General features: G+C 73.1%; 100 protein-coding genes, 1 tRNA gene and 2 pseudogenes (1 of these 103 cut by a window edge). 52 read left to right on the top strand and 51 right to left on the bottom strand.

Features of this window, described 5'->3' with window-relative positions; genetic code table 11:
* Positions 1-134 precede the first annotated feature (134 nt).
* Entirely contained in the window at positions 135-923 is a 789-nt protein-coding gene (locus IO39_RS46490) for an HAD-IIA family hydrolase (protein WP_211267412.1), read from the bottom strand.
* Between the two features lie 53 nt (positions 924-976).
* On the opposite strand from IO39_RS46490, the gene IO39_RS46485 reads away from it, so the two are divergent.
* From IO39_RS46485 to IO39_RS46450, 8 genes are all read left to right on the top strand, one after another.
* The gene (locus IO39_RS46485; RefSeq protein ID WP_043639886.1) at positions 977-2,164 is read left to right on the top strand and encodes a M20 metallopeptidase family protein; all 1,188 of its coding nucleotides are present in this window, start codon (positions 977-979) and stop codon (positions 2,162-2,164) included.
* 5 nt (positions 2,165-2,169) lie between these two features.
* Positions 2,170-3,156, top strand: a complete 987-nt coding sequence (locus tag IO39_RS46480) for a zinc-binding alcohol dehydrogenase family protein (RefSeq protein ID WP_043639195.1) — start codon at positions 2,170-2,172, stop codon at positions 3,154-3,156.
* Positions 3,157-3,301: 145 nt separating this feature from the next.
* Positions 3,302-5,134 carry an ABC transporter substrate-binding protein gene (locus IO39_RS46475; protein ID WP_043639192.1) on the top strand — a complete coding sequence of 611 codons (1,833 nt, stop codon included), beginning with the start codon at positions 3,302-3,304 and terminating at the stop codon, positions 5,132-5,134.
* 3 nt (positions 5,135-5,137) lie between these two features.
* Positions 5,138-6,145 carry an ABC transporter permease gene (locus IO39_RS46470; protein WP_043639189.1) on the top strand — a complete coding sequence of 336 codons (1,008 nt, stop codon included), beginning with the start codon at positions 5,138-5,140 and terminating at the stop codon, positions 6,143-6,145.
* Entirely contained in the window at positions 6,142-7,053 is a 912-nt protein-coding gene (locus IO39_RS46465) for an ABC transporter permease (RefSeq protein WP_043639186.1), read from the top strand. Before IO39_RS46470 ends, IO39_RS46465 begins: the two co-directional genes overlap by 4 nt.
* Positions 7,054-7,056: 3 nt before the next feature.
* A complete protein-coding gene (locus IO39_RS46460; protein WP_043639183.1) occupies positions 7,057-8,043 on the top strand; it encodes an ABC transporter ATP-binding protein in 987 nt (328 codons plus the stop codon).
* Positions 8,040-9,050 carry an ABC transporter ATP-binding protein gene (locus IO39_RS46455; protein ID WP_043639180.1) on the top strand — a complete coding sequence of 337 codons (1,011 nt, stop codon included), beginning with the start codon at positions 8,040-8,042 and terminating at the stop codon, positions 9,048-9,050. Before IO39_RS46460 ends, IO39_RS46455 begins: the two co-directional genes overlap by 4 nt.
* Positions 9,050-9,898: a GNAT family N-acetyltransferase gene (locus tag IO39_RS46450; protein WP_052424236.1), complete on the top strand. Its 849-nt coding sequence runs from the start codon at positions 9,050-9,052 to the stop codon at positions 9,896-9,898. The genes IO39_RS46455 and IO39_RS46450 overlap by 1 nt, the downstream gene beginning before the upstream one ends.
* Positions 9,899-9,900: 2 nt before the next feature.
* On the opposite strand, the gene IO39_RS46445 is transcribed toward IO39_RS46450, so the two are convergent.
* A complete protein-coding gene (locus IO39_RS46445) occupies positions 9,901-11,013 on the bottom strand; it encodes an exo-beta-N-acetylmuramidase NamZ family protein (RefSeq protein WP_043639175.1) in 1,113 nt (370 codons plus the stop codon).
* Between the two features lie 57 nt (positions 11,014-11,070).
* On the opposite strand from IO39_RS46445, the gene murQ reads away from it, so the two are divergent.
* The 3 genes from murQ to IO39_RS46430 all read left to right on the top strand — a co-directional run bounded on the left by murQ (position 11,071) and on the right by IO39_RS46430 (position 13,765).
* The gene (gene murQ, locus IO39_RS46440) at positions 11,071-11,970 is read left to right on the top strand and encodes an N-acetylmuramic acid 6-phosphate etherase (RefSeq protein WP_043639172.1); all 900 of its coding nucleotides are present in this window, start codon (positions 11,071-11,073) and stop codon (positions 11,968-11,970) included.
* A 116-nt stretch (positions 11,971-12,086) separates the two neighbouring features.
* On the top strand, positions 12,087-13,370 hold the full coding sequence (locus tag IO39_RS46435; RefSeq protein ID WP_043639170.1) for a serine hydrolase domain-containing protein: 1,284 nt from the start codon (positions 12,087-12,089) through the stop codon (positions 13,368-13,370).
* A 14-nt stretch (positions 13,371-13,384) separates the two neighbouring features.
* The gene (locus IO39_RS46430; RefSeq protein WP_043639166.1) at positions 13,385-13,765 is read left to right on the top strand and encodes a VOC family protein; all 381 of its coding nucleotides are present in this window, start codon (positions 13,385-13,387) and stop codon (positions 13,763-13,765) included.
* On the opposite strand, the gene IO39_RS46425 is transcribed toward IO39_RS46430, so the two are convergent.
* From IO39_RS46425 to IO39_RS57270, 3 genes are all read right to left on the bottom strand, one after another.
* Positions 13,762-14,655, bottom strand: coding sequence for a TIGR03619 family F420-dependent LLM class oxidoreductase (locus tag IO39_RS46425; protein WP_043639163.1), 894 nt, complete (start codon positions 14,653-14,655; stop codon positions 13,762-13,764). The genes IO39_RS46430 and IO39_RS46425 overlap by 4 nt on opposite strands.
* 111 nt (positions 14,656-14,766) lie before the next feature.
* Positions 14,767-15,231: a hypothetical protein gene (locus IO39_RS46420; protein WP_157549885.1), complete on the bottom strand. Its 465-nt coding sequence runs from the start codon at positions 15,229-15,231 to the stop codon at positions 14,767-14,769.
* Between the two features lie 283 nt (positions 15,232-15,514).
* Complete coding sequence (locus tag IO39_RS57270; protein ID WP_211267411.1) at positions 15,515-15,931, bottom strand: hypothetical protein; 417 nt, start codon at positions 15,929-15,931, stop codon at positions 15,515-15,517.
* 211 nt (positions 15,932-16,142) lie between these two features.
* Between IO39_RS57270 and IO39_RS46410 the strand changes: the two genes are divergently transcribed.
* Positions 16,143-16,997, top strand: a complete 855-nt coding sequence (locus IO39_RS46410) for a phosphotransferase (RefSeq protein WP_043639154.1) — start codon at positions 16,143-16,145, stop codon at positions 16,995-16,997.
* A 58-nt stretch (positions 16,998-17,055) separates the two neighbouring features.
* Positions 17,056-17,319 carry a TFIIB-type zinc ribbon-containing protein gene (locus tag IO39_RS46405; RefSeq protein ID WP_084774651.1) on the top strand — a complete coding sequence of 88 codons (264 nt, stop codon included), beginning with the start codon at positions 17,056-17,058 and terminating at the stop codon, positions 17,317-17,319.
* A gap of 77 nt (positions 17,320-17,396) precedes the next feature.
* Here IO39_RS46405 and IO39_RS51700 read toward each other — a convergent pair whose 3' ends face one another.
* Both IO39_RS51700 and IO39_RS46395 read right to left on the bottom strand, forming a co-directional pair.
* The gene (locus IO39_RS51700; protein ID WP_157549883.1) at positions 17,397-18,383 is read right to left on the bottom strand and encodes a hypothetical protein; all 987 of its coding nucleotides are present in this window, start codon (positions 18,381-18,383) and stop codon (positions 17,397-17,399) included.
* The gene (locus IO39_RS46395; RefSeq protein ID WP_052424234.1) at positions 18,376-20,097 is read right to left on the bottom strand and encodes an ABC-F family ATP-binding cassette domain-containing protein; all 1,722 of its coding nucleotides are present in this window, start codon (positions 20,095-20,097) and stop codon (positions 18,376-18,378) included. Before IO39_RS46395 ends, IO39_RS51700 begins: the two co-directional genes overlap by 8 nt.
* 347 nt (positions 20,098-20,444) lie before the next feature.
* Between IO39_RS46395 and IO39_RS46390 the strand changes: the two genes are divergently transcribed.
* Positions 20,445-22,229: an AMP-dependent synthetase/ligase gene (locus IO39_RS46390; protein WP_043639150.1), complete on the top strand. Its 1,785-nt coding sequence runs from the start codon at positions 20,445-20,447 to the stop codon at positions 22,227-22,229.
* Between the two features lie 187 nt (positions 22,230-22,416).
* Here the strand turns inward: IO39_RS46390 and IO39_RS46385 are convergent, their stop codons facing one another.
* Complete coding sequence (locus tag IO39_RS46385; protein ID WP_043639148.1) at positions 22,417-24,615, bottom strand: CehA/McbA family metallohydrolase; 2,199 nt, start codon at positions 24,613-24,615, stop codon at positions 22,417-22,419.
* Positions 24,616-24,771: 156 nt separating this feature from the next.
* A complete protein-coding gene (meaB, locus tag IO39_RS46380; RefSeq protein WP_043639145.1) occupies positions 24,772-25,755 on the bottom strand; it encodes a methylmalonyl Co-A mutase-associated GTPase MeaB in 984 nt (327 codons plus the stop codon).
* A 111-nt stretch (positions 25,756-25,866) separates the two neighbouring features.
* Here meaB and IO39_RS57265 point away from each other — a divergent pair, with 111 nt between their 5' ends.
* Positions 25,867-27,882 (top strand): serine/threonine-protein kinase, encoded by a 2,016-nt coding sequence (locus IO39_RS57265; RefSeq protein WP_052424233.1) that lies wholly within the window; start codon positions 25,867-25,869, stop codon positions 27,880-27,882.
* On the opposite strand, the gene scpA is transcribed toward IO39_RS57265, so the two are convergent.
* The 5 genes from scpA to IO39_RS46350 all read right to left on the bottom strand — a co-directional run bounded on the left by scpA (position 27,876) and on the right by IO39_RS46350 (position 36,697).
* A complete protein-coding gene (gene scpA, locus IO39_RS46370; protein ID WP_043639142.1) occupies positions 27,876-30,023 on the bottom strand; it encodes a methylmalonyl-CoA mutase in 2,148 nt (715 codons plus the stop codon). The two genes, IO39_RS57265 and scpA, sit on opposite strands and share 7 nt — an antisense overlap.
* Positions 30,020-31,990 (bottom strand): methylmalonyl-CoA mutase subunit beta, encoded by a 1,971-nt coding sequence (locus IO39_RS46365; protein WP_043639138.1) that lies wholly within the window; start codon positions 31,988-31,990, stop codon positions 30,020-30,022. Before IO39_RS46365 ends, scpA begins: the two co-directional genes overlap by 4 nt.
* A 117-nt stretch (positions 31,991-32,107) precedes the next feature.
* Positions 32,108-33,700, bottom strand: coding sequence for a peptidoglycan-binding protein (locus tag IO39_RS51690; RefSeq protein WP_245642644.1), 1,593 nt, complete (start codon positions 33,698-33,700; stop codon positions 32,108-32,110).
* Between the two features lie 81 nt (positions 33,701-33,781).
* The gene (gene mtnA / locus IO39_RS46355; RefSeq protein ID WP_043639135.1) at positions 33,782-34,720 is read right to left on the bottom strand and encodes an S-methyl-5-thioribose-1-phosphate isomerase; all 939 of its coding nucleotides are present in this window, start codon (positions 34,718-34,720) and stop codon (positions 33,782-33,784) included.
* A gap of 111 nt (positions 34,721-34,831) precedes the next feature.
* Complete coding sequence (locus IO39_RS46350; RefSeq protein ID WP_043639131.1) at positions 34,832-36,697, bottom strand: CASTOR/POLLUX-related putative ion channel; 1,866 nt, start codon at positions 36,695-36,697, stop codon at positions 34,832-34,834.
* Positions 36,698-36,793: 96 nt separating this feature from the next.
* Here IO39_RS46350 and IO39_RS51685 point away from each other — a divergent pair, with 96 nt between their 5' ends.
* Positions 36,794-38,329: a serine/threonine-protein kinase gene (locus IO39_RS51685; protein WP_052424232.1), complete on the top strand. Its 1,536-nt coding sequence runs from the start codon at positions 36,794-36,796 to the stop codon at positions 38,327-38,329.
* Between the two features lie 58 nt (positions 38,330-38,387).
* A complete protein-coding gene (locus IO39_RS46340; protein WP_052424231.1) occupies positions 38,388-39,497 on the top strand; it encodes a DUF5925 domain-containing protein in 1,110 nt (369 codons plus the stop codon).
* Positions 39,498-39,625: 128 nt separating this feature from the next.
* On the opposite strand, the gene IO39_RS57260 is transcribed toward IO39_RS46340, so the two are convergent.
* Both IO39_RS57260 and IO39_RS46330 read right to left on the bottom strand, forming a co-directional pair.
* Positions 39,626-42,646: a DUF7824 domain-containing protein gene (locus IO39_RS57260; RefSeq protein ID WP_043639126.1), complete on the bottom strand. Its 3,021-nt coding sequence runs from the start codon at positions 42,644-42,646 to the stop codon at positions 39,626-39,628.
* Positions 42,643-43,974 carry an SWIM zinc finger family protein gene (locus IO39_RS46330; protein WP_043639123.1) on the bottom strand — a complete coding sequence of 444 codons (1,332 nt, stop codon included), beginning with the start codon at positions 43,972-43,974 and terminating at the stop codon, positions 42,643-42,645. Before IO39_RS46330 ends, IO39_RS57260 begins: the two co-directional genes overlap by 4 nt.
* An 89-nt stretch (positions 43,975-44,063) precedes the next feature.
* Here IO39_RS46330 and IO39_RS46325 point away from each other — a divergent pair, with 89 nt between their 5' ends.
* From IO39_RS46325 to IO39_RS46315, 3 genes are read left to right on the top strand one after another with little or no spacing between them, the layout of a single operon-like run.
* Positions 44,064-45,116: a C39 family peptidase gene (locus tag IO39_RS46325; RefSeq protein ID WP_043639120.1), complete on the top strand. Its 1,053-nt coding sequence runs from the start codon at positions 44,064-44,066 to the stop codon at positions 45,114-45,116.
* Between the two features lie 9 nt (positions 45,117-45,125).
* A complete protein-coding gene (locus IO39_RS46320; protein WP_043639118.1) occupies positions 45,126-46,982 on the top strand; it encodes a S9 family peptidase in 1,857 nt (618 codons plus the stop codon).
* Positions 46,979-48,241 (top strand): M20/M25/M40 family metallo-hydrolase, encoded by a 1,263-nt coding sequence (locus IO39_RS46315; protein WP_043639115.1) that lies wholly within the window; start codon positions 46,979-46,981, stop codon positions 48,239-48,241. The genes IO39_RS46320 and IO39_RS46315 overlap by 4 nt, the downstream gene beginning before the upstream one ends.
* Before the next feature lie 48 nt (positions 48,242-48,289).
* On the opposite strand, the gene IO39_RS46310 is transcribed toward IO39_RS46315, so the two are convergent.
* From IO39_RS46310 to IO39_RS46285, 6 genes are all read right to left on the bottom strand, one after another.
* Entirely contained in the window at positions 48,290-49,252 is a 963-nt protein-coding gene (locus IO39_RS46310; RefSeq protein ID WP_043639112.1) for an ABC transporter permease, read from the bottom strand.
* Positions 49,249-50,196: an ABC transporter ATP-binding protein gene (locus tag IO39_RS46305; RefSeq protein ID WP_043639108.1), complete on the bottom strand. Its 948-nt coding sequence runs from the start codon at positions 50,194-50,196 to the stop codon at positions 49,249-49,251. Before IO39_RS46305 ends, IO39_RS46310 begins: the two co-directional genes overlap by 4 nt.
* On the bottom strand, positions 50,193-50,741 hold the full coding sequence (locus IO39_RS46300) for a GntR family transcriptional regulator (RefSeq protein ID WP_084774709.1): 549 nt from the start codon (positions 50,739-50,741) through the stop codon (positions 50,193-50,195). Before IO39_RS46300 ends, IO39_RS46305 begins: the two co-directional genes overlap by 4 nt.
* A 63-nt stretch (positions 50,742-50,804) precedes the next feature.
* On the bottom strand, positions 50,805-51,548 hold the full coding sequence (locus IO39_RS46295) for a DUF427 domain-containing protein (RefSeq protein WP_043639105.1): 744 nt from the start codon (positions 51,546-51,548) through the stop codon (positions 50,805-50,807).
* 133 nt (positions 51,549-51,681) lie between these two features.
* Entirely contained in the window at positions 51,682-52,269 is a 588-nt protein-coding gene (locus tag IO39_RS46290; RefSeq protein ID WP_043639102.1) for a hypothetical protein, read from the bottom strand.
* Positions 52,270-52,370: 101 nt separating this feature from the next.
* Positions 52,371-52,838 (bottom strand): adenylyltransferase/cytidyltransferase family protein, encoded by a 468-nt coding sequence (locus IO39_RS46285; RefSeq protein WP_043639099.1) that lies wholly within the window; start codon positions 52,836-52,838, stop codon positions 52,371-52,373.
* Between the two features lie 195 nt (positions 52,839-53,033).
* Between IO39_RS46285 and IO39_RS46280 the strand changes: the two genes are divergently transcribed.
* Both IO39_RS46280 and IO39_RS46275 read left to right on the top strand, forming a co-directional pair.
* Positions 53,034-53,462, top strand: a complete 429-nt coding sequence (locus tag IO39_RS46280) for an ATP-binding protein (RefSeq protein WP_052424230.1) — start codon at positions 53,034-53,036, stop codon at positions 53,460-53,462.
* Between the two features lie 7 nt (positions 53,463-53,469).
* Positions 53,470-54,756: a cytochrome P450 gene (locus IO39_RS46275; RefSeq protein ID WP_084774646.1), complete on the top strand. Its 1,287-nt coding sequence runs from the start codon at positions 53,470-53,472 to the stop codon at positions 54,754-54,756.
* A 44-nt stretch (positions 54,757-54,800) separates the two neighbouring features.
* On the opposite strand, the gene IO39_RS46270 is transcribed toward IO39_RS46275, so the two are convergent.
* Both IO39_RS46270 and IO39_RS46265 read right to left on the bottom strand, forming a co-directional pair.
* On the bottom strand, positions 54,801-56,114 hold the full coding sequence (locus IO39_RS46270) for an RNA polymerase sigma factor (RefSeq protein WP_245642643.1): 1,314 nt from the start codon (positions 56,112-56,114) through the stop codon (positions 54,801-54,803).
* A 29-nt stretch (positions 56,115-56,143) separates the two neighbouring features.
* Positions 56,144-56,494 carry a YciI family protein gene (locus IO39_RS46265; RefSeq protein WP_043639096.1) on the bottom strand — a complete coding sequence of 117 codons (351 nt, stop codon included), beginning with the start codon at positions 56,492-56,494 and terminating at the stop codon, positions 56,144-56,146.
* A gap of 153 nt (positions 56,495-56,647) precedes the next feature.
* Here IO39_RS46265 and IO39_RS46260 point away from each other — a divergent pair, with 153 nt between their 5' ends.
* Positions 56,648-57,175, top strand: coding sequence for a DinB family protein (locus tag IO39_RS46260; RefSeq protein WP_043639093.1), 528 nt, complete (start codon positions 56,648-56,650; stop codon positions 57,173-57,175).
* A gap of 7 nt (positions 57,176-57,182) precedes the next feature.
* Here the strand turns inward: IO39_RS46260 and IO39_RS46255 are convergent, their stop codons facing one another.
* On the bottom strand, positions 57,183-58,154 hold the full coding sequence (locus IO39_RS46255) for a helix-turn-helix transcriptional regulator (protein WP_043639090.1): 972 nt from the start codon (positions 58,152-58,154) through the stop codon (positions 57,183-57,185).
* A gap of 129 nt (positions 58,155-58,283) precedes the next feature.
* On the opposite strand from IO39_RS46255, the gene thrS reads away from it, so the two are divergent.
* The 4 genes from thrS to IO39_RS46235 all read left to right on the top strand — a co-directional run bounded on the left by thrS (position 58,284) and on the right by IO39_RS46235 (position 63,043).
* On the top strand, positions 58,284-59,525 hold the full coding sequence (gene thrS / locus IO39_RS46250) for a threonine--tRNA ligase (protein WP_281200385.1): 1,242 nt from the start codon (positions 58,284-58,286) through the stop codon (positions 59,523-59,525).
* Positions 59,526-59,613: 88 nt separating this feature from the next.
* A complete protein-coding gene (locus IO39_RS46245) occupies positions 59,614-61,593 on the top strand; it encodes a TRAP transporter permease (protein WP_043639087.1) in 1,980 nt (659 codons plus the stop codon).
* On the top strand, positions 61,590-62,540 hold the full coding sequence (locus IO39_RS46240; RefSeq protein ID WP_043639084.1) for a TAXI family TRAP transporter solute-binding subunit: 951 nt from the start codon (positions 61,590-61,592) through the stop codon (positions 62,538-62,540). The genes IO39_RS46245 and IO39_RS46240 overlap by 4 nt, the downstream gene beginning before the upstream one ends.
* A gap of 26 nt (positions 62,541-62,566) precedes the next feature.
* Positions 62,567-63,043, top strand: a complete 477-nt coding sequence (locus IO39_RS46235; protein WP_043639081.1) for a DUF1850 domain-containing protein — start codon at positions 62,567-62,569, stop codon at positions 63,041-63,043.
* Here IO39_RS46235 and IO39_RS46230 read toward each other — a convergent pair.
* The gene (locus IO39_RS46230; RefSeq protein ID WP_043639079.1) at positions 63,040-63,750 is read right to left on the bottom strand and encodes a DUF72 domain-containing protein; all 711 of its coding nucleotides are present in this window, start codon (positions 63,748-63,750) and stop codon (positions 63,040-63,042) included. The genes IO39_RS46235 and IO39_RS46230 overlap by 4 nt on opposite strands.
* 76 nt (positions 63,751-63,826) lie before the next feature.
* On the opposite strand from IO39_RS46230, the gene IO39_RS46225 reads away from it, so the two are divergent.
* On the top strand, positions 63,827-65,296 hold the full coding sequence (locus tag IO39_RS46225; protein ID WP_084774641.1) for a YibE/F family protein: 1,470 nt from the start codon (positions 63,827-63,829) through the stop codon (positions 65,294-65,296).
* A gap of 46 nt (positions 65,297-65,342) precedes the next feature.
* Here the strand turns inward: IO39_RS46225 and IO39_RS46220 are convergent, their stop codons facing one another.
* On the bottom strand, positions 65,343-66,200 hold the full coding sequence (locus tag IO39_RS46220; protein ID WP_043639077.1) for an NAD(+)/NADH kinase: 858 nt from the start codon (positions 66,198-66,200) through the stop codon (positions 65,343-65,345).
* 91 nt (positions 66,201-66,291) lie between these two features.
* Between IO39_RS46220 and IO39_RS46215 the strand changes: the two genes are divergently transcribed.
* Complete coding sequence (locus tag IO39_RS46215) at positions 66,292-67,143, top strand: DUF72 domain-containing protein (protein WP_043639852.1); 852 nt, start codon at positions 66,292-66,294, stop codon at positions 67,141-67,143.
* Between the two features lie 10 nt (positions 67,144-67,153).
* Here the strand turns inward: IO39_RS46215 and IO39_RS46210 are convergent, their stop codons facing one another.
* The 3 genes from IO39_RS46210 to IO39_RS46200 form a co-directional block, all read right to left on the bottom strand.
* Entirely contained in the window at positions 67,154-68,455 is a 1,302-nt protein-coding gene (locus IO39_RS46210; protein WP_245642642.1) for an enolase C-terminal domain-like protein, read from the bottom strand.
* Positions 68,456-68,488: 33 nt separating this feature from the next.
* Positions 68,489-69,403 carry a 5-dehydro-4-deoxyglucarate dehydratase gene (gene kdgD, locus IO39_RS46205; protein WP_043639072.1) on the bottom strand — a complete coding sequence of 305 codons (915 nt, stop codon included), beginning with the start codon at positions 69,401-69,403 and terminating at the stop codon, positions 68,489-68,491.
* A gap of 133 nt (positions 69,404-69,536) precedes the next feature.
* Complete coding sequence (locus IO39_RS46200; RefSeq protein ID WP_043639850.1) at positions 69,537-70,460, bottom strand: LysR substrate-binding domain-containing protein; 924 nt, start codon at positions 70,458-70,460, stop codon at positions 69,537-69,539.
* Positions 70,461-70,630: 170 nt separating this feature from the next.
* Between IO39_RS46200 and IO39_RS46195 the strand changes: the two genes are divergently transcribed.
* The 6 genes from IO39_RS46195 to IO39_RS46170 all read left to right on the top strand — a co-directional run bounded on the left by IO39_RS46195 (position 70,631) and on the right by IO39_RS46170 (position 77,474).
* The gene (locus tag IO39_RS46195) at positions 70,631-71,638 is read left to right on the top strand and encodes a tripartite tricarboxylate transporter substrate binding protein (protein ID WP_052424227.1); all 1,008 of its coding nucleotides are present in this window, start codon (positions 70,631-70,633) and stop codon (positions 71,636-71,638) included.
* Positions 71,639-71,705: 67 nt separating this feature from the next.
* Positions 71,706-72,284 carry a tripartite tricarboxylate transporter TctB family protein gene (locus IO39_RS46190; RefSeq protein WP_211267410.1) on the top strand — a complete coding sequence of 193 codons (579 nt, stop codon included), beginning with the start codon at positions 71,706-71,708 and terminating at the stop codon, positions 72,282-72,284.
* 9 nt (positions 72,285-72,293) lie between these two features.
* The gene (locus tag IO39_RS46185; protein ID WP_043639070.1) at positions 72,294-73,805 is read left to right on the top strand and encodes a tripartite tricarboxylate transporter permease; all 1,512 of its coding nucleotides are present in this window, start codon (positions 72,294-72,296) and stop codon (positions 73,803-73,805) included.
* Complete coding sequence (locus IO39_RS46180; RefSeq protein ID WP_043639068.1) at positions 73,802-74,197, top strand: universal stress protein; 396 nt, start codon at positions 73,802-73,804, stop codon at positions 74,195-74,197. The genes IO39_RS46185 and IO39_RS46180 overlap by 4 nt, the downstream gene beginning before the upstream one ends.
* Positions 74,194-75,462: a glucarate dehydratase family protein gene (locus IO39_RS46175; protein ID WP_043639066.1), complete on the top strand. Its 1,269-nt coding sequence runs from the start codon at positions 74,194-74,196 to the stop codon at positions 75,460-75,462. The genes IO39_RS46180 and IO39_RS46175 overlap by 4 nt, the downstream gene beginning before the upstream one ends.
* Before the next feature lie 167 nt (positions 75,463-75,629).
* Positions 75,630-77,474: a serine hydrolase domain-containing protein gene (locus tag IO39_RS46170; protein ID WP_043639064.1), complete on the top strand. Its 1,845-nt coding sequence runs from the start codon at positions 75,630-75,632 to the stop codon at positions 77,472-77,474.
* A gap of 11 nt (positions 77,475-77,485) precedes the next feature.
* On the opposite strand, the gene IO39_RS46165 is transcribed toward IO39_RS46170, so the two are convergent.
* The 6 genes from IO39_RS46165 to IO39_RS46140 all read right to left on the bottom strand — a co-directional run bounded on the left by IO39_RS46165 (position 77,486) and on the right by IO39_RS46140 (position 84,627).
* A complete protein-coding gene (locus IO39_RS46165) occupies positions 77,486-78,202 on the bottom strand; it encodes a FadR/GntR family transcriptional regulator (RefSeq protein WP_043639843.1) in 717 nt (238 codons plus the stop codon).
* 10 nt (positions 78,203-78,212) lie between these two features.
* Positions 78,213-79,343 (bottom strand): L-talarate/galactarate dehydratase, encoded by a 1,131-nt coding sequence (locus tag IO39_RS46160; RefSeq protein ID WP_052424226.1) that lies wholly within the window; start codon positions 79,341-79,343, stop codon positions 78,213-78,215.
* Between the two features lie 4 nt (positions 79,344-79,347).
* Entirely contained in the window at positions 79,348-80,475 is a 1,128-nt protein-coding gene (locus tag IO39_RS46155) for an L-talarate/galactarate dehydratase (protein ID WP_043639061.1), read from the bottom strand.
* An 89-nt stretch (positions 80,476-80,564) separates the two neighbouring features.
* On the bottom strand, positions 80,565-81,761 hold the full coding sequence (locus IO39_RS46150; protein WP_043639059.1) for a cytochrome P450: 1,197 nt from the start codon (positions 81,759-81,761) through the stop codon (positions 80,565-80,567).
* A gap of 9 nt (positions 81,762-81,770) precedes the next feature.
* Positions 81,771-83,552: an FAD-dependent oxidoreductase gene (locus IO39_RS46145; RefSeq protein ID WP_043639056.1), complete on the bottom strand. Its 1,782-nt coding sequence runs from the start codon at positions 83,550-83,552 to the stop codon at positions 81,771-81,773.
* Positions 83,553-83,712: 160 nt separating this feature from the next.
* On the bottom strand, positions 83,713-84,627 hold the full coding sequence (locus tag IO39_RS46140) for a TIGR03620 family F420-dependent LLM class oxidoreductase (RefSeq protein ID WP_043639053.1): 915 nt from the start codon (positions 84,625-84,627) through the stop codon (positions 83,713-83,715).
* A 388-nt stretch (positions 84,628-85,015) separates the two neighbouring features.
* Here IO39_RS46140 and IO39_RS55685 point away from each other — a divergent pair, with 388 nt between their 5' ends.
* The 3 genes and pseudogenes from IO39_RS55685 (at position 85,016) to IO39_RS46130 (ending at position 88,268) form a co-directional block, all read left to right on the top strand.
* The gene (locus tag IO39_RS55685; RefSeq protein WP_157549879.1) at positions 85,016-85,156 is read left to right on the top strand and encodes a hypothetical protein; all 141 of its coding nucleotides are present in this window, start codon (positions 85,016-85,018) and stop codon (positions 85,154-85,156) included.
* A gap of 71 nt (positions 85,157-85,227) precedes the next feature.
* Positions 85,228-86,694, top strand: coding sequence for a hypothetical protein (locus tag IO39_RS46135; protein WP_043639050.1), 1,467 nt, complete (start codon positions 85,228-85,230; stop codon positions 86,692-86,694).
* A 151-nt stretch (positions 86,695-86,845) separates the two neighbouring features.
* Positions 86,846-88,268 (top strand): annotated as a pseudogene (locus IO39_RS46130) (FAD-dependent monooxygenase).
* A gap of 155 nt (positions 88,269-88,423) precedes the next feature.
* Here the strand turns inward: IO39_RS46130 and IO39_RS46125 are convergent.
* The gene (locus tag IO39_RS46125) at positions 88,424-89,230 is read right to left on the bottom strand and encodes a serine/threonine-protein kinase (RefSeq protein ID WP_084774639.1); all 807 of its coding nucleotides are present in this window, start codon (positions 89,228-89,230) and stop codon (positions 88,424-88,426) included.
* A 56-nt stretch (positions 89,231-89,286) separates the two neighbouring features.
* Positions 89,287-90,534: an MFS transporter gene (locus IO39_RS46120; protein WP_043639045.1), complete on the bottom strand. Its 1,248-nt coding sequence runs from the start codon at positions 90,532-90,534 to the stop codon at positions 89,287-89,289.
* 58 nt (positions 90,535-90,592) lie between these two features.
* On the opposite strand from IO39_RS46120, the gene IO39_RS46115 reads away from it, so the two are divergent.
* A complete protein-coding gene (locus IO39_RS46115) occupies positions 90,593-91,198 on the top strand; it encodes an ArsR/SmtB family transcription factor (protein ID WP_052424224.1) in 606 nt (201 codons plus the stop codon).
* 441 nt (positions 91,199-91,639) lie between these two features.
* On the opposite strand, the gene IO39_RS46110 is transcribed toward IO39_RS46115, so the two are convergent.
* The 5 genes from IO39_RS46110 to IO39_RS46090 all read right to left on the bottom strand — a co-directional run bounded on the left by IO39_RS46110 (position 91,640) and on the right by IO39_RS46090 (position 96,514).
* Positions 91,640-92,263, bottom strand: a complete 624-nt coding sequence (locus IO39_RS46110) for a DJ-1/PfpI family protein (RefSeq protein ID WP_043639042.1) — start codon at positions 92,261-92,263, stop codon at positions 91,640-91,642.
* Positions 92,264-92,267: 4 nt separating this feature from the next.
* A complete protein-coding gene (locus IO39_RS46105) occupies positions 92,268-93,233 on the bottom strand; it encodes a GlxA family transcriptional regulator (protein WP_043639039.1) in 966 nt (321 codons plus the stop codon).
* 54 nt (positions 93,234-93,287) lie between these two features.
* Entirely contained in the window at positions 93,288-93,896 is a 609-nt protein-coding gene (locus IO39_RS46100; RefSeq protein WP_043639035.1) for a hypothetical protein, read from the bottom strand.
* Positions 93,897-93,970: 74 nt separating this feature from the next.
* Entirely contained in the window at positions 93,971-95,596 is a 1,626-nt protein-coding gene (pruA, locus tag IO39_RS46095) for an L-glutamate gamma-semialdehyde dehydrogenase (protein WP_043639032.1), read from the bottom strand.
* Positions 95,597-96,514 (bottom strand): proline dehydrogenase family protein, encoded by a 918-nt coding sequence (locus tag IO39_RS46090; RefSeq protein WP_043639029.1) that lies wholly within the window; start codon positions 96,512-96,514, stop codon positions 95,597-95,599. It lies immediately after the preceding gene.
* Positions 96,515-96,590: 76 nt separating this feature from the next.
* On the opposite strand from IO39_RS46090, the gene IO39_RS46085 reads away from it, so the two are divergent.
* Positions 96,591-97,661: a PucR family transcriptional regulator gene (locus IO39_RS46085; RefSeq protein ID WP_043639026.1), complete on the top strand. Its 1,071-nt coding sequence runs from the start codon at positions 96,591-96,593 to the stop codon at positions 97,659-97,661.
* 111 nt (positions 97,662-97,772) lie between these two features.
* On the opposite strand, the gene IO39_RS46080 is transcribed toward IO39_RS46085, so the two are convergent.
* Together IO39_RS46080 and IO39_RS55680 are read right to left on the bottom strand one after the other, a co-directional pair.
* Positions 97,773-98,642, bottom strand: a complete 870-nt coding sequence (locus IO39_RS46080) for an alpha/beta fold hydrolase (RefSeq protein WP_043639023.1) — start codon at positions 98,640-98,642, stop codon at positions 97,773-97,775.
* A 207-nt stretch (positions 98,643-98,849) separates the two neighbouring features.
* Entirely contained in the window at positions 98,850-98,993 is a 144-nt protein-coding gene (locus tag IO39_RS55680; protein WP_157549877.1) for a hypothetical protein, read from the bottom strand.
* Positions 98,994-99,175: 182 nt separating this feature from the next.
* Between IO39_RS55680 and IO39_RS46075 the strand changes: the two genes are divergently transcribed.
* From IO39_RS46075 to IO39_RS58565, 6 genes and pseudogenes are all read left to right on the top strand, one after another.
* A complete protein-coding gene (locus tag IO39_RS46075) occupies positions 99,176-99,553 on the top strand; it encodes a YbaB/EbfC family nucleoid-associated protein (RefSeq protein ID WP_043639020.1) in 378 nt (125 codons plus the stop codon).
* 28 nt (positions 99,554-99,581) lie between these two features.
* Positions 99,582-99,929, top strand: coding sequence for a hypothetical protein (locus IO39_RS46070; protein WP_157549875.1), 348 nt, complete (start codon positions 99,582-99,584; stop codon positions 99,927-99,929).
* Complete coding sequence (locus tag IO39_RS46065) at positions 99,926-101,008, top strand: hypothetical protein (protein ID WP_043639013.1); 1,083 nt, start codon at positions 99,926-99,928, stop codon at positions 101,006-101,008. The genes IO39_RS46070 and IO39_RS46065 overlap by 4 nt, the downstream gene beginning before the upstream one ends.
* 404 nt (positions 101,009-101,412) lie before the next feature.
* Positions 101,413-101,757, top strand: a complete 345-nt coding sequence (locus tag IO39_RS46060) for a winged helix-turn-helix transcriptional regulator (RefSeq protein ID WP_043639010.1) — start codon at positions 101,413-101,415, stop codon at positions 101,755-101,757.
* Between the two features lie 48 nt (positions 101,758-101,805).
* Positions 101,806-102,462 carry an NADPH-dependent F420 reductase gene (locus IO39_RS46055; RefSeq protein WP_084774701.1) on the top strand — a complete coding sequence of 219 codons (657 nt, stop codon included), beginning with the start codon at positions 101,806-101,808 and terminating at the stop codon, positions 102,460-102,462.
* A 341-nt stretch (positions 102,463-102,803) separates the two neighbouring features.
* A pseudogene (locus IO39_RS58565) lies at positions 102,804-102,962 on the top strand (TetR/AcrR family transcriptional regulator); the annotation flags it as partial.
* A 301-nt stretch (positions 102,963-103,263) separates the two neighbouring features.
* On the opposite strand, the gene IO39_RS53885 reads toward IO39_RS58565, so the two are convergent.
* From IO39_RS53885 to IO39_RS46040, 3 genes are all read right to left on the bottom strand, one after another.
* Positions 103,264-104,319: an alpha/beta hydrolase gene (locus IO39_RS53885; protein WP_084774637.1), complete on the bottom strand. Its 1,056-nt coding sequence runs from the start codon at positions 104,317-104,319 to the stop codon at positions 103,264-103,266.
* A gap of 83 nt (positions 104,320-104,402) precedes the next feature.
* Positions 104,403-105,632, bottom strand: a complete 1,230-nt coding sequence (locus tag IO39_RS46045) for an MFS transporter (RefSeq protein ID WP_043639007.1) — start codon at positions 105,630-105,632, stop codon at positions 104,403-104,405.
* A gap of 564 nt (positions 105,633-106,196) precedes the next feature.
* A tRNA-Pro gene (locus tag IO39_RS46040) sits at positions 106,197-106,270 on the bottom strand.
* Positions 106,271-106,369: 99 nt separating this feature from the next.
* Here IO39_RS46040 and IO39_RS46035 point away from each other — a divergent pair.
* From IO39_RS46035 to IO39_RS51680, 3 genes are all read left to right on the top strand, one after another.
* On the top strand, positions 106,370-106,795 hold the full coding sequence (locus IO39_RS46035; RefSeq protein ID WP_043639004.1) for a hypothetical protein: 426 nt from the start codon (positions 106,370-106,372) through the stop codon (positions 106,793-106,795).
* Positions 106,796-106,863: 68 nt separating this feature from the next.
* Positions 106,864-107,412: a hypothetical protein gene (locus tag IO39_RS46030; RefSeq protein WP_043639002.1), complete on the top strand. Its 549-nt coding sequence runs from the start codon at positions 106,864-106,866 to the stop codon at positions 107,410-107,412.
* A gap of 6 nt (positions 107,413-107,418) precedes the next feature.
* Positions 107,419-108,426: a hypothetical protein gene (locus tag IO39_RS51680; protein ID WP_052424222.1), complete on the top strand. Its 1,008-nt coding sequence runs from the start codon at positions 107,419-107,421 to the stop codon at positions 108,424-108,426.
* Between the two features lie 321 nt (positions 108,427-108,747).
* Here IO39_RS51680 and IO39_RS46020 read toward each other — a convergent pair whose 3' ends face one another.
* Positions 108,748-109,104, bottom strand: a complete 357-nt coding sequence (locus IO39_RS46020) for an ATP-binding protein (protein WP_245642641.1) — start codon at positions 109,102-109,104, stop codon at positions 108,748-108,750.
* Positions 109,105-109,177: 73 nt separating this feature from the next.
* Positions 109,178-109,948 carry a SigB/SigF/SigG family RNA polymerase sigma factor gene (locus IO39_RS46015; RefSeq protein ID WP_043638998.1) on the bottom strand — a complete coding sequence of 257 codons (771 nt, stop codon included), beginning with the start codon at positions 109,946-109,948 and terminating at the stop codon, positions 109,178-109,180.
* Positions 109,949-110,124: 176 nt separating this feature from the next.
* Here IO39_RS46015 and IO39_RS46010 point away from each other — a divergent pair, with 176 nt between their 5' ends.
* Positions 110,125-110,481 carry an STAS domain-containing protein gene (locus IO39_RS46010; protein ID WP_052424221.1) on the top strand — a complete coding sequence of 119 codons (357 nt, stop codon included), beginning with the start codon at positions 110,125-110,127 and terminating at the stop codon, positions 110,479-110,481.
* An 86-nt stretch (positions 110,482-110,567) separates the two neighbouring features.
* Here IO39_RS46010 and IO39_RS46005 read toward each other — a convergent pair whose 3' ends face one another.
* Positions 110,568-111,290 (bottom strand): GAF and ANTAR domain-containing protein, encoded by a 723-nt coding sequence (locus IO39_RS46005; RefSeq protein WP_043638993.1) that lies wholly within the window; start codon positions 111,288-111,290, stop codon positions 110,568-110,570.
* A 58-nt stretch (positions 111,291-111,348) separates the two neighbouring features.
* Here IO39_RS46005 and IO39_RS46000 point away from each other — a divergent pair, with 58 nt between their 5' ends.
* Positions 111,349-113,175: a SpoIIE family protein phosphatase gene (locus IO39_RS46000; RefSeq protein WP_245642640.1), complete on the top strand. Its 1,827-nt coding sequence runs from the start codon at positions 111,349-111,351 to the stop codon at positions 113,173-113,175.
* Positions 113,176-113,327: 152 nt separating this feature from the next.
* A protein-coding gene (locus IO39_RS45995) for a glycosyltransferase (protein ID WP_043638986.1) crosses the window boundary here: on the top strand, positions 113,328-114,231 show its 5' portion. 200 nt of this gene lie beyond the right edge of the window; the window shows 904 of its 1,104 coding nt (coding positions 1-904); the start codon lies at positions 113,328-113,330; its stop codon lies beyond the right edge, outside the window.

Raw genomic sequence — 114,231 nt, 5'->3', positions numbered from 1 at the left:
ATCACCACTTTCCACGCGAAATACCCGCGAGGGCAGGCGGGGGAAAATCCTCTACCCGGCGCCCGCGTCCGGCGGGCGCGGGCGTCAGGGAGGCGATCCGGGCGCGGGCGCGCATCCGCCGGGGGGCGCCGGGCTCAGATGAGGTCGATGAGGTCGGCGACCGAGTCGACGATCAGGGACGGGCGGTAGGGGAAGCGGTCGATCTCGTGGCGCTGGGTGACGCCGGTGAGGACGAGGATGGTGAACAGCCCGGCCTCCATGCCCGAGACGATGTCGGTGTCCATGCGGTCACCGATCATGGCCGTGGTCTCGCTGTGGGCCTCGATCTCGTTGAGCGCGCTGCGCATCATGCGGGGGTTGGGCTTGCCCACGAAGTACGGCTCCACGCCCGTGGCCTTGGTGATCATCGCGGCGACGGCGCCGCAGGCCGGCAGGGAGCCCTCGGTGGAGGGCCCGATGGGGTCGGGGTTGGTGGCGATGAAGCGGGCGCCGGCCTCGATGAGGCGGATGGCCCGGGTGATCTGCGTGAAGCTGTAGGTGCGGGTCTCGCCGAGCACCACGTAGTCGGGGTCGAGGTCGGTCAGCACGTAGCCGACCTCGTGCAGCGCCGTGGTCAGCCCGGCCTCGCCGATCACGTACGCCGAGCCGCCCGAGCGCTGGTCGTCGAGGAACTGGGCGGTGGCCAGGGCGGAGGTCCAGATGGACTCGGCCGGCACGTCGAGGCCGGCCCCCGCCAGCCGCACCGACAGGTCGCGCTGGGTGTAGATCGAGTTGTTGGTCAGGACCCGGAACTTCCGGCCCGACTCGCTGAGCCGCTTGATGAATTCGTCCGCCCCTGGGACGGGCCGTCCCTCGTGGACGAGCACGCCGTCCATGTCGGACAACCAGGAGTCGATCCGCTTACGCTGAGTCACGTGGCCCATCGTACCGAGCGCGCCTTATCGACTTCCCGCCCGGCACGTGAAGAATGTTCTTCATGTCGTTCACTGAATCCGCCCAGGACATGCGGGACGAGCTGGTCCGGCTGCGCCACTCCCTGCACGCCACTCCCGAGCTCGGCCTGCACCTGCCCCGCACCCAGGAGAAGGTGCTGGCCGCGCTGGAGGGCCTGCCGCTGGAGATCAGGACGGGCACGGGCCTGAGCAGCGTCACGGCCGTGCTGCGGGGCGGCCGGCCGGGCCCGTCGGTGCTGCTGCGGGGCGACATGGACGCCCTGCCGGTGACGGAGAAGAACGACCTGCCCTACATCTCCCAGTTGCCGGGCCAGATGCACGCGTGCGGGCACGACCTGCACACCACGATGCTGGCGGGCGCGGCGCACCTGCTGAGCGCGCGGCGCGAGGAGCTGGCCGGTGACGTGATCTTCATGTTCCAGCCGGGCGAGGAGGGGCACGACGGCGCCCAGCGCATGATCGACGAGGGCGTGCTGGACGCGGCCGGCACGCGGCCGGTCGCGGCGTACGGCATGCACGTGGTCTCCTCGATGCTGCCGCCGGGGCTGTTCGCCTCGCGGCCGGGGCCGATCATGGCGGCGGCCGACGTGTTCTGCGTGACGGTCAAGGGCCGCGGCGGGCACGGTTCGAGCCCGCACCGGGCGCTGGACCCGATCGCGGCGGGCTGCGAGATGGTGACGGCGCTGCAGACGATGGTGACCAGGGGCTTCGACGTGTTCGACCCGGTCGTGGTGACGGTGGGCAGCTTCCACGGCGGGTCGGCGGAGAACGTGATCCCCGACGAGGCCAGGTTCGACGCGACGGTGCGGACCTTCAGCAAGGAGAACCGCGCGCTGGTCAAGCGGCGGCTGGTGGAGGTCGTGCAGGGCATCGCGGCGGCGCACGGGCTGGGGGTGGAGACGTCGTTCGGGATGGGCTACCCGGTGACCGTCAACGACCAGAGCGAGGCGGAGTTCGTGGGCAGGGCGGCCGACGAGCTGTTCGGCCCCGGCCGCTACTTCGTGGCGCCGCAGCCGGTGATGGGCTCGGAGGACTTCTCGTACGTGCTGGAGAACGTGCCGGGCGCGTTCGTCTTCCTGGGGGCGTGCCCGCCGGACCGTGACCCGTCCACCGCGCCCTACAACCACTCCCCCGAGGCGCGGTTCGACGACTCGGTGCTGCCCGACGGCGCCGCCCTGTACGCCACGCTGGCCTTCTCACGGCTGTCCTGACGGCCGTGCGCGCCTGGGTGGTGGACCGGCCGGGGCCCGTGCCGGCCGCGCCGGGAGCGCGCGGCTCCGGGCCGCTGGCGCTGGTCCGGCGGGAGGCCCCCGAGCCGGGGCCGGGCGAGGTCCTGGTCCGGGTGGAGGCGTGCGGCGTGTGCCGTACGGACCTGCACCTGGCGGAGGGCGACCTGCCGCCGCGCCGGCCGCGCACCGCCCCGGGCCACCAGGTGGTCGGCCGGGTCGAGGGCACCGGTGAGCGGGTGGGCGTGGCGTGGCTGCGCTCCACCTGCGGCACGTGCCGGCACTGCCGCGGGGGTATGGAGAACCTGTGCCCCTCCTCCGCCTACACCGGCTGGGACGCCGACGGCGGGTTCGCCGAATACGTCGCCGCCCCGGCCGACTACGTCTACCCGCTGCCCGGCGACCTGCCGGCGCGGTGGCTGGCGCCGCTGCTGTGCGCCGGGATCATCGGCTACCGGGCGCTGGCCCGGTGCGACCTGCCGCCGGGCGGGCGGCTGGGGATCTACGGCTTCGGCGCCTCGGCCCACCTGGCCGCGCAGGCCGCGATCGCGCGGGGCGCGGTGGTGCACGTGGTCACCAGGTCCGCCGCCGCCAGGGAGCTGGCCCTGGAGCTGGGGGCGGCCTCGGCCGGCGACCGGCCGCCGGAGCCGCTGGACTCCGCCGTGCTGTTCGCGCCGGCGGGCGAGCTGGTGCCGGCCGCGCTGGAGGCGCTGGACCGGGGCGGGACGCTGGCCGTGGCCGGCATCCACCTCAGCGACGTGCCGGCGCTGAACTACCAGCGGCACCTGTTCCAGGAGCGCACGCTGCGCAGCGTGACGGCCAACACCAGGGCCGACGGGCGGGCCTACCTGGAGCTGGCCCTGGCGCACCCGCCGCGCGTGACCACGACGCCCTATCCGTTCGAGGAGGCGGACAGGGCGCTGGCGGACCTCGCGGCCGGCCGGGTCGGCGGGGCCGCCGTCCTGGTCATGAGCTGAGGAAACCCTTGATGGCGCTTAGCGCCACTCCGTACACTCATGAAGGAAAGTTACATTAGCCTCACAACCTCTGGAGATTATTGACGCTGGTTCGGCGCGATCGTAATGTCCGGTCAATCCCTAGAGACATCCCCCGGAGCGGCAAATGAAGCGACTGGCAGCGGTAGTGACGTTGCTGGGCCTGGCCACCGCGACTGCAGCGTGCAGCGGTGGTTCCACCAACACCTCGGGCTCGGGCGGCGGTGGCGGCGGCGGGCTCTTCACCACGATCGACGTGACCCGGCCAGGACTCGAGGCGACGGCGCCGGCCAACCCGTACCACCCGAAGGGCAACTCCTTCGTGGGGTACAACGCGATGCGGATCGGCTGGGTCAAGAACCACCTGACCGACCCGAACCAGGCCCTGCCCGGCATCGCGGCGAGCTGGGAGATCGCGCCCGACAACTCCTCCATCACGCTGAAGCTGCAGCCGAACGCCAAGTGGTCGGACGGCAAGCCGGTCACCGCCGAGGACGTCAAGATGTCCATCGGCATCGCCTACACGCAGGGCAGCACCGCCTTCTCGATCACGCCGGGCGCGGCGGGCGCGGCGGCCGATGTCACGGTCGTCGACCCGCAGACCCTGAAGATCACCCAGGACATGGACAACCCCAGCCCCACGTTCGCGCGCAACGTGCTCGACACCAACGTGCTGCCCGCGCACGTGTGGGGCAGCGTGCTGCCGGCCGACTTCTGGGACAAGCTCAAGACCGCCCGCGGCGACGGCGCCGACGCCGAGAAGGCGCGCGAGGAGATCAGCGCGCTCGGCGAGAAGGTCCTCGCCTTCGCCCCGCCCAAGGACGTCTCCGCCGGCCCGTTCGTGCTGGAGCGGGTCAACCCGTCCGAGGCGCTGCTGGTCAAGAACAAGAACTTCTTCAACGCCGCGAACGTGGCCCCCGCGCAGGTGAAGTTCCTCAACTACACCGGCAACGAGCAGATCTGGAACTACCTCACGCAGGGCAAGCTCGACCAGGCCGGCTTCACCGCCACCCCGAGCGACGTGATGAACCGGATCAAGCAGGCCCCCGGCAACGAGATCATCAAGGGCTACTCGCCGGTCGCCGTGAGCATGGCCTTCAACCAGTCCAAGAAGCCGTACGACAACGTGCACGTGCGCCGCGGCCTGGCCTACCTGATCGACCGCGACCAGGTCACCAAGGTCGCCTCGCCCGAGGGCGGCACGCCGGCCCTGACCACCAGCGGCATCCACCAGAAGGCCGCGCAGGCGTGGATCCCGGAGACGGTGCCGCAGCTCGAGCCGTACAAGGCCGACGTGGCCAAGGCCGAGGCCGAGTTCGAGAAGGCCGGCCTGAGCAAGAAGGACGGCAAGTGGACGCTGGCCGACGGCTCGGCGTGGAAGGTCTCCATGCACGCGCCCTCCGGCTTCACCGACTGGCTGTCGGCCCAGGAGAACATCAAGAGCCAGCTCATCGCCGCCGGCGTGGACGCCGAGGTGGTCACGACCGCCGACTACCCGCTCTACCTCCAGGAGCTGGCCGACGGCAAGTATGACGTGGGCTTCTGGCTGATGGCGCTCGGCCCCGCGCCGTACGACATCTTCCAGCGCCTCTACGGCGCCTCCAACGGCTGGACCAACGTCGGCAACAAGGTCACCCACAACGCGCCGGGCAAGAACGGCAACTGGATGAGCGGCCCCGAGGAGATCGAGGTCGGTGGCGAGAAGATCAACCCCGGCGAGCTGACCGCCAAGCTGAACACGGTCGGCGCCGAGGAGGCCAAGCCGATCATGGCCCAGCTCGCCAAGGCCGCCAACCAGGACCTTCCGGTCATCCAGCTCTGGGACTACGTCAACACCCAGTTCGTCAACAACAGCCGCTTCACCGGCTGGCCCAAGGACGACGAGCTGCTGCGCGGCGGCGGCAAGGTGCTGATGTCGGGCGTGTGGATCCAGCAAGGTCTGATCAAGGCGAAGCAGTAGCCTATGACGCTCATCGCGCGACGACTCGCGGGCCACCTGGCCCGCGGGCTCGTCATGATCCTCGTAGTGGCGACGATCACCTTCTTCATCGTCAACAACATCCCGGGCGACCCCATGGCCGCCCAGTACGAGAAGCTCATCGAAGGGGGCATGTCCCCCAACGCGGCCGCGCAGGCCGTGAAGGTGCTCTACGGGTTCCAGCCCGACGGCACGCTGTGGCAGCAGTACCTCGACTACGTGTCCGGCCTGTTCCGCCTCGACCTCGGCGTCTCCGTCACCCGGCCCGGCACGCCCGTGCTCGACGTGCTGACCGAGGCGGCCAAGTGGACCGTTCTACCGGTGCTGGCGGGCACGCTGCTCAGCTTCCTCGTCGGGATCATCCTCGGCGTGTTCGCGGCCATCAGGCGCACCGGCAAGCTGGGTGACGCGCTGGCCATCTCCGGCTCGCTGCTGCACGGCATCCCGCAGTACGTGCTGGCGATGCTACTGGTGGTGATCTTCGCGACGCTGATCCCGATCCTGCCCGCCGACGGGTCGGTGGACATCCTGTACGAGCCGGGCTTCAACGCCGGCTACCTCGGCTCGCTGGCCGAGCACGCCGTCCTGCCGGTGCTGACGTACGCGCTGTCGGCGTACGGCGGGTGGATCCTGGCCATGAAGTCCAGCGTGGTGACCGTGCTCGGCGACGACTTCATCCTGGCGGCCGAGCTGCGCGGCGTGAAGCGCTCGATCGTCTTCCGCTACATCGCGCGCAACGCGATCCTGCCGCTGTTCACGATGCTGGCCCTGTCGCTGGGCCTGCTGCTCGGCGGCGCGGTGTTCATCGAGAAGATCTTCAACTACCCGGGGCTCGGCTGGCTGCTCATCGGCAGCGTCCAGGACCGCGACTACGCGCTGATGAGCGGGGCCTTCCTGCTGATCACGGTCGCGACCATCCTCGCCAACATCGTGGCCGACCTGTTCTACACCGTGATCGACCCACGGGTCCGCAGCGGAGAGGAGGCGTCGTGAGCGCCACGCTCATCCCCGAGACCGGCGCGGGCACCGCGGCCTCCGCCATGCGGCGCAACTTCTGGCGCGGCGTGTGGCGGGTGATGCGGCGCAAGCCCAGCCGGATGGCCGGCGTGGTCATCCTCATCGGCTTCGTGCTCATGGCCGTGGTCGGGCCGATGGTCCTGCCCGAGCACCTGCCGTCGAACCCGGACGCCCTGACCCGGCCGCCGAGCTGGGACCACTGGTTCGGCACCGACCCGCAGGGCCGCGACGTGCTCGCGCTGGTCATCAAGGGCTCGCGGTACGTGCTGCTGACCGCCGCCGTCACCGCGCTCATCACGGTCGTCGTCGGCACCGCGATCGGCCTGTACTCCGGGTTCAAGCGGGGCCGCTGGGACACCGTGCTCATGCGGCTGACCGACATGAAGCTCACCATCCCCGGCCTGCCGCTGCTGCTGGTGCTGGCCACGGTGTGGCAGTTCGGCAGCCCGTGGCAGATGGGCCTGGTGCTGGGGCTGCTCGGCTGGGGCGGCGTGGCGCGGGCGGTGCGCTCGCAGACGCTGTCGCTGCGCGAGCGGGGCTTCATCGAGGCGGCGCGCGGCCTGGGGCTGTCCACGACGCACATCATCGGCAGGGAGCTGCTGCCGAGCATGGCGCCGTACATCGCGATGAACATGCTCATCTCGGTCACCGGCGCGGTCTACTCGCAGGTGGGGTTGTTCTTCCTGGGCGTGCTGCCGTACGAGTCGGACAACTGGGGCGTCATGCTCAACCTGGCCGTCTTCCAGGCCGGCGCCATGATCACGCCGTACGCGCTCGGCTACCTGCTGGCCCCGCTGCTGGCGATCCTGCTGCTGACACTCGGCATCGTGCTCGTGGTGGACGCCATGGACGAGATCTTCAACCCCCGGCTGCGCGAGGAGTAATCAGTGGTCGACCAGGCGCCGGGAGTGCGCATCGACGGCCTGACGGTCGTCTACAAGACCCCCGCGGGCGAGCTGCCCGCCGTCCGGGGCGTCAGCCTGACGCTGGAGCCCGGCTCGATCACCGGCATCGTCGGCGAGTCGGGCTCGGGCAAGTCCACGCTGGCCCTGTCGCTGCTCAACGCCGTGCAGCCGCCCGGCAGGATCGCGGCGGGCAGCGTCGAGATCGACGGGCTCGGCGACGTCGTGGGGCTGGCGGGCGAGCAGCTGCGCAAGGCCCGCGGCAAGCACATCGGCTACGTCTTCCAGGCCGCCCAGAACTCCCTGAACCCGCTCAAGACGGTCGGCAAGCAGCTCCTCGACCTGGGCCGCTCGCACGGCGTGGAGGACCTGCGCGGCCTGGTGCGCGAGGCGCAGGAGCTGCTGGCCAGGATGGGCCTGGACGGCGCCCGGGTGCTCGACTCCCACCAGCACGAGCTGTCCGGCGGCATGCGCCAGCGCGTCGGCATCATGCTGGCGCTGGTGCTCAACGCGCACGTGGTCGTGCTGGACGAGCCCACGACCGCGCTCGACATGATCACCCAGGCGAACATCCTGAAGATCGTCCGTGAGGTGCACGCGGAGCGCGGCCTGACCACGCTGGTCATCACGCACGACATCGGCGTGGTGGCCGAGGTGGCCGACCGGCTGGCCGTCATGTACGGCGGCCGCCTGGTCGAGCAGGGCCCGACGAGGAAGGTCCTCGGCGCGCCCCGCCACCCGTACACCAAGGGCCTGATCAGGGCCATCCCCCGGCTGACCGGCGACATCGGCGAGGCGCGGGCGCTGCCCGGCCGGCCGCCGACGCTGGCCACCGTCCCCAAGGAGGGCTGCGTGTTCAGGGAGCGCTGCGAGCTGCGCATGGACGTGTGCGACACCGTGGACCCCGACGCCGTCACCCACGGCGGCAGGACCGTGGCGTGCCACGCCGTGAGTGTGAAGGAGCACGCATGATCACCGGGACCGGGGTCGTCAAGACGTTCAAGCAGCGCGGCAAGCTGCTCGGGGCCCGGGAGGTGCGGGCGCTGCGGGGCGTGGACTTCACGATCCCGAAGGGCGGCGCGGCCTCGTTCATCGGGGAGTCCGGGTGCGGGAAGACCACGCTGGGGCGGATCATCGCGGGGCTGGAGACGTACGACGAGGGGGAGATCGCCATCGACGGCGTCTCCATGTCCTCGCTCAAGCCCAAGCAGCGCCAGCCGCACTTCCGCAAGATCCAGATGATCCACCAGGACCCCTACTCGGCGCTGAACCCGACCAGGACCGTCCACCAGACGCTGCACGCCCCGCTGAGCCTGCGCGCCCGGCAGACCGGGCGGTCGCGGGCGTGGATCGACGAGCGGGCGGCCGAGGTGCTGACGCTGGTGGGGCTGGACCCGGGCTCGGTGCTGTCGCGCTACCCGCACCAGCTCTCCGGCGGCATGCGACAGCGGGTGGTCATCGCCCGCGCGCTGACCGTGGACCCGGAGATGCTCGTCGCCGACGAGGCCGTCTCAATGATCGACGTCTCGCTCCGGCTGGGCATCCTGGCGCTGCTGAAGGACCTGCGCGAACGGCTGGGGGTGAGCGTGCTGTTCATCACGCACGACGTGGCCACCGCCCGCTACATCGGCGACGACGGCGAGCTGTACGTCATCTACCGCGGCCAGGTCGTCGAGCGCGGCCCGGTGGACACGATCATCACCGACCCCGTGCACCCGTACACGCAGTCGCTGCTGTCGGCCATCCCCGTGCTGCACGGCCTGGAGCGGCCGGGCGAGGAGCCCGTGGTGCCGCTGGAGTCGCTGGACGAGAGCCAGGCCGACCACGGCTGCCTGTTCGCCCGCCGCTGCCCGTTCCGGGGCGAGCGGTGCGCGCAGGAGCGGCCGCTGCTCCAGCTCACCGAGGGCGTGCCGCAGGAGCACGCGTGCTTCTACCCGCAGCGGCGCAGCGTGATCGCCCGCCCGATGAGCGAGGTGTGATGTCCGGCGCTGCAGACCTCGCGGAGGCGGCCGGGATCGCCGGGGCCGCGCTGACGCTCGACGCCCCGGAGGCCGCCGCCCTCGTCGGTCACCTGTCGCGGCCCCCCGGCGACCGGCGGTGGACGGCCCTGGTCGGCGGCGGCGGCGTGGTGATGGCCTCCATGTCCGCCAAGGACCCGGAGCTCGGGCACATCGACCTGCTCGCCGTGCACCCCGCCGCCCGGGGGCGGGGCCGCGGCCGGGAGCTGGTGCGCGCGGCCGAGGAGTGGCTGCGCGGGCAGGGGGCGCGGCAGGCCCGCTTCGCCGGGAACCCGCCGTGCTACGCCTGGCCCGGCATCGACGTGCGCTACACCGCCGCCGCCTGCCTGGCCGAGAGCCTCGGGTACGAGCGTTACCACGTGGCCTGGAACATGACCGCCGACCTGGGCGCCGCGGACCTGTCCGTGTCGGACGACCTGGCCCGGCTGGAGCGGGCCGGCGTCACCGTGCGCGCGGCAGGCGGGGACCGGGCGCGGGTCGCCGCGTTCGCCGAGGAGCACTGGAACGAGCGGTGGGCCTGGGAGGCGGTCACCGCGACCGGCCTGCACTACGCCGAGCGCGACGGCCGGATCCTCGGCTTCGCCGCCTGGGGGTCGCGGCCGTCCTGGTTCGGCCCCATGGGCACCGCCCCGGACGCCCGCGGCCTCGGCCTGGGCCGGGTGCTGCTGCGCAGGTGCCTGGCCGAGCAGCGGGCCGCCGGGCAGTCCACGGCCCAGATCGGCTGGGTGGGGCCGCTGCGGTTCTACTCGCGCGCGGTGGGCGCGCGAGCCGAACGCGTCTTCTGGCTCTACCGGCGCGACCTGGCGTGATGTCACGAGTAGAGCAGCCGCCCCTCGGGGTGCCGGGGCGGCGGGCACAGCTCGCGCGGGTCGCCGCCCGCCTCCAGGCACCTGGTGAGGGCGTCGGACCCCCACAGGTCGTCCAGGAACAGGTCCTCGGCCTTCCAGTTCAGCTCGCCGGGGTAGAGCTCGCGGGCCACGTGCAGGATGGACAGCCCCGTCAGCACCGGCCTGAAGGCGTCGCGGTCGTGCACGTGGAGCTGCACGCCGCGGACGGGGAGCCCGGCGTGCTTGTGGAACATCGGCGTGAACCACGCCTCCCTGAACCGCACCCCCGGCAGGCCCAGCGCGGCCAGCGCCGGCGCGAACCGCTCGTCGGCGTACGGCGCCCCGACCAGCTCGAACGGCCGGGTCGTGCCGCGCCCCTCGGAGAAGTTCGTGCCCTCCAGCAGCCCGGTGCCGGGATAGACCAGCGCGGTGTCCGGCGTCGGCATGTTCACCGACGGCATCACCCAGGGCAGCCCGGTCTCGGCGTAGGCCATGTCCCGCCGCCAGCCCTCCATCCTGACGACGGTCAGGTCCAGGTCGAACCCGAACAGCCCGGCCAGCTCCCCCACCGTCCTGCCGTGCCGCAGCGGCAGCGGGAAGCGGCCCACGAAGCCGGCGAACGCCGGGTCGAGCGGCGGGCCCTCCTCGACGGTCCCGCCCAGCGGGTTCGGCCGGTCCAGCACCACGAACCGCAGGCCGAGCCGGGCGGCCGACTCCATCAGGTCGTACATCGTCCAGACGTAGGTGTAGAAGCGGGCCCCGGCGTCGGCGATGTCGAAGACCAGCGTGTCCACGCCGGAGGCGGCCACCACGTCGTCCAGGGCGCGGCCGGAGAGCAGGTAGGTGTCGTACACCGGCAGCCCCGTCCGCTCGTCCACGGTGTCGGCCTCGGCCCCCGCCGCCTGCGCGGTGCCGCGCAGGCCGTGCTCGGGGCCGAACAGGGCGGTCAGGTCGAGCCCGGCGGCCGGCAGGGCGTCCAGGGTGGGGGTCAGGTCGGGCAGCACTCCGGTGGGGTTGGTGATCAGGCCGAGGCGGGCGCCTCCCGCGAGCGCGGGGTCGGTGGCCAGCCTTTCTGCTCCGGTTCGTACGTACGGCATGAACCCATTGTCTGAAAGATATTTACAAGAGAGAAGTAAAGGGTGGAAATTAGCGACATGATTGATCCGCTACCCGAGCTGTCCACTGAGCAGAGCGATCCCCGCTACAGCCAGATCGACCGGCTGCCGACCGAGCGGATCGCCCGCCTGATGAACCAGGCCGACGCCGCCGTGCCCGCCGCCGTCGCGGTGGCCATCCCGGCGATCTCGGCCGCCATCGACGCCATCAGCGACCGGATGGCCCAGGGCGGCCGCCTCCTGTACGTCGGGGCCGGCACCTCCGGCCGGCTGGCCGTGCTCGACGCCAGCGAGTGCCCGCCCACGTTCGGCACCGATCCGTCGCTGGTGCAGGGTGTCATCGCGGGCGGGCCCGAGGCCCTGACCCGGTCCGTCGAAGGGGCGGAGGACGACGCCGAGGCGGGCGCCGCCGCGCTGAAGGACCTGGAGGTGGGCCCGCTGGACTCGGTCGTCGGCGTGTCGGCCAGCGGGCGGGCCCCGTTCGTGCTGGGCGCGCTGGCCGAGGCCGCCGCCCGCGGCGCGCTCACGGTGGCCCTGTCGTGCAACGACGACGCGCCGCTGTCGGCCGCCGCCGAGCACGCCATCGAGGTCGTCGTGGGGCCCGAGGTGGTGACCGGCTCGACCCGGCTGAAGGCCGGCACGGCGCAGAAGCTCGTCCTGAACATGATCTCGACGATCTCCATGGTGAAGCTGGGCCGCACGTACGGGAACAAGATGATCGAGATGTCGGCCATGAACAGCAAGCTCGCCGGGCGGGCCATGCGCATCGTCAGCGACATCACCGGCGCCGACCGCGAGACCGCGGGGGCGGCGCTGGACGCGGCGGGCGGGCAGGCGAAGATCGCCGTGCTGATGATCAGGCACGGGCTCGACGCCGAGGCCGCGCGGGAGCTGCTGGAGTCGCACGGCGAACGCCTCAGCGACGCCCTCAGCACCTGACCACCCGCCCGGCCGGGGTACGCCCCGGGACCGGGACAGCAGGACCGGGCGAGCGGGCCCCACCGGAACGGGGCCCCGGACAGCGAACGCTGAACACGACGACGAGGGGGACGGGGATGAGTGACCGGCTGGAGGCGATCCTGGCCGACGGGGTGCCGCGCGTCTGCGCCGCCGCGATCGCGCTGATCGCGGTGGACGGCTCCCTGGCGGCCGCGGCCGCCACCGGCGAGCTCGTCCGCTACACCGGCCCCATCGCCGAACCAGGCCCCCCGCCAGGCCCCTCCGGCGAGCCCGAGCGCCCGCCACACTCGCCAGGCGAGCCCGGGCCCCGGACCGGCGCCACCGGCGAGTCCGAGCGGCCGTCAGGCCCGGCGGGCGAGCCCTGGGGGCGTTTCGACGCGTGGGGAAGGCTCGCCGGGGTGCGGCCGGCGGCGCGGCTGGACTCGATCTTCGACCTGGCCTCGGTCAGCAAGCTGTTCACCACGGTCGTGCTGCTCTCGCTGGCCGAGGAGGGGCGGCTGGACCTCGACGAGCCGGTGGCCGGCCTGATCCCCGGCGCCGACCCGCGCATCACGCCGCGCCGCCTGCTCACCCACACGGCGGGCCTGCCCCCGACCCGCCGCGTCGACCTGGAGCTGCCCGGCGCGGACCCCGCCACGCGGATGGCCGCCATGGTGGCCACGCCGATCCTCCACCCGGTCGGCGGGCCCTACCTCTACAGCGACGTCGGCATGGTGATGGCGGGGCGGCTGGCGGAACTGGCCGGCGGCGCGCCGCTGGACGCCCTGGCCCGTACCCGGATCACCACGCCGCTCGCCCTCACGGACACCGCCTACCGCCCCGTCACCCCCGCCCTCCGGACGGCCGGCCCCGCTCCCCGCGCCTCCGGGGCGATGGGGGCCGTCGGAGCGGTGGGCGCGGAGCCGCCGGACGGGACGGCGGGGCGGGTCGCGGCGACCGAGTGGAAGCCGGAGCGGCCGGGGCCGGGCTGCGTGCGCGGCGAGGTGCACGACGAGACCGCGTACGCGCTGGGCGGCGTCGCCGGGCACGCCGGCCTGTTCGCCACGGCCGGGGACCTGCTGACCTTCGGCGAGACGCTGCGGCGCGGCGGCGGGCCCGTGCTGCGCCCGGAGAGCGTGGCCGAGATGACGCGCGACCAGGGGGCCGAGGGGGCGCCGTTCCGCCACGGGCTGGGCGTGCGCCTCGGCGACCCCGGCATCATCGGCCCGCTGGACGGCGCGTACGGCCACTCGGGCTTCACCGGCACCTCGCTCGTGATCGACCCGGCCCGCGGCCTGACCGTGGTGCTGCTGACGAACGCCGTCCACCCGGTCCGGGGCCGCGCCGGCATCCGCGAGCTGCGCCACGCGGTGGCGGCAGAGGCCCTCCGCCTCCGCTGACGTAACCTGGAACCATGTCCGTCCAGCTGAACCACACGATCATGCCGGCCAGGGACAGAGACGCGACGGCCGCCTTCCTCGTCGAGATCCTCGGCCTGGAGCCGGCCCCGGAATACGGCCCGTTCCGGGTCGTCACGCTCGGCAACGACGTCTCGATCGACGTCGTGCAGGCGGGTGACGACCTCCCGGAGCTGCACTACGCCTTCCTCGTCAGCGAGGACGAGTTCGACCGGATCTGGGGCCGGATCAAGGAGCGCGGGCTGGTCTACTACGCCGATCCGCACCACCGGCACGCGGGGCAGATCAACACCAACGACGGCGGGCGCGGCCTGTACTGGTCCGACCCCAACGGGCACAACCTGGAGATCATCACCGTGCCGTACGGCGGCGGTTAGGGCGCCAGCGCCTCCAGCGCCTCCTCGGCCCGGCGCATCGCCTCCTTGGCGTCGGCCACGGGGATCTCGGGGTCGAAGTTCAGGTCGTGGAAGACGTCCGTGACGCCGCGGGCCGCCAGCTCGGCCACGTCCTGCCTGATCTTGTCGTACGTGCCGGTCAGCGGGCGATCCTCGGCGCCGGAGGCCGCCCGCACCCGGGTCACCCCGCGGCACACGAAGCGGAACGCGTCCGCGTCGCGGCCCGCCGCGGCCAGCTCGGTCTTGATCAGCTCGATGCGCCCGGCGATCGCGCCCAGGTCCTCCCTGCTGGCGCTGACCCATCCGTCGGCCAGCCGCGCGGCCCGGCGCAGCGCGACCTCCGCCCCGCCGCCGAGCAGCACCCGGGGCGGCCCCGGCACGGGCTTGGGCTCGATGTGGGCGGGCGGCACGCGGTAGAAGCCCCCCTCGTGCTCCACCACGTCGTCGGTCCACGCCTTGCGCAGGACCGCGACGAACTCCTCGCCCCTGCGCCCGCGCCGCGCCATGTCCACGCCGGTCGCCTCGAACTCCTCGGGCAGCCAGCCCAGGCCCAGCCCGGCGGTCAGCCGGCCGCCGGAGAGCGTCTGGAGCGTGGCGAGCTGCTTGGCCAGCGGCACGGGCTGCACGTACGCGTTGACCACCGCGACGCCCAGCCCGATGCGGCTCGTCACGGCCGACAGGTGGGCCAGCGTGATCAGCGGGTCGTGCACGGACCGATAGGTGTCACCCATGGGGTGCCCGACGGGGTAGAGCAGCCGCTGGAACGTCCAGAGCTGGTCGTAGCCGAGCTCTTCCGCCCTGGTGGCGATACGGCGCATGTTCTCGGGGGTGGCCCAGGGGCCCGACACGGGTACGGCGAAACCGACTCTCATGCCTCCCAGTCTGACGGAGACGCGCCGGCCCGAGGGAGGGGCCCTTTCACGCGGAGGAGAACGTCTCATCGACCCGGCGAGCGTCGACGCACCGGGACCGCGACGCCCTCCTCACGGGCCTGTCCGGTAGACGTCCAGGACCACGAGCGCGTCGGCATCCGACTTCTCCACCGCCCGGGTGATCGCCTTTTTCTCCTCCGTCTGCAGGTCAAGGGTCCCGAGGGTGAAATCTACGCTGGTGAGCGATATCCGCGTGGACGGCCATTCGTCCGACTCCAGCTGGACCCAGTCGGGCAGTCGGGCCGCGATCTCCGCCCAGCCTCGCGCGGTGAGCGAGTCGCGCGCCTTCTCCAGAGCGGTCGCCCCGCCATCGGGCCGCACCTCGACCACTCTGGACTCCGTCACGGTGGTCACCCCGTCCCAGTACTCCTCGCTCGTCGTTTCGGCCAGCACGACGCCGGTCGCGCGGAGATCTTGCAGCACCCGCGGATCGACCCGCAGCTCGCGGGAAGGGAACTCCGAGCGACAGGCCGTGACCGAGGCGAGCAGCACGAGCAGGAGCACGACGTGACGCATGGTCCGCGCACCAGGCCCGTTGGGCCGGCCCCATGAATACACCTGATGCCTCTTTTCGGCTTTACTCGTCGTAACCGGGTTGCTGCGCACCGCCAGTGTGCCCGAAGCCACCACCGGCGTGCAGGCCGCTGACCATCATCGGCCGCCGAGCCGCCACCCGGGAGCCACGCGGGAGCCACGCGGGAGCCACGCGGGAGCCACGCGGGAGCCACGCGGGAGCCACGCGGGAGCCACGCGGGAGCCGCGCGGGAGCCACGCGAGGACGGCCGTGACGCGCGCCGGCTCAGGCGGGGCCGGCGCCCGGTGCCGGGCCTTGGGGCTGGACGCCGCCGCCCGACCCCCGCCCTCCCCTCCCCTCGGGCTGGGCGGCACCGCCCGAGGTCCGGCCTTCCCGCTCCTCCCTGGCGCGGGCCCGAGCCCGGGCCAGGGAGGTCTCGCGCGCCAGCGCCTCCTTGGCCGCCTCGATCTCCGCCTCGCCGGGGCCGGCCGCGGGCTGCGGCTCCGTCGCCCACCGCGTCCGGGCCGGCGCCTCCTCCGCCGCCGGACCCGCGCGCCCGGCCCGCCGGCGCTCCGCCGGCCGTCGCTCCCGGCGTCTCCGCGCGGCCTCCTGCTCCCGCTCCCGCATCGCCCGCGCCGCCTCCGGAGAGCTCGCCTTCAGCCACTCGCGGATCAGCGCCGCCCACTCCCTCGCCTGCGCCATCACGACACCTTCCCCGGCCGCGCAGTGACGATCCTCGCCCCGCCGCGCAGTGACAATGCTCGCCCGCCACGCAGTGACGATCCTCGCCTCGGTCACCCGCCCTCTACCCCCGCCGGCGGTGCTCCACCTCTTCCCGGCCCCCCTCGGCGGGCGACGCCACCCTCCCGTGCGCACCGGCCGCCGTCCCGATACCGGCCAATAGTCTGTACGCGTGGGTCTTCAAGCGGAGTTGGCGGATATCGCCGCGGCGTACGGCGGCACGGGCACGCCCGTGGTGCATCCGACGCGCACGGACGTCGTGGTGTTACGCATGGGAGAGGTCGTGGTCAAGGCCCACTCGGCCCGTGACGACGCCGGCGAGCTGCGGCCCCGGTTACGGGCCGCCGCCTCCGCCGCGGTCAACGGGGTGCTGCTGGCCCCGCTGGAGCGCGAGGTGCTGTCGGCGGGCGGGCGCGCGGTGACGGTGTGGCCGGCGGGCCGGCCCGTCTCGCACGACGACCCCGGCTCGGCGCCGTGGGAGGAGGGCGCCCGGCTGCTGGCCAGGCTGCACGCCGTCCCTCTCACGCTACTGCCCGCGCTGCCCCCGGCGGGCGGGCCCGCCAGGGCGGCGCGCGCGGTGGACCGCATGAGCGGCGACGGGCCGGTGGAGCAGCTCGTCAGGCGGGCGTTCAAGGAGCTGCCCGAGCCGCCGCCGCTGCCGGGCCTGCTGACGCACGGCGACTGGCACCTGGGCCAGCTCGTCCACCGCGACCGGTGGCTGCTGATCGACGTGGACGACCTCGGCGTCGGCGACCCGGCGTGGGACCTGGCGCGACCGGCCGCCTGGTACGCCGCCGGGCTGCTCGAACCGGCCGTGTGGGAGCGGTTCTTGGGAGCGTACCTGGCCTCGGGAGGGCCCGCGCTGGGCCGGGGCGACGACCCCTGGTCACGGCTCGACCTGCCCGCCCGCGCGCTCACCGTCCAGCTCGCCGCCGTGGCCGTGGTCAACGCCGAACGTGACGGCCGGGAACTGGACGAGGTCGAGCATTCGTTAATCGAGTCGTGCAACAGGATCGTCCGAGCGTGACGGGGTTGCGCGCGGTAGGTTTCATCCTGAGACCTCGAAGCCAAGGAGAGCGACTTAGATGCAGTGCCCTAAGTGCCGCGGGAACATGCGGACCTATGAGCGCAACGGCGTCCACATCGAGCAGTGCGACAACTGCCGCGGGATCTTCCTCGACTACGGCGAGCTCGAGACCCTGACCAGGATGGAGACGCAGTACCACGCGGCTCCCCCGCCTCCCCCCGCCCCCGGCGGCCCCGCCTGGGGCGCCCCGGCCCCGCACCACGGCGGCCACTACGGTCACCACCGCCAGCGCAGCTGGGTGGGCATGCTGTTCTCGACCTGATGCGGAAAGGCCGCGCACCCGGGGTGCGCGGCCTTCTCGGTCACCGGGGAGCGCCGGCGCGCCCCCGGAAGGCGGGCTCAGCCGGGGAAGTCGTCCGGGTCCACCGGCTTGGTGGGCGCGTTGCCGCCGGAGACGGCGTGCAGGGTGATGCGCCAGTCGTGCCAGAGGATCTGGGTGGCGGTGAACGTCGTCTTGAACTTCGCCGCCTTCTCGAACCTCTCGAAGCTGCAGTTCCTGGTGAACGTGCGGTTCTTGCCCTCCCAGTCCGCCCCGTGCGTGAAGTAGATCCGGTAGGTGCCGTCGCGCACGCCCCGGACCTTGAACTTCGCCTTCTTGCGCACATAGACGCTGAACGCCTTGCTGCCGCCCTTGACGACGCTGACCACGGCGTCGAAGTTGCCGCCGTTGCTGATCTCCAGCGAGCCGCGCCCGTTGAGCGTGCCCTTGGTGATGAACGAACCGTTGCGCAGCCGCCTGGTCTGCCGCTCCCCCGCCTTGACCGTGACGACGTCGGCCGGATAGTCGCCGGCGCTCTGCAGGGCCCGGCCCGCCTCGTCGAGCGCGGTCAGCTCGTCCCCGAGGTCGGCGAGCACGGCCGAGGAGGTGCACAGGTCCCGCGCGCCCACCTTGTCGGAGGCGGAGCCCAGCTTGGTGGCGACGTCACGCAGGCTGGTCACGTACGCCTCGTGCTGGGCGCGCACGTCCTCGGGCGGGGTGAGCGCGGACAGCGCGTCGGCGGCGCCGGTCAGCGCCTCCTCGGCCCGCCCCACCCGCTGGTCCAGGGCCTTGACCCCGCGCGCGCCGGCCAGCGCGGAGATCGCGTCGGTCATCGGCTCGCGCCGGCTCTCCAGCTCGCTCTTGTATCCCTCCGGGGTCAGCGCGGCCGGGCTCCGGCCACCGTCCGCGCCGGCGCCCGGGGCGGCCCCGTTGCCTCCCGCGACGCCCGTCACCTTGGGCTCGCCGCCGGCCGGCGACTGCGCTCCCGAGGAGCACGCGCCGACGGCGGACAGCGTCGCCAGGGCGAGCGCGCAGGAGATCAACCGAGGTCTGACGGGTCTAACCACCTGCCCCACTATCGTCCGATTGATCCCCAACCGTCAATGTCGATTCCGCCAGTCCCTCGTCGCGGTCCTGCCGCAGCCACCGGGTGATCCCCAGCGTCTCCAGGAACGGCACGTCGTGGCTGGCCACGATGAGCGCCCCCCGGTAGGCCGACAGCGCCTGCGCGAGCTGGCGGACGCTGGCCATGTCGAGGTTGTTGGTCGGCTCGTCCAGCAGGAGAAGCTGCGGCGGCGGCTCGGCCGACAGCAGCGCGGCCAGCGTGGCGCGGAACCGCTCGCCGCCCGACAGCGTGCCCACGGCCTGGTTGACCCGGTCCCCCCGGAACAGGAACCGGGCCAGGCGCGCCCGCACGTCGTTCACCGAGGCGGACGGCGCCACGGCGCGCACGTTGTCCACCACGCTGAGCGCGTCGTCGAGCAGGTCGAGCCGCTGCGGCAGGTAGCGGACGGGCACGTGGGCGCCGTGCTCGACGATGCGCTTGAGCAGGGTGGTCTTGCCCGACCCGTTCGGGCCGAGCAGCGCGATCCGCTCGGGGCCGCGCACGACCAGCGTCTCCAGCACGGCCGCCCGCGCCCTGCCCCGCGCACCGCCGCTCTCGTCCCCGGGGTCACCGGGACCGTCCCCGCCGGCGGGGTCCGGCACCGCGCGGGGTTCGAGCGGGCCGGGTTCGAGCGGGCCGGGTTCGAGCGGGAGGGTGAGGACCGTGCGGCCGGCCGGCACCTCCGTGCCGGGGAGCTGGATGCGGATCGCGGCGTCGTCGCGCACGGCCTGCTCGGCCTCGGTCAGCCGCTCGCGAGCCTCCTCCAGCTTCTCCAGGTGCAGCGTGCGCTGCTTGCCCGCTGTCACCTGGGCCTTGCGCTTGAGGGCGCTCGCGACGATCTTGGGCACCTTCTTGTTCTCCTGCGCCTTCCTGCCGTTGCGCAGGCCCCGGTCGATCCTGGTCCTGGCCTCGATCAGCTCGCGCTGCTGGCGGCGCACCTCGCCCCCGGCGGTGCGCACCGAGCGCTCGGCGGCCTCCTGCTCGGCCGCGACCTGCTCCTCGTAGGAGGTGAGGTTGCCGCCGTACATGCGCACGGCGCCCTCGCGTAGCTCGGCGATCTGGTCCACCAGCTCCAGCAGCGCCCGGTCGTGGCTCACGACCAGGAGCACGCCCTGCCAGGCGGCGACGGCGGCGTAGAGCCGGCGCCGCGCGTCGAGGTCGAGGTTGTTGGTGGGCTCGTCGAGCAGCAGCACGTCGGGCCGCTTCAACAGCTGCGCGGCCAGCGCGACCATGATGGTCTCGCCGCCGGACAGCGTGCCGACCGTACGGTCGAGGCCGAGATGGCCCAGCCCGAGCCGGTCCAGCTCGGCCCGGGCGCGCTCCTCGACGTCCCAGTCGTCGCCGACGGCGGCGAAGTGCTCCTCGGCCACGTCACCGCTCTCGATGGCGTGCAGCGCGGCCCGCGTCCGGCTGATCTCCAGCAGGTCGGACACGGTACGCCGGGCCGCCAGCGGGACGTTCTGCGGCAGGTAGCCGACCACGCCCGAGACGGACACGCTTCCGGACAGCGGCGTCAGCTCCCCGGCGATGATCTTCAGCAGGGTGGACTTGCCGGAGCCGTTGAGCCCGATGAGCCCGGTACGTCCCGCGGGGAACGCGGCGTCGAGCCGGTCGAGCACCTTGGTGCCGTCGGGCCAGCCGAAGGACACGTGATCGACGACAATGGAAAAGGTCATAAGGCGGCTCCCATCACAAAAATCGAAATTTCGTGACTTGGCGGGAATCACCGCATACACACGCGACACGGGAAGAACACGGAGCCGGGCTCCGTGACCGGGGGCGAGGATGCCCACGAGGCCGAAGTGACGCGCGCATGCCCACGACAGGGCGGAACGGCGCGGTGCCCGCGACCTCAGATCCTCACGTCTGCTGCCCCCACGGATCGGCGATAAGACGTCGGGATTCTATGCGACACCCCGATCCCCCGCAAGGCGCCGCCGGAACAGGATCTCGTGCCGCGATCCATCGACTGAGACGGTGTCGTCGTCCTAGAGTCGGGGCCAACACCCCCAGGAGGTCAGGCATGTCCAGCATTCCCTCCCTGTTGCGCGACCGCGTCGCGGCCACTCCCGACGCCGAGGCCTACCGTGTGCCCTCCGGCGCCGGATGGACCTCGTTGACCTGGCGGGAGGTGGGCGAACGCGTACGCACGCTGTCGCTGGCCCTGGCAGGGCTCGGCGCCGGCCCCGGCACCCGCATGTCGATCCTCTGCTCCACCCGCCTCGAATGGATCCTGTGCGACCTGGCGGTCCTGGCGACGGGGGCGGCCACCACCACCATCTACCCGTCGAACACGCCCGCCGAGTGCGCCTTCGTCATCACCGACTCGGGCAGCACGCTCGTCATCGCCGAGGACGAGGACCAGGTGGCCAAGCTCAGGTCGGTGCAGAAGGAGCTGCCCGACGTCACCCACGTGGTGGTCATCGACGGCTCGCCGGCCGACGACGGCTGGGTGGTCACGCTCGACTCGCTCGCCGCCCGCGAGGCGGAGGGCGACACAGAGGCCGACACAGAGGGCCACTACGACGCGATGGTGGACGCCATCGCGCAGGACGACCTGGCCACGCTCATCTACACCTCGGGCACCACCGGCCGGCCCAAGGGCGTGGAGCTGACCCACGACAACTGGCTCTACGCCGCCGGCGCGGTCCGCGAGATCGACCTCATCTCCCCCTCCGACCTGCACTTCCTCTGGCTGCCGCTGTCACACTCGTTCGGCAAGCTGCTGGAGGTCGTGATGATCGACATCGGCGTGCCCACCGCGATCGACGGCCGCCTCGACAAGATCGCCGACAACCTCGGGGTGCTGAAGCCGACGGTGATGGCCGCCGCGCCGCGCATCTTCGAGAAGATCCACAACACCGTGGTGGCGAACATGCAGCGCGAGGGCGGCCTCAAGCTGCGCATCTTCGAGTGGGCGCGCAGGACCGGCGGCCGGGTCGTCAAGGCCAGGCAGCGCGGGGCCGCGCTGCCGGTCACCACCCGCGCCGAGTACGCCCTGGCCGACCGCCTGGTCTTCGCCAAGCTGCGCGAGCGCTTCGGCGGCCGCATCCGCTACTTCATCTCCGGCGCGGCCCCGCTGAACCAGGACGTCGCCGAGTTCTTCGATGCCGCGGGCCTGACGATCCTGGAGGGGTACGGCCTGACGGAGTCGTCGGCGGGCAGCTTCCTCAACCGTCCCGAGTCGGTCAAGTTCGGCACCGTGGGGCCGCCGCTCCCCGGCACCGAGGTCCGCATCGCCGAGGACGGCGAGATCCTGATCGGCGGGCGCGGCATCATGCGCGGCTACCACGGCCTGCCGGAGGAGACCGCCGCGACGCTGGAGGACGGCTGGCTGCGCACGGGCGACATCGGCGAGCTGGACGAGGCCGGCCGGCTGCGCATCACCGACCGCAAGAAGGAGCTGATCAAGACCTCGGGCGGCAAGTACGTCGCGCCGACCTACCTGGAGGGCCGGATCAAGGCGGCCTGCCCGTACGTGTCGCACGTGTTCGTGCACGGCGACCGGCGCAACTTCGTCACGGCGCTGGTCACGCTCGACATGGACGTGGTGCGGCCGTGGGCGCAGGCCGAGTCGCTGCCCACCGAGGCCGAGGCGCTGCGCGAGCACCCGCGCATGCGCGCCGAGGTCGAGAAGGCGATCAAGCACGTCAACGAGGGCGAGGCGAGCTACGCCACGGTCAAGAAGTTCGCGATCCTGGCCGAGGACTTCTCGGTGGAGACGGGCGAGCTGACGGCCAGCCTCAAGATCAAGCGCAAGGCCGTCGAGGAGCGGCACGGCGCGACCCTCGACTCCTTCTACACGTGACCTCCCGCCGGCCGGTGATCGCGACGTGGTGGGTGACGACCAGCACGGTCAGCAGGACCCGCAGATTGCCGATCGCATGGAGCCTGGTGGGCGTGGCGGTCGCGGCCGGTGCGGTCATGCCATACGGCCTGGATTCAGGCCGTATGGTCGAATCGCCGGCCGAACGGATCAGAGGGGGCGGGCCGGGTCAGGTCAGGCGCGCCTGGTAGACCGCCCTGGCCTGCTGCAGCAGGGACATGTGGTCGCCGAACTGGTACGGGCTGGCCAGCCTGCCGTGCTGCCTGATCAGCTCCTCCAGCAGCTTGAGCCACTCCAGGCACCACAGCACGTCGTCGCGCCTGGCGACCTGGCCGCCGTCCACGTCCACGTAAACAGGGCTGGTCAGGGCGTAGCCGGTGGCGGTGAGGGTGCGCGGATGGGTCTCGCACAGCACCTCGGCCACCACGTACGTGGGTGAGTCCAGGGCCAGCTCGGCCGTCACGGTCAGCGGGTCGTCGCCCCGGCCACCGCCGGGCAGCCGCTCCGCCCCGGCGCGCGTGCCGTCGGCCGTCCGGATGCGCACCGCCACCACCTCGGGGCCGATCGCGGTGGCCGTGACGCTGACGGTGTCGCCCCGGCGGGCCTGGATGACGTGGCCGGGGCCGTGGCCGTCGACGGCCAGCTCCAGCCACGGGCCGGTGGTGGCGAACGTGCGCCCCGCGCGTACGGCCTGGGCGAACGACCGGGCGGTCAGCTCCCCCTCGATCCTGGCGTAGACGCGGGCCCACCCGGGCGGGTTGGACTGGTTGTCGGACCGGGTGAAGGAGATCATCGCGTCGGTGCCCGCGGTCACCGCCAGCCGGTTGCCCGCGCCGATCAGCCGCCGGTACACCGCCGCCGTGGCCGGGATCGAGGCGTGCGTGAGCACGTCGAGGCTGTCCACGAGCCCGAGCGCGGCGTCGGCGACCAGCTCGCGGGCGGCGCAGTTGCGCGGCACGGGCGAGACGACGCCCTTGGGCGGGTCGCCGTCGCCGATGGGCGTGCGGAACGGGTGGCTGTAGCCGACGAGCGCGCCGAGGCCGCGCAGCTCGCGCAGCCCGTCGGCGTTCGGCGGCCAGTCGGCGTCGCCGTCGAAGCCGGTGTGGTAGCGGCCGGGGGCCGAGCGGGGCGCGAAGGCGTAGATGTGGCCGAGCAGGTCGTTGCGGTATTCGACGCCCATCCTGGCCAGGTGGGTGGCGTCGGACCAGGGCAGGTCGCGGCCGGTCCAGTGTTCCAGGGCCTCGCGGTCGTACACGCGCCGGCCCGAGACGTTGCCCGCCAGCAGGTTGAGCACGTGCAGGTCCTCGCCGTGCTGGGCGGCGGCGGCGTCGGCGGGCACGGCCACCAGGTCGCCCGCCCAGTTGAGGTGCACGTGCATGTCGCCGCCGTACCAGCCGCGGGCGGCCGCGTCGTACAGGCGGGTGGGGGCCAGCCGCACCAGGTGCTCGCGGCCGGGGCTCGGGGTCAGCTCGGTCTCGGCCTCGTCGTACTCCATGCCCCTGGCGGCCCTGACCGTCAGAGGGAGGCACGGGACCTGGAGCACGAGGTCGTCGCCGTGGAAGTAGGGGCGGCCGTGGTAGTCGTAGCGGTGGGGGGTGCCGGACGGGAACCAGCCGCTGCCGTCGGAGGCCACCACGCTCCACCTGCACGGCATCCCGGCCGACAGGCGCAGCCAGGACGACGGGATGGTGCGCAGCAGGCTGTCCAGGGCGACCCGCACGCCGTCGGCGACGACCACGCTGTCCTGGTCCACCTCGACCAGCCAGGCCCCGCGCGGGTCCAACAGGCGCCGGGTGCCGTCCACGCTGACGGGGCAGGGCTCGTCGCGGCTGGAGTCGAACAGCAGTGAGATCCGCTCCTCGCCCCGGCCCGGCAGCGGCCCGGCGGGGGCGAGGCCCTCCCGCCACGGCGGCGGCGTGGCGGTCTCGCCCCGCTCCGCCCGCGCGCCGCCTCCGAGCAGCAGGGTGGTCAGGTCCTCGGCCCAGCGCCCGGCCTCCGCGGCCGGGGGGAGCAGGACCGTGCGCGGCGTTCCCTGGAGCGAGACGCCGCCGGGCGCGATCCGGACGGCGACGAGGTGGGCCGGCAGCTCCCCGTCGAGGGTGTCGCGCAGCACCCGGTCGTAGTCCGGCTCGGCCAGCCGGGCGGCGAGCTGGTCGCGGGGCTCGTCGGGATGGCTCTGCGCGACCGTCTCCATGACCAGCCGCCAGAACCGGTCGAACAGCGCCGGGGGCAGCACTCTGCGCCTGGCGAAGAACTTCACGTAAGGGATCTCCGGCTCGCCCCAGGTGATCCCGTGCTCGCCCAAAAGGCGGCCGTACTCCTCAAGCGCGTCCGTCACCCTGTCGGGCAGCATCGATTCCGCGGCCATACGAGCCCTCCCACTGTGGTTGCGCGACATCGTGACATGGATCACGCAACCCCTCCGCCCGGCCCCGGCCCGGGAGGGGGAGAGAATTCATCCTCGGGAGTGGTATCTCCACCCAGGGGTTTCCGATGCTGCCCCGGCGTTCCTTCGCGCTTGCCTTCAAAGACGTTTGAACGCGGACAAAATTCGGTCGGCGGCCAGGGACGGAGTCAGCTCGCCCGCGAGCACTTCCCTCTTGACCTCCTCGCTGATCGCGGCCACCGCGGGATCGTCGCGCAGCTCCGCCAGCAGCCGGTCGCGCACCAGCGCCCACGTCCAGCCCACCTGCTGGCGGCGGCGCTTGCCGGCCAGGTCGATGGCGTCCTGGTGGGCCAGCACGCGCCGCCACAGCTCGTCCAGCCCGTCGCCGGTGAGCGCGCTGCAGGTGAGCACGGGCGGCGGCCCCGCCGCGGAGTCCGTCCCCGGCCCCGGGTCGAAGCGCAGCATGCGCAGGGCGCCCGCCAGCTCGCGGGCCGCCTTCCTGGCCGCCGGCTCGTGCTCGCCGTCGGCCTTGTTGACCGCGATGACGTCGGCCAGCTCCAGCACGCCCTTCTTGATGCCCTGGAGCTGGTCGCCCGTGCGGGCCAGGGTGAGCAGCAGGAACGTGTCCACCATGTCGGCCACCGCCGTCTCCGACTGGCCCACGCCGACGGTCTCGACCAGGACGACGTCGAACCCGGCCGCCTCCACCACGACCATGGCCTCCCTGGTGGCCTTGGCGACGCCGCCGAGCGTGCCGGAGGTGGGCGAGGGCCGGATGAACGCCGCCGGGTCGGCCGCCAGGCGGCCCATGCGGGTCTTGTCACCGAGGATGCTGCCGCCCGTCCTGGTGGAGGAGGGGTCCACGGCCAGCACGGCGACCTGGTGCCCCGCCGCGGTCAGCCGCGTGCCGAGCGCGTCGATGAACGTGGACTTGCCGACCCCGGGCACGCCCGAGACGCCCACCCTGCGGGCCCGCCCCGACAGCGGGGTGAGCTCCACGAGCAGCCGCTGCGCCAGGGCGTCGTGGTCGGGCCTGGTCGACTCGACCAGCGTGATCGCGCGCGCGATCCACGTACGCGAGCCCGCCCGCACGCCGTTGGCGTAGTCCTCCAGCGAGTGCACCCTGCTTGCCCCTTTCTTCGCAGTTGATCAGCCTAACTTCTGACAAGACTTGACTTTTGCCAGTAGGGTGCTGGAGTTCTAACCTCAGCCGTCACAGGAGTCACTCCCCTCATGCCCAATGTCGAACCCCTCCGCGAGGGCGACCCGGCAGCGGTGGGACCCTACCGGCTGGTCGGGCGGCTCGGCGCGGGCGGCCACGGTGTGGTCTATCTCGGCCAGGCGCGCAACGGGACCCCCGTCGCGGTCAAGGTGCTGCGCGAGGGGCTCGCCGTGGGCGACCGGCTGGCCAGGGAGATCGCCGCGGCGCGCCAGGTCGAGCCGTTCTGCCTCGCGCAGGTGCTCGACGCCTCGACCAGCGGCAGGCCGTACATCGTGTCCGAATACGTGGACGGGCCCTCGCTGCAGCAGGCCGGCCGGCGCGGCGGGGCGGAGCTGCAGCGCGTCGCCGTGGCGACCGCGACCGCGCTCGACGCCCTGCACCAGGCCGGCGTCGTCCACGGCGACCTGACGCCGGGCAACGTGCTGCTCGGGCCCGACGGGGCGCGGGTCGTCGACTTCGGCGTCGCCGGGGCGCTCGGCTCGGGCGTGACGGCGACCAGCGCCATCGTGGGCACGCCCGCGTACATGGCGCCGGAGCAGCTCGCGGGCAAGCCGGTGGGCGCCGTGGCGGACGTGTTCTCGTGGGCGTCCGTGCTCGTGTACGCGGCCACCGGCGTGCCGCCGTTCGGGGACGACGCGCTGCCCGCGGTGATCAACCGCATCCTGCACGAGGAGCCGCGGCTCGACGAGCTGCCCGCGCCGCTGCGTGAGGTCGTGGCGGCCTGCCTGGCCAAGGAGCCGGCGGCGCGGCCCGCGATGCGCGACGTCCTGCTGCGGCTGACCGCCCCCTCGCGCCTCCCCTCGGCCCCGCCCCAGCCCCCGGCCCCGTACGCGGCCCCGCCGCCCCAGGCATCGGCGCACCAGCCCGCCGCGCACCAGCCGCCGGCGTGGCAGTCGTCCGAGCAGCACGACACCGTGGACGTGCAGCCGCAGCGGCCCCCGCGCGAGACCCCGCCACGCCACCGCGCGAGCGCCCATCACACCGCCCCGGCCGAGCCACCCGCCCAGCCACCCGCCCCGCACGCCACCCCGGCCGCGCACCCGTCGCAGCCCGGCCCGGCGGGCCAGGACGCGGCAGGACACAGCACGGCGGGACACAGCACGGCAAGCACGGCAGGACACAGCACGGCAGGACACAGCACGGCGGGACAGAACGGGGCAGGACCGGCGACCTCGCCGCTCCAGGCGCTGTTCGACCTCTCGTCCCAGGTCGAGCAGACCCAGGCGCCCGGACCGCAGGACCACGCACGACCGCAGGCGGCCTGGTTGGAGGAGCAGCGGCAGGCGGCTGAGCGGCGGGGGCCTCAGGGTGCTCAGGTGCCGGAGCCGTCCATGCCGCACGCCGTGCAAGCGCCGGAGCCCGCGACCGAGGCGCCCGCGCACGGCGGGGCCGGTGCGCACGGCGGAGCCGGCGCGCACGGCGGAGCGGGGGCGCGACCGGCCGCCGCGCGGCGGGGCGGGCGGCGGGCCAAGAAGGTGCTCGTCGCGGGCGTCTCCGGCCTGTCCGTGTGCGTCCTGGGCGCCGCGATCGTCTGGCTCACCCCCACCGAGCCCACCCCGAAGTCCAGGAACGCGGCGGTGACCGGCGACGCCTCCACGACCTCGCCCGCCACCTCCGAGGCCACCCCCAAGCGCACCCGCAGCCCCCGGCCGACCCCGCAGGCGGACGGCACCCCGAGCAGGCTGCCGGGCGACGGCGAAGAGGCCGCCGACCGGCTCAGCGTCGTCTACGTCCGCGCGAACGGCACCAGGGACGGCGAGTGCTGGGCCGGCGGCGAGGTGACGCTCCGGGCGCTGGTGCGCCGCACCGGCGACCCGGTGAGCTTCAGCTACACCTGGATCGTGGACGGCGCCTCCGTGGGCCGCGCCACCGCGCTCGTCCCGGAGAACGGCCGGCGCTACGTGACCGCGCCGCGCACCCTGACGAGCACCGGCGGCACCCACAGCGTCACCCTGCGGATCACCTCGCCCGTCACCGCGCAGAAGACGGTCTCGGTGCCGATGTGCGCGCAGCAGGGCGCCTACTGACCGCTCCGGAGCTGCTCCAGCAGGTCGAGGGCGGCCTCGGCGATCACGGTCCCCGGCGGGAAGATCGCCGAGGCGCCCGCGGCGCGCAGCTCGGCGTGGTCGCCCGGCGGGATGACGCCCCCCACCACGATCATGATCTCGGGGGCGTCGAGGTCGGCCAGGGCCTGGCGCAGCGCGGGCACCAGCGTGAGGTGCCCGGCGGCCAGCGAGGAGACGCCCACGATGTGCACGTCGGCCTCGACCGCCTGCCTGGCGACCTCCTCCGGCGTCTGGAACAGCGGGCCGACGTCCACGTCGAAGCCCAGGTCGGCGAAGGCGGTGGCGATCACCTTCTGGCCCCGGTCGTGGCCGTCCTGGCCCATCTTGGCCACCAGGATGCGCGGGCGGCGGCCCTCGGCCCGCGCGAACTCCTCGCAGGCCCGGCGGACGCGCTCGATGTCTCCGTGGGAGCCCGACTCGTCGCGGTACACGCCGGTGATCGTACGCACCTGCTCGGCGTGCCGGCCGAACACCCGTTCCAGCGCGTCGGAGATCTCCCCCACCGTGGCCTTGGCGCGGGCGGCGTCCACGGCCAGCTTGAGCAGGTTGTGCTCCAGGCCGGGGGCGGGGTGCCCGGCGGCCTTGGTGAGCGCGTCGAGCGCGCGCCGCACGGCCTCGCCGTCGCGCTCGGCCCTGAGGCGGGCGAGCTTGTCGAGCTGGCGGGCGCGTACGGCGCTGTTGTCGACCTTGAGCACCTCGACGTCCTGGTCGTCGTCCGCGCGGTACTTGTTCACGCCGATCACCGGCTGCCGGCCGGAGTCGATGCGGGCCTGGGTGCGGGCGGCGGCCTCCTCGATGCGCATCTTGGGCAGCCCCGCCTCGATGGCCTTGGCCATGCCGCCGGCGGCCTCGACCTCCTGGATGTGGGCCCAGGCGCGTTCGGCGAGGTCGTGGGTGAGCCGCTCGACGTAGTAGGAGCCGCCCCAGGGGTCGATCACCTGCGTGGTGCCGGACTCCTGCTGGAGCATGAGCTGGGTGTTGCGGGCGATGCGCGCGGAGAAGTCGGTGGGCAGCGCGAGCGCCTCGTCGAGGGCGTTGGTGTGCAGCGACTGCGTGTGACCCTGGGTCGCGGCCATGGCCTCGACGCAGGTGCGGGCGACGTTGTTGTAGACGTCCTGGGCGGTCAGCGACCAGCCGGAGGTCTGGCTGTGTGTACGCAGGCTCAGCGACTTGGGGTTCTTCGCGCCGAACCCGGACACGAGCCTGGCCCACAGCAGCCGGGCGGCGCGCAGCTTGGCGACCTCCATGAAGAAGTTCATGCCGATGCACCAGAAGAACGACAGGCGCGGCGCGAACCGGTCGACGTCGAGCCCGGTCGCGACCCCGGCCCGCAGGTATTCGGCCCCGTCGGCGAGCGTGTAGGCCAGCTCCAGGTCCAGCGTCGCGCCGGCCTCCTGGATGTGGTAGCCGGAGATGCTGATGGAGTTGAACTTCGGCATCTTCTCGCTGGTGTAGGCGAAGATGTCGGAGATGATGCGCATCGACGGGGCCGGCGGATAGATGTAGGTGTTGCGGACCATGAACTCTTTGAGGATGTCGTTCTGGATGGTCCCCGCGAGCTGCTCGGGCGCGACGCCCTGCTCCTCGCCCGCCACGATGTACAGCGCGAGGACCGGCAGCACGGCGCCGTTCATGGTCATCGACACCGACATGCGGTCGAGCGGGATGCCGTCGAAGAGCCGGCGCATGTCGTAGATCGAGTCGATCGCCACCCCGGCCATGCCGACGTCGCCGGCCACCCTCGGGTGGTCGGAGTCGTAGCCCCGGTGCGTGGCCAGGTCGAACGCCACCGACAGGCCCTTCTGCCCGGCGGCGAGGTTGCGCCGGTAGAAGGCGTTGGAGTCTTCGGCGGTGGAGAAGCCGGCGTACTGGCGGATGGTCCAGGGCTGGTTGACGTACATGGTGGGGTACGGGCCGCGCAGGAACGGGGCCGCGCCCGGGTAGGTGTGCGGGAAGTCGAGGCCCGCCACGTCGGCGGCCGTGTAGAGCGGCTTGACCGCGATGCCTTCCGGCGTGCGCCACACCTCGCCCGCCGGTTCCCCCGCCTCCCGTGCCCGCTCGGGCAGGGGGTCGAGCGGGATGCCGGAGAAGTCCGGGATCATCGGGTCACCTCCAGGTCGTCGAAGGTCTCGTGGAGCACGGCCAGCGCGTCGCAGCCGGCGTGGAGGACGGCGTCCACGCCTTCGTACCGTCCCTTCCCCGCCAGCCAGACTTTTCTCGCGCCGGCCCTGCGCAGGGCGGCGGCCACGGCGGCGGCGTGCTGGGTGTACAGCTTGTCGCTGGAGCACAGGCAGGCGACGGTGGCGCCGCTGACGGCGAAGGCGGTGGCGATCTGCTCGGGGTCGGTGCCGGGGCCGGCCGTCTCGGTGGCCAGGCCGCCCGCCTGGAACAGGTTGGCGGCGAACGCGGCCCGCGCGGTGTAGGCGGCGAGGGGGCCGATGGTGGCCAGGAACACCTTGGGCCGCTCGGGCTGCGCGTCGGCCAGGTCACGCAGCCGCTCGAACGGCTCGGCGTAACGCACCCTGGGCAGCTCCCCGCCCTCCGGCCCCGCGGGCGCCGGCTCGGGCGCAGACGGCTCCGGCTCCGGTTCCGCGCGGGCGGGCTCGGGCGCAGACGGCTCCGGCTCCGCGCGGGCGGGCTCGGGCGCGGGGCGGGCCGGCTCCGCGGCCGCCGGGCGGCGCAGGGGCTTCTCGTCGGGGTCGGGGTATTCGCTGACGCCGGTGATCGGGAGGCGGCGGTGGGCGATGTCGTCGTCGCGGCGGGCCCGGGTGGCGGCGATGCGGGCGGAGACCAGCTCGCCGGCCGCCACGATCCCCCCTGCGGCCTCGATCTCCCTGAAGAAGGCCCAGGCGGCTTCGGCGAGGTCGGCGGTGCGGCGTTCGACGTACCAGGAGCCGCCCGCCGGGTCGATGACCCGGCCCAGCCCCGACTCCTCCAGCAGCAGCGACTGGGTGTTGCGGGCAATCCGGCGGGAGAAGGCGTCAGGCAGGCCGAGGCAGGCGTCGAACGGCTGCACGGTCACCGCCTCGGCCCCGCCCACGCCGGCGGCGAAGCAGGCGACGGTGGTGCGCAGCAGGTTCACCCACGGGTCGCGGGCGGTCATCATGGCGGAGCTGGTGACGGCGTGCTGCCGCTGGCCGCCGGCCTCGGGCGCGCCGCAGACCTCGGCGACCCTGGCCCACAGGCGGCGGGCGGCGCGCAGCTTGGCGATGGTGGCGAACTGGTCGGCGGTGGCGGCGTAGCGGAACTCGAGCTGCCCCAGCGCCTGCTCCACCGGCAGCCCGGCGGCGGTCAGCGCGCGCAGCTCGGCGACGCCCCGCGCGATCGAGCAGGCCAGCTCCTCCGCGTCGCTGCCGCCCGCGTCGTGGTACGGGGTCGCGTCCACGGTGATCGCCCGCAGCCCGGGGAACTCGGCGGCGCAGCGCAGCGCCAGCTCGGCCCCGTCCGGCCCGCGCACGGCGGACGCCCCCAGGTTGCCGCTCAGCGCGACGCGGGGCCCGGGAGAGGCGCCCGGCGCGGCGGAGGCGGCCGGGGCCGGGCCCTGCCGGTCGCCGGCGGCGCTGTCACGGGCGGCGCTGTCACGAGCGGCGCTCTCGAAGGCGCCGTTCTCGCGGGCGGCGGCCAGGGTGAACAGGGTCTCGGCGGCCTCGCGCACCGAGTCGCCTGCCTCCAGGACGACGGGCGCGAGGTCGAGGTAGACGTCCTGGAGCACCCGGCCCAGCTCGCCCACCGGGATCGCGCCGTCCCCGACGACCAGCCACAACGACGTGACGCCGTTCTCCAGGTCGGCCAGCACGGCCTCGGGGTCGGCCACGGCGTGCCGCTGCCGCACGTCCCATCCGGCGGCGGCGCGGCTCCCCCGCACGTACGGGGCCGCGCCCGGCAGCCCCGGATCGCCGGGCAGGTCACCGGCGTCGTAGAGCGGCGCGACCCTGATCCCGTCGTAGGTCGTCCGCGACAGCGCCTCCTCCGGCGCGTCGGTCTCGACCCCGGACTTGCGCAGGACCTCCGCCGCCAGCGCGCGCCAGTCGTCCCGGGAGATGGACGCGAACCCCGCTGCCAGTTCCATGGTTCGGATAGTAGGCGGAACGCCCGCGCCTCAGTAACCCCGCCCCGCCACCGGGCGGCCGGCCGGCCCGCTCCCCGCGCCCGGAGGGACGGGGAGCGGACCGGCCGGGGGCGCGGCTCAGGTGAGAGGGGCCTCCCAGGTCAGCCGCCACGTGACCGGCCCGACGATCCCGTCGTCGGCGATGCCCTGCTGCCGCTGGAAGCGCAGGCACACCTCGCGCGACTCGCTCCCGTACGCGCCGTCCACGGCCAGGTCCCAGCCGCGTTCGCGCATTCGCGCCTGCCAGGTGCGCACGTCCTGGCCGCGCAGCACCGGCGGATACCTCAGCAGCCGGCCGGGGAACGCAGGCGCCGCGGGCGGCGTGGGCGGGTCGCCGTTGCCGCCGGGACGGGGCGCGCCGCGTTTGACCCAGGCGTAGAGGGGCTCGCCGGGGCAGTCGGTGGCGAAGCCGTCGCGGTGTCCCTTGATCTCCTTGCCGGCGTTGCCGTTCTGGCGGGCGTGCTCGATGGCGTCGAGGATCGCGTGCAGCATCGCGTCGGGCGGCTGGACCAGGCCCGAGTTCCCGACCAGGCCCAGCACGGCGTAGTGGCCGGCGTTGAGCCCCGGGCCGTTGGCGGCGGGCAGGCGGTGCAGGCCGCGCCCCTCGAACACCTTCTGGTGCGGGCAGGCGACGAAGGAGTTGCCCGTGAAGTAGACGGTGCCGGCGCGGCGGGCCAGCCAGCTCTGGTTGGGGGTCCGGGGGCACCAGATCTCCCCGTCGTACGGCTCCCGGGTGATCGTCAGCCGTCCCTGGGCCGCGGCGGTGCGGGGGGCGAGGTGCCGCTGCCGCGGGACGCGTACCCGCCACCTGGCGCCCTTCCTGGTCAGGACGGCCGGCGCGCCCGTCAGCAGCACGGCGAGCAGGAACGCCTCGGCGGCGGCCCGGTCGGCCCAGGCGGTCGCGCCGTTCACCTCACGCGTGATCTCCACGAACAGCGAGAGCTGGGCCCTGGTGAGGGAGAGCAGGAAGTCGTACGAGGGCACCCGGCCCGGCGCCGCCGCCGGCAGCTCCCGCCCGGCCTCAGCTGGCAGGGCGGAGGAGCCGGACGCGACCAGCGACGGCGCGCCGCCGGACGCGGGGGCCGAGAACCGGGCGACGAGCTCGACGAACGCGTCGGACCACTTCGCCTCGGCGGGCAGCTCGGCGCACGGGGCCGCGAGCGGCACGCGGTCGTCCGGCCCCATGTCCTCCGTGGTCGTCCAGACCCGGTCGTATCCGTCGCCGCGCGGCCGCTCGACCGGCCAGCGGTGCGCGGGGGTGGTCAGCGAGGAGTGGAAGTCGCCCTCCATCCGCACCATCTCGCGCCTGCGCGCCGGGAAGACGCAGACCTCCAGCACAGGCTGCCACTGCGAGCGGCCCGTCTCGTGGTCGAGGGTGAGGACCAGGTCGCCGGCGCGCAACCGCCGGTAGTCCGTCCAGCCCCGGCGGGTGAGGATCTCGGTCTCCTCGTCCGCGCAGTAGCCGATGTCGATCCAGCCGTTGCCGTCCATGTGGAAGCCCTGGATGGTCCTGACCAGGGCGGCGCACTCCGCATGGTCGTCCACGAGGCGGGGCGGCACCAGGCCGCCCGTGTAGTGGACCTTCACTCCTCTGGTGGAGTCGAGCTGCGTGTAGTCGCCGCGGGGCGCGCGCGCCTGCCAGTCACGGCGTGGTACCAGGTCGATGGCCACGGTTCTCTCCGGGGGTCGAGAACATGATGACCGAGCGTAACGCGATCGTGCCTGCCTGGTCCGCGCGATCGCCGAAATGCCTTACGGCCTGATCACCCGCTGCTCGGTGACGATGGCGGTGATGAGGTCGTGCGGGGTCACGTCGAAGGCCGGGTTCCACGCGCGTGTGCCCTCCGGCGCCACCCGCACGCCCCGGACGGTGACGATCTCGTCCGCGTCGCGGTCCTCGATCTCGATCTGGTCGCCGGAGGGGGTGTGCTGGTCGATCGTGGACTCGGGCGCGACGACGATGAACGGCACCCCGGCGCGTTCCGCGCCGAGCGCGAGCGCGTACGAGCCGATCTTGTTGGCGGTGTCGCCGTTGGCGGCGACGCGGTCGGCGCCGATGAGCACCGCGTCCACCTCGCCCTTGGCCAGCAGGTACGGCCCCGCGGAGTCGGCGATGAGCCGGTGCGGCGCCCCCATCCTGGCCAGTTCCCACGTCGTGAGCCTGGCGCCCTGCAGCAGCGGCCGGGTCTCCAGGGCGAGCACCTCGGCCAGGCGGCCGCGCTCGTGCAGGGTCTGGACGACGCCGAGCGCGGTGCCCCGCTCGACGGCGGCCAGCCCGCCGGTGTTGCACACGGTCATGATCCGCAGCCGGTCGCCTTCGAGCAGGTCGGCCCCGCGCTCGCCCATGGCGCGGCAGGCGGCGATGTCGTCGTCGCGGACCCGCAGGGCCGCCTCCAGCACCGCCTCGCGCCCCTCGTCCAGGTGGGCGGCGGCCTGGTCGACGCCCCAGGCGAGGTTGACGGCGGTGGGCCTGGCGGCGCGCAGCGCGGCGATCTGGGCGGGGTCGCCGTCGGCGAGCACGACGCCGAGCGCCCCCGCCACGCCGAGCGCGGGCGCGCCGCGCACGGCCAGGCGGCGGATGGCGTCCACGAGCTCGCCGACGGTGTGGATGCGCAGCATCACGCACTTGTCGGGCAGCAGGGTCTGGTCCACGAGCTCGACGGCGCCGTCGACCCAGTCAATCGTCCTCACAGGACAAACGCTAACTGATCCACCGATAGGCGACCGGCGTTCCGGCGTTCTGCCGTTCGGCGTTCTGATGGGCCCGCGTTCTGGGGGCCGGCGTTCTGGCGGGCCGGCGTTCTAGCGTTCGGCGAGGACGATGACCGAGTCCTTCTGGCCCAGGACGATGGGCGTCGTCTTGTCGGGGTTCAGCACGATGCCGTAGTGCGGGGGGTCGTTGCGGGCGGTGGCGTTGCGATAGCCGATCGCGGTCTCGCCCCTGCGCCGCGCCGACTCCACCACCGTGGAGAACGACACCTGCGTGCCCGTCTTGACGTAGTCGCCGGCGGGGCGGGGGTAGATCTCCGAGCCGTGCGAGTCGAAGAGGTAGGCGAACACGTCCGCCAGGTGCCGGTTCTCGGCGAGCTGGGCCAGCAGCAGGCCGATGACGGTGTCGCTGATCACGATGTCGTCGGCCTCGGTGACCTCGGCCAGCGCGCGGTTGTTCTCGTCGTGCATCTCGCTGACGATCGAGTAGTGCTCGCCCAGCGTGCTCTGCATGTCGCGTAGCTGCAGCAGCGTCATGAGCGTGCGCGTGTCGGCGTGGTGGGCGTCGAAGCGGTCGTCCGACAGCACGATGACGTGCTGGAACAGGCCGACGCCGAGCGACTCCAGGGCGAACCTGTCGGTGGTGTCGCAGTCCTTGACGTTCACCGTGAGGTTGCGCAGGCCCACCAGGTCCGCGCCCGCGCCGGGGTGGTCGGCGGCGATCTCCAGGACCGAGCCGGGGGCGACGTAGCCGTCGAGGTAGCGGATGATCTGCTCGGCGCGGCCGTTCCAGTTGAGCAGGAGCGTGCGCTCGGGCTGGGTGGGCGCGTGGCCGGCCACGACGATCGCGGACTCGTCCAGCGACGGCTTGCCGGCGGCCAGGCGGACGTGGGAGTCGTCGTGCGCGATGACGATGACCTGGTCCTCGGCGTCGATGACGGTGTCGGAGGGCGGGTTCAGCACGACGCCGGTGGGCCGGCGCAGGCCGATCACGGAGGCGGTCTGGTAGGCGTGCAGCGCGTCGCCGTACGTGACGCCGACGAGCTTCTTCGGCGTGCGCAGGTAGATCTCGCCGCCGTCGAAGTTCAGCAGGTCCATGCAGACCACCGACATGCCGGACTGGCGCGAGGACTGCACGATGAGCCGGGAGGCGGTGTCGTCGGAGTCGACCAGGTGCACGTCGGGGCCCCCGGCCAGGCGGGCGGCGGCGATGTTGCGGCTGGAGGTGAGCCCGGCGACCACGGGCGGGTGCGCGCCGTGCCGCTTGGCCAGGGCGAGCAGGATCTTGATCACGTGCGCGTCGGGGTCCTCGCCCCCGGGGGAGAGCACGACCACGGAGCGGGCCTCGGCCAGGTTCATCAGCGCGAGGTCGCGCGGCTCGGTGGGCCGGCCGGTGCGGCAGACCACGCGGGTCCTGCCCAGGTCGCCGACGTGCTCGCGGATCGCGTCCTCCATCTCCAGCTTGTCACGCTCCGCCAGCACGGCGATCACCGAGCCCTTCTGGCTGGCGTGCGCCTTGACCAGCTCGGACACGATCGTGAACACCTGGTCCGACCAGCCCAGGATCACCGTGTGCCCGGACTCCACGATGCGCGACCGGCCCTTGCGCAGGCGGTCCACCTTCTGCTTCAGCCCGTTGGCCAGCAGGCCGACGAGCATGCTGACGATGAACAGGCCGCCCAGGGAGCACACGAACATCACGGTCATGTACGCGATCGAGCCCTGGTCGCTGGCCACCTTGCCCGGGGTCAGGGCGTGCATGAGCGCGATCCAGAGCACTTCCCCCGCGTGGCCCACTCCCTCCGGCTCGCCGGGCGCCAGCCACATCGTCAGGCCCGTCACGATCACGATCAGCGCGATCGACGCCACCGCCAGCCACCCGATCAGCGATGCCGTGCCCCTGGACATGGTGTTGTCGAACCAGTACCGCGCCCGTTCGCGGAACGTGACCTTCGACACTTCCCCGATACCTCCGTGTAAGGAGTGATTTGAGTCGACGACACAAGGTACCGGTGGATCTTGGCTTCCGCATGACGACCGGTAACGTATCGCCCTATGGTGCACCCCCTCACCCCCGACGACCCGGCGGCGCTGGGCGGCTACCGCCTGGCCGGCCGGATCGGCGAAGGCGGGCAGGGCGTGGTCTACCTCGCCCACGACGGCGACGGCGAGCCGGTCGCGATCAAGCTGCTGAACACGGGTGACGCGGCCACGCGGGCCCGCCTGGCGCGCGAGCTGGACGCCCTGGAGAGCATCGCCTCCTTCTGCACCGCCCGGGTGATCGGCGTCTCGGCGAGCGGGGCGCGGCCGTACGTGGTGAGCGAATACGTCGAAGGCCCTTCACTGTCCGAGCGGGTCGCCGCGCGCGGCCCCCTGCGCGGCGGCGAGCTGGAGCGCCTCGTCGTCGGCACGGCCACCGCGCTGGCGGCCATCCACGCGGCCGGGATCGTGCACCGCGACTTCAAACCGGCCAACGTGCTGCTCGGCCCTGATGGGCCGCGGGTGGTGGACTTCGGCATCGCCAGGGCCGACGGCGCGGCGACCATGACGTCGGGGCTGATCGGCACGCCCGCGTACCTGGCGCCCGAGCAGATCGGCGGAGCGCCCGCGGGGCCGGCCTCCGACGTGTTCGCGTGGGCCGCCTCGATGGTGTACGCGGCCACGGGCACGAGCCCGTTCGGCGCCGACACCGTGCCGGCGGTGCTGCACCGGGTGCTGCACGCGGAGCCGGACCTGTCGGCGCTGCCGGACCGGCTGCACCACGTGATCGCCTCCTGCCTGGCCAAGGACCCGGCGCGGCGGCCGACGGCGGCGCAGCTCATGGTCTCCCTGGTCAACCCCCGCACCCCGCCGCAGGGCGTCCGCCAGGACACCGGCCCGCCACCCCCTGCCCCCGCCGCCCCGCCGGCGCGCCCCCAGGGCGGCGGGCATGACGGCGGGCCCACCGGGCCGCGGGCGCCCGTGGAGACCACGGGTGGCGCGCGGCGCGGGGGCCGGTCGCGGGCCGGCCTCGCCGCCGTCGTGGTGACCGTGGCCGTCCTGGGCGCGACCGGCGCCGCCGTCCTGCTGATGAACCGCGCCCCGGCCACGGACGACGACCGCGTACGTCCGCCCGTGGCCGCCACCACGGACGCCGGGCCGTCGCCCCAGACCTCGCAGCCCGCCCAGGACCCGCGGACCCCGCCGTCTTCGCCGACCCCGGAACCCTCGCCGTCCGGGTCGGCGCCGGCCGGGGAGACCAAGGCCGGCCCCGGCCTCGAGATCCCGGCCGCGTTCGAAGGGAAGTGGTCGGGCCACACCACGAGCACCAACCCGCTCGACCCCGACGGCGCGGAGAACACGGTGGACCTGGAGGAAGGAGAGTCCACGGCGGCGTGGGAGGAGAAGCACGACAACGCCGAGTGCCAGGGCGACATCACGCTGACCAAGGTGGAGAGCGGCAGGCTGACCTTCAGCCTGGGCCAGAACGACGGCAACTGCATCCCCGGCACGATCACGCTCGAACTGGCGGGTGACACGCTCACCTACACCTGGCGCGACGTTCCGGGCCTCGGACTCGTCACGCAGACGGGTACCCTCAAGAAGAACTAAGCGGATTCCCCGTCAAAACCCTTCGACATCCGGCCCCGAGACGGAGATCATTAACGGTATGTCTGTGATTAGGGAGGTGCCGTTCCCCAGCCCGGACTCTTCTGAGCTCCCGATGAACATCTGGATCGACGACGCCGACTCTGCCATCGACGTCATCGACGCCCTGGCGCTGTCGCCGTTCGCGACGGGCGCGCAGCCGTGGTCCCGCCTGGCCAACCTGGAGCGCGTACGCCCGGACGCCACGCTCGCCCCCGCCGGCGGGCGCGTCCTGCGCACCGCACGGGTCGAGGACGGCTCCGAGTCGCGGCTGATCTGCGGCGACGGCTGGACGCTGCGCGTGGTGCGCCACCGCAACCGCAGCGCCACCGTCAGCGTGACGGCGGTCGACGAAGACCTGGCCAAGACCGTGCTCGCCGAGAGCATCGAGGGCGCCGAAGAGCCCGTGCCCGACGTCGACCACGTCGAGATGGGCTTCTGGTGGCGCGGCATGCACGGCGGCACGCGCTCCGAGAAGCCGATCACCGCACAGCCGTGGGACGAGATCAAGACCAACTACTCGGCCAAGGCCCGCCCGGCGCTCGAACGGCTGATGGCGGTCACGCCCGCCGACGTCAACGGCCGCCTCATCCTGCTGCACGGGGAGCCCGGCACCGGCAAGACCACGCTGCTGCGCTCGCTGGCCAAGCAGTGGCGCGACTGGTGCCAGGTGGACTGCGTGCTCGACCCCGAGCGGCTGTTCAACGAGCCCGGCTACCTGATGGAGGTGGCGGTCGGCTACGACACCGACGAGGACGCGCAGCGCTGGCGCCTGCTGGTGCTGGAGGACTGCGACGAGATGATCAGCGCGGGCGCGAAGGCCCAGGCGGGGCAGGGGCTGTCGCGCCTGCTCAACCTCACCGACGGGCTGCTCGGCCAGGGCCGTGACGTCCTGGTGGCGATCACCACCAACGAGGACCTGGCCCGCCTCCACCCCGCCGTCGTCCGCCCGGGCCGCTGCCTGGCGCAGGTCGAGGTGGGGCCGCTGAGCAAGGAGGAGGCGGTCGCGTGGCTGGGCCGGTCGGAAGGGGTGGGGCCGGCGGGGGCGACGCTGGCCCAGCTGTACGCCCTGCGCGCCGGCCGCGACATCGCCCCGACCATGGGCGACGAGTCCACCGGCCTCTACCTCTGACCCCTCCCCACCCCCTCGGGGGCCGTCGGCCAGAGGGCTGCCCCTGGGCCTGAGGACCAGCGGCCCGCGCCGTGCGCGCGGGCCCCGGTCGGTCTGTCCCGTGGTGCGGCAGGACCGCGGGGGTGGGATCAGGTGAGGTAGGTGTGGAGCCGGCGGGCTTCCCTGACGAAGTTGTTCGACGCCCGGCGCGCCGCGATCTCCGCCACGCACGGCACCGCCCCGCGCGCCCGCGCCCACCGCGCCGCCCGCGCGGCGAACACCAGCCCCTGCGTGTGCCGGGTGTGCGAACGCTCCCCCGGTCCCGGCAGGAACACGGCCAGGAACCCCGTCATGATCCGCCACACCTCCCGCTGCGCCCCGAGCGCCGCCGCGCGTTCCAGGGTCTCGAACACCGGCCCCGGCTTGAGCTCCGTCCTGCGGACGAGCAGCGCGAGCTGCCGCCCCACCTGCTCGGCGTCGAGGTCACCGCGGGCGGCCAGCTCCACCAGCGGCCGCGCCCGCGCCCGCGGGTCGGCGGAGCGGGCCCGGTCGGCCGCGAAGTACGCCTGCACGAGCGCGACCGCCTCCCCCGCCGGCCCGTCGGCCAGCGCCAGGGCCCACGCCTGGGCCGGCTCGGCCCGGGCCCGCTGCCACCGCTCGGTCAGGTGCGGCACGAGGTGAGCCGCGACGGCCTCCCGGTCGGACGGCATCAGGTACGGCCACCAGGACATGAGCCCGTCGTGCTCCTTGAGCCCGTGCCCGACCTCCCCGCCCAGCAGCTCCCGGACCCACGCCGGCCCTCCCCCCACGTCACCGGCCCCTGCCCCGTCGCGGGGGAAGCCCCGATCGGCCCTCGACGGTTCCGGGAGCGGCGTGAGGTGAAGCTGCGACGCCAGCTCGGACAGTCCCGACCCCGGTCCGGCCGTGTCGTGGTCGTTGTCGTAGGGGCGCCGGTCGCCATGGCCGGGTGTCCCGGCCGGCGGGTAGTACCACCAGGTGATGCGCGTGAGGGGTTCGGGCCGGTCGCCGCCCATCCACCGGGCCGCCGCCCGGCCCGCGCCGGAGGTGAGCCGGGCCGCCCGCGCCACCACGTCCGGCGGGATCTCGCGCGGCAGCCGGAGCAGGGCCTGCTGCAGGTCTGCGGGGAGCGGCGCGGCCCCGGCCCGCTCGTAGCCCGCCAGCCGCTCCACCAGCTCCCCCGGGTCGAGGTGACCGGTCATCGCGGTGGGCTCGGCCAGCAGGTACGGCGGCGCCGTCCCGGCCTCGATCGCTTCGTACACCTCCGCCCAGCGCCACAGCAGGAACCGATGCGGCCCCGGCGCCTCCCCGGCCCCAGGCACCCGCGCCCCCTTCCCCCGCCGCGCCTCCACGCCCGTCCCCGTCCCCGTGCCCGTCCCCGGCCCCGTGCCGGCGCCAAGAGCCTCCTCTCCGCGCACCGCTTCGGAAGGCGTCGCTGCCGGACGGCCCGGCCCGGCCTCCCTCACCACGAGGCGGGCGATCTCCTCGGCCCACCCCGACACCTCCAGCCGGTGCCCGGCCTCCTCCTCCGGCCGGCTCTCGGCCGGGCGGGCGGCGGCCAGGCGGGCGGCGAGGGCGGCAGGGTCGGCGGAGCAGAGGCGGACGACGCCGGCCAGCCACAGCTCCCCGGCCTCCCACCGGCCCTCCTTCGGCCGCACCTCCAGCTCCCCGGCCGCCGTGACGGGCGGGGGGAACGGCGCGGCCGCGAGCGGCGCGGGCAGCGGCACGGGCGTGAACCCGTCGGCCTCGCGCGGGTCCTGCCACGCCTCCCCGCCGAACACCGCCGCCAGCGTCTCCCCGAGATCCCCCGGCAGGACGGCGATCGCGTCCCTGACGGCCCGGGCGCCCTCCGCGCCGAATCGCTTGGCGTGCTTGACCACCAGCCGCACCGCCCGCCCCTGCACGTCGGCGGACTCGCAGGCGAAGGCGTACCCGAGCGCGGGCGCCAGCGCGGCGAGGTCGGTCGAGGGGTCGGCGGCGACCTCGTCGAGCCAGGTGAGCCCGGCGGTCAGCAGCTTGCGCTCGCCCCTGGACAGCAGCGCGAGCAGCGCCTCCGTCACGTCCTCCGGGTCCAGGTCGGGCAGCCGCCGCAGGTGCCTGAGCGCCTGCTCGGCGACGGTCCCCGGCGCGGCGGGCAGCAGCCTCAGGTAGTCGTGGCGGCGCCGGCTCACCTCGTCGGGGGTGGGGCCGAGCAGCTCATGCAGGCGTACGAAGAAGCGCAGGTCGGCGACCTCGCCGCCGCGCAGGAAGCGGCGCAGGCACCCGTCGAGCAGCAGGTCGCGGCCGATCCGGCCGTCCCGTTCCAGGGCCAGGAGCGCGCCCAGCCAGCCGGTCGGCGCGGGCGGGTCGGCGCGCTCGTCGCGCAGGGCCCGTCCGACGCCCTCGGCCTCGAACAGCCGGGGCAGGAGGTGGTCGAGCAGCGGGTCGCCGGCCAGGCCGGCCGCGAGGGGCGGGCGGGCCGCCCAGGCCACCACGAGCGGGTCGTGCCCGGGCGGGACGGCGCCGCTGCGGCGCAGCAGGGACAGCACGAGCGCGGCCATGGGGTCGTGGCCGCCGCGCCCGCGTGTGACGGGGCGGAGCCGGCGCGCGGCGCGGACGGCGAAGTCGGCCTGCCAGGCGGCGGGGCGGAGCGCCAGCACGCGTTCGAGCACGGCCCAGGAGCCGTCGTTGGGCCGCTCCTGGAGGTCGCGGCGGTTGAGCCAGGCGGCGACCGCCGCGGGCCCCGCGAAGGCCGCCGCGCCCGCCACCCGCATCGCGCCGGCCCACCGCTCGTCGCGGCCGGGGAGGACGGGGCGGTTCCAGGGGGCGTCCCAGCGCAGGCGTTCGTGGTCGTAGACGGTACGGCCGGCGCGGGCGGCGGCGCGCAGGTGCTCCTGCCAGGCGGCCTCGTTCTGCCGTTCGCGCCGGGTCACGCGCGCCATCCTGCGCGCCTGCGCGCGTTTCTCGGCCACGGGGAGGTGGGCGGGAAGCGCTGCGGCCACCTCGCGGCGGCCCCGTTCGTCGAGGCCCAGCACGCGCGCGGCCACCTCGTCGGGGTCCCCGGCGTCGATGGCCGCCACCACCGCCGCCCACGCCGACCCGCCGGCACCCGGGTCTCCCGGCGGGCCGGGCTGTCCGGTCTCGCCGGAGTCCTGGACCGAACCCGGCGTCACAGGGTCGCCTCCACCGCCGCCCGGGCGGCGATCCTGGCCGACAGGACGTGCTTGCACGGCCCCCGCGAGCCCCGGTGGTCGAACCACCACGGGCACGTGCACGAGCCCTCGGTGATGCCGACGTCGCGCACGCCGCCGGAGGTGGTCACCTCGGCCCGGCCGTCGCCCAGCAGGCGCACGGAGCCGGAGTCCACGAGCTTCCTGGCCGCCGTGAGCCGCGGGTTGAGCTCGGCCACCTGCTCCTTGTCGTAGGGCAGCTCCCGGTGGAAGTGGCCGGCGTCGTGCAGGTCGTAGCCGACCCGGCCGGCGGCGCCGAGCTGGGTGAGCGCGGCGCGTACGCGCTCGACCGGCAGCCCCGAGCGGCCGGCGAGCAGCCCCAGCTCGACGGTGGGCTCGAAGTTGAGCAGCATGCCGACCACGTCGGCGTCGCCCGCGGCCTCCTCGGTGGCCAGGTCGTCGAGGACCTGGCCCTCCCCGGAGAAGCCGCGTGACGGCTGCGGCGAGACGGCCAGCGCGTAACGCATGCCGGGCAGCTCCAGCTCCCACGCACTGGCCGTGGAGGAGCCGTCGGCGGGCCCGTAGACGCGCAGCGCCCTGGCGAAGCGCAGCAGCGGCAGCAGCGTGGCGACCCGGCCGGTGCCGGCCAGGCACACGCCGCCGCGCCCGGCGGCGGCCGACAGCCGCAGGTCGCGGCCCGCGGGGACGGCCCAGACGGTGGAGCGGGCGCCCTTGGGCAGGGCGCGCAGGAAGCGCACGGCCTGCGGCGCGGCCAGCTCGGCCCGCAGGTCCCAGCCCGCGGCCATCACCTGCACCTCGGCGAACCCGCGCAGCCACCGCGCCGGCAGCGGCACCTTCTTCTCCACCACCGCGCCGTCGAGCGTGGTGACGGTCAGCTCGTCGGGCCCGACGCCCAGGTGCAGCGGGTCCTTGCCGCCCACCCTGGCCAGCGCCTCGCGCAGCGGGCCGTTGACGTCGACGTTGGTGGTGCCCCGGTCGAGTACGTCGCCGTCGAGGCCGAGCACGTCGAGGCGGGCGTAGACGCCGCCGCAGGCGGAGAACGACTCGAAGCGCAGCCGCCCGCCGTCGCAGGTCACCACCGGGTCGCGGGTCCAGCCGGGGCGCGGCTGGTGGTAGCGGGCGAGCGCCACGTCGGCCACGGCCAGCAGCCCGGCGGCGGCCGGGGCGGCGTGGGTGAGCAGGCCGCTGAAGAACCTGGGGTGGGCCTGGGGCCCGGACAACGCGGTGCCGCCGGAGGTGGACAGCCCGAGCCTGCCCCCGGTGAGCGTGGAAGGGCCGGCGTAGGCGTACGCCTGTGTCGCTGAAGTCATGCCCCGAACCATAGAGATGATCACCGACACAAATCGCCGCCCCTGGTACGTAAACCATCCGATGTGGCGACACGGGGTACAAAACCACAATGTGCCTGGTGCTCACCGTCGATCTGGCCCGTGTGGCCTTCGCCCGTTTCGTCGTACCTGACGGGGCCGAGGCGTGGACCGGCGAGGAACGGCCGATCGGGTTCGCCGCCACCCAGCTCGTGCCGTCGTGGACCGCGCGCACCCCGCCCGGCTCCTGGATCGAGGTCGCGCTGCGCGCCCGGACGGCCGAGGGCGAGCTGACCAAGTGGTACGTCATGGGCCGCTGGTCCGAGCACGGCGCCCCGCGCACCTCGGTGCCCGGCCAGGGGGACGGGCACGGGGACGTCGCGGTGGACACGTTCGTGGCCAGGCGGCCGGTGGTGGCCTACCAGGTGCGCGTGACCCGGCACGGCGCCGGCGCCCGGGTGACCGGGCTGGGCGTGATGGCCTCGGCCCTGCCGCGCCACCCGCCCGAGCCGAGCCCGCCGGGCCCCGGCGGGGCCGTGGAGCTGGCGGTGCCCCGGCACTCGCAGCACACGCACGCCGGGCACCATCCGCGCTACGACGGCGGCGGCGTCAACTGGTGCAGCCCCGCCTCGGTGGCCATGGTGCTGGGCTTCTGGGGGCGCGGCCCGGAGCCGGACGAGCTGGGCTGGGTGGGCGACGGCGACCCGGCGCCGATGGTGGACCACGCGGCGGCCGGCACGTACGACGAGAGCTACCAGGGCACCGGCAACTGGCCGTTCAACGTGGCCTACGCGGGGCGGTACGGGCTGGCCGGGTTCGTCACGCGGCTGCGCTCGGCGGCGGAGCTGGAGCTGTTCGTGCGGGCCGGCATCCCGGTGATCACCTCGCAGTCGTTCAAGGCGCACGAGCTGCCCGGCTCCTGCTACTCCACCAGCGGCCACATCCTGGTCGTCACCGGTTTCACGGCCGGCGGCGACGTCGTCGTCAACGACCCCGCGGCCGCCGGGGAGGCCGAGGTCCGCCGGGTCTACCCCCGGGCGGCCTTCGAGCACGTGTGGCTGCGGGCCTCGGGCAGCGGCGGCATCGCCTACGTCGTGCATCCCGCGGACTTTCCTCTTCCTCCTTCGATCAACGGCAATTGGTGAGTCAAGTTCATGAGCATTCGACCGATCGACGTGGCCCGTACCGACGGCGGCCCCCAGTGGGTGGAGGCGGTGGCCACGCCCGCCGGCGTCGAGGTGTGGTGGGACGAGCCGCGCCCGCACGAGGGCGGCAGGCGCTGCGTGGTGCGCCGCCTGCCGGACGGGTCCCGCGTCGACGCGCTGCCGGCGGGCTGGAACGCCCGCAACCGCCTCGTCGAGTACGGCGGCCGCTCCTGGCGCCCCCTGCCCGGCGGCGGCCTGGTCTTCACGAACTGGGCCGACCAGCGGCTCTACCGCCTCGACGGCGCCGCGCCGGCGCCGCTCACGCCAGAGGGCGAGGCCCGGTACGGCGACCTCTACCTCCCGCCGGGCCGTGACGAGGTGTGGGCGGTCAGGGAGCTGCGTGACGTGCGGGACCTGGTGGCGGTGCCGCTGGACGGGGGCCCGCTCAGAGTCATCGCCAAAGCCCAGCATTTCCTGATGAACCCCCGAATCTCGCCTGACGGACGACATGTCGCCTGGATCGGCTGGGACCACCCCAACATGCCGTGGGACGGCACCGAGCTGTGCGTCGCCCCGCTCGGCGCGGACGGCACGGCCGGCCCGTACGAGGTGGTCGCGGGCGGCCCCCGCGAGTCCGTCGCCCAGGCCGAATGGCGCGACGGCGCCGGCCTGTACGCGGTGACGGACCCCACCGGCTGGTGGAACGTGCACCTGGTCCCCCTGGACGGCTCCCCCGCCCGCAACCTGGCCCCGATGGAGCTGGAGTTCGGCGCGGCGGCCTGGAAACCGGGCCTGACCTGCTTCGCCGTCGCCGGGGACGGCCGCCTGGCGGTCGTCTACGGCACCCCCGACCACCGCCGCCTGGGCGTGCTCGACCCGGACGGCGGCGGCCTGCGGGAGATCGGCGGCGCGAACACGCACTGGTCCTCGACCGTCTCCGTCGCCGGCGGCCGGGTGGCGGCCGTGGGGGCGACGCCGTACACGCCGCTGGAGGTCACGCTCGTCGGGCTGGACGACGGCGCGCACGAGGTCGTCTCGCCGCGCAAGCCGCTGCCGGACCGGGCGCTGCTGCCCACGCCCGAGGCCGTCACGATCGAGGGCGTGCACGCGCACCTCTACCCGCCGGCCGGGGAGCGCGGGCCGGGCCCGTACGTGATCTTCGTGCACGGCGGCCCCACCGGGAACCTGCCGCTCGTGCTCGACCTGGAGATCGCCTACTTCACCAGCCGGGGCATCGGCGTCGCCGTCGTGAACTACGGGGGCTCGACCGGCTACGGCCGCGCCTACCGGGAGCGGCTGCGCCACCAGTGGGGCGTGGTGGACGTGCAGGACTGCGCCAAGGTGGCGCGCGGCCTGGTCGAGCTGGGCCGCGCCGACGCGGCCAAGCTGGCCATCAGGGGCGGCAGCGCGGGCGGCTGGACCACGGTGGCGGCGCTGGTGCACAGCGACGTGTTCGCGGGCGGGGTGGCGCACTACGCGATCACCGACCCGGAGAGCTGGGCGGCCGAGACCCACGACTTCGAGTCCCGCTATCTCGACGGCCTGGTGGGGCCGCTGCCCGAGACGCGCGAGCGCTACAGCGAGCGCTCGCCGCTGCTGCACGCCTCCCGCGCCTCCGGCCCGTGCCTCATGCTGCACGGCCTGGAAGACGCCATCGTGGACGTGAGCCAGGCCCGGCGCTTCACCGCCGAACTGGACAGGCACGGCAAAGAGTGGGCCCTGCTCACCTTCCCCGGCGAGCAGCACGGCTGGCGCAGGGAGGAGACTATCGTCGCGGTGCTCGAGGCCGAGCTGGCCTTCTACGAGCTGATCTTCGACATGGAGACGCCCGGGGTGCCGCCTTTGACACTGAAGGGAAGAGCGTGAAGAGCGTTGCCGAGATCTGCTCGGATCTGATCAGGTTCGACACCACCAATCCGGGCTCCGGGGAGCGGCCGGCGGCCGAGTACGTCGCCACGCTGCTGGCCGACGCGGGCCTGGAGCCGGTCGTGTTCGAGTCGGCTCCGAAGCGGACCACGGTCGTGGCCAGGATCGACGGCGACTCCCCCGACGCGCTGCTCGTGCACGGCCACCTCGACGTGGTGCCCGCCGACCCGTCGGAGTGGCGGATGCACCCGTTCTCCGGCGAGATCACCGACGGCTGCGTGTACGGCCGGGGCGCGGTCGACATGAAGGGCTCGTGCGCGATGACCCTGTCGGCCGTGCTCGGCATGCTGGCGCGGGGCGAGCGGCCCCGGCGGGACCTGGTGCTGGCGTTCCTGGCCGACGAGGAGGCCACCGGCGACTACGGCTCCCGGCACGCCGTCAGCGCGCACCGGGAGCTGTTCGACGGGGTGAGCGAGGCCATCAGCGAGTCGGGCGGGTTCAGCGTGAGCTCCGGCGGGCACCGGGTCTACCCGATCGCGGTGGGCGAGCGCGGCACCGCCTGGATGGAGCTGACCGCGCACGGCGTGGCCGGGCACGGGTCGCGCCCGCCGGTCGACAACCCGGTCGCGACGCTGGTGCACGCGCTGTCGCGGGTGGCGGCCCACGAGTGGCCGGTGCGCCTGACGCCGCCGGTCGTGGCGCTCATCCGGAGCCTGTCGGAGATCACCGGACAGCCGATCGACCTGGACCGGCTCGACGCCGAGGCCGCCCGGCTCGGGCCGCTGGGCAGCCTGTTCAAGAGCCAGATCCGCAACTCGGCCAATCCCACCATGCTGGAGGCCGGCTACAAGGTCAACGTCGTGCCCGCGACGGCCTCGGCGCACGTGGACGGGCGGTTCATGCCGGGGCTGCAGGAGGAGTTCCTGGCCACGATCGACGAGCTGCTCGGGCCGAAGGTCACCCGCGAGTTCGTGAACCTGGAGGACGCGCCCGACGCGCCCTACCCCTCGCCGTTCTTCGACCGGCTCGCCTCGTGCCTGGTGGCCGAGGACCCGGCGGCCCGGCCGGTGCCGTACGTGATGGCGGGCGGCACGGACGCCAAGTCCTTCGCCGCGCTCGGCATCAAGGGCTACGGCTTCGCGCCGCTCATGCTCCGGCCCGACCTGGACTACTTCGGGATGTTCCACGGCAAGGACGAGCGCGTGCCCGTGGAGGGCCTGGAGTTCGGCACCCGCGTCCTGACCCGGCTGTTCACGTAGCGGCGGGCCCGCCCGGCCGGAAACCCGTCCGGCCGGGCGGGGGCGGCGTCAGCCGGGGCGGCGGAGCGTGCGGCGGACGGCCAGGCCGCCGAGCGCCCCCGACGCGAGCACCAGGATGCCCGCCTCGGTCCACTGGAAGCGCCAGAATCTGGCCGGCGGATGGTAGTAGACGGCGTACCGGTACCCCTTGGCGAACAGGCACTCCTGCCACGCCTCCGCGTTCCTGCTGCTGCGTCCCGCGTCGGCCCGGCGCGGGCAGGAGCCGGCCGGCGGCTCGGCGACCTCCCTGCCGGACGGCTCCACCCAGGCGCCGCGCACCAGCCGGGCGTCGGGGTCGTCCAGCAGCACGGTGCCGGACAGCTCGGCCCGCACCGGCTCGGCGTAGTGGTCGCTCACCTGGAGCAGCGTGAACATCGTCGCCGCCACCCCGGCCACCACCAGGGCCATCGCGGGCAGCGTACGCCGGAACAGGGCGCCGGCCAGGGTGCCCAGCGCGAACGCGTACAGCCACCAGGCCGCCGGCGCCACCCCGACCATGTTGAAGACGCCGATGTTGCCGAAGGTGGAGTCGACGCCCGCCCGGAACACCGGCCGCCACAGGCTGACCATCGCCGACAGCAGCAGCCCGCCCGCCACGACCGCCCCGCCCAGCAGCGCGAGCTTGACCGCCAGCCACCGCCACACCGGGACGGACTGGGTCCAGGCCAGGCGGTGGGTGCCGCGCTCGTACTCGCGGCCGAGCAGCGGCGCGCCCCAGAACGCCCCGATCAGCGCGGGCAGCACCAGCGGCATCCAGCCGAACACCGTGTAGACCGCTTCATAGCGGTACGCCAGCCCCACTTCCACCTCGCCGCAGGCCACGGCGGGCCCCGGGCAGCCGGGCGGGGCGTGGCCGGCGACGTACACGCCCGCCTCCACGGCCGAGCCGAGCAGCAGCAGGCCCAGCAGCGCCAGGAATCCGCCCGTCACGAGGATCTGCGCCCGGTGCTGGCGCCACGTCACCCAGATCACCCGTTCACCCCCGTCAGGCGGGGCAGCGCCGCCGGCCCGGGGCCGCGCAGGTGGCCCATGACGAGCTCGTCCAGCCCGGGGCGCCGCACCTGCCAGCGCGGGTCCCGCGGGGGCTCGCCGCGCGCGAGCAGGCTGACCTGCCGTCCGGTACGGCTCGCCGACACGACCACCGGCCCGCCCGCCACCCCACCGGCCAAGCCCCGCCCCCTGTCCCACGCTCCTCCCGGCGGTTCGCCCGGCGCTCCACGCGGCGGTTCGCCCGGCGCTCCGCCCGGCGGTTCGTCGATCAGGTCGGCGGGCCCGGTCAGCACGAGATGCTCGCCGAGCAGGTCCTCGATGTCCCCGCTCACCTGCAGCCGCCCGCCGTTCAGCACGACGAGCCAGTCGCAGGTCTCCTCCAGATCGGCCACGACGTGCGAGGACAGCAGCACGGTCAGCTCCCGCTCGGCCACCTCGGCCATGACCGTGCGCATCACGTCGTGCCGGGCGAGCGGGTCGAGGTTGGCCAGCGGCTCGTCCAGGATCAGCAGGTCGGGCCGCCTGGCCAGCGCCAGCGTGATCGCCACCTGGGCGCGCTGCCCGCCCGACAGGCCGCCCACCTTCCTGCCGAGCGGCACGCCCAGCCGGCCCAGCCGGTCGGCGGCGGACGTGCCGTCCCACCGGGAGTTGGTCCGGCGGCCGAAGGAGAGCGTCTCGGCGACGGTGAAGCCGTCGTACAGCGGCTTGTCCTGCGCCACGAACGCCGCCTCGCCGCGCACCCGCACGCTGCCCAGCGCGGGCCGCAGCAGGCCGACGGCGGCGTGCATGAGCGTGGTCTTGCCCGCGCCGTTCGGGCCGACGAGCGCGGCCACCCGGCCGGCGGGCACGGACAGCGAGCAGTCGCGCAGCGCCCAGGCGCGGCGGTAGCGGACGCCCAGCCCGGCCGCCTCCAGCGCGGCCCTCACGCCACGCCCTCCTGCCCCGAAGGCCCGCTTTCCTCCCGCCTCGAAGGTCCGCCTTCCTCCCGCCTCGAAGGCCCGGCTTCCTTTCGACCGGCGCCGGTTCCCCCGCTCCCGGACGCCGCTCCCCCACCCGCGGACCCGGCTCCCCCACCCGCGGAGCCGGCCCCGTCCCTGGTGACGTCGGTCAGCACCACGGCGAACAGCGCCCGCAGGTCCTCGTGGTCGAGCCCCGCGTCGCGGGCCTCGCGCACCCACGCCTCCAGCCCGCGCCGCAGCCGGGTGTGGTCGGCCAGCGTCGCCCCGCCGACCCCCTCCCGCACGAACGTCCCCATCCCCGGCCGCCCCTCGACCAGGCCCTCGCGCTCCAGCTCCCGGTACGCCTTGAGCACCGTGTTGGGGTTGATCGCGAGGCTCTCGACCACCTCCCGCGCGGTGGGCAACTGATCGCCGGGACGCAGCGTGCCGAGCCTGAGCGCCTGTTTGACCTGGTGGACGAGCTGCAGGTACGTCGACACGCCCGAGCCGCGGTCAAGGCGGAAATCGATCACCAAAACACCCTTTCACTATTCGAATAGTGAAAGGGTGTTGCAGTGGATCTCTCTTGTCAACCGTCAGGCGAACTTGCTCTTCGGCCGCTCCTGGAGGACGCCGTCCACGTACACGTCGAGCTTCTCGTCGTAGAACGCGATCAGCCCGGCGACCTTGGCGCTCTCCGGCAGCGGCGTCCGGTAGGACCACGCCAGGTCCTTCTTGCCGTTGACCGACCAGTATTCGGCCGTGCCCTTGTACGGGCAGTGGGTGACGGTGTCGGTGCGCTCCAGCAGGTCCAGCCGCACGTCGGTCTTCGGCAGGTAGTAGCGGGCGGGCAGCCCGGTCTCGAAGAGGATGCGCGGGCTGGCCGACTCGGCCACGGTGACGCCGTCCACCTCGATCCGGACGTGCCGCGAGCTGCCGAGGATGTCGACCCTCGTGTACGGGTCGCGCGGGTGGAAGAAGACCTCCTCGTCCTCCTCGAACCAGGCGTCCATGGCGTCCCACTCGAAGCGGACGTGGCCGCGGATCTGCTCCAGCGGGGAGTCGGGGTAGGCCAGGGCGGCGTCCACGGCCTCGGCGGCGCCCGAGGTGACCGTGTAGACCACGGCGTCACCCCTGCTCGGGGAGTGCTTGGTGGCTCCGGTGGCCTTCAGCGCGGACTCGTCCACGTCTTTCAGCGGGAAGTAGTAGGTGGGGTAGTAGGGCACCTCCCACACCAGGAGGGCCGAGGTGGTGTCGGCCACCGCCCGGCCGCCGAGGTAGGTCCGCACACGCTTGGCCGTGCGCTCGACGCGCACCCGGCCGCGGTTCGTGACATCCATGCCTGCGCCAACCCCGGCGCCGACGCCCCTATTCCAGACGACGCCGCTCCAGGCTGCCCCTGTTCCAGGGCCCCTGCCCCAGGCGGGCCCCGTTCCAGGCGGGGCGGCCGGACGGGGCGGCCGGACGGGGCGCTCAGCCCAGGCCGAAGGCGCGCAGGGTCGCCCACGTCGTCAGCGTGCCCACCGCGCAGCCGGCGGCGACCTGGGCCCAGGTGTGGTGCGCGAGGCGTACCCGGGCCCAGCAGACCAGCCCCACCACGGCCGCTCCGGCGATCGCGGTCGGCACCGGCGGCAGGACGTGCGTGAGCACCACCACCGTGCCGGCGGACACCGCGGCGTGGAAGGAGATCTTCCACCGCAACGTGATCGGCACGGTCACGGCCAGCGCCGCCAGCATCGCGGTCACGGTGGCGACGAGCAGCGTCGGCGCGCCCATCACGACCAGCAGCGCCAGCGCCACCAGGACGGCCGCGACGGCCGCCAGCAACGGCCCGGTACGGCGGGCGCGGTCGACGATGTGGTGCGAGTCCAGACGCCCGGAACGCACGCCCAGGGCGATCACCGCCGCCGGCACGCCCCCGCAGAACGCCGAGGCCACCAGCCCCCACGCGGCCCCGCTCCAGCCCTGCGCGATCAGGCCGACGACCGGCGGCATGACGATCACCAGTACTTGCGGTGCCAGCAGATTCGTCACCCGTTTCGCCACAAGGTCGGCCGTCATGTCACGAAAGGTTACGCGATCATGCCCCGCCTGCCTTCACGGACCCGCCCGCCCTCCCCGCACCCGCCGGCCCCTGCCGAGCGTGTCACCCGCTCCGGCCGTCAGCCCTTGCCGGCCGCGTTGACGATGCGGGTCGTCGAGCGGTCGGGGATGGCGGCCATCTCCCAGCACTCGGCCCCCAGGATCGCCGCCGCCGCGGCGCGCCCGCCCGCGTGCGGGTCGCCGGCCGTGTGCGCCAGCGCGGCGGGCCGCATCGGGGCGAGCAGGTCGATGTAGTCCTCCGGCCCGTGCGCCTCCGGCGGCCCCGTCACGATGAAGACCCCGGCCACGAAGCGGAGCGCGGCCAGCACCTCGGCGCGCTCCGCCGATGGGTTGAACGGGCGGCTCGGCCCCTTCCACGCCCGTACGCGCGGATCGTCCTCGACCCCGATCACGAGCGGCAGGCCACGCTCGGCCACGGCGCCGAGATAGCGTACGTGGCCGACGTGCAGAATGTCGAAGACGCCGGTCACGACCGCCGCCCCCGGCCGCTCGTACGGCTGCGTCCAGACGGCCTCCAGGCTGCTCACGCGACCTCCTGCTCCCCCACGGGCCTAGACGACTCGTCGATCGCAGCGTACTCGAACGCCCTCCCGGTCCGTGCACGCGACCTCGGGAAAGGTCATTCCTACCTTTTCGCGATAATCCCTGGGGCCTCTTTGGCGCGTCTCATAACGTCATCCGATTTGGGGGAGGTCGCCGTGGCACCGCCGGACTCGCATCACGTGGATGGGGACGATCAGCCCGGCCCCGGCGATCTCGTGGTCCGGCTGCCGGGGGTTCCCTCCCAGGTCGCCCGGGCCAGAGAGCTCATCACCGTGGCCCTCGGCCGCGACCATCCGGTCCATGACGACGCGGTCCTGCTCACCAGCGAGCTGGCCACGAACGCGATCCTGCACACCAAGTCCGGCGCGGGGGGCTCGTTCACGGTGACCGTGGCCAGCTCGGAGACGGCGGTGCGGGTGCTGGTGTCGGACGGCGGCTCGGAGGAGCCGCCCTGCGTGTGCGGCACGGCCGCGCAGTCCACGAGCGGCCGGGGCCTGCCGCTGGTCGAGGCGCTCAGCCGCCGCTGGGGGTTCACCCGCGAGGACGGCGCCACGACGGTCTGGTTCGAGCTGCCGCACCGCCGCGTCCCCACCCCCTTGCCCGTCTGAGGCTGGGATGGGGGTTGATCCGGGGGCGGGGGCGGCCGATCATGGGCGGCGGGAGCGGATCGACGGGAGGCGCGGCGTGGACCACGACGGCCAGGACGCCCGTAAGGTGAAGCGCCCCGCGGAGCCCGGATCGCCGCCCGGCGCTCAGGACACCTGTCCGGTGGTGCGGGCCGGCGACGGCACCTGGCGGGTGCGCGGCCACGCGCAGGCCCGGGCCGTGCTGCGCAGCGACGCCACCGTACAGGCGGGGCTGGGCATCGAGACCGTCGAGAAGCTGCCCGCCAGGATCAGGCGGCCCGTGCTCTACCGGGACGGCCCCGAGCACCGCGAGGACCGGCGGCAGACGGCGCGCTACTTCACGCCCCGCCGGGTGGACGAGCACTACCGCGAGCTGATGGCGCGGGTCGCCGACGCGCAGCTCGCCAGGCTGCGGGCGGCGGGCCGGGCGCCGCTGGGCGAGCTGAGCTTCGGCATGGCGATCGAGGTGGCGAGCGCGATCATCGGGCTGACCGCCGGCAGGCCGGGCCTGCGCGGCCGCCTGGAGCGCTTCTTCCCCGAGAAGTACGGCCGCCCGGGCCTGACCAGCCTCACCGGCCTCTACTGGCTGGTCAGGCAGAACGTCAACTGGGCCCGCATCTACCTGGCCGACGTGCGCCCCGCCATCCGCGACCACCGCCGCGAGAGGCGCGACGACCTCATCACCCACCTGCTGGACCAGGGCTGCACGGCCGCCGAGATCCTCGGCGAGTGCCTGACCTTCGCCGCGGCCGGGATGGTGACCACGCGCGAGTTCATCTGCGTGGCGGCCTGGCACCTGTTCGGCGACGAGGCGCTGCTGGCCCGCTACCGGGCCGCGGACGAGCCGGGGCGGCTGGCGGTGCTGCACGAGATCCTGCGGCTGGAGCCCGTGGTGGCGCGGCTGCGGCGACGTACGACGGCCGCGCTGGAGCTGGACGGCGGCGACGGCCCCGTCACCCTGCCGCCGGGCGCGGTGGTCGAGGTGCTGGTGGACGCGGCGAACACCGACCCCGGGGCCGTGGGCGCGAACCCGCTGTCGGTGTGCCCTGGACGCACGATCGACGGCGGCGCCGGGCCCGCGGGGCTGTCCTTCGGCGACGGCGCGCACAAGTGCCCGGGGTCGGGGGTGGCGATCCTGGAGACCGACGTCTTCCTCACCCGGCTGTTCGCGATGGAGGGCGTCCGGATGGCGCGGGCGCCGCGGGTCACGTTCGACAACGACATCGGCGGCTACGAGATCCGCGACCTCATCGTCACCACCGCTCCCGACCCCTGACCTCTGGTCCCGGGGCCGCCCCGACCGGCCGGGAGGCGGGCCGGTCAGCCGGGGGTGGCGGACTCGCAGGAGTGGAGGCGGCGGCGGAGGTGGGCCCGTTCGGGTTCGGTGCCGGCCGTGGCGAGCGCCTCGCGGTACGCCTCGGCGGCCTCGCGGTGCCGCCCCAGCCGTTCCAGCAGGCCCGCCCGCGCCGTCCGGTACGGATGGTATCCGCGCAGCCGCGGCTCCCCCGCCAGCTCGTCGAGCAGCGCGAGCCCCGCCTCGGCGCCGTCGCGCATGGCCACGGCCACGGCCCGGTTGAGCGCGACCACCGGGGACGGCGCGAGCGCGAGCAGCACGTCGTACAGGGCGACGATCTGCGGCCAGTCGGTGGTGGCCACGTCGGCGGCCTCGTCGTGCAGGGCGGCGATGGCGGCCTGCACGCCGTACAGGCCGGGCGGCCCGCCGGTGAGCGCGACGACCACCAGCCCCCGCCCCTCCTCGATCATCGTGCGGTCCCAGCGGCCCCGGTCCTGGTCGCCGAGGAGCACCAGCGCGCCGTCGCCGCCGACCCTGGCCGCGCGCCTGGCATGGACCAGCAGCATCAGCCCGAGCAGCCCGGCGACCTCCCGCTCGCGGGGCAGCAGCCGGCGCAGGATGCGGGCCAGCCTGATGGCCTCCTCCGCCAGGTCGAGCCGCTGGAGGTCGGGGCCGGCGCTGGCGGCGTACCCCTCGGTGAAGATCGAGTAGATCACCTGGAGCACGCCGGGCAGCCGCTCGGGCAGCTCGTCCGCCGCCGGCACCCGGAACGGGATGCGCGCCTGGCGGATCTTGTTCTTCGCCCGCACGATCCGCTTGGCCATGGTGGCGGGCGGGAGCAGGAAGGCCCGCGCCACCTCCGGCGTGGTCAGCCCGGCCAGGCAGCGCAGCGTCAGCGCCACGCGGTCCTCGGCGGGCAGGGCGGGGTGGGCGCAGGTGAAGAAGAGCTGGAGGCGCTCGTCGGGCAGCTCGCCGTCGCCGTCGCCGGCGTCGGCGGACGGCGCAGGGCCGGCGCGGTCCGCCTCGACCTGGAGGACGGCCAGGCGGGCGGCGTACGTCCGGTCGCGGCGCAGCCGATCGACGGCCTTGCGCCGCGCCGTGGTCATCAGCCAGGCGCCGGGCTTGGGCGGCACCCCGCCGGCCGGCCAGTGCACCAGGGCCGCCTCGATGGCCTCGGAGGCGACCTCCTCGGCCAGGTCGAGGTCGCCGAAGCGGCGGACGAGGGCGGCGAGGAGCAGCCCGCGCTCCCGGAAGACCGCCTCGACCGACGGCCCCACCTCGCCCATCTCCGGCCCGGGCCCCGCCTCCGTGTCCGGTTCCGGACGTTCGTCCGCCGCCATCGCGGCCTCCTCCCCCGCCCGGCCCGGGCTCAGTCGAACTCCGCCACCGGGCGGACGACGACCGAGCCGCCGCCGCGCGAGCCGGGGCAGCGGGCCGCCCAGTCGAGGGCGACGTCGAGGTCCGGCACGTCGATGACGTAGAAGCCGCCGAGCACCTCCCGCGTCTCGGCGAACGGCCCGTCGGTGACCGTGCGCTCGCCGGAGGCCGCGACGCGGACGACGGTGGCGGTGGTCAGGTCGGCCAGCGACTCGCCGGAGACGTAGACGCCCGAGTCTCTGACGCTCTTGTCGTAGGCCAGCCACTCCTCGAACGTGGCCGCCTCGCCCTGCCCGGCGTCGTCCCCTCCGGCGGCGCTGTTGATGAGAAGCATGTACTTCATGTCCGTCTCCCTGTCTGGTCGTGCGTGCGGCGTGGGCGCCGCATCGACATGTCTACGAACGGGACGGACGCGGATGGACACATCCCCGGGAACTTTTCTACCGCGATGCCGCGAATGATCGCAGCGCGGCCGTGACGTGCCAGGATCACTTCCATGCATATGTCGAGAAATGAGCTGGCGCGCTGGCAGTTCGAGCTGACCTGGTCGTTGTTCGAGTACCACCTGGAGCGGCTGCGGCCCGGTGACTTCCTGTGGGAGCCGGGGCCGCGGTGCTGGACGGTGCGCGAGGACGCGGCGGGGAGGTGGGTGCCGGACTGGGTGGAGGTGGAGCCCGACCCCGTGCCGGTCCCCACGATCGGCTGGGTGAGCTGGCACATCGGCTGGTGGTGGAGCGTGGCGATCGACCACCTGAGCGGCCGCGAACCCCGGGAGAGGACGGAGGTCACCTGGCCGGGCGACGGTGAGGCGGCCGTCGGGTGGCTGCGCGGCCTGCGTGAGGAGTGGCTGGCGGTGCTGGACCGGCTCTCGGACGCCGATCTCGACGCCACGGCGCCGTTCCCCTGGCAGGGCGATCCGGCGTACACGGTGGCCCACATGATCGCCTGGGTGAACACGGAGCTGACGAAGAACGTCACGGAGATCGGCCAGCTCCGGCTCCTGCGCGCCGCCTCCGACGCCTGAGCGGCGGTCAGACGTCCAGGCGGCACAGCCCTTCGGCGAGGGCCTTGGTGGTCAGCCGGGTGCGGCTGTCGCAGCCCAGCTTGGCGAAGATGTGCTCCAGGTGGGTGGTGACCGTGCGCACGCTGAGCACGAGCGCCGCCGCGATCTGCGGGTTGGAGTCGCCGGCCGCCACCCGGGTCAGCACGTCGAGCTCGCGCCCGGTCAGCTCGTACGGCAGCGGGCAGGGCCGTTCGGCGGCCACCGCGCCCTGCACCCGCCCCTGGAACCCGACGCCCGCCCGCAGCAGCCGCACCTCGCGCCAGCCCCCGTCGGCGGCGAGCCAGAGGCCGTGCCTGCTCAGCTCGCGCGAGTCGATGAAGGCCCGCGCGCAGGCGGCCATCGCCGGGTCGTCCCACAGCGCCGGCGAGGGCTCGTGGCCGGGCACCTCGCGGCGGGTGCCGAGCCGGTCGAAGGCGACGGCGCGGAAGCCGGGGGGCAGCCCGACGGGGTCGATCACGCACTTGCTCAGGTCGGTGACGTGCGCCAGCATCGGGCTGACCGCCGCCAGCAGCGCCCCGGTGGCCTGCGGGAAGGACCGCCTGGACGCCAGGTGCAGCAGCCCGGTGTAGCGGCCCTCGCTGAGGAACAGCGGCGCGGTCAGCCCGGCCCGCCAGCCGTAGGGGGCCAGGTGGCGGCGGAAGTAGCGCTCGGTGCCCGGCTCGGGCATGGCGACGGGCGCGCGGGTGGCCATGGCCCGGTGGTAGGCCTCCAGCCCCGCGTATTCCTCGGCCGCGTCGTGGTCGATGCGCCGGTGGCCGTCGGAGAGCACGCTCTGGTGCCGCCCGGTGGCGGGGTCGTAGGCGACGAACTCGTAGGCGTCGAGCGCGACCACGCGGCGCAGCGCCGTCATCGCGCCGTGCGCGCCGCCACCGCCCGCGACCTGGTAGCCGACCTCGGCGAACGCCTGAAGATGGCGCACGTCCACGGTGATCTGGGCCACGGTGCTTTTATACCACCGCGAGATCTCCCGGGAATTTGCCGGAGACCCGGCCGGGCCGGGGATGTTATGGTCGTGCGCATGCAGCGCGCCTTCGTCACGACGACGCCGGACACCGTCCCGGCGCGCTGACTGCATGCCTCCCGGGCGGACGCCCGGGAGCTTCGGTCGTTCGCCCTTTCCACGAAAGGGATGATCATGAACGACCACCGCAGGCTCGGCCGCGAGCTGGGCATCTTCGACACCGACCCGCTGATCGGCTCCGGCCTGCCCTACTGGCTGCCCGCCGGCGCGGCCGTGCGCAAGGCGATCGAGGACTACGTGCACGAGCTCGAACGCCGCGACGGCTACCAGCACGTCAACTCGCCGGTGCTGGGCAAACGGGAGCTGTACGAGCGGTCGGGCCACTGGGCCCACTACGCCGAGGACATGTTCCCGCCCATGGAGGTGGGCGGCGAGGAGTTCGTGCTGCGGCCGAGCCTGTGCCCGCACCACGCGCTCATCTACCGCTCCCGCCAGCGCAGCCACCGTGACCTGCCGCTGCGCGTGGCCGAGCTGGGCGGCATGTACCGCTCGGAGCTGTCGGGCGTGCTGGGCGGGCTGACCAGGGTGCGGGCCATCCAGCTCAACGACGGCCACGTCTTCTGCCCGCCGGAGCTGGCCGCCGCCGAGGTGTCGGCCGCGCTCGACCTCATCGAGGCCGCGCACGAGCGGCTCGGCATCCGGGCCGCGCGTTACCGGCTGTCGCTGCGCGGCGAGGGCGCGAAGTTCGTGGACGACCCGGCGATGTGGGCGCGGGCGGAGTCGGTGCTGCGCGAGGTGCTGAGGGAGCGCGGGCGCGCGTACGACGAGGAGCCCGGCGAGGGCGCCTTCTACGGGCCGAAGATCGACATCCAGATCGCCGACCCGGCCGGGCGCGAGGCGACCCTGTCGACCGTGCAGGTGGACCACTTCCAGCCCGAGCGCTTCGACCTGCGTTACGCCGGGGGCGGCCGGCCGGCGATGGTGCACCGCAGCGTGGTCGGCGGCATCGAGCGGCTGGTCGCCCACCTGATCGAGGTGCACGGCGGGGCGTTCCCGGCCTGGATGGCGCCCGTGCAGGCGGTGGTGCTGCCGCTGTCGGACGCCGAGCTGCCGGCCGCCGAGGGCCTGCTGCGGCGCTGCCTGGCGGCGGGGCTGCGGGCGGAGCTGGCGCCGGCCGGCCGGGGCAGTCTCGGGGCCCGGATCAGGGCGCACCGGCTGGTGCCGTACCAGCTCGTGGTGGGGCCGCGCGAGGCGGCGGGCGGGAGCGCGTCGGTGCGGCTGCGTGACGGGAGCCAGGCGGGCGAGGTGCCGGTCGAGCAATTGGCCGCACAATCGCGACCGTTCGCCTGACGGGCGCGAATCAAATGGATAACGGAGGGTTCCCTGATCATGTAAACGGCTCGTAAAGTCCCTGCAACGCCTGTCGGGGAGGACGAACTTGACCGAGCTGAGCGAACGTGAGGCCGCGCTGGTCTCCGCCCATGAACAGGAGCGTCCGGCGCGGCGGCTCGGCCGGCCGCTCAAACTCGGCGTGTGGGTCATGGGCGGGCTGCTGTCGGCGTACTCGCTGGTGGTGGTCTTCCGGCCGGTCGAGGCGATCCAGCACCGGATGACGTTCCTGGCGGTGGCGCTGCCGCTGGTCTTCCTCTGTTACCGCTCGGGGCTGGCGCCGCTGTGGCGGCGCCTGCTGCGGCGCCCGGAACCCGCGCCCGAGCAGCGGGGGGAGCGGCGGGCGGAGTGGCCGAGCGGGGCCGACTGGGCGCTGGCGGCGGCGGCGCTGGCGGTGCTGGTCTACCCGCTGCTCGACATCGACGGCTTCCGCGACCGGGGCTCGGGCGCGGCGCTGACGGACGTGGACGTCGTGGCGGGGATCGTGCTGACGGTGCTGCTGCTGGAGGCGGTACGGCGCACGGTCGGCTGGTCCTTCGCCATCATCTGCATCATTTTCCTGCTTTATGCCTATTACGGCGGATATCTGCCGATTGATTGGACGATCGGGCATTCCGGCTTCGACATCGCGCAAATCGTCTCGCAGCTCTACACGGGCACCGAAGGCTTCTTCGGCGTCCCCATGCAGGTGGCCGCGAGCTACATCATCCTGTTCACCATTTACGGGGCGGTGCTCGACCACTCGGGCGCGAGCAGGTTCTTCATCGACCTGAGCTTCGCCGCCTTCCGCAGGTCCCGCGCCGCCCCCGGCCGCACCGTGACCACGGCCGGCTTCCTGCTCGGCACCGTCTCCGGCTCGGGCGTGGCCACCACGGTCAGCCTGGGCAGCGTCGCCTGGCCGGTGCTGCGGCGGGCCGGCTACCCGAGGGAGCCGGCCGGCGGCATCCTCGCCGCCGGCGGGATCGGCGCCATCCTGTCGCCGCCCACGCTCGGCGCGGCGGCGTTCATCATCGCCGAGTACCTCGGGGTGAGCTACCTCCAGGTCCTCCTGTACGCGACCATCCCCACCCTCCTGTACTACCTGGGCATCTTCCTGGCCATCGAGATCGACTCGCGCCGCTTCGGCACCCACGCCGTCCCGGTGGACTCGCCCGGGGTCGGCCGGCTGCTGCTGCGCTTCGGCTACCACTTCAGCTCGCTCGTCCTCATCATCGTGCTCATGGCGCTGGACCGGTCGGCGTTCCAGTCCGTGGCGATCGCCACCGCGGTCGCGTTCCTGCTGTCCTTCCTCGACCCCGCGCACCGCATGGGCCCCCGGCGGGTCGGGCGGGCGCTGGCCAAGGGCACGCTGGAGGTGCTGCCGGTGACCGCGGTCTGCGCGGCGGCGGGCATCATCGTGGGCGCGATCACGCTGACCGGGCTCGGCCAGAGCCTGGCCGACATCATCGTGGACATCGGCGCGGGCAGCCTGGTCCTGACGACCGTCATGGCGGCCGTCGCGGTGCTGCTGCTGGGCCTGGCCGTGCCGGTGACGGCCAGCTTCATCATCGCCGCCGTGATCATCGGGCCCGCGCTCTTCGAGCTCGGCGTCACCCGGCCGGAGGCGTACATGTTCGTCTTCTACTACGCGGTGCTGTCGGAGGTGAGCCCGCCCACGGCGCTGTCGGCGGTCGCGGCGGCGGCCATCACGGGCGGCAACACGTACCGGACGATGATGATGGCCTGGCGTTACACGCTGCCGGCCTTCCTGGTGCCGTTCGCGTTCGTGCTGACGCCGAACGGGCAGGCCCTGCTCTTCCAGGGGCCGATCGGCACCGTGCTGCTGATGACGGCCGTCTCGGCGGTCGCGGTGGCCGCGCTGGCCATGGCCACGGGCGGGCTCGCCGCCTGGCCGGAACGGCTGCTGGCGGCGGTGGCCGCGGTGCTGCTGCTGTTCCTCGAACCCGTCCCCATCGTCGCCGGCCTGGCCACGCTGGCCCTGGCCGCCGCTGTGCACCTCATCAGAAGAAGGAGAAGGGACCCAGCGTGAAGCGGATTCTCACGATCGTCGCCGCCGCCGTCCTGGCGGCGGGCTGTGGCGGGCAGGGCGCGGGCGGGGGCTCGGGCAACCGCATCTCGATCGCCACCGGCGGCACGACGGGCGTCTACTACGTCTACGGCGGCGGCCTGGCCAAACAACTGAAGGCGAACATCCCCGACACCAACGCCACCGCCTCGGTCACCTCGGCCTCGGTCGAGAACATCAAGCTGCTGGTCTCGGGCAAGGCCCAGATCGGCTTCTCCCAGGCCGACACCGCCGCCGACGCGGTCAACGGCAAGGACACCTTCACCGGCCCGCAGCCGGTCAAGGCCATCGCCCGCATCTACGACAACTACACCCATCTGGTGGTCTCCCCCGGCGTCGAGGCGACCGAGGTCGCCGACCTGAAGGGCAAGCGCGTCTCGCTCGGCCCCGCCAACTCCGGCACCCAGGTCGTGGCCAGGCGCGTGCTGGAGGCGGCCGGGCTCGACCCCGACGCCGACATCACCAAGCAGCAGCTGTCGATCAACGAGTCGGTGCAGGCGGTCAAGGACGGCACGATCGACGCCTTCTTCTGGGTCGGCGGCCTGCCCACGGCCGGCATCACCGACCTGGCCTCCAGCAAGCCGGACATGAAGATGATCGACACCGGCGGCGACGTGCTGGCCAGGATGCAGTCCGCCTACGGCCAGCAGTACGTGCCGCTCGACGTGGACATGTCCACCTACAAGCTGTCCGGCACGATCAAGACCGTCGGCATCGCCAACGTGCTGCTGGTGCCGTCCTCGATGAGCGACCAGCTCGCCTACGACATCACCAGGACCCTGTTCGAGAAGAAGGCCGAGCTGAGCGCCGTGCACCCCGAGGCCAAGAAGCTCGACCCGGCGCTCGGGCGGCAGGTGGCGCCCGTCGAGCTGCACCCCGGCGCCGCCCGCTACTACCAGGAGAAGGGCTGATCAGGCCGGCGCTGGCGCTGACGCTGGTGGCGGCGCTCGGCTCCGGCGACGGCGCCGGGCGCCTGACCGTGAACGGGCTGCCGGTCGTGGACGGCTCCTTCGCGATCGCGTACGTGCATTCGATCTACCGGGCGCCCTCCGCCGAGGTGTTCACCGTGGCGGGCCGGCGGTTCACCATGCGGGCGGTGGTGTCGCTCAGCGGAGGCGTGCTGGACTACTACGCGCTGGAGGGCGAGCGGGCGCGCCTGCCCGGCGGCGGGTGGCTGCTGCGGCCGGCCGCGCCCGCCGCGTACGAGGAGCTGTCGCTGCTGACCACCCCGATCGGCCGCAGGACGCTCATCTCCGGCGGGCGCTGCCTGCCCCTCCATCCGGCGGCGGGCGCGGGCGAGGCGCGGGTGACGCTCACGCTGACCCGGGACCCGCGCGGCCACCCCTGCCCGACCCCCTACGACCAGGCCCTCTTCCTGACGGGCGCCGTGCCGGGACAGACGCCTGCGCGCTAGGTGGCGAGCCTGGCGAACCGTCTGGCGTTGCGCACGGCCGCCCCTCCCGGGTCGTTGTTGAAGTAGACGTAGGCGTCCTGCCAGCCCGCCTCGCGCACCCGGGCGGCCCAGGTGCGCAGCGCCCGCTCGCCGTAGGCGAAGCCGGCGCGCCCCTGGTGCAGGCGGACGTAGCCCCACTCCGCCGTACGCCAGAACGGGCTCCGCGGCCGGCCCAGCCGGTCGGCCCAGCACAGGGCGGCGGAGCGCGCGAGCAGGATCTGCCGCACCTCCTCGGTCCACCAGGAGTCGTGCCGCGGCTCGACCGCCACGCGCACGCCGGCCGGGAAGCAGCCCAGGCACCGGTCCAGCCGTCCCGGGTCGGCCTTCAGGGTCGGCGGGAGCTGCAGCAGGATCGGGCCGAGCTTGCCCTTCAGCTCCGCGGCGGCGCCCATCAGGCGGGCGACCGGCTCCTCCGGCTCGTCCAGCCGCCTGATGTGGGTGAGGAACCTGCTGGCCTTGACCGCCATCACGAACCCCGGCGGCGTACGGTCGCGCCAGGCGGCGAACGACTCCGGGCGCGGCAGCCGGTAGAAGGCGTTGTTGCTCTCGACCGTGGCGAACTCGGCCGCGTACGTCTCCAGCCACAGCCGCTGCGGCACGCCCTCCGGATACAGGACCCCGCGCCAGTCCTTGTACTGCCACCCGGAGGTGCCCACCAGCCATGTCATGCCGTCTGGCCTACCCAGGGGCACCGGGTGCAGTACAACTGTCCTAGTTCGTCAGCCGAGGAGGACATTTCACGCGATGGGCGCCAACCACGGTCACGGCACCGCCGTCCCCAGCTCGCGGCGCACGGTGGTGGCCGGGCTGGCCGTCCTGGTGCCGCTGGCGATCGTCACGCTGGCCGCGCTGCTGTGGCTCTGGCCGCAGGGCGGCGGCGAGGACCCCGCCGCGGCGCAGCCCGGCGTGGAGCGGCTCACCGGCACGGTCGTCGGCGTCACGCTCAAGCGCTGCCCGGCCGTGCCCGAGGGCTCGCCCCGGCCGCACCCGGCGACCTGCGGCAACGCGGTGGTGAAGGTGGAGGGCGGGCCCGACGCGGGCAAGGACGTCGAGCTGCGGCTGCCGAGCGGGCCGGGGGCGCAGCACTTCGGCGTGGACGACGACGTGATCCTGCTGCGCGGGGCCGACGGGACGTACCAGATCTCCGATCACGACCGGGCGGTGCCGCTGTGGGTGTTCGGGGCGGCGTTCGTGCTGGCGGTCATCGCGTTCGGGCGCTGGCGCGGGGTGACCGCGCTGGTGGGGCTGGCGGTCACGTTCGTGCTGCTGCTGACGTTCGTGATCCCCGGCATCCTGGAGGGCCGCTCGCCCATGCTGGTGGCCATCGTGGGGGCGGCGGCGATCATGCTCACGGTGCTCTACCTCACGCACGGCTTCTCGCCGTCCACGTCCGTGGCGGTGCTGGGGACCCTGGCCAGCCTGACGCTGACGGGGCTGCTGTCGTACGGGGCGCTGGGGTTCGCCCGGCTCAACGGCATCACCGACGACAGCGCGCTGGCCCTGGACATGAGCCTGTCCATCGACACGCAGGGGCTGCTGCTGGCCAGCATCATCATCGGCGCGCTGGGGGTGCTCGACGACGTCACGGTCACGCAGGCGGTGACGGTGGCCGAGCTCGCCCACGCCAACCCGTCCTACGGCTTCGCCCGGCTCTACCGGGCGGCGAGCCGGATCGGGCGGGCGCACATCGCCTCGGTGATCAACACCATCATCCTCGCGTACGCGGGGGCGTCGCTGCCGCTGCTGCTGCTGTTCAGCATCGGGGAGCAGCCGCTCGGGAACGTGCTGACGACGCCCGTGATCGCGCAGGAGATCGTCCGCAGCGTGGCCGGCACGCTGGGCCTCATCGCGGCCGTGCCCATCACCACGGCCCTGGCCGCCCTGGTCGCCTCCCGCCACCGGGACGAGCCCGCCGGAGCCCGCGGCGCCCGCGAAGGCGCGCCGGGCACGGGCGACGGCCCCGCCGGCCCACCCGGCGGCCCCGCGCACGGACACGGGCACGGACACGGGCTTCGTGACGGCCACCGCACCGATCACCACGCCGATCACCACGCCGATCGGCCCTTTGAGCGCCGCGCGGATCGGCGCGACGACGAGCACGACCTCTTCGCCCCGCGCACCGCCGACGAGGACTTCTTCGCCCCCCAGCAGCCGCGCGCCGTGCCCCGCGACCGCCCCGCGTCCCGCGGCCGTCGCCGCCGCACCGGCCCCTGACACCGGCGAGGTCCGCGGCGCGGGCCCGACGCCGGACGGGGGCGGGTCAGTCGGCCTCGGCGCTGCCGTCCACGCGGAGCTTGCGGCGGGCGCGCTCGTAGAAGGTGGTGCCCAGCCGCACCACCTTGGCCGCGCCGGGCCAGGCGGAGACCGTGAGGCTGTCGCCGGGGCACAGGTGCCCGACCACGGCGCCGTCCACCTCCACGGCCAGCCGCCCGCTGCCCGGCAGCACCTGCAGCGCCACCTCCTCGTCGGCCGGCAGCACCAGCGCCCGGTTGAACGACGAGTGCGCGGCCGCCGCCACCACCAGCACCGCCTCCACCCGGGGCGAGACGATCGGCCCGCCGGCGGAGAAGCTGTAGGCCGTGGACCCGGTGGAGGTGGCCACGATGACGGCGTCGGCGGAGTAGCGGACGAACGGGCTGCCCGACGGGGTGACCGACACGGCGGCCAGCCCGGCGCCGGGGAAGCGCACGAGCGCGATGTCGTTGAAGGCCGTCACCTCCTGCCCCGCCACCCGGGCGCGGATCGCCATGCGCGGCTCGATCGTGTACGCGTGCTCGTCAATCGCCGACAGCGTCCGCGGCAGCTCATCCACGTCGATCTCCGCGAGGAACCCGAGCTTGCCGAGGTTGACCCCCAGGATGGGCGTCGCCCGGCCGGCCAGCAGCCGCATGGTGCGCAGCATCGTGCCGTCGCCGCCCAGCCCGACCATCAGGTCGGCCCGCTCCACCAGCGTGGTGGCGTCGACCGCGACGGCGGTGCAGTCGATGCGGCCCACCTCGTCGGGCAGGCCGAGCACGGTGGCGCCCTTGGCGGCCGCCCACCGCAGGATGGTGTCTATCGCCTTCTTGGAGTCGCGCCGCGGATGCAGCACCAACCCGACCGTCCCGACCATGCCCATGGCGCAACCCTATGACGTGCCGATCGGTGGCGAGGTGACGCCCCCGCCGCCGGGTCCGTGGGCGGGGCGGATCTTCGGTAGCGTCGTGGTCATGCGGCTTCACGTGGGATGCGCGATGTGGACACACGCGCGGTGGCAAGGACGTTTCCTCCCCGGCGACCTCGCGCCGGGCGACCGCCTGCGGGCCTACGCGACCTGGTGCGACGCGGTCGAGGGCAACACCACGTTCTACGCCACCCCGTCCCGCGCCACGGTCGAGTCGTGGGCGGCGCAGACCTCGCCGGACTTCCGCTTCGTGGTCAAGCTGCCCAAGCCCATCACCCACGAGCGCCGCCTGACCGGCGCCGGGGAGGAGCTGCGGGCGTTCCTGGAGGCGATGGAGCCGCTGGGGCCGCGCGTGCACGCGCTCTGGATCCAGCTGCCCGGCTCGTTCGCGCCGTCCGACGTGGGGACGCTGGCGACGTTCCTGCGCGGGCTGCCGCAGGGCCACCGCTACGCCGTGGAGGTGCGCCACCGCGACTTCTTCACCGAGGAGCGCGCCGAGCGGCTGCTGGAGCGGGTGCTGGCGCCCGTGGGGGCGGAGTGGGTGCCGTTCGACACGACGGTGATGTTCGCCGCGCCGCCGACCAGCGACGCCGAGCGGGACGCGTGGCTGAAGAAGCCGCGCGTCCCGCGCCGCACGCGGGCGCTGACCGGTCACCCGATCGTCCGCTACCTGGGGCGCGACGCGGAGGAGCGGACGGTCGAGGGGTGGCGGCCCTGGGTGGAGCGGGCCGCGGAGTGGCTGCGCGAGGGCCGCGAGCCGACGGTGTTCATCCACACGCCGGACAACGCCGACGCGCTGCGCCTGGCCCGCCGCTTCCACGACGAGGTACGCGAACGCGTCCCCGGCCTGGCCCCGCTCCCCGACCCGACGCCGAACGAGCCGCTGACCCTCTTCTGACCGGCGGGCCTCAGCGGACGAGGCAGGGGCGCTTCGGGTCGAACGTCCACCCGGCCACCAGGAACTGCATGGCCACCGCGTCGTCCCTGGCCCCCAGCCCGTGGCGCAGGTAGAGCTCGTGGGCCTCGGCCAGCGCCGCCCGGTCGAGCTCCACGCCGAGCCCCGGCGTGTCCGGCACCTCGATCGCGCCGTCGACGATCTGGAACGGCCGGGTGGTCAGGGCCTGGCCGTCCTGCCAGATCCAGTGCGTGTCCAGCGCCGTGATCTCGCCCGGCGCGGCCGCCCCGACGTGGGTGAACATCGCCAGCGAGATGTCGAAGTGGTTGTTGGAGTGCGACCCCCACGTCAGCCCGAAGTCGTGGCAGAGCTGGGCGACGCGGACCGACCCGGCCATGGTCCAGAAGTGCGGGTCGGCGAGCGGGATGTCCACGGCGTCGGAGCGGATGGCGTGCGCCATCTCCCGCCAGTCCGTGGCGATCATGTTCGTCGCGGTCGGCAGCCCGGTGGCCCGCTTGAACTCGGCCATCGTCTCCCGCCCCGAGAAGCGCCCCTCGGCGCCGCACGGGTCCTCGGCGTAGGCGAGCACGCCCCCGAGCCCCCGGCACAGCCGTACGGCGTCGGCCAGCAGCCAGCCGCCGTTGGGGTCGAGGGTGACGCGCGCCTCGGGGAAGCGCCGGGCCAGCGCCTTGACCGCCTCGACCTCCTCCTCGCCGGGCAGCACGCCGCCCTTGAGCTTGAAGTCGCTGAAGCCGTAGCGCTCCTGGGCGGCCTCGGCCAGCGCGACCACGGCCTCGGGCGTGAGCGCCTCGCGGCGGCGCAGCCGGGACCAGCGGTCCTCGCCCTCGTCGTCGACCAGGTACGGCAGGTCGGTCCTGCCGGGGTCGCCGACGTAGAACAGGTAGCCCAGCATCGGCACCCGGTCGCGCTGACGGCCCTCGCCGAGCAGGTCGGCCACGGGCAGGCCGAGGAACTGGCCGTGCAGGTCGAGCAGGGCGGACTCCAGGCCGGTGACCGCGTGCACGGTGGTGCGCAGGTCGAAGGTCTGCAGCCCGCGCCCGCCGGCGTCCCTGGCGGCGAACCGCTCGCCCACCAGGCGCAGCAGCGTGCGGTAGCGGGCCACGGACTCGCCGGCCAGCAGCTCGCCGGCCTCGTCGATGGTCCGCCTGATGGCCTCGCCGCCGGGCACCTCGCCCAGGCCGGTGCGCCCGTCGGAGTCGGTGACGATGACGATGTTGCGGGTGAAGAACGGCCCATGGGCGCCGCTGAGGTTGAGCAGCATGCTGTCGTGCCCGGCGACCGGGACGACCTCCACGCTCCTGATGGTGGGAGACACGCGATCCCGCCCCTAGCTGATCTTGTTGATGAGGGCGGTCAGCTCGGCGAGCTCGCCGTCCTTCAGGTTCGACAGCGGCGGGCGGACGGGGCCGGCCGGGCGGCCGACGGCGGCCAGGCCCGCCTTGATGATCGACACAGCGTATCCCTTGGTGCGGTCGCGGATGTCCAGGTAGGGCAGCACGAACTCGCGGATGCGCCGGTAGACGGCCTCGCGGTCCTGGGCGCGCACGTCGGCGTAGAAGTCGAGCGCGTACTGCGGCACGAAGTTGAAGATCGCCGAGGAGTACGTGCTCATGCCGAGCTGCAACAGCGGCAGGGCGAAGGTCTCGGCCGTGGGCAGGCCGCCGATGTAGGCCAGGCGGTCGCCGACGGCGGCGTAGATGCGGGTGAGGTTCTCGATGTTGCCCACGCCGTCCTTGAAGCCGACGAACGTCTCGTTCCGGTCGGCCAGCGCGGCGACGGAGCGGTCGTCGAGCACCGCGTTGGCGCGGCTGTAGACGACGACGCCCAGCCCGGTGGCGCGGCAGACCGCGGAGATGTGCTCGACCAGGCCCTCCTGGCCGGCCTCGGTGAGGTAGGGGGGCATCAGGAGCAGGCCGTCGGCGCCCGCCGCCTCGGCGGCCCTGGCCTGCTCGACGGCGGTCGCGGTGCCGCCGGTGGCCGGGGCGATGACCGGGACCTTGCCGTTGACCTCGCCCACCGCCGCGCGGACCACCCGGTCGATCTCGGCGGGCGTCAGCGAGAAGCCCTCCCCGGTGCCTCCCGCGGCGAACAGCCCGGCCACCGGGTACGAGCTCAGCCACGCCAGGTGCGCCCGGTAGGCGGTCTCGTCGAACTCCAGGGACTCGGTGAAATGGGTGACGGGGAACGACAACAGACCGCTCTTGAGCTGTGTGGCGAGCTCCTGCGGGGAGTAATTGGGCATGGTGGCGCTCCTCGCTTCACTTGCGGTCGTGGGATTTCCCCGCACCGCCGGTAAGGACTGACGCCGACAGGCTAAGAAGGTGGGGCGATTCCTGTCCAAGTGCGATTCTGAATCTGGCGATACCTTCCGGGCATCATGGAGCCGGGGCCTCCAGATCGGGGAGCAGTTCGAGCACGCGGCCGAGCGCCGGGTTGGTGGAGGTGCGGTCCCAGATCACGTGCAGCTCGACGGGCTCGCCCGTGCCCGCGTCGCCGTCCAGCGGGTCGCCGCCGCCGCGTACGAGATCGCAGAAGGCGACGCCGTCCACGCCGAGCGAGCGGGCGCTGGCGGGCGCCAGCGCCACGCCCCGGCCGGCCGCGACGAGGAGCACGGCGGTGAGGATCTGGTGCACCTGCTGCTCGATGCGGGGGTGGGCGTTGGTGAGGAAGCGCACGGTCAGCTCGTGGAAGTAGCGCGACTGCACCGGGTTGTAGCTGACCACGGGCAGGCCGTCGAAGTCGTCGGGCGCGAGCGGCCGGCCCAGCGCGGCCAGCCGGTGCCCGATGGGCACCACGGCGCACAGCGGCTCGCGGAAGACGACGCGGGAGTCGAGCGTGTCGATGTCGAAGGGCGGGCGGGCCAGGCCCAGGTCGAGCTCGCCGCGCAGCAGGCCGTCCACCTGCCCGGCGGTCACCCGCTCGTGCAGGATGACGTCGATCTCCGGCAGCTTCTCCGACAGCCGACGCAGCAGCGCGCCGAGCATGCTGATGGCCGAGACGGCGGTGAAGCCGAGCCGCACGGTTCCGGCCGCGCCGCTGGCGATCCTGCGCGCCCGGTCTCCGGCGGTGTCGACGAGCGAGAGCATGCGCCGGGCGTCCTCCAGGAAGCCGCGGCCGGCGTCGGTGAGCATGACCCGGCGGTTGTCACGCTCCAGCAGGGTCACGCCGATCTGCCGCTCCAGCTTCTGGATGTGGCGGCTGAGCGGGGGCTGGGTCATGCGCAGCCGCTCGGCCGCGCGGCCGAAATGCAGCTCCTCGGCGACGGCCACGAAAGCCCTGATCTGATCGAGCGTCAGCATGATGCACATAGAGTATCACTTGATACCGAATTGAGCCTGGACAGGCATCGAGGCAGGTCCATAGTCTCCGGAGACTACAGAGCGGAAACCTTGCCGTAACCTTACGCAACCCCCTCTCTCCGCTTCACAGAGATCCACGGGCGGTCTCCGCCCGCATGAAGGAGAAGTCAATGCCGACATCTCGGACAGCCCCCCGCCGCATCCTCCAGGGTGTCGTCGGCGCCGCCGCCGCGATCGCGCTGACCGCGTGCGGTGGTGTCAAGACGACCTCCTCAGGTGGCGGGGACGGGGACTATCCGTCGGGCAACATCGAGTTCAGCGTCGGCGCCTCGGCCGGCGGCTCGTCCGACCTCATCACCCGCGCGCTGGCCCAGGGCATCAGCAAGGAGCTCGGCGTCTCCACGCCCGTGCTGAACAAGCCCGGCGCCAACGGCGCGCTGGCGGCCAAGGAGCTGCAGTCGGCCAAGCCCGACGGCTACAAGATCGCGGTGCAGAACGCCTCGCTCTTCACGATCACGCCGCTCACCGTCTCGCCCGCCGAGGCCACGAAGATCGACTCGTTCGACGTCATCACCGGCGTCTCCCGTGACGACTACGTCATGGCGACCAACCCCAAGTCCGGCTTCACATCGATCGAGGACCTCAAGAAGGCCGGCAAGACGATCAGGTACGGCACCACCGGCGTCGGCACCGGCGCCCAGCTCGCCTCCGCGCTGACCTTCGGGGCGGCCGACATCAAGTCCACCGCCGTGCCGTTCGACGGCGGCGCCCCCAACCTGACCGCCCTGCTCGGCAACCAGGTGGACGTCTCCACCATGCAGATCGGCGAGGCCATCGAGAACATCAAGGCGGGCAAGCTCGTCCCGCTGGCCGTCTTCTCCAAGGAGCGCATCCCCTACCTGCCCGAGGTGAAGACCGCCATCGAGCAGGGCTTCGACGTCCAGGTGACGCAGTACCGCTTCCTGACCGCGCCCAAGGGCACCCCGGAGAACGTCAAGGCCAAGCTGCTGGAGGCGGCCAAGAAGACGTTCGCGACGCCGGAGTACAAGAAGTTCAACGAGGAGAACTCGCTGACCCCGATGGAGGTCGCCCCGCAGGAGGTCCTCACCTCCCTGCAGAACGACGCCACCACGTTCAAGTCGCAGCTGGACAAGTTCGGCATCAGCCTCACCGGCTGAGCCCCCGGCGGGCGGCCGGGGCAGCCCGGCCGCGCCCTGCCCCCTCGCCCGCCTCGAAGGAGTGTGCATGTCCATGTCCGACCCCACCCGGCCGCCGGGCGCGGAACCGGCCGGCCCGCCGGACGACGATCCGCGGCGTGCCGACGCGGATCTGCTGCAGGCCGAGGCCGACCGGCTGCAGGCCGAGCTGGAGGAGGCCAGGCCCCCGCACGCGGGCCCGCTCTCGCAGCTCTCGGCCGCCGTGGTCGCGCTCGCCGTCGGCGTCGCGGGTGCGGTCGGCTCGTACGCGCTCGGGCTCGGCCGGCTCACCCAGCCCGGCCCCGGCCTGTGGCCCTTCGCCATCAGCGTCGTCATCATCGTGCTGTCGGCGGTGCTCGTCGTCACCGGCCGCCGCCTCCAGGACACCGAGCGGTTCTCGCGCTCCAGCCTGCTCACCGCGGCCGGCCTGGTGACGCTCGTCGCGCTCGCCGCGCTGCTGCCCGTGATCGGCTTCGAGATCCCCTCGCTGCTGTTGATGTTCGTCTGGCTGCGCTGGCTGGGCAAGGAGTCGTGGCGCTCCTCCATCGTGATCAGCATCGGCGCCGTGGCCGCGTTCTACGTGCTCTTCGTGCTGCTGCTGCAGATCCCGCTCCCCCGCCTCATCTGAGAAAGTCACATGGACATCTCCCCGATCCTCGAAGGCTTCGGCGTCGTCCTGGAGCCGGCCAACCTGCTCTACTGCTTCGTCGGCGTCATCATCGGCATGCTCATCGGCGTGCTGCCCGGCCTCGGCCCCGGCGCGACGATCGCCATCCTGCTGCCGATCACGTACGGCATCGGGCCCGTGTCGGCGATCATCATGCTGGCCGGCATCTTCTACGGCGCCCAGTACGGCGGCACGATCACCTCCGTCCTGCTCCGCCTGCCCGGCGAGGCGTCCTCCGTGGTGACCGTCTTCGACGGCTTCGCGCTGGCCAAGCAGGGCAAGGCGGGCACCGCGCTGGGCATCGCGGCCATCGGCTCCTTCATCGGCGGCACGGTCTCGATCCTCGGCCTGACGCTCGTGGCCCCGGTCGTGGCCGGGTTCGCGGTCGACTTCGGCCCGCCCGAATACGCCGCCCTGGGCATCCTCGGCGTGCTGCTGATCTCCTCGATCGGCAACGGCAACAAGCTCAAGGCCATCATCGCCGCCTGCGTCGGCCTGCTGATCGCGACCGTCGGCCGCGACACCTTCACCGGCGCCGAGCGCTTCACCTTCGGCAGCCTGAACCTGGCCGAGGGCATCGACTTCATCCCGATCGCCATGGGCCTGTTCGGCCTCAGCGAGATCCTCTACAACCTGGAGGAGCGGCACAACCAGGTGCACTCGCCGGCCAAGGTCGGCAACGTGTGGCCCTCGCGCAAGGACCTGGGCCAGGCCAAGGGCGCGATCGGGCGCGGCTCGCTGATCGGGTTCGTGCTGGGCGTGCTGCCCGGCGGCGGCGCGGTGTTGTCGTCGCTGGCGGCGTACGCGCTGGAGAAGCGGCGCGCCAAGCAGCCCGAGCGGTTCGGCCGCGGCGCGGTCGAGGGCGTGGCCGCGCCGGAGACCGCCAACAACGCCGCCGCGACCTCGTCGTTCATCCCGCTGCTGACCCTGGGCATCCCGGCCAACGCCACCATGGCGCTGATCTTCGGCGCGCTGCTCATCCAGGGCATCCAGCCGGGGCCGCAGCTCGTCACCGAGCACCCGGACGTGTTCTGGGGCGTGGTCAACTCGATGTACATCGGCAACATCCTGCTGCTGATCATGAGCATCCCGATGGTGGGCGTGTTCGTGCGGATCCTGCGGGTGCGGCCGGCCATCATGGCCCCGATCACGGTGCTCATCACCCTGCTGGGCGCGTACACGGTGCGCAACCAGGTCTACGACATCTTCCTGGTGATCGTGTTCGGCGTGCTGGGCTACCTGATGAAGAAGTTCGGCTTCGAGCCGGGGCCGCTGGTGCTGGCGTTCGTGCTCGGCTCCATGATCGAGAGCTCGGCGCGGCAGTCGCTGCTCATCTTCGGCGGCGACCCGGCCGGCTTCCTCACCCGCCCCATCTCCGGGACGATCTTCGCCCTAGTCCTGCTCGTCGCACTCTGGCCGCTGATCGGCAGGTTCGTGCGCCGTAAGACGCCCGCTCGTGTTGAGGAGAAGATTTCGTCATGACCATCCTCGTCGGTTACCTGCCCACGCCGGAGGGCGCGGCCGCGGTCGACGCGGGCCTGCGCGAGGGCGCGCTGCGCGGCGAGCGCGTGATCATCGTCAACTCCCCGCGCCGCGGCGCCCCCGTCGACGAGCACATGATCGACGACGCCGCCGGGGCGGAGCTGCTGCGGCGGGCGCGGGAGGCGGGCGTGGACGCCGAGCTGCGCCAGCCGCTGCACGACGACGACCTGCCCGAGACCTTCGAGCAGCTCGTCCGGGAGACCGGCGCGACGCTCATCGTGATCGGGCTGCGGCACCGCTCGCTGGTGGGCAAGTTCATCATGGGCAGCGAGGCGCAGCGCATCCTCATGGAGTCGTCCGTGCCGGTGCTGACCGTGAAGGCGGCCCAGTGACGGGCGCCGGGCGGGTCAGCGGGGTCACCGTCACCCCCGTCGCCTTCCGCGACCCGCCCCTGCTCAACGTCGTCGGCGTGCACCAGCCGTACGTGCTGCGCGCCATCGTCCAGGTGCGCACCGACGAGGGCCTGGTCGGGCTGGGTGAGACCTACGCCGACCAGGCCCACCTGGGCCGGCTGGAGGCGGTGGCCGCCGCCCTGCCCGGCGCGGACGTCTTCGACCTCAACGCCCTGCGCCGGATCGTCACCGACACGCTGGGCGCCGCCACGGGCGGCGCGGGCGCGAGCTTCGGCGGCATGCTGGAGGTCTCCAGCGCCGTGGACACCGTGGTGTCGCCGTTCGAGGTGGCGCTGCTCGACCTCCAGGGCAAGGCGCTCGGCCGGCCGGTGAGCGACCTGCTGGGCGGCGCCGTACGCGAGCGGGTGCCGTACTCCGGCTACCTGTTCTACAAGTGGGCGGGCCACCCCGGCCACGACGAGGACACCTGGGGTGAGGGCCGCACGCCCGAGCAGATGGTCGCCCAGGCGCGCCGGATGATCGACGAGTACGGCTTCACCGCCATCAAGCTCAAGGGCGGCGTCCACGAGCCCCGCCACGAGATGGAGACCGTCGAGGCGCTGGCCGCCGCCTTCCCCGGCCACGCCCTGCGCATCGACCCCAACGGCGCCTGGACCGTGCGGACCTCGATCGGGGCCGCCGAGCGGCTCTCGGGCGTGCTGGAGTACCTGGAGGACCCGACGCCCGGCATCGCGGGCATGGCCGAGGTCACCAGGCACACGAGCCTGCCGCTGGCCACGAACATGTGCGTGATCGCCTTCGAGCACCTCAAGCCGGCGGTCGCCGCGGACGCCGTGCAGGTCGTCCTGTCCGACCACCACCTGTGGGGCGGCCTGCGCCGCTCGGCGCTGCTGGGGGGCATCTGCGAGACGTTCGGCATGGGCCTGTCGATGCACTCCAACTCGCACCTCGGGGTCAGCCTGGCCGCCATGACCCACCTGGCCGCCGCCACCCCGAACCTCACCTACGCCTGCGACACCCACTACCCGTGGAAGACGGAGGAGGTCGTCAAGCCGGGCGTCCTGGAGTTCTCCGGCGGCGCCGTCACCGTGCCCACCGGCCCCGGCCTGGGCGTCGAGCTGGACGAGGACGCGCTGGCCACGCTGCACGAGCAGTACGTGCGCTGCGGGCAGCGGGGCCGCGAGGACACGGCGTACATGCGCTCGATCGTCCCGGACTTCACCCCGAACACGGCCCGCTGGTAGCCCGGCCACGGCCGGCCCCTCCTGCCGAGCGCCGGCCGTGGCCTCCCCCCGCCCCGCCGCCCCCCACCGCGCCCCGACGGGATCGAGCCGTGAGGGCTGATTCGTCCGGGGGTGATCTCTTCTGTCAGGATTCCCGGGATCGATGTTGACCCTGAGGAGTGACCCAGATGGACAGGAGACGTTTCCTCACGCTGGCCGGGGCCGCGGGCGCGGCGGCGGCGACGGGGCTCGCGGAGCCGGCGCTGGCGGCGGGATACCCGTTCTTCAACCGGCGCGTCCCCGACGAGGCGCACCAGAAGATGAAGGAGCTGGCGCCCTACCGCATCACCACCTTCGCCTTCACCCCGTCCAACGGCTGGGTCATGGTCACCGCGGACGGCCGCTACTTCGCCCGCGGCATCCCCGACGCGTGCTTCGCCGAGCTGAAGAAGCTGGTCGCGGCCGGCCGGCGGATCCACTGCGTGGCCTTCCCGCCCGAGGGCGGCGACCGCTGGGTGATCACCACGGACCGGGGCGTGTCGGCGCGCGGACTGCCGGCGGAGTGCCACCAGCGCATCAGCGCCTACTACGGCGCCGGGCAGCAGGTGGAGCACGTCGCCTTCCCGCCGGCGGGCGGCAACCGGTGGGTGCTGGTGGCGGGCAAGGCCACCTTCGCCCGGGGCATCGACGACGAGTGCTACCAGATGATGCGCAACCTGACGCAGGGCGGCCGGCGGGTCACGCGGGTGGCGTTCCCGTACACCGGGGGGTGGGTGGTCGTCGCGCAGGACGAGTTCCACGCGCGCGGCATCGACGACGAGTGCTACACAGAGCTGAGCGACATGGTGGCCGCCGGCTCGGAGGTGCACAACGTGGCGTTCTCGCCGGTGAACGACGGCTGGTCGCTGTGCTCGCGCGGCGCGCTGCCCGCCCTGCCCGCCGACCCGGTGCGCAAGGTGGAGTACGCGGTCGGCGGCGCGGACGTCTGGCAGCGGATGCGCGCCTACCGCACGCCCGGCGTGGCGGTCGCGGTGGTGACCGGCAACCGCATCGCCTGGTCCACCGGCTACGGCCTGCTGGAGGCGGGCGGCGGCGCGGCCGTGCATCCCGAGACGGCCTTCCAGGCGGCCTCGATCAGCAAGGCCGTCGCCTCGGTCGGCGTGCTGCGCCTGCTGCAGACGCTCGGCAAGCCGGTGACCGACGACGTCCGCCCGTACCTGGGCTGGACGCTGCCGCGCCGCGACTGCGTCCCCGCCTCGGCGGCGCCGACGATCGAGCGGCTGCTCACCCACCGGGCCGGCGTCATCGGGCGCGGCTCCACCCACCCGCTCGACGCCTGCTCCGGCTTCTCCGCCGGGGGCGGCGGCTTCCCCGGGTACGGCCCGGGCGTCACCGTGCCGTCGCTGCTGCAGGTCATGAACGGCGAGGGCAACACCCCCGCGATCGAGCTGTCCACCGTGCCCGGGGCCGAGTATCACTACTCCGGGGCCGGGTTCGTGCTGCTGCAGCGGATGGTCGAGGAGCAGAGCGGCCTGTCGCTGGCGCAGTACATGGAGCGGGAGGTGTTCGGCCCGCTCGGCATGAAGACCAGCTCGTACGCGCTGGAGCCCGCCTTCGAGCGGGCCGCGGGACACACCGCCACGGGCGCGGTGATCCCCGGCAGGCGCAACCGCTACCCCGAGTCGGCCGCCGCCGGCCTCTACACGACCGTGCAGGACCTGTGCCGGCTCGTGTGCTACCTGAACAAGGCGTGGACGGCCGCCGGCGACGTGGCGGGCCCGCTCACCCGGGCGTCCGTGCGGCGCCTGCTCGGCCCCGGCCCGCAGAGCGGCATGGGCCTGGGCGTGTTCACCGCCGGCTACGGCACCCGGAACTTCTCCTACACCCACGACGGCTCCAACCACGGCTTCAAGTCGGTCTTCAAGGGCTATCCGGAGCTGGGTGCGGGCTACGCGATCCTGGCCAACGGCAACGACGTGGGCCTGGTGAACGAGATCGCCGCGGCGATCAGGTCGGTCTACGGCTGGGCCTGACCGCCGGGAGGCTAGGGCGGCTGGAGGCGGGCGCGGGAGTTGGACAGGTGCAGCCGCATCGCCGCCCGCGCCGCCGCGGAGTCCTGGCCCGCGATGGCGCGGTAGATGTTCTCGTGCTCCAGCGTCACCCGGGTGAAGTGCCCGGCGTCGGAGACGGTGTAGACGTGCTCCAGCCGGGTGCGCGGCAGCATGATCATCATCGGGCCGAGCGAGGTGAGCAGGTCGGAGTAGAAGCGGTTGTTGGCGGCCAGCGCGATCTTCAGGTGGAACTCGAAGTCGGCCTCGACGGCGTTGCCCGGCTGCTCGTCGGAGCGCCCCAGGTCGATCAGCGCCCGCTCGATGGCCTTGAGCTGCAGGTCGGTCCGGCGCTCCGCGGCCAGCCCCGCCGCCTCCGACTCGACGCCGATGCGGAAGTCGATCATGTCGAGGACGTCGCGGTGGGTGCGAACCTGCGAGGCCTCCACGGAGAAGGCCGTGGAGGCGGGCAGGGCCAGCACGAACGAGCCGCGCCCCTGGAAGGTCTCGACCAGCCCGGCGGCCTGCAGCCGCGAGATGGCCTCGCGGACCACCGTGCGGCTGACGCCGAACTCCTGGATGAGCGAGGACTCGGTGGGGAGCTTCTGGCCCGGCTCGATCTCGCCGGCGAGAATGCGGGCCTTGAGCCGCTCGACGAGCTCGTGCGCGAGCCCGCGCCCGGTGTCGCGGTCGAGCCTGTGATCTGCCGGCACGGGGGACAATCTACCGGCCGCCGGCGCGGAACTCGACGTCGTCGAGCCGCCACTGCCCGGCCCGCCCGGCGAGGCTGAGGCCGAGCCCCGGCCGGTCCGGCACGGTCATGCGCCCGTCGCGGGTCTCCAGCCGCTCCTCGAACAGCGGGGAGAGCCATTCGATGTGCTCGACCCAGGACTCGCGCGGGTAGGCGGCGGCCAGGTGCACGTGGATCTCCATCACGAAGTGCGGCGCGACCTGGAGGTGCGCGTGGTCGGCCAGGGCCGCGACCTTGAGGTAAGGGGTGATGCCGCCGACGCGGGGCACGTCGGGCTGCAGGAAGTCGGCGGCGCGCAGGTCGACGAGGCGGACGAGGTCGGCCGCGCTGGAGAGCATCTCGCCGGTGGCGATCGGGGTGTCGAGCGCGGCGGCGAGCTGGGCGTGCCCCTCGGCGTCGTAGGCGTCCAGCGGCTCCTCGATCCACACCAGCCCGAGCTCCTCCACCGCCCGGCCGAACCGCAACGCGCTCGGGCGGTCCCACTGCTGGTTGGCGTCCACCATCAGCGGCACGCCGTCCCCGAGGTGCTCCCGCACGGCCGCCAGCCGCCGCAGGTCCTCCCGCATGTCCGGCTGGCCCACCTTGATCTTGATGCCGCCGATGCCCTCCGCCAGCGACTGCGAGGCCCGCGCCTTGACCTCCTCGACCGGCGCCTGGAGGTAGCCGCCCGAGGTGTTGTAGACCCTGACCGAGTCGCGGTGGGCGCCCAGCAGCTTGGCCAGCGGCAGCCCCGCCCGCTTCGCCTTCAGGTCCCACAGCGCCACGTCGATCGCCGCCAGCGCCTGCGTCGCCACGCCCGACCGGCCCACCGACGCCCCGGCCCACAGCAGCGAGTCGTAGACCTTGCCGATGTCGGAGGGGTCCTGGCCGAGCAGGTGCTCGCCGACCTCCTTGACGTGCGCGAACTGCGCCGGCGTGCCGGCCCGGGTGGTGTAGGAGAAGCCCAGCCCGCTCAGCCCGTCGGCGCTGCCGATCTCGCAGGTCAGGACGTCGAGCTGCGACAGGGGCCGCTGCCGCCCGGTGGCCACCTTGGCGTCGCTCACCGGGCGGGCGAGCGGCACGGCGTGGCGTGCGAACCGGACGGACTCGATGCGGTCGCCCACGCGCTCAGGCCTTCCCGAACGCGACGCTGTCCACGACCCACGCGCGGCACTGCTCGCTGAGCGTGAACCCGAGCCCCGGGCGGTCCGGCACGATCATGCGCCCGTCGCGGGTCTCCAGCCGCTCCTCGAACAGCGGGTTGAGCCACTCGAAGTGCTCGACCCACGGCTCGCGCGGGTAGGCGGCGGCCAGGTGGAGGTGGATCTCCATGGCGAAGTGCGGCGCGAGCTGCAGGCCCGCGTGGTCGGCGAGGGTGGCCAGGCGCAGGAAGGGGGTGATGCCGCCGACGCGGGGGGCGTCCGGCTGGATGATGTCGGCGGCGCGGGCCTCGATGAGGCGGACGTGCTCGGCGACGCTGGAGAGCATCTCGCCGGTGGCGATCGGGGTGTCGAGCGCGGCGGCGAGCTGCGCGTGGCCTTCGGCGTCGTAGGCGTCCAGCGGCTCCTCGATCCACACCAGCCCGAGCTCCTCCACCGCCCGGCCGAACCGCAGCGCGCTCGGGCGGTCCCACTGCTGGTTGGCGTCCACCATCAGCGGCACGCCGTCCCCGAGATGCTCGCGCACGGCCGCCAGCCGCCGCAGGTCCTCCTTCATGTCCGGCTGGCCCACCTTGATCTTGATGCCGCCGATGCCGTCCGCCAGCGACTGCGAGGCCCGCGCCTTGACCTCCTCGATCGGCGCGTGCAGGAACCCGCCTGAGGTGTTGTACGTCCTGACCGAGTCGCGGTAGGCGCCGAGCAGCTTGGCCAGCGGCAGCCCCGCCCGCTTCGCCTTCAGGTCCCACAGGGCGATGTCGATGGCGGCCAGCGCCTGCGTGGCCACGCCGGAACGGCCGACGGAGGCCCCGGCCCACAGCAGCGCGTCGTAGACCTTGCCGATGTCGGAGGGGTCCTGGCCGATGAGGTTCTCGCCGACCTCCTTGGCGTGCGCGTACTGGGCGGGGCCGCCGGCCCGCTTGCTGTAGCTGAACCCGGTGCCGCCGTGGCCGTCCTCGGTGGTGATCTCGGCGAAGAGGAAGGCGATCTCGGTCATCGGCTTCTGCCGCCCGGTCAGCACCTTGGCGTCGCTGACGGGCACGTCGAGCGGGAGCGTGACGGAGGAGAGCGAGACGTGACGGATGCGGTCGGATGCCATGGGGAGGGGTCCTCAAGGGGTCGGCGACAGGGAACTCATATGTCATCGTATGAATCCATAAGTCGTATGACAAGCTCCCCCGGGGCCGGTCAGGCGGGGGCGACCGCCTCGTAGTCCACGAGCAGGTGGCGCGGTCCCCTCAGCACGGCGCTCGGCCGGTACGGCGGCGGATCCGCCACCAGCCGCGGCCCGCGCAGCCGGCGGATCAGCTCGCCCAGCACGATCTGCGCCTCCAGCCGGGCCAGCGGCGCGCCGAAGCAGTAGTGCGCTCCCCCGCCGAAGCCGAGATGCTCGTTGCGCGGCCGGTCGAGGTCGAACCGGTCGGGATGGGGCACATGCGCCGGGTCCCGGCTGCCGGCCGCGACGGCGAGCACCACGGGCGACCCGGCCGGGATCGTGGTGCCCGCGATCGTGATGTCGTCGAGCGCCACCCGGGAGGAGATGAACTGCACGGGCGGCTCGTAGCGCAGCAGCTCCTCGACCGCCGGGATGATCAGGCGGGGCTCGTCGCGCAGGCGCTCCAGCAGGTCGGGCCGGCGCAGGAAGGTGAGCATGCCGTTGGCGATGAGGTTGATCGTGGTCTCGTGCCCGGCGATCAGCAGCAGCACCGAGGTGGAGACCACCTCGTCCTCGGTCATGCCGCTCTCGGCGACGAGCCCGGAGAGCATGTCGTCGCGCGGCTCACCGCGCCGCGCGACGGCCAGCCCGCGCAGGTAGTCCGCCAGCTCCAGCGCCTTGGCCTGCCGGGCTCGCTCGCGCTCGGCCCGGTCCTCCTCGCCCGGCCCGAGCGTCTCGATGATCTCGTCGGCCAGGGCGTGGAAGTACGGCTCGTCCTCCTGCGGCACGCCCAGCAGCCGGCAGATCACCGCCACCGGCAGCGGGTAGGCGACCTCGTCCACGATGTCGGCCCGGTTCCGGCCGGCCAGCGCGTCGATCAGCCCGGTGGCGATCTCCAGCATCCGCGGGCGCAGCCGCTCGACCGTCTCGGGCGCGTGCGGCGGCCCGAAGTGGCGCATCGCCAGCCGGCGCAGCCGGTCGTGCTCCGGCGGGTCGAGGCCGATGAAGGAGGTCATGAGGGCCGGCGCGGCCTGCCCGCCGTCGCCGAGGTTGCGCCGGTCGGAGCTGATGCGCGGGTCGTGCAGCAGGGCGACGATCTCGCGGTAGGTGCTGACCACGTACGTGCCGTCCTCCCGCCGCGCGACGGGCTCCTCCCGCAGCGCGCCGAAGAACCGGTACGGATCCGCACGGCCCCCGGGATCGAGGATCCGCTGGAAGGCGTCGTGCATGCTCTCCCCCTACTCCGGCTGCACCAGCGAGGCGCGCCGCTCTGCCGGGTCGTGGCCCGTCACCACGACCGTCGCCCCCGCCGTGGCCACCAGCCGCTCCGGCACCTGGGCGGGCACCGGAACGCCGTCGTCCGGCCGCCGCCCGACGTGGCGGAAGGCCGGCGGGAACGGCGCGGCCTGCTCGATCTGGCGCTGGTAGAACTCCAGCCACATGGCCTGGTCGAAGGTGACGGCGGCGGTGACGCGGCCCTGGTGCCCGTAGACGGCCACGAAGCGCCGCTCCGCCGTCGAGCCCTGGACGATGACGATCTGCTCGGCGAACGTGGGCACGCCGACCGACTTGATGTTGACGCCGAACTGGCTGGACCAGAAGACCGGCACCGCCAGGTGCGGCCAGCGGTGCGCCTGGTCGCTGACCATGTTGTGCGCGGCGATCTCGGCCTGCGCGACCGCGTTGCCCCAGTGCTCCAGGGTCATGAACTGGTACTGGTAGAGCGGGTGCGGGAAGCGCGCGATGTCGCCGGCCACGAAGACGTCGTCCATGACCAGGCCGTTGGTGTCCACGGCGCGGCAGCCCGCGTCGCAGGTCACCCCCCACACCCCGGCGGCCAGGCCGGAGCCGCGCAGCCACTCCACGTTGCGGATGGAGCCGAGCGCCACCACGGCGACGTCCGCCTCGACCGTGCCGCCGTCCGACAGCCGCGCCCCGCGCAGCCGCCCCTCACCGTCACCCAGCAGGGCGGTGACGGTCGTGCCGCAGCGCAGGTCCACGCCGTGGTCGCGCTGGAGCTGCGCGGCCACGCCGCCGATCACGCCGCCCATGGCGTTGTAGAGGGGGGCGGGGCCGCGTTCGACGACCGTCACGGGCAGGCCCAGCTCCCGGCAGACCGAGGCGATCTCGCTGCCGGTGAACCCGGCGCCGAGCACCAGCACCCGGCGCGGCCCGGCGGCCAGGGCCCGGCGCAGCGCGGCCGCGTCATTCGCGTCGCGCAGGGTGTGCACGCCCTGGAGCGCCGCTTCGGCCTCGTCCGGCCAGCGGCGGGCGCGGGTGCCGGTGGCCAGCAGGACCCGGTCGAAGCCGATCTCGCGGCCGTCCGCCAGCAGGACGCGCTTGCCCGCCACGTCCAGCCCGGTGGCCGGCGTGCCGCACAACCACTCGGCCTCGACCTCGCGCAGGCGGGGCAGCAGGGTGTGCTCGGGCGGGACCTGCCCGGTGAGCACCTGCTTGGACAGCGGCGGCCGGTCGTACGGCTCGCGCCGCTCGTCGCCGATCATCGTCAGCGTGCCGGTGAAGCCCTCCCGCCGCAGCACCTCGGCCGCCCGCGCGCCGGCCAGCGAGGCCCCGACGATGACGATCCGCCCCTCGCCCTTCCCCCCGGACCGCCGCCCGCCGGCACCGGCGGGGCCGGGCCCGACGGGATGGGCACTCCCGTCGGCGTGGACGCTCCCGTCGGCGCGGGCACCGCCGCCGGTTCCGGCGCTCCCGTCAGTGCGGGCACTCCCGCCGGCGTGGGCGCTCCCGCCGGGGTGAGCGCTCCCGTCGGTGCGGGCGCTGTCATCGGCGGGTTCGGGGCGGTCGAGGTGGGCCGGGCCGGTCAGGTGGGCGGTGCGGTCGAGGTGGATGGCCTGGACCGGGCAGGCGGCCGCGGCGCGCAGCACGTGCTCGCGCTGCTCGTCCGCGGGCTGCAGGTCGTACAGGAGCGCTTCCTCGTGCATGGTGAAGACGCCGGGCGCGAGGAACACGCACTGCCCGTATCCCTGGCAGCGCGTCAGATCGACGACGACTCTCACAGGCCACTCCCCCGGTCGGGGCCCCGCCGCACCGCCCTCTGCCTGTCGTCGCGGCGGGACCCGGCCCCCGCGGGAACCTTCCCCCTCCCCCGCGCGCCCTAGCTCGCCGCCACCGATCCTTTCCCGGTCCTTGCCCTGAACGGCACCCGGCCCACGAGGGTCAGGTCTCGACCACGTCCGAGCGGGCCAGGACCCGCAGGTGCTCCAGCATGTCCTTGGGGTTGTCGGCGAGCGGCTGGAGGCAGACGTGGTCGGCGCCGGCCTCGAAGTGCGCCCGTACCCGCTCGATGATCTTCTCCGGGTCGCCCCACGCCACGATCGCGTCCACCAGCGCGTCGCTGCCGCCGCCGGCCAGGTCTTCCTCGCCCCAGCCCAGGGCGCGCAGGTTGTCGGCGTAGTTGGGCAGCGCCAGGTAGACCGACATGAACTGCCGGGCCGTCCGCCGGGCCCGGTCGGCGTCGGTGTCGAGCACGACCGTCTGCTCCGGCGCCAGCAGCGGCCCGGGACCGAGGACCTCGCGGGCGCGGGCGGTGTGCTCTGGGGTGACGAAATAGGGGTGCGCGCCGTGGCTGCGCCGCGCGGCCAGCTCCAGCATCTTGGGCCGCAGCGCGGCCAGCACGCGCGGCGCCCGCTCGGGCAGCGGCCCCGCGTAGGAGGTGGCGTCCATGGCGTCGAGGTAGTCGCGCATCGCCGCGACCGGCCTGCGGTAGTCGTGCCCCCGCTGCGTGACCAGGGGCGCGTGGCTGACGCCGAGACCGAGCACGAACCTGTTGTCGAACGCCTCGGCCAGCGCGTTCGCCCCGTTGGCGGCGGCGGTGGCGTCGCGGGCCCAGATGTTGGCGATGCCCGTCGCGACCGTCAGCCGCCGGGTCGCGCCCAGCAGGAGCGCGGCGTGGGTCAGCGCCTCCTTGCCGTCGGGGGTCTCGCCCACCCAGAGCGCCCCGAAGCCCAGGCTCTCCACCTCGGCGGCCGCCTCGCGCTCGAACGCGGCCGACTCCCTGCTGAGCGTGGCGTTCCACACGCCCACCCGCCCCAGCCGGCGCTTCAGCGCCTCGATCTCATGTGCCTCCGGCATCACGCCTCACCCCTTCTCCGCGGCCGCCCGGCCCCGATCTTCCGCTTCCTACCCGTACACCATGCCGATGGACGCATCCGGTTGCCCCTCCGATTACGCGTGGCTACACTCGGTTCCGCGGAGCTGCTAGCAGGGGCCGCATCGTCACGCGTCCTGGCATTCTCCCGTCACGCGTCCCGGCGTTCATCGTCGCACCTCTTTCTCACGTCTGCGTCGTCAGCCGTCCCCCTTTTCCGCCGTCATTTCCTCACGCCGTTCCCCATCGCCCCATCGCGCCGTCCCCGCGTTTCACGTCGCCGCGGCGAACCTCAGTACGTCTCCCCGTCTGAAGCATTCCATCATCCTGCCATCGCCCCTTCTCGGAGAATCAGCACCGAAAGGTATGGCAATGCGCGAAAGGATGTGGCTCGCCATTCTCGGAGTGACCGCCGTAGAGGCCGTACTGTTCCTCATCGAACCGGCCCTCGGGTGGACCTTCGTGCTGGCAGTTCTCGTCGGAGCTCTTCAGGAACTCCTCAAGAGCGAATGACCGAGCTGACATAGACGCGTAGGAGGGCCTGCGTTGCCGCAGTCCCTCCTTACAAATCACGGGAAGTTCACATGGTACGAGCAATCATCGACATCACCCGGGCCAATCCGGGCACCGAACGCAAGCTGGTGGAGGCGGTGCTCGCCCAGGACGGCGGCCGATTCTCCGCGCGTCCCCTCGTCACCGGGTTCAACAACCAGGAATCGCGGCTGAGCGGGATCGCCGCCATGGTCCAGTTCGCTTCGCTGGGCGACTGGCTGCCGGAGGCCGAGATCAACGAGCAGACCGCCCGGCTGGCGGCCACGCCGGCCTCCGAGGCGGGGAGGAGCGGCGACACCGTCCTCATCTACTCCTTCCACCACAGCATCCTCAACCTGGAGGGAGCCGTCGGCTCGGTCTCGCCGCGCCCGCTCACCACGCCCCTGCGCGCCTACGCCCGCAACACGGCGATCATCCTCACCGAGTGGCCCGACGAGCTGATGCCCCTCGACCAGGCCGTGGCCAGCCTCGCGGCGACGCTGGCGCGGGAGGGGGCGACGGTGGAGCGGCCGGTGGCCAAGACCAACGTGCGCCCCCAGCTCGTCCGGCAGGACCCGCGCTTCGACAAGCGGGCGCACCCCTCGGCGGCCCTGCCGGGGCTCATCACGCTGCTGCTGGAGAAGGCGCGCGACCGCGGGCTCATCCAGACGGTGGGGGTCGATCCGGGCACCCAGGTCTACCTGACGGCCGCGGGGCAGGCGTACGCGGCGGCGGCGCACGCGGTGCCGCACCTGCCCGCCACGGCCGGCTCCGGCTCCGGCTCCGGTGCCGCCTCCGGCGCCGAGGTCGCGGCCTCGGACCCGGTGGGCATCACGGCAGGAGGGTCGTCCGGTGGCGGGCAGGACCGTTCGGCGCTCTTCCAGACCATCCTGCGCCAGACGGACTTCGGCATCTTCCCCCAGGTGCGCCAGGACTTCTACGCCCACATGAAGCAGATCGCGGCCGAGTTAGGCGACGGCCCGCCGACGAGCCGCGAGCTGTGCCGCCAGGCCGCGCGCCGCACGAAGGAGGGCGCGCCCGACAAGATCAAGCAGTCGCGGCGGGACGAGAGCAAGGGCGAGATCCCGAAGGACGCCTACCCGTGGAAGAAGCTCGAGCAGTTCGGGATGCGCGCGCTCGCCAGGGCCGGGCTGCTGGCCGGCCCCGACGGCCGGTCGATCGGTGACGGGGACCCGTGGCGGATCCCGAGCGCCCGGGTCGCGTCCCTGCCCGACGACCTGGCCGACCTCCTCGACGGCGAGATGGTCGTGGAGATCATCAGGAAGTGCCCCGACGTGGGGTGGCAGGACTGCGAGTCCCTGGCCGGGGCCGTGCTCGACGGGCGCTCCGACGACGACTCCGACCGGATCGCGGGCATCGTGGTGATGCTCATCGAGCAGGGGCGGATCGAGTGGGACGCGACCACGCAGGTGCTCAGGATCGGCCCCGTCGTCCCCACCGCGCCGGTCGTCCCCGCCGTGCCGGTAAAGGAGTGGACGGGACGAGGCCCGGGCTTGTAGCTTGCGGGTGACCGTGACACCGCCCGAGGAGGTGAGACCCATGACCGAGACATCGATGTGGGTGCTCCCCCTTCCCGTCACGGCCGGGCGATCGAGGTAGGTGTCGCCGGGAGCGCCTCGCCACCAGGCACTCCCCGAAAGGCAACACCTGATGAACTTCCCGATCGATGTGATCATCGCCGGATGCGGGCCGACCGGTGCGATGCTGGCCGCCGAGCTGCGGCTGCACGGCGTGCGCGTGCTCGTCCTGGAGAAGGAGACCGAGCCCGCGTCGTTCGTCCGCATCGTCACCCTGCACATCCGCAGCCTTGAGCTGATGGCGATGCGCGGGCTGCTGGAGCTCCTGCTCCCGCACGGAAGACGCCGCCCGGCCGCCGGGATCTTCGCCGCCATCGACAAGCCGGCGCCCGAGGGCCTGGATTCCGCGTACGCCTACCTGCTGGGCATCCCGCAGCCGGTCGTCGTCCGCCTGCTCGAAGAGCACGCGGCCGAGCTGGGCGCGCAGGTGCGGCGCGGCAGCGAGCTGGCCGGGTTCGAGCAGGACGACGAGGGCGTGACCGTCGAGCTGGCCGGCGGGGAAAGGCTGCGTACGCGCTATCTCGTCGGCTGCGACGGCGGGCGCAGCACGGTGCGCAAGCAGCTCGGCGTCGGCTTCCCCGGCGAGCTGTCGCGGGCCGAGACGCTGATGGGCGAGATGGAGCTGGGCGTGCCGCAGGAGGAGATCGCGGCCCGGCTGGCCGCGCTCGGCGAGACCCCTCAGCGGTTCTGGCTCCGGCCCTTCGGCGCGGGGATCTACAGCGTCGTCGTCCCGGCCGAGGGGGCCGGCGACCGCGCGGAGCCGCCCACCCTGGAGGACTTCCGGCGGGGGCTGCGCGCCGTCGCCGGCACCGACTTCGGCGTGCACTCCCCGCGCTGGCTGTCCCGCTTCGGGGACGCCACCCGGCTGGCCGAACGGTACCGGGTGGGGCGGGTGCTGCTGGCCGGCGACGCGGCGCATGTCCATCCACCCATCGGCGGGCAGGGCCTCAACCTGGGCGTCCAGGACGCGGTCAACCTCGGCTGGAAACTGGCCGCGCAGATCCGCGGCTGGGCGCCGGAGACCCTGCTGGACACCTATGAGGCCGAACGCCATCCGGTCGCCGCGGACGTGCTGGACAACACCCGGGCCCAGACGGAGCTGCTGTCCCCCGAGCCCGGTGCGCGGGCTGCTGGCCGAGCTGATGGACTTCGACGAGGTGAACCGCCGCCTGATCGAGAAGATCACCGCGACCGGCGTCCGCTACGACTTCGGTCCGGGACCCGACCTGCTCGGCCGCCGCCTGCCCGACCTCGACGTGAAACAGGGCCGCCTGTACGACCTGCTGCGTCACGGCCGTGGCCTGCTGCTGGACCGCACCGAACGGCTGAGCCCCGGCGGCTGGTCGGACCGGGTCGACCACCTCGCGGACCCCACCGCGGCACTGGACGTACCAGGCGTGCTGCTGCGCCCCGACGGCCATGTCGCCTGGGTCGGTGACGATCAGCGGGACCTGGACGACCACCTCGCCCGCTGGTTCGGCAGGCCCGCCGGCTGACCTCTCAGAACGACGGCGGAGGGCCGGCCTCCCGGCCGGGCCCGGTGACGACCGGGTCCGGCCGGGGACGGAACGTTGGCGCTCCAGCGCCCCCGCTGGAGCACCGCCAGATTACTGCCTTGATGTCCGGTTTGTATAGCTTTTCGCCCGAGCGCTTAGATAGCCGCCTGGTACGCGCTCGCCCGCATGCCGGCCAGCAGCCCGGCCGTCTGCTCGGGGGTGAACCGGCGCACCGGATCGTGGTGCAGCAGCCCCTCGATGAGCGGCCGCATCACTCCCGCGCGGCGCGGCGGCGGGTAGGGCCCGCTGCGGGCCATGCCCAGCACCGTGGCCGCGTCTTGCCCCGGATAGGGCGGCTGGCCCTCGATGGCGCTGTAGAGCGTGGCGCCGAAGGACCACATGTCGGCCTCCTTGCTGGCCGGCCCTCCGTGCAGCCGCTCCGGCGCCATGAACGCGGGAGTGCCGCGCAGGCGGCGCGAGGTCGTCATGCGGATGTCGCCCTCGGCGGTGGCGATGCCGAAGTCGGTCAGCACCACCCGGTCGCCCGTCAGCATGACGTTGGCCGGCTTCACGTCACGGTGCAGCACTCCGGCCTGGTGGGCGGTGCGCAGCGCCGCGAGCAGGTGCTGCCCGATGGCCGCCACCGACTGGGCGGGCAGGGTGCCCACCTGGGAGAGCAACTGGTGCAGCGAGAGCCCGTCGAGATATTCCATCACGATCCAGAGCTTGCCGCCCTCTTCGATCAGGTCGTGGACCGTGATGATGTTCGGGTGCGTCAGGCCCGCGGCCATCCTGGCCTCACGCAGCACCCGGCGGCGCACCATCTCGGCCTCACCGGCCAAGGTCAGCTCCTTAAGCGCCACCGTACGGTGGAGGAGCTGATCGAACGCCCGCCAGACGACTCCCATACCCCCACGACCGGCCTCCTCATTCAGGAGGTACCGTCCGCCGATCTTCCGCATACCATCCCCTCAAGCTCGGGGATAATCATGTCACCTCAGCACACGCCGTAGGGTGACTAATGTGATCCGGATATGTCGGAAAGTGTAGGTTCGCTGGTCAGAGGCCCAGAAAATTGATCTGACAAAACGCGCCACACCAACCCGACTGCCGCCAAACATACTCCAACCGCGCCCACGAGGGCGGCCGTCAGCCCCGCGAACTCGGCCACGACGCCTCCCAGCGCCGCCCCGAGCGGCATCCCGCCCATCCCGATGAGGCGATATGCCGAATTGACCCTGCCGAGCAGCTCCACCGGGATCAGCCGCTGCCTGGCCGAGATCACCAGGACGTTCCCCGCCGCGCCGACCAGCCCCCACAACACGGCGGTCGGGTAGAGCGCCCACGGCGACGGCACGACGACCGGCACCAGCAGCAGCAGGCTGCTGATCAGCCAGTTGCCCACGAGGGTCCCCAGCTCGCCGAAGAGCGCCGCGGCGCGGGCCGCCAGCAGCGAGCCGAAGATCGCGCCTACGGCGAAGGCCGTGGTCATGAGGCCGTACTCGCCCGGCTCCAGCCCGATCCGGGAGCCGTCGCCGACCGCCCAGAGCACGAAGACGGCGAAGAAGCCGGCGTTGGCGAGGTTGAGCAGCCCGGCCGTGACCGCCAGGCTGCGCAGCACGCGATGGCCCCACAGGTAACGCAGCGCCTCGCCGATGTCGGCCCGCATCGGGCGGCGCGCGGCCGGCGCGGGCAGCCGGTACGCCCCCCGCATGCCCAGCAGGAGCAGCCCCGCGGCGGCGTACAGGACGGCGGGGCCGCCGAAGAGCGCCGCGGGCAGCGCCACGACGAGCAGCCCGGACACCGGGGCGCCGACGAAGTCGTTGCCGATCATCTGCGCGGTGGAGACGCGGCCGTTCGCCCTGGTCAGGTCGTCCCGGGAGACGGCCATGGGCAGGATGGACTGCGCCGACAGGTCGGCGAAGACCTCGCACACGCCGGCCAGCAGCACCGCGGCCAGCAGCAGCCACAGGTTCAGCAGGCCGAGCGCGGCCAGCGCGGTGACGGCGGCCAGGAGGGCGGCGCGGATCAGGTTGGCGCGCACCATGATGCGGCGGCGGTCGGCCCGGTCGGCGATCGCGCCCGCGTGCAGCGCCAGCAGCAGCCACGGCAGCGTGGCGGCGGCCCCCACCAGGGACACGAGGGTGGGCGAGCGCGTCATCGTCACGGCCAGCAGCGGCGCGCCGACCTTCAGCAGGCCGTCCGCCAGGTTGGACAGCCCGGTGGACGACCACAGGAAGGCGAACGATCGACCCAGACGTGCCATGCCGTGCTCCGATAGTGTGTAGGGAAAAGTGTGCACAGTTTTCTTTGCAAAGATAGGCATGCACAGGATGCAGATCAAGAGCTTCTCCGCCCGCACCCTCGACGCGAACGCCCTGAAGTCCTTCGCCCACCCGCTGCGCCTGCGGATGTACGAGCTGCTCGAACAGCACGGCCCCGCGACCGCCACCGGGCTGGCCGCCCGGCTCGGCCAGAACACCGGCGCCACCAGCTACCACCTCAGAGAGCTGGCCAAGCACGGGATGATCGAGGTGGTGCCGGGGATGGGGCGGGGCAAGGAGAAGTACTGGCGCGTCACGCCCGGCGGCTACTCCTACGGCGAGGCGCGGCCCGCCGACCCCGAGGTGGCGGGCGCGCTGGACTATCTGCTCGACGACCTGGTGCGCCGGCGCGGCGAGGAGCTGTCGCGCTGGCGCCAGGAGTCGGACCGGGCGCCGGAGGAGTGGCTGGCGGCCTCCGCGTACGGGCGGCGCTCGCTGCGGCTCACCCCGGAGGAGACGGCGCGGATGCGGGACCAGGTGTTCGAGGTGCTGGAGCGCTACCGGGCCCTGTCGGACGGCCGGGCCGAGTCCGGCGCGCCCGGCCCGGCCGGCCAGGTGGTGGTGCACTTCGACGTGCTGCCCTTGGGCTCGCTGCCGGAGGAATGACGAGCAGGCCCGGGGCCGGATGGGCCGCGGTCAGGGCCGGGGCGGGCCGAGGCGGGTCCGGCTCCGGCTCCGGCTCCGGCTCCGGCTCCGGCTCCGGCTCCGGCGCGATCATCGGACTAGGGAGATCCCTAGGTGCCGCCCTGAGGCCGGTGACTCGCGCGCGCCCGTATCTTCTTCGTCACCCGGCCTTCCACTGGCGCAGGAGCCGATCAAGGCAGGCGGCACCGGCACGGCGCGGCCGGAGGGCGCCGCGCCCTCCGGCTGGAACGCTCCAGAACGCGCGGGCCGCGCGCCTGGCGGCCGACAGACCTCCGGGCCCGCCGGACATAGGGCCCGGACGGAGGCGCCCCCGTCCCGGGCTGGAGGGACGGGGGCGCCTGCACCGGCCGGACGGCCACCGGAAGGCGGCCGGTCAGGTGATCGGGCTCAGGGCTCACTCGGTCAGGTGATCAGGCTCAGGGCTCGCTCGGTCAGGCCCTCGGGGGCCGTCTTCGGGGAGCCGGCGTTGAAGGGCGGCTGCGGGTCGTACTCGATGGCCAGTTGCACGCTCTGCGCCGTCTCCACGTCGCTCGCCAGCGCCAGCAACGTCAGCGCCATGTCGATCCCCGCCGACACTCCGGCCGCCGTCACGACCTTCCCGGCCGTGACCACGCGCTCGCTCACCGGCTCGGCCCCGTAGCGCGGCAGGAAGTCGAGGATGGCCCAGTGGCTGGTCGCCTTCTCCCCCGTCAGCAGCCCGGCCGCGCCGAGCAGGAGCGACCCGCTGCACACCGAGGTGGTCCACCGGGTGTGCTCGTGCGCCTGCCTGATCCAGCCCACCAGGGCCTCGTCGGACAGGGCGTCCAGGGTGCCGATGCCGCCGGGCACCACGATCACGTCCGGCGCCGACACGTCCTCGTACGACGCCGTGGCGGTGATCGAGAGCGTGCCGCGGTCGTCGGAGACCGGGCCGGGCTGCCCGGCGACGAACGTCACCGTGCACCCCGGCGCGAAGGCCAGCACCTGGTACGGCCCCACCGCGTCCAGCGCGGTGAACCGATCGTAAAGCGGAATGGCGACATGCATGGACTTACCTCTCCTTCGTCTGGAATCTGCGCCGGTGATCCCCCGGCGAGACGCGCCAGTGCCGCCTGAAGACGCGGTAGAGCGTCTCGGGCGTGCCGAGGCCCGACTCCCTGGCCACGGCGTCCAGGGGCAGGGAGGTCACCTCCAGCAACCGCCTGGCGGTGTCGGCCCTGCTGAGCTCGACGTACCGGCCCGGGGACAGGCCGGTCTGCTCGGTGAAGACCCGCGAGAAGTGCCGCTCGCTCATCCCGGCGCGCGCGGCCAGCGCGGGCACGCTGAGGTCGGCGCCCGGGTTCGCGTCGATGTAGGCCTGCAGCTCCCGCAGCGGCTCGCGGCGCGGCGTCATGGCCCGCATCGGCATGCTGAACTGGCTCTGCCCGCCGGGTCTGTGCAGGTAGACGACCAGGCCGCGGGCGACGCTCCCGGCCACCCCGTGGCCGTGGTCCCTGGCCACCAGCGCCAGCGCCAGGTCCACGCCGGACAGCACCCCGGCGGAGGTCCAGACGTGGCCGTCCTCGATGTAGAGGGGGTCGGCGTCCACCTCGACGCCCGCGTAGCGGCTCTTGAGCTCGCCGGCGACCAGCCAGTGCGTGGTGGCCCGCCGGCGTTCCAGCAGCCCGGCCTCCGCCAGCAGGAACGCGCCGTTGCAGACCGAGGCGACGCGCCGGGCCGAGGCCGCCAGCCGGACGATGCCGTCGATCAGCTCCCGGTCGCCGAGATGGCCGGGCACCGCGAGGCCGCCCGCCACCAGCAGCGTGTCGATCGCGCCCGTCACCTCGCCGAGCGGGGCGGCGGTGACCGTGACGCCGTTCGCCGCGGTCACGGCTCCGCCCTCGCCCGGCGCGACCAGCTCCACCCGGTAGCCGGCCTCGCCCAGGAGCAGGCTCGCCGTCCCGAAGACGTCGGCGGGACCGGCCATGTCGAGGAGCTGGAAACCGGGGAAGACGACGATCAGAATCCGTCGCTGCATGCCTTCATGCTGGTCGCGGGCCCGGCATGGCGTCAACGACAGGAATCTTGCACATTAGGCCACGGGGGTGCCGAGGACGACGACGGGCGCGTTCTCCGCGGTCACCTCCCCGGCGTCGAATCCCACGCCGGCGGCCTGCTCGATGAAGGCGAGCGCCGCGGCGCACCGGCCGTCGAAGTCGCCGGAATCGAGGCCGTCGAGCATGGCGCGCAGCCCGGCCAGGACGGCGGGGTCGCCGTCCTCCTCCCGGCGTTCGCCGAACACGAAGTCCCGCATGCGCGCCCTGATCCGGCCGCCGGCCGCGTAGAGCACCGTGTGGCCGCCGTTGACGCGCCAGCTCGCCATCCACACCCTGGCCCGCTCGCTGATCGCGCCGACGACCGGCTCGGGGAGGGCGTGGCCGGAGGTGAACTCCAGCAGCCCCCAGCCACCGTCATCCTCGAAGACGAAGAGCACGGGCGCGTCCGCCTCCAGCGCCTCCTCCGGCGGGTAGGCCATGACGCGCCGCTCGGGGTCGCGGCCGCCGTTCAGCCCCCATAAGCCGTTCAGCCGCCATAAGACGTCGTCGATGCCGGGCTCCTCGTCGAGGGGCTGCACGACGACCCAGCAGAGCGCGTCCAGCCAGCCGACGCGCCGGAACACCTCGCGGTAGTGATCGATCACCCGCACATCGAAACACGCCGAGAGCCCCCGGGGGCAGTACCCGGAGGCTCTCGCCGGAGATGGGCGGAGGGTGCTCAGCCCATGTGCGGGTAACGGTGGTCGGTCGGCGGCACGAACGTCTCCTTGATCGCGCGGGCGCTCACCCAGCGCGTCAGGTTGTGGATCGAGCCGGCCTTGTCGTTGGTGCCGGAGGCCCGGCCGCCGCCGAACGGCTGCTGGCCCACGACCGCGCCCGTCGGCTTGTCGTTGACGTAGAAGTTGCCCGCCGCGAAGCGCAGCCGCTCGGCGGCCGAGGCGATCGCGTACCGGTCCTGGGCGATGATCGAGCCGGTCAGCGCGTACGGGGCGATGCCCTCCATCTGGTCGAGCACCGTGTCGTAGTCGCGGTCCTCGTAGATGTGCACGCCGAGGATCGGCCCGAAGTACTCCTTGACGAAGATCTCGTCGGTCGGGTCGGCGCACTCCAGGACAGCAGGCTTGACGAAGTAGCCGACCGAGTCGTCGTAGGAGCCGGTGAGCACGTCGATGTTGCCCGCCGCCCGCGCCCGGTCGATCGCCTCCTTGTGCTTGGCGAAGGCCCGCGCGTCGATGACCGCGCCCATGAACGTCGACAGGTCGGCCGCCACGTCCCCGACCGTCAGCGACTCGGCGGTGGCGACGAAGTCGTCACGCATGCGGTTCCACACCGACCGCGGCACGTACGCCCGCGAGGCCGCCGAGCACTTCTGCCCCTGGTACTCGAAGGCGCCCCTGACCAGGGCCGTCGTGAGCACCGCCGGGTCGGCGGAGGGGTGCGCGAGCACGAAGTCCTTGCCGCCGGTCTCCCCGACGAGGCGCGGGTAGCCGTGGTAGGAGGCGATGTTCGCGCCGATCGTGCCCCACAGGTGCTGGAAGGTCGCGGTCGAGCCGGTGAAGTGGATGCCCGCCAGCGCCGGGTGCGGCAGGGCGACCTCGGAGACGGCCTGCCCGTTGCCGGTGACCAGGTTGATCACGCCCGGGGGCAGCCCGGCCGCCTCCAGCAGCCGCATCGTGAAGTGCGCGGCGAACTGCTGGGTCGGCGACGGCTTCCAGACCACGACGTTGCCCATGAGGGCCGCCGACGTCGGCAGGTTGCCGGCGATGGCGGTGAAGTTGAACGGCGTGATCGCCAGCACGAAGCCCTCGAGCGGCCGGTACTCCATCCTGTTCCACACGCCCGGCGAGGAGATCGGCTGGTCGGCGTAGAGCCGGCGGGCGTAGGCCACGTTGAAGCGCAGGAAGTCGATCAGCTCGCAGGCCGCGTCGATCTCCGCCTGCTGCACCGACTTGGACTGGCCGAGGATGGTCGCCGCGTTCAGCGTCGCCCGCCACGGGCCGGCCAGCAGGTCGGCCGCCTTGAGGAAGATCGCCGCGCGCTCGTCGAACGACAGCGACCGCCAGGCGGGGGCCGCCGCCAGCGCGCTGTCGATCGCGTCCCGCACGTCCTGGGCCGTAGCGTCGTTGGTACGGCCCAGGACGGAGGCATGCTGGTGCGGCTGCACCACGTCGATGGGGGCGCCACCGCCCGGGCGCTGCTCGCCGCCGATGGTCATGGTCAGGTCGAGGGACGCCCCGGCCAGCTCCTTGATGCGGTCCTCCAGCGCGACCCGCTCGGCGCTGCCGGGCGCGTAGCCGTACACGCGCTCGTTCGCGGGCACGGGGACGTTGCTGATGGCATCCATTTACTTACCCCCAAGGGCACGAAGGAAGAAGGCGACGTTGGCCGGGCGCTCCGCCAGGCGGCGCATGAAGTAGCCGTACCAGTCGTCGCCGTAGGGGACGTACACGCGGACCGTGTGACCGGCGCCGGCCAGGGCCTCCTGCCGGTCGGTCCTGATTCCGTAGAGCATCTGGAACTCGTGGTCGCCGATCGACCGCCCGAAGCGGTCGGCGAGCAGCTCGGTGATCGCGATCATCCGGTCGTCGTGCGTCGCCACCATGGGGTACCCCTTCCCCGCCATGAGGATGCGCAGGCATCGCACGTACGCCTTGTCGACGTCCGTCTTGTCCTGGTGCGCGACGGAGGCGGGCTCGCGGTAGGCGCCCTTGACCAGCCGCACGCGGGAGCCCTCCGAGGCCAGGTCGCGGCAGTCCTGCTCGCTGCGGAACAGGTACGCCTGGATGGCCACGCCGGTCGAGGGGTAGTCCTCGCGCAGCTTGCGCAGGATCGACAGCGTGGAGTCGACCGTGGTGTGGTCCTCCATGTCGAGCGTGACGGACGAGCCGTTGGCCGCGGCGGCGGCGCAGATCTCGCGGGCGTGCTCCAGGGCCATCGACTCGTCGAGCCGCTGCCCGACGGCCGACAGCTTGACCGACACCTCGCCCCGGTCGCCCAGGTTTAGCGGCGCGACGGTGCGCAGGAACGTGAGGTAGGCGTCGGCGGTGGCCTCGGCGGCGCGCGCGTCGAGCGTCTCCTCGCCGAGGTGGTCGACGGTCACGGCCAGGCCGGCGTCGCGCAGCCGTTCGATCGCGGCGCTGGCCTCCTGGACGCCTTCACCCGCGACGAACCGCTTCACGACCTTCTTCGTGAGCGGGAAGCCTGACACGGAGCGGCGTACGACACCGCTCCTGGAAGCGGCGAGCAGCAGTTGACCCAGCATGGGCCCAAGTCTAAAAACGCAGCTCAGAGGGGGCCATCGACGGGCGTAACGGCGGTTGTGGCAGGCTGTCGTACAAATGCACAACTCGGCAGACCTACAAGAGATCGTCGACGAGATCGCCGCCCGGCTGGGGGCGTCTGCGACGCTGGAGGACCGCTCGTTCCGGCTGCTGGCCTACGGCGCGCAGCACGGCGACATCGACACGGTCCGCCAGGAGTCGATCCTGCGCCGGCGCGCCACCGGCGAGGTGCGCGACTACTTCGAGCGCTACGGCATCGCCCGGGCCGGCGGCCCCGTCAGGATCCCCGCCGACGCCGAGCTGAAGGTCCTGGCCCGCATCTGCTGGCCGCTGCGCCACGCCGACGTCACCTACGGCTATCTGTGGCTGCTCGACTCGGGCGAGCTGACCGACCAGCGGCTCGCCGCCGCCGCGCCGCTCGTCGCGCGGGCCGCCGCCGCGCTCGCCCAGGAGGCCAGGAGCAGGCAGGACGTCGGGCGCGGCCTGCGCGCGTTGTTCTCCGCCGACCCCGAGGAGCGCGCGGAGGCCGAGGTCGAGACGCCGCCGGGCCCGGTCACGGCCATCGCCGTGCGCGAGTCGCAGGAGCGGGTGGCCGCGCTGTGGACGCTGCCCCGGGGCGTGCTGGCCCGCCCCGGCTCCCCCGTCGCCCTGCTCGCCCCCGCGCACCTGGCCGGCGAGGTGGCGCAGACCGTGCAGAGCGCGTACGGCACCGCGGCCGGCATCGGCGCGCCCCGGACCGACCCGGCCGACGCGTGGCTGAGCTGGCGCGAGGCCCGGCAGGCCCTGCGCGTCGCCGAGCACTTCCCGCGCCACGCGCCCATCGCCCGCTGGGAGGACCTGGGCGTGCACCGCCTGCTGGCCCGGCTGAGCCAGGCCGACCTGCGCGAGCTGGCCGCCGAGACCGCGGCGCTGGACGCCGAGCTGGCCCAGACGGTCGAGGTCTATCTGGACCGGGGCGGGCACGTGCAGAAGACGGCGGCCGAGCTCGGCATCCACCGGCAGACGTTGTACTACCGGCTGGGCAAGGCCGAACGCCTCACCCATCGCGACCTGTCGGACGGGGACGACCGCCTGGCCGTGCACCTGGCGCTCAAGGCCACCCGCCTCCGCGCCCGCGACACCCCGTGACAGCCGGACTCTTCCGAGGCCGCGAGCGCCCCCATGCCCGGCCCGCCCAAGACAACCGCCCCGCCCAGGACGCCCGGCCCGCCCAGGACACGGCCGGGCCGGGTGGCGGGGTCACTCGCCGAGGACCTGGCGGAGGGTGGCGGCGAAGCCTTCCGGGTCGCCGGGCGGCATGCCGTATTCGCCGCCCATGAACCCGCCGTGGTCGCTCGGAAAGGTCACGGGCTTGAGGCCGAGCCGCTCGGCCACCCCTTCTCCGCCGCGGTGGGCCAGCTGCCCCTGGGACTCGGCCCCGACGCCCACGACGATCCGGGTCGAGGCCGCGCGCAGCGCCGCGAAGTCGGGCTCGTAGTGGGTGCAGGTGATGAGGTTTTGCCCGAGCAGCGCGTCGTCGCGGGAGCCGTCGTCCTCGACCGGCAGCCCCATCTGGGCCGGGTCGGGCATGGGCCGGCGGGCGAAGTCGGCGGGGATCTCGCCCTCGTGGGAGGTGAGCGCGATGAACATCGCCATCGCGGGCCCGAAGCCGTCGCGCTGGTAGACCTCGCGCATGGCGGCGATGGCGGCCAGCGCGTGGTCGCGGTCGGGCAGCACCTTGGCGACCGGCGGCTCGTGCGCGACGAGCGTGCGCACCTGCCCGGGGTGCGCGGCCACCAGCGCCAGCGCGTTGACCGCGCCGCCGCTGCTGGCGAACACGTCGACGGGGCCGCCGCCGATCGCGCCGATCAGCCGGTGCAGGTCGTCGGCGTGCAGCTCGGGCGTCGACTCCGCGGCGCCGTCGGTGCGCCGGCTGCGGCCGGTGCCGCGCGGGTCGTAGGTCACCACCCTGCGGTCGCCGAAGAAGCCGGCCAGGCTGGTGAAGCCCGTGGCGTCCATCGGGGAGCCGATCAGCAGCAGGGCCGGCGCGCCGCTGCCCTCGCCCTCCCGCACGTCGTAGGCGAGCGTGGCGCCGGGCACGTCAAGGGTGTGGGTCTTCGGCTCGGTCATGTCGTCACTCCTTCGTCGATGGCCGCCAATGTAGACCCCGCCACCGACGAAAACCCGCCGCGCGCTCCCCGGCCCCGATCCCGCCCCGCCCGCCCCGCCCACCTCGGCGCGCACGATGGGCGCACGAGGGGGCACGCGAGGGGTGCACGAGGGGGCACGCGAGGGGCGCGCGAGGGGGCACGCGAGGGGCGCGCGAGGGGGCGCGCCTCACGACACGATGAGTCCCGCCTCGGCGAGCACGGACAGCAGCAGCCCGAGGCACAACAGCGCCACCGGCCACACCTTCTGGGTGAGCGCGATGACCATGCCCACGAGGAGGGCGGCGAGGGCGAGAAAGCTGAGAGCGTCCACGGAGGGTTCCTGCCCGCGTACGAGGAAGTCAGGCCCCCGACGCGCGGTGCGCGTGCGAGCGGAACGGCCGGTGAATCCCCGGAGAACTTTCATGATCGTTCCAGAGCGGCGGCGACCCTTTCTGCTTACATCTCCATGGCCGAAACTGCCGTCGAGCAAGGACCGAAAGTGAGGAGAAGCGCATGGCGCCCCCGGATCAGCCCGACTTCCTGGACCGGTTCACCGAGCTGCGGGAGACCGCGACGGCGGCGAACGGCCTGGTCAAGGTGGAGGTCGACGGCACCGGCGACCTGGTGGGGCTGCGTATCGACCCCCGGGCGATGCGCCTGCCGTCCGAGGAGCTGTCCGGGGCGATCAGGGACGCGTTCGGCCGGGCCCGCGCCGCCGCCCAGGAGCGCGCCACCGAGGCCATCCCCGAGGCGCTGCGCCAGGAGAGCCCCGAGCTGACCGCCCTCCTCCAGGACGTCAAGGCCGACGCCCACAGCAGCATGAACGAGATCCTCGTCGTCGCCAACGAGCTCACCATGCGGCTCGACCGGCTGATGCGCAACGCCTCCTGAACCCTCACGACCCCCGGGACACATGGACATGAGTGACGACGGCAACCCCGGCGAGACGCGGGTCGTCTTCGGCAGCAGGCTCGTCTCGGCGGCCTGGCTGGCCGAGACTGCCGACGGCCTGGACCGCGCGCTGACCGCCTCGCTCGGCCGGGCCGCCGGGGCGGGCGGCCCCGGCGCGGACGAGCGGCCGGGCAGGGAGTTCGACGTGGAGTTCGCGGGCCTGACCGACCTGGTGCGCGACGCCTTCGGCAGCACGTCGCGGGCCCTGCGCGACCGCGCCACGGGCGCCACGGCGTCGGAGCGCAACTACGTACGGGCCGAGCAGGCCAACGTGCAGGCCTCCGAGCGCCTGCGAGCTTCCGTGGAGGAATGGTGACCTGGGAACTTCCCGCCGCGCTCCAGCCGGTGCACGGCCTCGTCGCGCCGGAGGCGCCGTGGCGGCGCGAGGACGAGTCGCGCACGCTCGACGCGGCCGGCGCGTGGCTCGACCTCGCCGCCGCCTCCCAGAGCGGCCGCGCGCAGTCGCAGGACGCGGTCGCGCACGTCCGCGCGGCCGGCAACCTCGGCTCCGACGTCTCGGTCTTCGAGGACTCCTACGGCTTCGACGCGCAGCGCATGGACGACGACTTCCTGGCCAACGCCCTGGTCGGCACGGGGACGACCACGGTCGTCGTGCTGCGCACCGTCTGGAAGTACGTCGTCGTCCTGACCCTCATCGCGCTGCTGCTCTCGCTCGTCCGCGGCTTCCGGCTCGGCCCGGCGCTGGGCGCGCTGTTCGCCAGGCAGCAGGTCCTGGGCGCCCGCAAGGCGCTCGGCGCCGCCCTGGGCCAGGTGGAGCGGAACATCGCGACCGGCGCGCTCAACTCCCTCCACGTCGCCAAGCGGCTGCTCGCCCGCGGCATGGTCATCCCCGCGCTCCAGACGGCCGGGGTGGCGGCCAACATGCTCTCCCTCGACCCGTACGACGACAACCCGGAGGCCCGCAGGGACGCCGAGGCCGTCCTGCGCCAGACGCCCGAGGGCCGTGAGGCCCTGAGGTACGCCGCGGAGCACGGCATCACCGCCCTGTTCCAGCAGGACCGCAACTCGGTCTGGTCCGACTACAACCGTGACCTCAACGTCGTCCGCATCGGCGGGGCGGGCACGGCGAGCGCGGAGTCCCTGGCCGCCGAGTACGTCCGCCAGGTCGAGATGCTCAAGGACCGCTGGAACCCGAGCCCCATGAGCGACGGCTACATGGAGGCGCGGGAGAAGGAGGAGCGGGCGGCCAACCAGGCGGCGTACCGGATGGGCAGCCAGCTCGGCCACGAGCAGGAGGCCCGCGAGCGCTTCCTGGAGGGCGGCCACGGCTCCGGCTACCAGCAGCGTTGGCGGGAACGCGAGGACGGCCTGGAGCAGGCGATCCTCGGCGGCCCCTTCAGGCTCTTCAACGACGGCCCCCTCGACTTCACCTGACACCGCCGCCGCGACCGGCCGGTGCGCCGCCCCCGCCCGGCCTGGCACCCTCGCCGGTCAGGCCACCGCGCTCCTGCGCGAATACGGCCCCGTCCACGCGGGCTCGCCGGCCGGCGACTTCGGCGTCATCGACCTGGACGACGCGCCGGGCTAACTCCGGCGACCGTGCCGGATGTTCGAGAGATTTCCGATGTCAGCAGAGAAGGCCGTAGTAGCTGTGCGGTCTGGCGGTATGGGCGGCGACGTGTCCAGGACATGCCGCATCGCCAGGCGGCGCGCCAGAGGGAACGCGCCCGAGCCGTCCGCCGAGAGCCCGGAAGAACGGCCGAAGAGCGTGCTGTGGTGGACTGCCCCTGTGAGACAAGATGACGTTGATGGTTCATCGGGCACACGGAGCGGCGAACGTGAGTGATTACGACGTGTTCCTCGCCGATTGTCCCGCCCGCAGCACGCTGAAACTGATCGCCGACACCTGGTCGGTGGTCGTGGTGTTCGGGCTGGGCCGCGGCCCGCAGCGCTACAGCGACCTGCGCGACCGGATCGGCGGGATCAGCAACAAGATGCTCACCCAGACGCTCCGCAGGCTGGAGCGCAACAACCTCGTCCAGCGGCGGAATCTGGCCACCGCGCCCGCGGGCGTGGAGTACCGGTTGACCGAACTCGGCCACAGCCTGCTCCAGCCGGTGACGGTGCTGGCCCGGTGGGCCGAGGAGCACGCCGAGGACCTCGCCGGCGACGACGGCACCTGACTGCGCAGGGAACCCGTCGGTTCCCTGCGCCTTCCTAGCATGCGGTGCATGAGAATCGGAATCTTCGGCGCCGGGGCGATGGCCGACGCGCTCGGCACCCGGTGGGCCGCCGCCGGCCACGAGTTGATGATCAGCGGCCGTACGCCGGACAAGGCCCGAGCCCTGGCCGGCAAGTGGGGCGCCCGCACCGGTAGCTTCGAGGAAGTGGCCCAGTTCGCGGACGCCGCCCTGATCGCCGTGCTCTACCAGGGAATGCCGTCCACGCTGGCCCGGATCGGCGGCGCGCTGGGCGGCAAAGTGATCATCGACTGCAACAACCCGGTTGAGGTCGAGCACTTCACCCTGGTCACCGCACCCGGCAACTCGATGGCCCAGGAGATCGAGCGGGCCACCGGCGGGCATGTCGTCAAGGCGTTCAACCTCTGCCACGCGCGGGTCTGGCAGATGGACCCACCGGTGTTCGACGGCCGCCGCCTGTTCGTGCCCTACTGTGGTGACGATCCCACCGCGTTGGACACCACTCGCCGGCTGATCGCCGACATCGGCTGCGAGCCGCTGCCTGTCGGCGATCTCCGGCACGCTCACCACCTCGAAGCGATGGCCGCGATCGTGATCTCGCTGCTGTTCGGCGGACGCGACCCGCTCACGGTCTTCAACCTCGTCGACGTTGCCACCGTCCCCACGGGGACCGGCTCGGCGGGGTAAAGGCCGGCACTGACATCTGAACAGACCGTCAGACCGCTCATGGGCCCTCGCGGGCTACGACAAGTGGGTGCGGTAGTCGCTGCCGGCCCAGGACTTGGTGAAGGTGGGCCGGGCCGGCAGCGGCGGCCCACCGAGCCGCGTCCGGCACCCGGCGGATTCGCCCCCCCGGAACCAGCTCGTCGGACGCGCTGGCCGCGAACAGCGCCGATCCGTACGTGTCGTACAGATCCTGCCCGGTGGTCGGGCACGCGACCAAGGCAGCACTCCAGATTGATAGGGATCGGTCCCTGCCGGCTAAACTTTAGGGAACGAACCCTAACATCGCAATCGGGAAGGGCGCCGTGCACAGAACCGCCGACAAGACCAGAGCCCACGTCCTGGAGGTCGCGGGCGAGCTGTTCTACCGCAAAGGCATCCGGGCCACCGGCGTCGACCTGGTCGCGGCCGAGGCCGACGTCGCCCCCACCACCCTGTACCGGCTCTTCACCTCCAAAGACGGCCTGGTAGGCGCCTACGTCCAACGCACCCACCAGGACTTCGAGAACCTCGTGAGCACGGTGATCGAGGCCGCCGGGCCCGACCCGCGCGACCAGATCCTCGCCATCTTCGAGACCGTCTTCACACAAGTCACCTCCGAGCGATACCGCGGCTGCCCCATGCTGATGGCACTGGCCGAGTTCCCCGACCCCGACCTGCCCGCCCACCGCAACGCCGTCGCGGCCAAATCCTGGCTCCGCGCCACCATCGGCCACCTGACCGAACGGCTCGGCGTCGACGACCCCGCCGAAATGGCCGACCACCTCATGCTGGTCTTCGAAGGCCTGCACGCGTCCAGCCAGTCCCTCGGCCCGGACGGTCCCGCCAAACGGGGACGAAGCCTGGTCCAGAGCATCCTCGCAACCGCCGCACCATCACCCAGCCGGCCGGTAGCGAGCCCATACGGGGGCCTGCCGAGCCACGAGCTGAGCTGATCGCTCTCGCGAAGGGGCGCACTGGCAGGAGAGCGGCGAAGACCGGCGGTTTTCGCGATCGGTTGACCGTGTTGGCGACGACGGGCTCCAGGCGCGGCCCAAGGGCTGCGATCCCGCCAAGATGGCCTGCGCCAACTTCCAGCCGGCCGGCCCCGAAGTGATCGCCGGGGTAGAGCCGCTCGGTCAGGTAGCTCCCCCGTACGGCGTCGAGCCCTTCCCGGCTGGGACCAGGCGGCACGAGCTTGTCGTCTTCCCCGTGCAGCCACAACGTCGGCAGGTCTCCGAACGTGCCGCCCTTGGCGATCGTGGCCATCGCTGTGACGAATGCCTCCAGGGTGGCCCGCCTGAATGCCCCCGTCCACACCAGCGGGTCGGCTCCAGCGGCCTCTCCCACGGAGGGGTCGCGGGAGAGCATGGACGGGTCGAGGGGAGCGTCGGGAATCTCGTCGAAGGAGAGCAGCGTGGAGACGACCTCCCACCGGCCGATCACGGGCGCGGAAAGGACGAGCGCGGCCAGGCCGGCGCCGTACCGCTGGGCGTAGCGGGCGGCGATCATGCCGCCCATCGAGTGGCCGATCGCCACCACGGGCACACCGGGATGGTCCTCCCGGGCACGTTCCTCGACCGTGTGCACGTCGGTGACCACGTCCTCAAAATCCTCGATCAGCGCGCGCTCACCCCCGGACTTGCCGTGACCGACATGATCCACGCCGTAGACGGCCGCGCCGTGCCGGACGAGCCGGTCGGCCACGTACTCGTAGCGGCCCACGTGCTCACCGTAGCCGTGGATCAGCAGAGCCACGTAACGCGGCCGGTCGCGGGGCCATTCCCGCACCATGTTGCGTCCCCGGACACCGGTGACGCGATACTCTCGCGACTCGTTCATTGCTCACTCCTGGACGCACGTCTCGGCTACACGAAAGGGCCGGCTCGGCGGCGCGGAAGGCCCGCCACACCGCCTCACCGGTGTCACGCGGACTTGGACACGATGTCCGGGGCAGAGCCGGCTCCCGGACTCTCGTCAACAACCGGCGGCTTGAGGAAGCCGGTGGCCCAGGCGACCGGGATGGCGATCACGGCGATGATCAGGCCGGTGATCACCGGGGCGGACGAGGAGAAGTTGCCGATCGCCGCGCCACCGGCGACCGATCCGGCGGCGATGCCCACGTTGGCCGCCGAGGCCGGCAACGACGACGCCAGCGCGCCCCCGGGGCCGGCCAGGTTGACCACGCGGTACTGCAGCGATGGCACCATGCCCATGGCGAACAGCCCCCAGGCCAGCAGCGCCAGCACCACGAGGAACGCGATCGCGCCCACCAGGTAGAGCGCCAGCAGGCTGATGGCCACCCCGATCGTCCCCACGGTCAGGGTGCGGGAGGCGTTGCTGTCGGCGAAGCGGCCGCCGGCGATGGAGCCGGCCGCGCTGGCGGCGCCGTAGGCCAGCAGGAAGGCGCTGATCAGGGCGCCGGAGATGCCAGTGACATTCTCCAGGAAGGGCACGATGTAGGTCAGGGCCGCATACAGCGACGCGAACCCCAGGGCTTGCAGGGCGAGCATGGCGAGCACCCGCGGGGCGAAGGCGTACCTGGCCTGGTCGCCCGCTCGCACGCTGGCACCGGCCACGGACGGCACCAGCGGGAGCGTCGCGAGCAGGGCGACCACGGCCAGCGCCACGACGGCGATGAACGAGCCGCGCCAGCCGAGCTGCTGGCCGATCAACGTGCCCAGCGGCACGCCCAGTGCTCCCGAGACCGCGAAACCACCGAAGACCGCGGAGATTGCCTGGCCCATACGCTCCGGCGGCACGATCGAGGTGCCGACGATGAACGCGACGGCGACGAACAGGCCACCGAGCGCGCCGGTGAAGGCGCGTGCGGCGACGAACAGGGTGTAGTCGGCGATCAGCACCGGCACCAGATTGCCCACGGCGGACAGCAGGAGTGCCCCGGCCAGAACGGTGCGTTTGTTCAGCTTGATCGTCAATGCGGTGAGGAGCGGACCGCCGATGGCCACACCGAGGGCGTACGCGGTCACGAGTGCGCCGGCCGCGGAGATGGACACCTTGAGGTCGGTGGCGATCACATTGAGCACGCCGACCGGGAGCAGTTCGGCGCTGCCCAGCACGAACGTTCCCAGGAACAGCGTCGCCAAGGCCAGGGCAGTCTTCCGTTGGCTCTGCGCCGCTTGCTGCCTCTTCATGCGGACCCTTTCTCGTCTTGTCGCGTTCTTGCTCTGTCGCGCCGAACGCGGTTGCCACGGCGAACGGCCGCCGAGCTGACCGGCTGCTCGGTGGCCGGAGCGGCGCCGCGATGTTAGGGATCGTTCCCTACCCGCAGGACTATAGGGAACGATCCCTAACATTGGCAACGGGACCCGGAACCCCGGATTCCGGCCTCCTCCCCTGCTTTCGCGGGGATCAGCGCGGTGAGGGTCGCAGCATGTCGATGGTCGCGGTCGCGTCGCCGGTGTGATGGCAGACGTGGGCGAGTGCCAGAAGCGCCGCGTGGCGAGCCGCGCCAGCTCCCAGTACGGCCGCACGGCCAGCCGCGTGCCGGCGATGGGCAGAGCGAGGGGAAGCTGCCCGCAGGCGGCGCCGAGGTCGTCGGCGCCCGGCATCTGTCTCGGTCAGCGGCCTGGCGACGCGGCGGCCGGCCCCCACATGGCCCCACCTGAAGATCGCGTAAGGTGCACAGCTTTCCGGATGCCGAACAAAAAGGCCAGCCGACCTGGGCTATCACCCAGGCGCGCTGGCCTTTTCAACCGTCGGGACGACAGGATTTGAACCTGCGACCCCTTGACCCCCAGTCAAGTGCGCTACCAAGCTGCGCTACGTCCCGGATCGAGCTGTGTCGGCCGCCCCCTGCGGGGCGGGACGTCATAACCTTAGCGCACATCGGAGGTGTGCGCGTACACGGAAACCGGAGCGGAGGCGGCAGGTGGGGCGTAAGGCGACCATCGATCGGAAGGAGCTGGCCAGGCTCGTCGCCGAGGGCAGGAGCGTGCAGGAGCTGGCCGCTCACTTCGGGGTCAGCGAGTCGGGGGTGCTGCAGGCCAAGCGGGCCGCCGGGCTGGCCAGGCCGATGCTCGACCACAGCGCCGCCCTGCCCTGGAAGCTGGCCCGCGCGCACGCCCAGTCCGGGCCCGCCACGAACCTGCGGAACCTGTCGGCCGCCGCCCAGGGCAAGCCGCCGGCGGCCGAGCGGCTGAACACGGCGCTGCGCTGGGCCCAGCGGCTCGTCGACGCGGGGCTCGACGTCCGGTACGACGCCGCCGACGGGTTCACGGAGGTCCCGGCGGCCCCGCAGGGCTCCCATGTCGCGTCCGTGCTGGCAGCGGCCAGGAAGGTGCTCGAAGCCCGCTGAGAACGGCGTTTCGACCTGCCGTTCGAGGGCAGTCGCTGGTCTCGACACACAGACCGGAGGCGAACATCATGACCACCTGGGCATGGGTGGCCGTCGTCGTGGTCGCGGTGGTGGCGCTCGCCGCAGTGGGTTACTTCGTGCTGCAGCAGCAGAAGCGCCGCAACCATCTCCGCGAACGCTTCGGCCCGGAGTACGAACGCATAGTCGCCGAGCACGACAACCGGCGGGAGGCGGAGCAGGAGCTGCTCCACCGCGAGCAGCGGCACGCCGAGCTCGACATCCGTCCCCTGACGGAGGAGGCGCGCGACACCTACGCCAGCCGCTGGATCGAGGTGCAGGAACGCTTCGTGGACGCGCCCGGCTTCGCGGTGACCGAGGCCGACCAGCTCGTCACGGCGGTGATGGCGGAGCGGGGTTACCCGACCGACGACTTCGAGCAGCGCCTGTCCGACCTGTCGGTGGGGCACGCGGCGACGCTCGACCACTACAGGACGGCTCACGAGATCAGCGGCCGCGCGGCCAGGAAGGAGGCCTCCACGGAGGACCTCCGGCAGGCCATGGTGCACTACCGCGCGCTGTTCGAGGAACTGCTGCACGAGACCACCCGAGGACGGTGAACCGATATGGGCGACGAGCTGAAAGTGCCGTCGCAACGTGACGAGGCCCGCAAGAACGACGAGGAGAGGACCACCCCCGGCGCCGGTGAGGCCCGCGTCGCCACCACCGGCGGCGACCCCACCACGAACCGGGACGACCGCGACAACGACGGCCGGGACAAGGACGACTGGGACAAGGACGGCCGCGACAAGGACGGCCGGCCCGGAGACGTCCTGGACGGAGACGGCCGGTTCAAGGACGGCCGCGACGGCAGTCGCGCCGGCGACGAGGAGTTCGCCCGGGACGGGCGGCTCGACGATGACGGGGTGACCGGCCGCAGTCCGCGCGTGGACGACGAGTACGCGGCCGCCGTCCCCGGCGCCACGACCGGCGGCGCCACCCCCGGCACCGTATCCCCGACCAGCGGCGCCCCCGGCTCCGCGGCCCCGACCGGCGGCAGTGTTCCCGGCGCCCCGACCGGCGGCAGTGTTCCCGGCGCCCCGACCGGCGGCAGTGTTCCCGGCGCCCCGACCGGTGGCGCCATCCCCGGTGTCGCTCCCGCCGCGGCCGTCCCCGCCCCCGGCGACACCACCGACGACGAGGAAGCACCGTACCGGGACCCGTATGCCAGGACCGGCGGTGGCATGGAGGCCGGGCCCGACCCGGCGCACGCCACCCCGCAGGCCGGCGAGACGCCGGCCCACGCCGCCCCCGACGACATCGTCCTGTTCGACCAGGACCCCACGCAGGTGCAGGCCCGCTGGCGCGACCTGCAGTCCTCCTTCGTGGACGACCCGGGCCAGGCGGTGCGGCGGGCCGACGGGCTGGTCAGCGAGGTGGTGGAGTCGCTCACGACCACCCTCACCTCGCGGACCGGCGCCCTGCGCGACCGCTGGAAGGACGCCGAGGCCTCCGACACCGAGCAGCTGCGCCTGGCGCTGCGCGACTACAGGAGCGTCCTGGAGCGCCTGCTCGCCCTGTCCAGCAAGTCCCCCACTCAGCCTGCTCAATACCAGAGTCAGGAAATGAGGTGACATGACATGCTCGCGGTCATCGCAGCGATCATCTTCGGGTTGGGCTTCCTGCTCGACCTGGTAGGCGCATCGATCCCCGGCGGGTTCTCCGGCATGACGTTCGTCCTGCTGGGGCTGACCCTGCTGGCCCTGCACCAGGCAGGTGTCGGCACGGCCAGCATCCGCACGGGATACAGCAACTGGCGCCGCCGGAGCACGGCGGGCCCCCGCCCTGGACGGCAAGCCCTGCCGGGAACGGCGTGGACGGCCCCATGGACGGCCCGTAGATGGCGGGCCCCGCCGAGCCCCACCGGGAACGGCGTTGGACGGCGGGCCCCGCTGTCACCCCTTGCCGGGGAAGCGCATGATCACCGTGCTGCCGCCGCTGCCGACGCGCAGGGTCAGGTCCGAGGAGAGCAGGCGGGCCACCCAGAGCCCCATCCCGCCCACGGACCCGGGCAGCGGGCCCGGCTTCCAGGCGCCCTCGTCGTGCACCTCGACGACGAGATCCCCGCCGATCACCCAGGTCCGGATGAAGGCGTCGCCGGCCCCGTGCGTGACGGCGTTGGTCGCCACCTCGTTGACGGCGATGACGAAGTCGCCGATGGCCTCTTCCGGCATGCCGGCGGCCCGGGCTTCGTCCTCGGCGAACTGCCGGACCTGCGGGAGGTCCGGCAGCCGGAAGAGAAGCTTCTTCACGGGCGCGCCGGGTGGCGGGCTCGTGTAGCCCGACTGAGGCTCGACGTCCTCGTTCACCCGGCGACCGCCCTCGTCAGCCGACCAGCTCGGTGCGCAGCTGGTCGAGAACTTTGCGGAGAATGCGCGAAACATGCATCTGAGAGATTCCGAACTCGGCCGCGATCTCGGCCTGCGTCATGTTGCCGAAGAAGCGCAGCAACAGGATGTGCTTCTCGCGGGAGGGCAGCGCGTCGATGAGCGGCTTGACGGCCTCCCGGTCGACCATGTTGCTCAGCGTGTCGTCGTCCTCGGGGATGACGTCGCCGAGCGAGGCGGCGTCGTCGTCGGTGCCGAGGGGCGCGTCGAGCGACAGGGTGCTGTACGCCGCGGAGGCGTCGAGGGTGAGCAGCACGTCCTCCTCGCTGATGTTCATCTTCGCGGCCAGCTCCGCCACGGTCGGGGACCTGCCGAGGTCCTGACTGAGGTCGGCCACGAGCCGGTTGAGCTCCGAACGGCGCTCCTGGTAGAGCCGGGGCACCCGGATGGCCCAGGTGCGGTCGCGGAAGTGGCGCTTGACCTCGCCGGTCATCGTCACGACCGCGTAGCCCCTGAACGCGTGTCCGAGGGTCGGGTCGAAGCCGTTGACGGCTTTCATCAGGCCAACATACGCGGCCTGGAGGAGATCCTCCAAAGGCTCGCCCCGGTAACGGTAGCGTCTGGCGATCTCCATGGCGAGCGGCCGGTGCATCTCGACGATGCGCTCGCGCAGGCGCTCCTTGTGGCTGTCGGGTGTCTCCTCCCTGACCATCTCGGCCAGGAGTTCTTCCGCGGTCATCTCCTCGAGGACGTATTCCTGCACAGCCATGGCTGCTCCTCATATGGATCGCAGGCGCGCCCCTGACATGCGAAAAAGCCCATGCAGAGGCACGCCTCGCTCTACTCTCGAGACCGAAGCCCTCTGCTGGACTTCGGATCCAGTCTCCCCCATGTGGCGGGAAGTATTCCTCGATCGCGCGGTGACAGTAGGGTTGCCCCGTGACAATGCCGGAGAACGGCGAGGAGCCAGTGACGGCCCTCAGCCTGACGTCGACGACCACGGACGACATCACCGTGGTCAGGGTCGATGGCGTGCTCGACGCCACGACCCGCGCCCAGTTCGCCGACTATCTGGCGATGGCCGGCTCCGACCTGATCCTGGATCTGGCCGGGGTGACGTTCATGGATTCGCGCGCGCTCGGGCTGATCGTCCACCACTGGCAGACCAGCCTGGCGGCGGGCGCCAAGTTCGCGCTGATCGGTGTCGAATACTCCAAGTCCAAGGTGATGTGGATCACAGGGCTGGCCCAGCGCCTGCCGCTCTACGACACCCTGGACGAGGCGCTGGCCGCCATCAGCTAAGCCGAGACGACCCGACGGAGGCCCCCGAGGACAAGCCCCCAAGGACACCCGGCGCCCGGCACGCCCCGGCGCCCGGACCGCTCGTTTCAGCGCTTCGACGACGACTTGCGCTGATGCTCCTCGACCAGCAGCCTAGCCAGGTCGGCCACCTTGACCTGGTGATGCTGGGAGATGCGGCGCAGCTCCTCGAAGGCCGCCTCGGCGGTGCAGTTGCTGGTCTGCATGATGATGCCCTTGGCCTGGTCGATCACGGACCGGCCGGCCAGGGCCTCCTGGAGCTGGGCGGCGTCGGTGCGCACCTCCTCGAACTCCCACATGTTCGACATGGCCACGCCCACCTGCTCGGCCAGCATGTCGGCCAGCGCGCCCGCGCCGTGCGGGGAGAACGCCCCCGGACGCACCGAGTAGAGCCCGACGACCAGCAGCGCCGGCGGCACCTCGATGGGCACGACGAGCGCCGAGCGCACGCCCCAGCGGGTGGCCAGCGCGTCGTAGCGGGGCCAGCGGGTCTCTTTGAGCACGTCGGTCACGGTCGCCCGGCCGCCGCTCTGCCGGGCCTCGATGGACGGGCCCTCGCCGAGCTCGCGTTCGCCCTCGACGAGCATGATGAGCTCGCTGTGCGAGCCGGAGACCAGGACCCGGTGGTCGCGCCAGTGCTCCGCGGAGGCTCCCGAGCAGTTGGGCACGCCCGCCGCCAGCGCCGTGGTCAGGCCGCGCAGCACGCTTTCCGTCGAGGTGTCCTCCCCCAGCCGGCCCAGCGCCGCCAGGTCGCGGGCGAGCCCCGGAGTGATCATCGCGGTTGATTCCATAGCAACAAGCCTCTACCCCTTATGGCTAGCATTATCCCGAGTGGCGTAGCGTCAGACCATGACCATGCCGGACCTCGAACACGCGCTAGACGCGCTGGCCGGGCGCGTCTCGTCGTTGCGTGCGGCGAGGGCCGCCTACCCCGCCGACCTGGCCCCCACGCTCGACGCCGCCCTGGCCGAGCTCGACACCGCCGCCGAGCTGCTGGCCGAGGCCCGCGCGGAGCTGCGCAAGGCTCCCAAGCGGGCCAAGAAAGACGGGGCGCAGCGGGAGCTGAAGCTGCTGCGCCAGGTCTTCAGGGCCTTTCCCGTGCCCGTCATCGTGCTCGACGGCGGCGGCGTCGTCAGGCGCATCAACCCCGAGACCTCACGCGTGCTGGGCAGCCCCGACGGCTACCTGGTGGGCCGGTCGTTCCCGCTGCTGGTGGACGTGTCGCGGCGGGCGGCGTTCCGGTCGCACCTGACGTCGGTGCTGCAGACCGGGCAGCCGTCGGCGTTCGAGACGCGGCTGGCGCACCAGGGGCGCACCCACACCGTGCAGCTCGCGCTGACCAGGCTGACGATGCCGGGCGAGCCGCAGCAGATGGTGGCGGCGGTGGCGCTGCCCACCGAGGTGCAGGTGCCCGAGCCGGGCGCGCGCCGGCCCGAGCAGACCGACGGCGCGCTGCTGCTGGCCGCGGCCAGGCGGCAGGACCTGCTGACGCGGATGGCCAGGCTGCTGCTGGACGAGGAGGCGCTGGTGCGCCCCGTCGCGCTGCAGCGCTCCATGCGGCTGCTGGCGGCCGAGTGGGCCGACTGGGTGATCGCCGACGTGGTGCGCGACGGCATTCCGCGCCGCTCGGTCGTCATGGCGCCCAAGGACCACCCGCTGGGCGACCTCGTACGCCAGGTGGAGTCCGCCGAGCCGGCCGGCAGCCAGCTCGTGCTGCAGGTGCTGGAGCGCGGCTCCGGCGTGGTGCTGGAGATGGTGGACGACGACACGCTGCTCGGCTTCTGCGGCGACGGGCCGCTGCTGACCGCGATGGGCGCCGGCTCGGTGCTGTGCGTGCCGATGGGCCGCTCCGACGGGGCGCTGACGCTGGTGCGCGGGCACGACAAGACCCCGTTCACGCTCGCGGACCTGGCCGTCATGCAGGAGGTCGGGCTGCAGATCGGCCTGGCCGTACGCGCCCAGAGCAGCTTCCAGAGCCGCTCGCGCGCCGCGGACGCGCTGTCGGCCAGCGTGGCCCCGCGCAACCTGCCCGACGTGCCCGGCTACGAGGCGGCCGCCGTCTACCATCCGGGCTCGTCGGTGGGCGCCGAGTTCTACGACGTCTTCCCCGTCTCCGGCGGGTGGGGCTTCGCGCTGGGCGGGGCCGCGGGCAAGGGCGAGGAGGCGGCCTCGGTCAGCGCCATGGTGCGCGGCGGGCTGCGGGTGCTCAGCGTCTGGGAGTCCGACCCCGACCTGGTGATGCGCAAGGTCAACGAGGCCCTGGTGGAGCAGGGCAGCGGCATGTTCGTGATGGCCGTGGCGGGCTTCGTCAAGGGGCGCGAGATCCGGCTGTCGTCGGCCGGGCACCATCCGGCCGCGGTGTTGTCGCCGGACGGCGGCGTGCGCTTCGCCACCGGCGGCGGCGTGCCGCTGGGCATCGCCCGCGAGGCGGAGACCGGGGTGGAGACGCTGAAGGTGGCCCAGGGCGAGACGCTGGTGCTCTACTCGGAGGGGCTGATCTCCTCCAGGGACGAGAGCGGCGAGCCGTACGGCGAGGAGCGGCTGGCCGACGTGCTCAGCCGGTGCGCGGGCCAGGCGCCGTCCACCGTGGTCAAGGCGGTGGAGGCCGACCGGCACACGTTCTCGGGCGGCCAGGTGTGGGACGAGATCGTGGTGTTCGCGCTGCGAGGTGTCTGACCGCGGGGTGTCTGACTGTGAGGTGTCTGACTGTGAGGTGTCTGATCTGCGGGGGTTTGCGATCTGCACGAATCTGGGTATGGTCGGAGTTGTAGCAACGACGTGCCTAAGACGCAGGCACACCTTTAACGCTTTCCACGCCGAGGTGTGCCATGAATATCGCGATCGTCGCTTCCGCCAACGGTAACCAGCGCCACCGCATTCTGTCTGTCGCTCGTGAGCTGGGCCGTGAGCATCACGTCACCATCTACTCCCGTCGTGACAACGCCGAGGGCAAGCCCAAGACGCGGGTGGCCCCGGGGGTCACGCTGGAGCACATCGACGTGGGCCCGGCCAAGCAGCTTGCCGGCGACGACGTGGTGCCCTATCTCAACGAGGTGGGCAACCAGTTGATGCAGCGGTGGAGCCAGGAGCGGCCCGACGTGATCCACGCGCACTCGTGGACCGGCGGGCTGGCCGCCGTGGCGGGCGCCAAGGGGCTCGGAGTCCCCGTGACGCAGACGTTCCACACCGTCGACGCCACGCACGTGGAGCTGGAGCGGGCGCTCGGCCGCCGGGCCGACGCGGTCATCGCGGGCTCGGGTGACGAGGAGTCGGCGCTCATCAGGCTGGGCGTGCCGCGCAACAACATCGCCGTGGTGCCGTACGGCGTCGACACCGAGCGCTTCCAGCGCCGGGGCGCGGTCGCCACGCGCGGCACCCGCAAGCGCCTGCTGCACGTCGGGCCGCTGTCCATCGACCGCGGCGCGCACACCATCGTGCGGGCGCTGCAGGGCCTCGGCGACGTCGAGCTCGTCATCGCCGGCGGGCCCGAGCCGGAGGACCTCGACCAGGACAGGGACGCGCGCCGGTTGCGCGCGCTGGCCGAGCAGCTCGGCGTGGCCGACCGGGTGACGCTGCTCGGGCAGGTCAAGCGGGCCGCGGTGCCCAAGCTGATGCGCAGCGCGGACGCCGTGGTGTCGGTGCCGCGCGAGGCCGTGACGGGCATCGTCGCGCTGGAGGCCATGGCCTGCGGCGTGCCGGTGATCGCCTCCGCCGTGGGCGCGCACCTCGACT

Origin of the sequence: Nonomuraea candida (assembly GCF_000725485.1) — a bacterium.
GTDB lineage: Bacteria > Actinomycetota > Actinomycetes > Streptosporangiales > Streptosporangiaceae > Nonomuraea > Nonomuraea candida.
This window is presented reverse-complemented; position numbering and strand designations above follow the sequence as displayed.

Bases quoted from the DNA above. Each gene is read 5' to 3' on its own strand.
- IO39_RS46265 (WP_043639096.1), bottom strand. From the start codon at position 56,494: ATGAAGTACATGCTTCTCATCAACAGCGCCGCCGGAGGGGACGACGCC.
- IO39_RS46475 (WP_043639192.1), top strand. From the start codon at position 3,302: ATGAAGCGACTGGCAGCGGTAGTGACGTTGCTGGGCCTGGCCACCGCG.
- IO39_RS57270 (WP_211267411.1), bottom strand. From the start codon at position 15,931: ATGGCGCAGGCGAGGGAGTGGGCGGCGCTGATCCGCGAGTGGCTGAAG.
- IO39_RS46115 (WP_052424224.1), top strand. From the start codon at position 90,593: ATGCACAGGATGCAGATCAAGAGCTTCTCCGCCCGCACCCTCGACGCG.
- IO39_RS46405 (WP_084774651.1), top strand. From the start codon at position 17,056: ATGCAGTGCCCTAAGTGCCGCGGGAACATGCGGACCTATGAGCGCAAC.
- IO39_RS46290 (WP_043639102.1), bottom strand. From the start codon at position 52,269: ATGACGGCCGACCTTGTGGCGAAACGGGTGACGAATCTGCTGGCACCG.
- IO39_RS46270 (WP_245642643.1), bottom strand. From the start codon at position 56,114: ATGGCGGCGGACGAACGTCCGGAACCGGACACGGAGGCGGGGCCCGGG.
- murQ (WP_043639172.1), top strand. From the start codon at position 11,071: ATGATTGATCCGCTACCCGAGCTGTCCACTGAGCAGAGCGATCCCCGC.
- IO39_RS46295 (WP_043639105.1), bottom strand. From the start codon at position 51,548: ATGGATGTCACGAACCGCGGCCGGGTGCGCGTCGAGCGCACGGCCAAG.
- IO39_RS46395 (WP_052424234.1), bottom strand. From the start codon at position 20,097: ATGACCTTTTCCATTGTCGTCGATCACGTGTCCTTCGGCTGGCCCGAC.
- kdgD (WP_043639072.1), bottom strand. From the start codon at position 69,403: ATGCCCAATTACTCCCCGCAGGAGCTCGCCACACAGCTCAAGAGCGGT.
- IO39_RS46330 (WP_043639123.1), bottom strand. From the start codon at position 43,974: ATGACTTCAGCGACACAGGCGTACGCCTACGCCGGCCCTTCCACGCTC.
- IO39_RS46385 (WP_043639148.1), bottom strand. From the start codon at position 24,615: ATGGCCGCGGAATCGATGCTGCCCGACAGGGTGACGGACGCGCTTGAG.
- IO39_RS46260 (WP_043639093.1), top strand. From the start codon at position 56,648: ATGCATATGTCGAGAAATGAGCTGGCGCGCTGGCAGTTCGAGCTGACC.
- IO39_RS46015 (WP_043638998.1), bottom strand. From the start codon at position 109,948: ATGGCTGTGCAGGAATACGTCCTCGAGGAGATGACCGCGGAAGAACTC.
- IO39_RS46220 (WP_043639077.1), bottom strand. From the start codon at position 66,200: ATGGGCATGGTCGGGACGGTCGGGTTGGTGCTGCATCCGCGGCGCGAC.
- IO39_RS46000 (WP_245642640.1), top strand. From the start codon at position 111,349: ATGACCATGCCGGACCTCGAACACGCGCTAGACGCGCTGGCCGGGCGC.
- IO39_RS46490 (WP_211267412.1), bottom strand. From the start codon at position 923: ATGGGCCACGTGACTCAGCGTAAGCGGATCGACTCCTGGTTGTCCGAC.
- IO39_RS46070 (WP_157549875.1), top strand. From the start codon at position 99,582: ATGAGTGACGACGGCAACCCCGGCGAGACGCGGGTCGTCTTCGGCAGC.
- IO39_RS46450 (WP_052424236.1), top strand. From the start codon at position 9,050: ATGTCCGGCGCTGCAGACCTCGCGGAGGCGGCCGGGATCGCCGGGGCC.
- IO39_RS55685 (WP_157549879.1), top strand. From the start codon at position 85,016: ATGCGCGAAAGGATGTGGCTCGCCATTCTCGGAGTGACCGCCGTAGAG.
- IO39_RS53885 (WP_084774637.1), bottom strand. From the start codon at position 104,319: ATGAACGAGTCGCGAGAGTATCGCGTCACCGGTGTCCGGGGACGCAAC.
- IO39_RS46180 (WP_043639068.1), top strand. From the start codon at position 73,802: ATGACCATCCTCGTCGGTTACCTGCCCACGCCGGAGGGCGCGGCCGCG.
- IO39_RS46225 (WP_084774641.1), top strand. From the start codon at position 63,827: ATGGGCGCCAACCACGGTCACGGCACCGCCGTCCCCAGCTCGCGGCGC.
- IO39_RS46200 (WP_043639850.1), bottom strand. From the start codon at position 70,460: ATGCTGACGCTCGATCAGATCAGGGCTTTCGTGGCCGTCGCCGAGGAG.
- IO39_RS46470 (WP_043639189.1), top strand. From the start codon at position 5,138: ATGACGCTCATCGCGCGACGACTCGCGGGCCACCTGGCCCGCGGGCTC.
- IO39_RS46435 (WP_043639170.1), top strand. From the start codon at position 12,087: ATGAGTGACCGGCTGGAGGCGATCCTGGCCGACGGGGTGCCGCGCGTC.
- IO39_RS51685 (WP_052424232.1), top strand. From the start codon at position 36,794: ATGGTGCACCCCCTCACCCCCGACGACCCGGCGGCGCTGGGCGGCTAC.
- IO39_RS46190 (WP_211267410.1), top strand. From the start codon at position 71,706: ATGTCCATGTCCGACCCCACCCGGCCGCCGGGCGCGGAACCGGCCGGC.
- IO39_RS46215 (WP_043639852.1), top strand. From the start codon at position 66,292: ATGCGGCTTCACGTGGGATGCGCGATGTGGACACACGCGCGGTGGCAA.
- IO39_RS46325 (WP_043639120.1), top strand. From the start codon at position 44,064: ATGTGCCTGGTGCTCACCGTCGATCTGGCCCGTGTGGCCTTCGCCCGT.
- IO39_RS46005 (WP_043638993.1), bottom strand. From the start codon at position 111,290: ATGGAATCAACCGCGATGATCACTCCGGGGCTCGCCCGCGACCTGGCG.
- IO39_RS46430 (WP_043639166.1), top strand. From the start codon at position 13,385: ATGTCCGTCCAGCTGAACCACACGATCATGCCGGCCAGGGACAGAGAC.
- IO39_RS46170 (WP_043639064.1), top strand. From the start codon at position 75,630: ATGGACAGGAGACGTTTCCTCACGCTGGCCGGGGCCGCGGGCGCGGCG.
- IO39_RS46275 (WP_084774646.1), top strand. From the start codon at position 53,470: ATGGGGGTTGATCCGGGGGCGGGGGCGGCCGATCATGGGCGGCGGGAG.
- IO39_RS46055 (WP_084774701.1), top strand. From the start codon at position 101,806: ATGAGAATCGGAATCTTCGGCGCCGGGGCGATGGCCGACGCGCTCGGC.
- IO39_RS46120 (WP_043639045.1), bottom strand. From the start codon at position 90,534: ATGGCACGTCTGGGTCGATCGTTCGCCTTCCTGTGGTCGTCCACCGGG.
- scpA (WP_043639142.1), bottom strand. From the start codon at position 30,023: ATGATCCCGGACTTCTCCGGCATCCCGCTCGACCCCCTGCCCGAGCGG.
- pruA (WP_043639032.1), bottom strand. From the start codon at position 95,596: ATGGATGCCATCAGCAACGTCCCCGTGCCCGCGAACGAGCGCGTGTAC.
- IO39_RS46080 (WP_043639023.1), bottom strand. From the start codon at position 98,642: ATGACCGAGCCGAAGACCCACACCCTTGACGTGCCCGGCGCCACGCTC.
- IO39_RS46320 (WP_043639118.1), top strand. From the start codon at position 45,126: ATGAGCATTCGACCGATCGACGTGGCCCGTACCGACGGCGGCCCCCAG.
- IO39_RS46365 (WP_043639138.1), bottom strand. From the start codon at position 31,990: ATGGAACTGGCAGCGGGGTTCGCGTCCATCTCCCGGGACGACTGGCGC.
- IO39_RS46420 (WP_157549885.1), bottom strand. From the start codon at position 15,231: ATGCGTCACGTCGTGCTCCTGCTCGTGCTGCTCGCCTCGGTCACGGCC.
- IO39_RS46090 (WP_043639029.1), bottom strand. From the start codon at position 96,514: ATGCTGGGTCAACTGCTGCTCGCCGCTTCCAGGAGCGGTGTCGTACGC.
- IO39_RS46105 (WP_043639039.1), bottom strand. From the start codon at position 93,233: ATGCAGCGACGGATTCTGATCGTCGTCTTCCCCGGTTTCCAGCTCCTC.
- IO39_RS46390 (WP_043639150.1), top strand. From the start codon at position 20,445: ATGTCCAGCATTCCCTCCCTGTTGCGCGACCGCGTCGCGGCCACTCCC.
- IO39_RS46075 (WP_043639020.1), top strand. From the start codon at position 99,176: ATGGCGCCCCCGGATCAGCCCGACTTCCTGGACCGGTTCACCGAGCTG.
- IO39_RS57265 (WP_052424233.1), top strand. From the start codon at position 25,867: ATGCCCAATGTCGAACCCCTCCGCGAGGGCGACCCGGCAGCGGTGGGA.
- IO39_RS46010 (WP_052424221.1), top strand. From the start codon at position 110,125: ATGCCGGAGAACGGCGAGGAGCCAGTGACGGCCCTCAGCCTGACGTCG.
- IO39_RS46150 (WP_043639059.1), bottom strand. From the start codon at position 81,761: ATGCACGACGCCTTCCAGCGGATCCTCGATCCCGGGGGCCGTGCGGAT.
- IO39_RS46135 (WP_043639050.1), top strand. From the start codon at position 85,228: ATGGTACGAGCAATCATCGACATCACCCGGGCCAATCCGGGCACCGAA.
- IO39_RS46230 (WP_043639079.1), bottom strand. From the start codon at position 63,750: ATGACATGGCTGGTGGGCACCTCCGGGTGGCAGTACAAGGACTGGCGC.
- IO39_RS46155 (WP_043639061.1), bottom strand. From the start codon at position 80,475: ATGGCATCCGACCGCATCCGTCACGTCTCGCTCTCCTCCGTCACGCTC.
- IO39_RS46340 (WP_052424231.1), top strand. From the start codon at position 38,388: ATGTCTGTGATTAGGGAGGTGCCGTTCCCCAGCCCGGACTCTTCTGAG.
- IO39_RS46425 (WP_043639163.1), bottom strand. From the start codon at position 14,655: ATGAGAGTCGGTTTCGCCGTACCCGTGTCGGGCCCCTGGGCCACCCCC.
- IO39_RS51680 (WP_052424222.1), top strand. From the start codon at position 107,419: ATGGGCGACGAGCTGAAAGTGCCGTCGCAACGTGACGAGGCCCGCAAG.
- IO39_RS46485 (WP_043639886.1), top strand. From the start codon at position 977: ATGTCGTTCACTGAATCCGCCCAGGACATGCGGGACGAGCTGGTCCGG.
- IO39_RS46030 (WP_043639002.1), top strand. From the start codon at position 106,864: ATGACCACCTGGGCATGGGTGGCCGTCGTCGTGGTCGCGGTGGTGGCG.
- IO39_RS46045 (WP_043639007.1), bottom strand. From the start codon at position 105,632: ATGAAGAGGCAGCAAGCGGCGCAGAGCCAACGGAAGACTGCCCTGGCC.
- IO39_RS46195 (WP_052424227.1), top strand. From the start codon at position 70,631: ATGCCGACATCTCGGACAGCCCCCCGCCGCATCCTCCAGGGTGTCGTC.
- IO39_RS46140 (WP_043639053.1), bottom strand. From the start codon at position 84,627: ATGCCGGAGGCACATGAGATCGAGGCGCTGAAGCGCCGGCTGGGGCGG.
- IO39_RS46445 (WP_043639175.1), bottom strand. From the start codon at position 11,013: ATGCCGTACGTACGAACCGGAGCAGAAAGGCTGGCCACCGACCCCGCG.
- IO39_RS46185 (WP_043639070.1), top strand. From the start codon at position 72,294: ATGGACATCTCCCCGATCCTCGAAGGCTTCGGCGTCGTCCTGGAGCCG.
- IO39_RS46125 (WP_084774639.1), bottom strand. From the start codon at position 89,230: ATGCGGAAGATCGGCGGACGGTACCTCCTGAATGAGGAGGCCGGTCGT.
- IO39_RS46110 (WP_043639042.1), bottom strand. From the start codon at position 92,263: ATGCATGTCGCCATTCCGCTTTACGATCGGTTCACCGCGCTGGACGCG.
- IO39_RS46455 (WP_043639180.1), top strand. From the start codon at position 8,040: ATGATCACCGGGACCGGGGTCGTCAAGACGTTCAAGCAGCGCGGCAAG.
- IO39_RS46085 (WP_043639026.1), top strand. From the start codon at position 96,591: ATGCACAACTCGGCAGACCTACAAGAGATCGTCGACGAGATCGCCGCC.